Origin of the sequence: Shewanella sp. SW24 (genome assembly GCF_025653395.1) — a bacterium.
GTDB lineage: Bacteria > Pseudomonadota > Gammaproteobacteria > Enterobacterales > Shewanellaceae > Shewanella > Shewanella oncorhynchi.
The window spans coordinates 1-115,343 of the sequence record NZ_JAKKSH010000001.1 but is presented as its reverse complement, the minus strand read 5'-3'; the positions used below and the strand labels follow the sequence as shown (position 1 = coordinate 115,343).

The 115,343-nt window shown below is 44.6% G+C and carries 95 protein-coding genes, 3 tRNA genes, 1 other RNA gene and 1 pseudogene (1 of these 100 running past the window's edge); 49 read left to right on the top strand and 51 right to left on the bottom strand.

Features of this window, described 5'->3' with window-relative positions; all coding sequences use genetic code 11:
• The 5 genes from L5M17_RS00500 to L5M17_RS00480 form a co-directional block, all read left to right on the top strand.
• On the top strand, positions 1-1,441 hold the 3' portion of the coding sequence (locus L5M17_RS00500; protein WP_028760408.1) for a sensor histidine kinase. It extends 257 nt beyond the left edge of the window; only the last 1,441 of its 1,698 coding nucleotides appear in the window; its start codon lies off the left edge, out of view; its stop codon occupies positions 1,439-1,441.
• Complete coding sequence (btsR, locus tag L5M17_RS00495) at positions 1,438-2,148, top strand: two-component system response regulator BtsR (RefSeq protein ID WP_028760409.1); 711 nt, start codon at positions 1,438-1,440, stop codon at positions 2,146-2,148. Before L5M17_RS00500 ends, btsR begins: the two co-directional genes overlap by 4 nt.
• Positions 2,149-2,347: 199 nt before the next feature.
• Positions 2,348-3,808 (top strand): carbon starvation protein A, encoded by a 1,461-nt coding sequence (locus tag L5M17_RS00490; protein WP_263144493.1) that lies wholly within the window; start codon positions 2,348-2,350, stop codon positions 3,806-3,808.
• A gap of 182 nt (positions 3,809-3,990) precedes the next feature.
• On the top strand, positions 3,991-4,374 hold the full coding sequence (locus L5M17_RS00485) for a VF530 family protein (protein ID WP_263144491.1): 384 nt from the start codon (positions 3,991-3,993) through the stop codon (positions 4,372-4,374).
• A 169-nt stretch (positions 4,375-4,543) separates the two neighbouring features.
• Positions 4,544-4,999 carry a FlxA-like family protein gene (locus tag L5M17_RS00480; protein ID WP_028760412.1) on the top strand — a complete coding sequence of 152 codons (456 nt, stop codon included), beginning with the start codon at positions 4,544-4,546 and terminating at the stop codon, positions 4,997-4,999.
• Positions 5,000-5,051: 52 nt separating this feature from the next.
• On the opposite strand, the gene L5M17_RS00475 is transcribed toward L5M17_RS00480, so the two are convergent.
• The 7 genes from L5M17_RS00475 to L5M17_RS00445 form a co-directional block, all read right to left on the bottom strand.
• Positions 5,052-5,999, bottom strand: a complete 948-nt coding sequence (locus L5M17_RS00475; protein ID WP_263144488.1) for a hypothetical protein — start codon at positions 5,997-5,999, stop codon at positions 5,052-5,054.
• A gap of 57 nt (positions 6,000-6,056) precedes the next feature.
• Positions 6,057-6,671, bottom strand: coding sequence for a GTP cyclohydrolase II (gene ribA, locus L5M17_RS00470; protein ID WP_006087423.1), 615 nt, complete (start codon positions 6,669-6,671; stop codon positions 6,057-6,059).
• A 273-nt stretch (positions 6,672-6,944) separates the two neighbouring features.
• Positions 6,945-7,301, bottom strand: a complete 357-nt coding sequence (locus tag L5M17_RS00465) for a YibL family ribosome-associated protein (RefSeq protein ID WP_028760414.1) — start codon at positions 7,299-7,301, stop codon at positions 6,945-6,947.
• Positions 7,302-7,415: 114 nt separating this feature from the next.
• Positions 7,416-7,877, bottom strand: coding sequence for an anaerobic ribonucleoside-triphosphate reductase-activating protein (nrdG, locus tag L5M17_RS00460; protein WP_263144485.1), 462 nt, complete (start codon positions 7,875-7,877; stop codon positions 7,416-7,418).
• 113 nt (positions 7,878-7,990) lie between these two features.
• A complete protein-coding gene (gene nrdD / locus L5M17_RS00455; RefSeq protein ID WP_212599904.1) occupies positions 7,991-10,108 on the bottom strand; it encodes an anaerobic ribonucleoside-triphosphate reductase in 2,118 nt (705 codons plus the stop codon).
• 261 nt (positions 10,109-10,369) lie between these two features.
• Entirely contained in the window at positions 10,370-11,059 is a 690-nt protein-coding gene (locus L5M17_RS00450) for a hypothetical protein (RefSeq protein WP_173245565.1), read from the bottom strand.
• Positions 11,060-11,178: 119 nt separating this feature from the next.
• Positions 11,179-11,667: a MarR family winged helix-turn-helix transcriptional regulator gene (locus L5M17_RS00445; RefSeq protein WP_263144480.1), complete on the bottom strand. Its 489-nt coding sequence runs from the start codon at positions 11,665-11,667 to the stop codon at positions 11,179-11,181.
• A gap of 146 nt (positions 11,668-11,813) precedes the next feature.
• Between L5M17_RS00445 and L5M17_RS00440 the strand changes: the two genes are divergently transcribed.
• The gene (locus L5M17_RS00440; RefSeq protein WP_263144477.1) at positions 11,814-12,824 is read left to right on the top strand and encodes an NADP-dependent oxidoreductase; all 1,011 of its coding nucleotides are present in this window, start codon (positions 11,814-11,816) and stop codon (positions 12,822-12,824) included.
• A 135-nt stretch (positions 12,825-12,959) separates the two neighbouring features.
• On the opposite strand, the gene rssA is transcribed toward L5M17_RS00440, so the two are convergent.
• The gene (gene rssA / locus L5M17_RS00435) at positions 12,960-13,907 is read right to left on the bottom strand and encodes a patatin-like phospholipase RssA (RefSeq protein ID WP_105252908.1); all 948 of its coding nucleotides are present in this window, start codon (positions 13,905-13,907) and stop codon (positions 12,960-12,962) included.
• A 250-nt stretch (positions 13,908-14,157) separates the two neighbouring features.
• Between rssA and L5M17_RS00430 the strand changes: the two genes are divergently transcribed.
• The 4 genes from L5M17_RS00430 to L5M17_RS00415 all read left to right on the top strand — a co-directional run bounded on the left by L5M17_RS00430 (position 14,158) and on the right by L5M17_RS00415 (position 17,273).
• Positions 14,158-15,513: a DEAD/DEAH box helicase gene (locus L5M17_RS00430; protein ID WP_263144473.1), complete on the top strand. Its 1,356-nt coding sequence runs from the start codon at positions 14,158-14,160 to the stop codon at positions 15,511-15,513.
• 203 nt (positions 15,514-15,716) lie between these two features.
• Positions 15,717-16,154 (top strand): DUF3010 family protein, encoded by a 438-nt coding sequence (locus L5M17_RS00425; protein ID WP_028760422.1) that lies wholly within the window; start codon positions 15,717-15,719, stop codon positions 16,152-16,154.
• A 48-nt stretch (positions 16,155-16,202) separates the two neighbouring features.
• Positions 16,203-16,727: a M48 family metallopeptidase gene (locus L5M17_RS00420; RefSeq protein ID WP_263144470.1), complete on the top strand. Its 525-nt coding sequence runs from the start codon at positions 16,203-16,205 to the stop codon at positions 16,725-16,727.
• A 90-nt stretch (positions 16,728-16,817) separates the two neighbouring features.
• Positions 16,818-17,273: a hypothetical protein gene (locus L5M17_RS00415; protein WP_173248655.1), complete on the top strand. Its 456-nt coding sequence runs from the start codon at positions 16,818-16,820 to the stop codon at positions 17,271-17,273.
• Between the two features lie 372 nt (positions 17,274-17,645).
• Here the strand turns inward: L5M17_RS00415 and L5M17_RS00410 are convergent, their stop codons facing one another.
• The 4 genes from L5M17_RS00410 to L5M17_RS00395 form a co-directional block, all read right to left on the bottom strand.
• A complete protein-coding gene (locus L5M17_RS00410; RefSeq protein WP_263144466.1) occupies positions 17,646-18,947 on the bottom strand; it encodes a peptidoglycan DD-metalloendopeptidase family protein in 1,302 nt (433 codons plus the stop codon).
• 264 nt (positions 18,948-19,211) lie between these two features.
• The gene (locus tag L5M17_RS00405; protein ID WP_219234570.1) at positions 19,212-22,268 is read right to left on the bottom strand and encodes an AAA family ATPase; all 3,057 of its coding nucleotides are present in this window, start codon (positions 22,266-22,268) and stop codon (positions 19,212-19,214) included.
• Positions 22,265-23,410, bottom strand: coding sequence for an exonuclease SbcCD subunit D (locus tag L5M17_RS00400; RefSeq protein ID WP_173245580.1), 1,146 nt, complete (start codon positions 23,408-23,410; stop codon positions 22,265-22,267). The genes L5M17_RS00405 and L5M17_RS00400 overlap by 4 nt, the downstream gene beginning before the upstream one ends.
• A 383-nt stretch (positions 23,411-23,793) precedes the next feature.
• Complete coding sequence (locus L5M17_RS00395; RefSeq protein WP_173245583.1) at positions 23,794-24,567, bottom strand: TSUP family transporter; 774 nt, start codon at positions 24,565-24,567, stop codon at positions 23,794-23,796.
• A 156-nt stretch (positions 24,568-24,723) separates the two neighbouring features.
• Between L5M17_RS00395 and L5M17_RS00390 the strand changes: the two genes are divergently transcribed.
• Positions 24,724-25,611 (top strand): LysR family transcriptional regulator, encoded by an 888-nt coding sequence (locus L5M17_RS00390; protein ID WP_168823676.1) that lies wholly within the window; start codon positions 24,724-24,726, stop codon positions 25,609-25,611.
• 153 nt (positions 25,612-25,764) lie between these two features.
• Here the strand turns inward: L5M17_RS00390 and L5M17_RS00385 are convergent, their stop codons facing one another.
• The 5 genes from L5M17_RS00385 to L5M17_RS00365 all read right to left on the bottom strand — a co-directional run bounded on the left by L5M17_RS00385 (position 25,765) and on the right by L5M17_RS00365 (position 29,381).
• On the bottom strand, positions 25,765-26,154 hold the full coding sequence (locus L5M17_RS00385; RefSeq protein ID WP_113938831.1) for a ribonuclease E inhibitor RraB: 390 nt from the start codon (positions 26,152-26,154) through the stop codon (positions 25,765-25,767).
• 22 nt (positions 26,155-26,176) lie between these two features.
• On the bottom strand, positions 26,177-26,407 hold the full coding sequence (locus L5M17_RS00380; RefSeq protein ID WP_028760431.1) for an RNA-binding S4 domain-containing protein: 231 nt from the start codon (positions 26,405-26,407) through the stop codon (positions 26,177-26,179).
• Positions 26,408-26,481: 74 nt separating this feature from the next.
• The gene (locus L5M17_RS00375) at positions 26,482-27,018 is read right to left on the bottom strand and encodes a GNAT family N-acetyltransferase (protein ID WP_173496516.1); all 537 of its coding nucleotides are present in this window, start codon (positions 27,016-27,018) and stop codon (positions 26,482-26,484) included.
• 83 nt (positions 27,019-27,101) lie between these two features.
• The gene (locus L5M17_RS00370) at positions 27,102-27,380 is read right to left on the bottom strand and encodes a peptidylprolyl isomerase (protein ID WP_028760433.1); all 279 of its coding nucleotides are present in this window, start codon (positions 27,378-27,380) and stop codon (positions 27,102-27,104) included.
• 171 nt (positions 27,381-27,551) lie between these two features.
• Positions 27,552-29,381, bottom strand: coding sequence for a DUF885 domain-containing protein (locus L5M17_RS00365; RefSeq protein WP_173496515.1), 1,830 nt, complete (start codon positions 29,379-29,381; stop codon positions 27,552-27,554).
• A 79-nt stretch (positions 29,382-29,460) separates the two neighbouring features.
• On the opposite strand from L5M17_RS00365, the gene L5M17_RS00360 reads away from it, so the two are divergent.
• A complete protein-coding gene (locus tag L5M17_RS00360; protein ID WP_028760435.1) occupies positions 29,461-29,970 on the top strand; it encodes a diguanylate cyclase domain-containing protein in 510 nt (169 codons plus the stop codon).
• 71 nt (positions 29,971-30,041) lie between these two features.
• Here the strand turns inward: L5M17_RS00360 and L5M17_RS00355 are convergent, their stop codons facing one another.
• The 10 genes from L5M17_RS00355 to L5M17_RS00310 form a co-directional block, all read right to left on the bottom strand.
• A complete protein-coding gene (locus L5M17_RS00355; RefSeq protein WP_131524317.1) occupies positions 30,042-31,289 on the bottom strand; it encodes a tetratricopeptide repeat protein in 1,248 nt (415 codons plus the stop codon).
• Positions 31,289-31,912, bottom strand: a complete 624-nt coding sequence (locus L5M17_RS00350) for an energy transducer TonB (protein ID WP_131524316.1) — start codon at positions 31,910-31,912, stop codon at positions 31,289-31,291. Before L5M17_RS00350 ends, L5M17_RS00355 begins: the two co-directional genes overlap by 1 nt.
• Before the next feature lies 1 nt (position 31,913).
• Positions 31,914-32,318: an ExbD/TolR family protein gene (locus L5M17_RS00345; protein WP_037428129.1), complete on the bottom strand. Its 405-nt coding sequence runs from the start codon at positions 32,316-32,318 to the stop codon at positions 31,914-31,916.
• 13 nt (positions 32,319-32,331) lie between these two features.
• The gene (locus L5M17_RS00340; RefSeq protein ID WP_113938836.1) at positions 32,332-32,859 is read right to left on the bottom strand and encodes a MotA/TolQ/ExbB proton channel family protein; all 528 of its coding nucleotides are present in this window, start codon (positions 32,857-32,859) and stop codon (positions 32,332-32,334) included.
• Positions 32,859-34,214: a MotA/TolQ/ExbB proton channel family protein gene (locus L5M17_RS00335; RefSeq protein WP_113938837.1), complete on the bottom strand. Its 1,356-nt coding sequence runs from the start codon at positions 34,212-34,214 to the stop codon at positions 32,859-32,861. The genes L5M17_RS00340 and L5M17_RS00335 overlap by 1 nt, the downstream gene beginning before the upstream one ends.
• Positions 34,214-34,996 carry a DUF3450 domain-containing protein gene (locus tag L5M17_RS00330; RefSeq protein WP_113938838.1) on the bottom strand — a complete coding sequence of 261 codons (783 nt, stop codon included), beginning with the start codon at positions 34,994-34,996 and terminating at the stop codon, positions 34,214-34,216. The genes L5M17_RS00335 and L5M17_RS00330 overlap by 1 nt, the downstream gene beginning before the upstream one ends.
• Before the next feature lie 1,127 nt (positions 34,997-36,123).
• The gene (locus tag L5M17_RS00325) at positions 36,124-39,102 is read right to left on the bottom strand and encodes a TonB-dependent receptor domain-containing protein (RefSeq protein ID WP_263144455.1); all 2,979 of its coding nucleotides are present in this window, start codon (positions 39,100-39,102) and stop codon (positions 36,124-36,126) included.
• Positions 39,103-39,922: 820 nt separating this feature from the next.
• Positions 39,923-42,559 (bottom strand): TonB-dependent receptor, encoded by a 2,637-nt coding sequence (locus tag L5M17_RS00320; RefSeq protein ID WP_028760444.1) that lies wholly within the window; start codon positions 42,557-42,559, stop codon positions 39,923-39,925.
• 270 nt (positions 42,560-42,829) lie between these two features.
• Positions 42,830-44,041: a porin gene (locus L5M17_RS00315; protein ID WP_263144452.1), complete on the bottom strand. Its 1,212-nt coding sequence runs from the start codon at positions 44,039-44,041 to the stop codon at positions 42,830-42,832.
• Positions 44,042-44,263: 222 nt separating this feature from the next.
• Positions 44,264-46,693: a DNA polymerase II gene (locus L5M17_RS00310; protein WP_263144449.1), complete on the bottom strand. Its 2,430-nt coding sequence runs from the start codon at positions 46,691-46,693 to the stop codon at positions 44,264-44,266.
• A gap of 137 nt (positions 46,694-46,830) precedes the next feature.
• Between L5M17_RS00310 and dinG the strand changes: the two genes are divergently transcribed.
• Genes dinG through L5M17_RS00280 form a run of 6 tightly spaced genes read left to right on the top strand, consistent with a single transcriptional unit; the run spans position 46,831 to position 52,306 of the window.
• Positions 46,831-48,903, top strand: a complete 2,073-nt coding sequence (dinG, locus tag L5M17_RS00305; RefSeq protein WP_173496512.1) for an ATP-dependent DNA helicase DinG — start codon at positions 46,831-46,833, stop codon at positions 48,901-48,903.
• A gap of 9 nt (positions 48,904-48,912) precedes the next feature.
• On the top strand, positions 48,913-49,686 hold the full coding sequence (locus L5M17_RS00300) for a sulfite exporter TauE/SafE family protein (RefSeq protein ID WP_131524310.1): 774 nt from the start codon (positions 48,913-48,915) through the stop codon (positions 49,684-49,686).
• Positions 49,677-50,345 carry a primosomal replication protein gene (locus L5M17_RS00295; protein WP_217363083.1) on the top strand — a complete coding sequence of 223 codons (669 nt, stop codon included), beginning with the start codon at positions 49,677-49,679 and terminating at the stop codon, positions 50,343-50,345. Before L5M17_RS00300 ends, L5M17_RS00295 begins: the two co-directional genes overlap by 10 nt.
• Before the next feature lie 9 nt (positions 50,346-50,354).
• Entirely contained in the window at positions 50,355-51,044 is a 690-nt protein-coding gene (locus tag L5M17_RS00290; protein WP_028760450.1) for a DUF2057 domain-containing protein, read from the top strand.
• Between the two features lie 29 nt (positions 51,045-51,073).
• On the top strand, positions 51,074-51,982 hold the full coding sequence (locus tag L5M17_RS00285) for a histone deacetylase (RefSeq protein ID WP_263144443.1): 909 nt from the start codon (positions 51,074-51,076) through the stop codon (positions 51,980-51,982).
• Positions 51,983-52,015: 33 nt separating this feature from the next.
• The gene (locus L5M17_RS00280) at positions 52,016-52,306 is read left to right on the top strand and encodes a late competence development ComFB family protein (RefSeq protein ID WP_028760452.1); all 291 of its coding nucleotides are present in this window, start codon (positions 52,016-52,018) and stop codon (positions 52,304-52,306) included.
• Positions 52,307-52,523: 217 nt separating this feature from the next.
• On the opposite strand, the gene ffs is transcribed toward L5M17_RS00280, so the two are convergent.
• The 8 genes from ffs to pspA all read right to left on the bottom strand — a co-directional run bounded on the left by ffs (position 52,524) and on the right by pspA (position 59,109).
• Positions 52,524-52,621, bottom strand: an RNA gene (gene ffs / locus L5M17_RS00275) — signal recognition particle sRNA small type.
• A gap of 259 nt (positions 52,622-52,880) precedes the next feature.
• On the bottom strand, positions 52,881-53,243 hold the full coding sequence (locus tag L5M17_RS00270; protein WP_173496509.1) for a ComEA family DNA-binding protein: 363 nt from the start codon (positions 53,241-53,243) through the stop codon (positions 52,881-52,883).
• Between the two features lie 226 nt (positions 53,244-53,469).
• On the bottom strand, positions 53,470-54,663 hold the full coding sequence (gene megL, locus L5M17_RS00265) for a methionine gamma-lyase (RefSeq protein ID WP_263144440.1): 1,194 nt from the start codon (positions 54,661-54,663) through the stop codon (positions 53,470-53,472).
• Positions 54,664-55,004: 341 nt separating this feature from the next.
• Positions 55,005-56,225 carry a YcjF family protein gene (locus L5M17_RS00260; RefSeq protein WP_263144438.1) on the bottom strand — a complete coding sequence of 407 codons (1,221 nt, stop codon included), beginning with the start codon at positions 56,223-56,225 and terminating at the stop codon, positions 55,005-55,007.
• The gene (locus L5M17_RS00255; protein ID WP_263144435.1) at positions 56,222-57,682 is read right to left on the bottom strand and encodes a YcjX family protein; all 1,461 of its coding nucleotides are present in this window, start codon (positions 57,680-57,682) and stop codon (positions 56,222-56,224) included. The genes L5M17_RS00260 and L5M17_RS00255 overlap by 4 nt, the downstream gene beginning before the upstream one ends.
• 113 nt (positions 57,683-57,795) lie before the next feature.
• Positions 57,796-58,182, bottom strand: coding sequence for an envelope stress response membrane protein PspC (gene pspC, locus L5M17_RS00250; RefSeq protein ID WP_028760457.1), 387 nt, complete (start codon positions 58,180-58,182; stop codon positions 57,796-57,798).
• The gene (pspB, locus tag L5M17_RS00245; protein WP_006081138.1) at positions 58,169-58,408 is read right to left on the bottom strand and encodes an envelope stress response membrane protein PspB; all 240 of its coding nucleotides are present in this window, start codon (positions 58,406-58,408) and stop codon (positions 58,169-58,171) included. The genes pspC and pspB overlap by 14 nt, the downstream gene beginning before the upstream one ends.
• Positions 58,409-58,425: 17 nt before the next feature.
• Complete coding sequence (gene pspA / locus L5M17_RS00240; protein ID WP_263144432.1) at positions 58,426-59,109, bottom strand: phage shock protein PspA; 684 nt, start codon at positions 59,107-59,109, stop codon at positions 58,426-58,428.
• Between the two features lie 177 nt (positions 59,110-59,286).
• Between pspA and pspF the strand changes: the two genes are divergently transcribed.
• The 8 genes from pspF to L5M17_RS00200 all read left to right on the top strand — a co-directional run bounded on the left by pspF (position 59,287) and on the right by L5M17_RS00200 (position 67,417).
• Positions 59,287-60,378: a phage shock protein operon transcriptional activator gene (gene pspF / locus L5M17_RS00235; RefSeq protein ID WP_263144430.1), complete on the top strand. Its 1,092-nt coding sequence runs from the start codon at positions 59,287-59,289 to the stop codon at positions 60,376-60,378.
• Between the two features lie 69 nt (positions 60,379-60,447).
• Positions 60,448-62,073 (top strand): ABC transporter substrate-binding protein, encoded by a 1,626-nt coding sequence (locus tag L5M17_RS00230; RefSeq protein WP_263144427.1) that lies wholly within the window; start codon positions 60,448-60,450, stop codon positions 62,071-62,073.
• A complete protein-coding gene (locus tag L5M17_RS00225) occupies positions 62,073-63,104 on the top strand; it encodes an ABC transporter permease (protein ID WP_113938850.1) in 1,032 nt (343 codons plus the stop codon). Before L5M17_RS00230 ends, L5M17_RS00225 begins: the two co-directional genes overlap by 1 nt.
• The gene (locus L5M17_RS00220) at positions 63,091-63,981 is read left to right on the top strand and encodes an ABC transporter permease subunit (protein WP_006081133.1); all 891 of its coding nucleotides are present in this window, start codon (positions 63,091-63,093) and stop codon (positions 63,979-63,981) included. The genes L5M17_RS00225 and L5M17_RS00220 overlap by 14 nt, the downstream gene beginning before the upstream one ends.
• 3 nt (positions 63,982-63,984) lie before the next feature.
• Positions 63,985-64,992, top strand: coding sequence for an oligopeptide/dipeptide ABC transporter ATP-binding protein (locus tag L5M17_RS00215; protein WP_263144424.1), 1,008 nt, complete (start codon positions 63,985-63,987; stop codon positions 64,990-64,992).
• Positions 64,973-65,758, top strand: a complete 786-nt coding sequence (locus L5M17_RS00210) for an ATP-binding cassette domain-containing protein (RefSeq protein ID WP_263144422.1) — start codon at positions 64,973-64,975, stop codon at positions 65,756-65,758. Before L5M17_RS00215 ends, L5M17_RS00210 begins: the two co-directional genes overlap by 20 nt.
• A 105-nt stretch (positions 65,759-65,863) precedes the next feature.
• Positions 65,864-67,066, top strand: coding sequence for an enoyl-ACP reductase FabV (gene fabV / locus L5M17_RS00205; RefSeq protein ID WP_105252933.1), 1,203 nt, complete (start codon positions 65,864-65,866; stop codon positions 67,064-67,066).
• 138 nt (positions 67,067-67,204) lie between these two features.
• Positions 67,205-67,417: a molybdopterin-binding protein gene (locus L5M17_RS00200; protein WP_006085368.1), complete on the top strand. Its 213-nt coding sequence runs from the start codon at positions 67,205-67,207 to the stop codon at positions 67,415-67,417.
• A gap of 193 nt (positions 67,418-67,610) precedes the next feature.
• On the opposite strand, the gene L5M17_RS00195 is transcribed toward L5M17_RS00200, so the two are convergent.
• From L5M17_RS00195 to L5M17_RS00155, 9 genes are all read right to left on the bottom strand, one after another.
• Entirely contained in the window at positions 67,611-69,476 is a 1,866-nt protein-coding gene (locus L5M17_RS00195) for a SurA N-terminal domain-containing protein (protein WP_028760465.1), read from the bottom strand.
• A gap of 225 nt (positions 69,477-69,701) precedes the next feature.
• Entirely contained in the window at positions 69,702-69,974 is a 273-nt protein-coding gene (gene hupB, locus L5M17_RS00190) for a nucleoid-associated protein HU-beta (protein WP_006081127.1), read from the bottom strand.
• 259 nt (positions 69,975-70,233) lie between these two features.
• Positions 70,234-72,591, bottom strand: coding sequence for an endopeptidase La (lon, locus tag L5M17_RS00185; RefSeq protein ID WP_263144420.1), 2,358 nt, complete (start codon positions 72,589-72,591; stop codon positions 70,234-70,236).
• 132 nt (positions 72,592-72,723) lie between these two features.
• Complete coding sequence (clpX, locus tag L5M17_RS00180; RefSeq protein ID WP_028760467.1) at positions 72,724-74,004, bottom strand: ATP-dependent protease ATP-binding subunit ClpX; 1,281 nt, start codon at positions 74,002-74,004, stop codon at positions 72,724-72,726.
• 84 nt (positions 74,005-74,088) lie between these two features.
• Complete coding sequence (gene clpP / locus L5M17_RS00175; RefSeq protein WP_263144417.1) at positions 74,089-74,697, bottom strand: ATP-dependent Clp endopeptidase proteolytic subunit ClpP; 609 nt, start codon at positions 74,695-74,697, stop codon at positions 74,089-74,091.
• 89 nt (positions 74,698-74,786) lie between these two features.
• A complete protein-coding gene (gene tig, locus L5M17_RS00170) occupies positions 74,787-76,091 on the bottom strand; it encodes a trigger factor (RefSeq protein ID WP_263144414.1) in 1,305 nt (434 codons plus the stop codon).
• 261 nt (positions 76,092-76,352) lie between these two features.
• A tRNA-His gene (locus L5M17_RS00165) sits at positions 76,353-76,428 on the bottom strand.
• A 9-nt stretch (positions 76,429-76,437) separates the two neighbouring features.
• Positions 76,438-76,514, bottom strand: a tRNA-Arg gene (locus L5M17_RS00160).
• Positions 76,515-76,631: 117 nt separating this feature from the next.
• A tRNA-Pro gene (locus L5M17_RS00155) sits at positions 76,632-76,708 on the bottom strand.
• 364 nt (positions 76,709-77,072) lie between these two features.
• Between L5M17_RS00155 and folD the strand changes: the two genes are divergently transcribed.
• A complete protein-coding gene (gene folD, locus L5M17_RS00150; RefSeq protein ID WP_263144409.1) occupies positions 77,073-77,927 on the top strand; it encodes a bifunctional methylenetetrahydrofolate dehydrogenase/methenyltetrahydrofolate cyclohydrolase FolD in 855 nt (284 codons plus the stop codon).
• Positions 77,928-78,082: 155 nt separating this feature from the next.
• Here folD and cysS read toward each other — a convergent pair whose 3' ends face one another.
• Entirely contained in the window at positions 78,083-79,462 is a 1,380-nt protein-coding gene (cysS, locus tag L5M17_RS00145; RefSeq protein WP_105252936.1) for a cysteine--tRNA ligase, read from the bottom strand.
• A gap of 140 nt (positions 79,463-79,602) precedes the next feature.
• Here cysS and L5M17_RS00140 point away from each other — a divergent pair, with 140 nt between their 5' ends.
• Positions 79,603-80,097: a peptidylprolyl isomerase gene (locus L5M17_RS00140; RefSeq protein ID WP_198572192.1), complete on the top strand. Its 495-nt coding sequence runs from the start codon at positions 79,603-79,605 to the stop codon at positions 80,095-80,097.
• An 8-nt stretch (positions 80,098-80,105) separates the two neighbouring features.
• Positions 80,106-80,831 (top strand): UDP-2,3-diacylglucosamine diphosphatase, encoded by a 726-nt coding sequence (locus L5M17_RS00135; RefSeq protein WP_263144404.1) that lies wholly within the window; start codon positions 80,106-80,108, stop codon positions 80,829-80,831.
• 167 nt (positions 80,832-80,998) lie between these two features.
• Here the strand turns inward: L5M17_RS00135 and miaE are convergent, their stop codons facing one another.
• Positions 80,999-81,769: a tRNA isopentenyl-2-thiomethyl-A-37 hydroxylase MiaE gene (gene miaE, locus L5M17_RS00130; protein WP_028760473.1), complete on the bottom strand. Its 771-nt coding sequence runs from the start codon at positions 81,767-81,769 to the stop codon at positions 80,999-81,001.
• A gap of 283 nt (positions 81,770-82,052) precedes the next feature.
• Between miaE and L5M17_RS00125 the strand changes: the two genes are divergently transcribed.
• The gene (locus L5M17_RS00125) at positions 82,053-82,649 is read left to right on the top strand and encodes a Yip1 family protein (RefSeq protein WP_105252940.1); all 597 of its coding nucleotides are present in this window, start codon (positions 82,053-82,055) and stop codon (positions 82,647-82,649) included.
• A gap of 179 nt (positions 82,650-82,828) precedes the next feature.
• Here the strand turns inward: L5M17_RS00125 and glnS are convergent, their stop codons facing one another.
• The 3 genes from glnS to L5M17_RS00110 all read right to left on the bottom strand — a co-directional run bounded on the left by glnS (position 82,829) and on the right by L5M17_RS00110 (position 87,242).
• Entirely contained in the window at positions 82,829-84,499 is a 1,671-nt protein-coding gene (gene glnS / locus L5M17_RS00120) for a glutamine--tRNA ligase (RefSeq protein ID WP_173245638.1), read from the bottom strand.
• 216 nt (positions 84,500-84,715) lie between these two features.
• Entirely contained in the window at positions 84,716-87,010 is a 2,295-nt protein-coding gene (gene feoB, locus L5M17_RS00115; RefSeq protein ID WP_263144400.1) for a Fe(2+) transporter permease subunit FeoB, read from the bottom strand.
• Positions 87,003-87,242 (bottom strand): ferrous iron transport protein A, encoded by a 240-nt coding sequence (locus L5M17_RS00110; protein WP_028760477.1) that lies wholly within the window; start codon positions 87,240-87,242, stop codon positions 87,003-87,005. Before L5M17_RS00110 ends, feoB begins: the two co-directional genes overlap by 8 nt.
• A gap of 440 nt (positions 87,243-87,682) precedes the next feature.
• On the opposite strand from L5M17_RS00110, the gene L5M17_RS00105 reads away from it, so the two are divergent.
• From L5M17_RS00105 to L5M17_RS00090, 4 genes are all read left to right on the top strand, one after another.
• Positions 87,683-88,642: a DmsE family decaheme c-type cytochrome gene (locus tag L5M17_RS00105; protein WP_263144397.1), complete on the top strand. Its 960-nt coding sequence runs from the start codon at positions 87,683-87,685 to the stop codon at positions 88,640-88,642.
• 13 nt (positions 88,643-88,655) lie between these two features.
• Positions 88,656-90,806: an MtrB/PioB family decaheme-associated outer membrane protein gene (locus L5M17_RS00100; protein WP_263144395.1), complete on the top strand. Its 2,151-nt coding sequence runs from the start codon at positions 88,656-88,658 to the stop codon at positions 90,804-90,806.
• A 35-nt stretch (positions 90,807-90,841) separates the two neighbouring features.
• Positions 90,842-92,761, top strand: a complete 1,920-nt coding sequence (locus tag L5M17_RS00095) for an OmcA/MtrC family decaheme c-type cytochrome (protein ID WP_263144393.1) — start codon at positions 90,842-90,844, stop codon at positions 92,759-92,761.
• Positions 92,762-93,009: 248 nt separating this feature from the next.
• A complete protein-coding gene (locus tag L5M17_RS00090) occupies positions 93,010-95,202 on the top strand; it encodes an OmcA/MtrC family decaheme c-type cytochrome (protein WP_263144391.1) in 2,193 nt (730 codons plus the stop codon).
• Between the two features lie 42 nt (positions 95,203-95,244).
• Here the strand turns inward: L5M17_RS00090 and L5M17_RS00085 are convergent, their stop codons facing one another.
• Positions 95,245-95,406, bottom strand: a complete 162-nt coding sequence (locus tag L5M17_RS00085) for a hypothetical protein (RefSeq protein ID WP_181800802.1) — start codon at positions 95,404-95,406, stop codon at positions 95,245-95,247.
• 138 nt (positions 95,407-95,544) lie between these two features.
• Between L5M17_RS00085 and L5M17_RS00080 the strand changes: the two genes are divergently transcribed.
• The 10 genes from L5M17_RS00080 (at position 95,545) to panP (ending at position 109,843) form a co-directional block, all read left to right on the top strand.
• On the top strand, positions 95,545-97,497 hold the full coding sequence (locus L5M17_RS00080) for an OmcA/MtrC family decaheme c-type cytochrome (RefSeq protein WP_263144387.1): 1,953 nt from the start codon (positions 95,545-95,547) through the stop codon (positions 97,495-97,497).
• A 68-nt stretch (positions 97,498-97,565) separates the two neighbouring features.
• Positions 97,566-98,567 carry a decaheme c-type cytochrome MtrA gene (gene mtrA / locus L5M17_RS00075; protein ID WP_263144385.1) on the top strand — a complete coding sequence of 334 codons (1,002 nt, stop codon included), beginning with the start codon at positions 97,566-97,568 and terminating at the stop codon, positions 98,565-98,567.
• A gap of 12 nt (positions 98,568-98,579) precedes the next feature.
• Positions 98,580-100,667 (top strand): MtrB/PioB family decaheme-associated outer membrane protein, encoded by a 2,088-nt coding sequence (locus tag L5M17_RS00070; RefSeq protein ID WP_263144383.1) that lies wholly within the window; start codon positions 98,580-98,582, stop codon positions 100,665-100,667.
• Positions 100,668-100,883: 216 nt separating this feature from the next.
• Entirely contained in the window at positions 100,884-101,489 is a 606-nt protein-coding gene (locus L5M17_RS00065) for a hypothetical protein (protein WP_263144381.1), read from the top strand.
• A gap of 110 nt (positions 101,490-101,599) precedes the next feature.
• Positions 101,600-102,298 (top strand): uracil-DNA glycosylase family protein, encoded by a 699-nt coding sequence (locus L5M17_RS00060; protein WP_263144822.1) that lies wholly within the window; start codon positions 101,600-101,602, stop codon positions 102,296-102,298.
• An 8-nt stretch (positions 102,299-102,306) separates the two neighbouring features.
• Positions 102,307-103,545, top strand: coding sequence for a sugar diacid recognition domain-containing protein (locus tag L5M17_RS00055; protein ID WP_028760487.1), 1,239 nt, complete (start codon positions 102,307-102,309; stop codon positions 103,543-103,545).
• 208 nt (positions 103,546-103,753) lie between these two features.
• Complete coding sequence (locus L5M17_RS00050; RefSeq protein WP_263144378.1) at positions 103,754-104,761, top strand: catalase family peroxidase; 1,008 nt, start codon at positions 103,754-103,756, stop codon at positions 104,759-104,761.
• 325 nt (positions 104,762-105,086) lie between these two features.
• Entirely contained in the window at positions 105,087-106,445 is a 1,359-nt protein-coding gene (locus L5M17_RS00045) for a GntP family permease (RefSeq protein WP_263144375.1), read from the top strand.
• A 232-nt stretch (positions 106,446-106,677) separates the two neighbouring features.
• Positions 106,678-107,898 (top strand): glycerate kinase, encoded by a 1,221-nt coding sequence (locus L5M17_RS00040; RefSeq protein WP_263144372.1) that lies wholly within the window; start codon positions 106,678-106,680, stop codon positions 107,896-107,898.
• Between the two features lie 295 nt (positions 107,899-108,193).
• Entirely contained in the window at positions 108,194-109,843 is a 1,650-nt protein-coding gene (panP, locus tag L5M17_RS00035) for a pyridoxal-dependent aspartate 1-decarboxylase PanP (RefSeq protein WP_263144369.1), read from the top strand.
• 324 nt (positions 109,844-110,167) lie between these two features.
• Here the strand turns inward: panP and L5M17_RS00030 are convergent, their stop codons facing one another.
• A complete protein-coding gene (locus L5M17_RS00030) occupies positions 110,168-110,293 on the bottom strand; it encodes a hypothetical protein (protein WP_263144367.1) in 126 nt (41 codons plus the stop codon).
• Positions 110,294-110,478: 185 nt separating this feature from the next.
• Between L5M17_RS00030 and L5M17_RS00025 the strand changes: the two genes are divergently transcribed.
• The 5 genes and pseudogenes from L5M17_RS00025 to L5M17_RS00005 form a co-directional block, all read left to right on the top strand.
• On the top strand, positions 110,479-112,668 hold the full coding sequence (locus L5M17_RS00025; protein ID WP_263144364.1) for an RNA-directed DNA polymerase: 2,190 nt from the start codon (positions 110,479-110,481) through the stop codon (positions 112,666-112,668).
• Positions 112,665-113,114 (top strand): hypothetical protein, encoded by a 450-nt coding sequence (locus L5M17_RS00020; RefSeq protein WP_263144362.1) that lies wholly within the window; start codon positions 112,665-112,667, stop codon positions 113,112-113,114. The genes L5M17_RS00025 and L5M17_RS00020 overlap by 4 nt, the downstream gene beginning before the upstream one ends.
• Positions 113,071-114,309, top strand: coding sequence for a hypothetical protein (locus L5M17_RS00015; protein ID WP_263144359.1), 1,239 nt, complete (start codon positions 113,071-113,073; stop codon positions 114,307-114,309). The genes L5M17_RS00020 and L5M17_RS00015 overlap by 44 nt, the downstream gene beginning before the upstream one ends.
• Positions 114,306-114,749 carry a hypothetical protein gene (locus L5M17_RS00010; protein ID WP_216822571.1) on the top strand — a complete coding sequence of 148 codons (444 nt, stop codon included), beginning with the start codon at positions 114,306-114,308 and terminating at the stop codon, positions 114,747-114,749. The genes L5M17_RS00015 and L5M17_RS00010 overlap by 4 nt, the downstream gene beginning before the upstream one ends.
• Before the next feature lie 455 nt (positions 114,750-115,204).
• Positions 115,205-115,343: pseudogene (locus L5M17_RS00005) on the top strand (IS4 family transposase); the annotation flags it as partial.

Here is a 115,343-nt window from a genome sequence, read left to right as displayed (position 1 = left end):
TCTGGTGGGGCTGACTGGTGGGCTACACCGCTACAGTATGGGCGGCTTTACTGATATAGCCTGCGCCATCTCCACCACCTTAGAAGGCTTATCCGCAGGGATGATAAGCTTCTACTTAAGACGCGCAGATAAAAGTGAGCTCATCTACAATCCATTACTCGTTTGCCTAGTGACTTTTTATGCTGAAATGATGCAAATGAGCATCATACTTTTGGTCGCACGCCCCTTCGATGATGCATGGGAATTGGTACGTCAAATCGCGCCGCCCATGTTGTTAGTGAACTCCGTGGGAGCGGCACTCTTTATGAGCATGATCCGTGACCAAAAAACCATGTTTGATAAACTCTCATCGAGCTTTTCGACTAAGGCATTAAAAATTGCCGAACGCAGTGTCGGATTACTATCCAAAGGATTTAACGAAGAAAGTAGTAGTCACGTCGCCCAAATCGTCATCGAAGAAACCAATGTGGGTGCTGTGGCCATCACGGACAGGGAAAAACTGTTAGCCTTTATTGGCATAGGCGCCGATCACCATCTCCCTGGTACACCGATTTCATCTAAAATCACCTTAGAAGCCATCAATCAAAATAAGGTCATGTTCGCCGATGGCGTTGAAACGCCCTATGCATGCTCTATTTCTTCTCATTGCCGTCTAGGGTCAAGTCTAGTGATCCCGCTGCGCAGTGATACCGAGGTCATTGGCACGATTAAACTCTATGAGCCTAAGAATAAACTTTTTTTGAATATCAACCGTACTTTAGGTGAAGGTATTGCCCGTCTGTTATCAAACCAAATTCTTTATGGGCGTTTTGAGCAACAGCAAAATCTACTGACTCAAGCCGAACTTAAATTGCTACAGGCTCAGGTCAATCCGCACTTTTTATTTAATGCACTGAATACCATTAGCGCGATTATCAAACGTGATCCTGATATGTCTAAGCAGCTACTGCAGCAGTTATCACAATTTTTACGGATCAATTTAAAGCGAACGACAGGCTTAGTGACGCTTGGGGATGAGCTAGATCACATCGCGTCCTATCTCACCATTGAAAAAGCGCGTTTTATTGATAAATTACAAGTCAGTATCGCGATACCTGAATCACTCTACCACTGTAAAGTTCCCGCCTTTACCCTGCAGCCAATTATTGAGAATGCCGTAAAGCACGGCACTTCGCACATGATTGAGCAAGGGCAGATTAAAGTGACTGGCAAGCTCGAAAATGATGTGCTGGAGCTAGAAGTCACAGACAATGCCGGGTTGTATCAGCCCATTGAGGGATCAGAAGGCCTAGGGATGAACTTAGTGCATAAGCGAATTCAAAATATTTTTGGCGAACAATACGGCGTGACAGTGGAGTGCGAGCCCGATCAATTGACTCGTGTCACCATAAGATTGCCCATAGAAAGCCCTGAAACATCAAATATGGATAACCGCACGTGATCACTTGTTTAATTGTCGATGATGAGCTGTTTGCTCGTGAAGAATTAGCTGACCTTTTGGGGCAAGAACACGACATCCAAATCGTCGGTCAATGCGCCAATGCTATTGAGGCATTACAGAGCATAACCAAAGAAAAACCTCAGTTAATCTTTCTTGATATCCAAATGCCACGCATTTCGGGCATGGAACTTATTGCAATGCTCGACCCCGATGACATGCCGAAAATCGTGTTTGTCACCGCCTACGACGAGTTTGCCGTCAAAGCCTTCGACAATCATGCCTTCGATTATTTACTCAAACCCATAGATGCCGACAGACTCAGTAAAACCCTCACTCGTGTGCGTAAAAATCTAACGCCTCAGGCTATGGACTCCATTACCCCAAAGAGTCTTGAACATATTCCCTGCTACAGCGGCAATAAACTCAAAGTCATTGCAATCCAAGATGTGGAATATGTGTTCAGTGACTTAAGCGGCATCCATGTGGCCAGCACGAAAGGCAAAGTCCATACCCAGTTGACCTTGAAAGTGTTCGAAGAAAAAACCCCACTGGTGCGCTGCCATCGGCAGTATTTAATTTCACCTAAGGCGATTGCTGAAATTGAGCTGTTAGATACTGGGGCTGAAGTCACCACTCATTTAGGCGATAAAGTCCCCGTATCACGCCGCTATCTTAAAAGCCTTAAACAGCTATTTGGCTTTCAATAAACACAATCCAAAAGTCATCTTAGCGATGTATTTTTAGCCATAAGATAGCCAACAACACTCACCGTTAACATAAAATGGTAACCACTTAAGCTCGCCTATTGCCGCTCACACTGCATTTTCGACCACTCATTGAGATTACAAAGTTTTATATCAACAACTTGTTTACACTCGCCAGAACTCAAATGGGGAGATAACAAAAATGATGTGGTTCCTACTCTGTGTCGGTCTACTGATCGGCGGCTACTTTATCTACGGCGCCTTTGTCGAGAAAGTCTTCGGCATTAACGCTAATCGTCAAACACCCGCTTTCAGTCAAACTGATGGCGTCGACTTTGTGCCTATGTCTAAAGGCAAAGTCTATCTAATTCAATTATTAAACATTGCAGGCGTAGGCCCAATCTTTGGTCCTATCTTAGGTGCACTCTATGGTCCTGCAGCCATGTTGTGGATTGTGGTTGGCTGTATCTTTGCAGGTGCAGTACATGACTACTTCTCCGGTATGTTGTCAGTGCGCAATGGCGGTCAATCCGTGCCAAACCTTGCGGGTAAGTATTTAGGTAAGAGCGCCAAACACTTCATGAACGTGTTTGCTATTGTGCTGTTACTGCTAGTCGGTGTGGTCTTTATCTCTGCGCCTGCAGGCTTACTTGGCAAGCTTACTGGTTGGGATGTCAGTATCTTCGTTGGTATAATCTTCGTCTATTACCTGATTGCAACTGTGGTACCTGTCGATAAAATTATAGGTCGTCTGTACCCCTTCTTTGGCGCTTTATTGTTCTTCATGTCGTTTGGTTTAGCTTTCGCAATTATGCTATCAAGCGAGCATACCTTACTGCCTAACGTACAAGCGGGCGATTTCTTCCAAAACTTAAATCCGAACGACATGCCACTTTGGCCTGCCCTATTCATCACTATTGCCTGTGGCGCGGTATCGGGTTTCCATGCTACTCAATCACCGTTAATGGCCCGCTGCGTTGAAAATGAGACTAATGGTCGCTTCGTCTTCTTTGGTGCCATGATTGGCGAAGGCATAATCGCATTGCTTTGGTGTGCCATCGCGTTGTCTTACTTTGGCGGAATAGAAGGGTTGAGTGCGGGTATGTCAGGTAACCCTGCCAACGTCGTCTATGAGGCCTCTACTGGTCTGTTAGGCGCTATTGGTGGCTTTATGGCTATCCTAGGGGTGATTATTCTGCCGATTACCTCAGGCGATACGGCTTTCCGCTCTGCGCGTTTGATTCTGGCTGAATTTTTCAATATGCCACAAATCTCACTACCAAAGCGCTTAGTGTTAGCTCTCCCACTGTTTGTTATCGGCGGCATATTGACCCAAGTGGACTTTGGTGTGATTTGGCGCTACTTCGGTGTAGCAAACCAAGCCACTGCAGTATTAATGCTGTGGACGGCTTCGGCTTACCTGCTACGACATAACAAACTGCATTGGATTGCGACAATTCCAGCGATGTTTATGACCACTGTGGTTATCACCTTCCTACTGAACTCGTCAACCTTAGGCGCAGGTTTACCTATGACGGTATCAACCATAGCGGGCATAGTCACAACCTTAGTGATTACAGCACTCTTGATTGTGAAAACCAAAGGTAAAGGCGAAATTGATTTACCGGTTGAAACTGAGCTTAAAGAGACAGTCAAAGACTAGTCAAACAGTCCAAATGACCAAACTAAAACTGGCGCTTTATTGCGCCTGTTTTGATCATACTGCTCCACCAATAACAGCTATCACAGGTTTGAGCTAGCAAGGAATTCAAGCTTGACTCGATACCATTCCACACTGTATCAGGCATACAAAACTGCTATACTCCCGCCATAGCACACTGCAACATGCATAATATGAATCAATCGAATAACCCGCTCCACGGCATTAAACTGGAAACGATCATCACTTATTTAGTCGAGAAATACGGCTGGGAAGAATTAGGTGAAAGAATTAATATCCGCTGTTTTACCCACGATCCCAGCATCAAATCCAGTTTACGTTTTTTGAGAAAAACAGAGTGGGCGCGGGATAAAGTCGAATATCTTTATTTAAGAGCCAATAAATTACCCTTGCCGCCACCCAAAGCAGACTCTAGTCAAGCGACTAAGAAGCCTGCGGCAAAAATTGCGACGAAGAAAACCAATCAAACTCCCCCTGACAAGTCAGCTAAAAGCGATAAACCTAGCACAGATGACAAAGTAAATAGCCATATTTGGGGTAACAGTTAATCTTCGCCCTCTGCAGCCATAAAACGTGAACAGTCCTCACTTGAGGGCTGTATTGTCATCAGCAATATCACGCTTTTTGCCAAATAAGCCAAAAATTAGCTTCAGTTTTCCAATTAATGGCCGATAGCGATTTGAGTATCAACACAGTTTGCATCTAATGGAGTATGGAATGAGCATTAATGGAATAAACAGTGCCACAATCGGCTCAACTTTCACTCCGGTATCGAGCGCATATATCGCAGCAACTCCTGCCACAACAAAAACGGCGACTAATGAATCGACAGCAGATGCGCAGGATACTCAAGACACAGTCTCCATTTCTTCAGCCGGCCGCGCCGCATTGTCCGCAGATGTAGGTGCCCCTTTAAGAGACAATGCTGCAGCCAAAAAAGATGGAACAGAAAATGATGCGTCAGAAGAGCCCATGACGTTAATCGACCAACAGATCCAGAAAATAAAAGAGCAGATCAAAGCACTACAAAAAATGCTGGCCAAACTTAAAGGAGATGACTCTGAGGTTGCGGAGCAACAGCGTAAGTTAATCCAAGAACAAATAATGCAGCTAAGTAGTCAAATAGCGACCTTGACTGATAAGAAGATGCGCGACGCGCAAAAGTCAGCTTAGACAAAATAACTGACCAATAGTCTTTGTAATACAGCCCGTAATGGATGATAACCTAGATAGGAAAGCTAAACATTAAACGCCAAACATTGAGCCCATCGCCACGACGATAACTGAATCCGATGCGATCAACACTCAATAATTCACCGCCTAACGGCTTAGAAAAGGCAAGGGAGAAGCCTGCCTCATAGCTGCCAGAAACAATAGTATCTTGCTCTATCTCGCTAATAAATCTAAGTTCATTGAAATACCAATAGCCTACGGCAAAGATCCTTGGTTGCACCTGCAGATCCCACCATTGCCAGCGTGGTGCTAACCCTAAATCAACACCTGTTTGTAGTACTGCAAATTGATCAGAAAACTTACCATAGTGCTCGCTGTACCCAGCAAAGCGTAATCTCGATACCCACACAGCATCCTGCCCTGCTAAGGTAAAGTCATACAAGCTACTGATCCCTGAGGCGATAATAGCAACGTTATCGTTTTTATCGAAATTAGTACCAAAACCGATATCTAAATACCCTTCCATTCGAGTATTTTCGCTCGCCTGCCAATGATGCTCAAAACCTGGGGTAACTGTCATAGTGCCTATCGACGACGGTAACTCGCCTTCAGTGATATCTTTGGCTAGATAATCAAAAAAGCCAAAGGAGATAGGTAAACGTAACCAAGTTTGGCTACCACTATCTTTCTTCAAATCAAAACTTAACGGAATGCTAACGACGGTGGCATTTTGGTTTGCAGCGCGGTAAACGCCAGTGCCAAGATAACTACCAAAGGCGTAAACAGAATTTGGATTAGTGCTAGTTTCTATCGGATTACTACCATTAGCATTACTATTCGGTGCATGATTGATAGAAAAGCCGGGATCATCCGCTTGAGATGCTGATATGAATGTATTTGTAGCGGAAATACTATCGGCAAAGGTGGTAGGAATAACGCTCAGTAATGCCAAGCACATTAGCGACAAGCTTAATAGCAACCGACTGAAAAAATGGCTCAATTGACTTAAACCTTACTCATTTCTGACTCAATCGGTCGACCCATCATAAATACAAAGTTACTTATTTTCATCCATAAAATGATATTCAGACATCATGTGTCCAAGCTCAGTGGATTTGGTCTTTAAGTACGCCTCATTGTAACGATTCTTACCAACTTGCAGCGGTACGCGCTCAACCACTTCGATGCCAAACTCCTTCATCGCTTTTACTTTGCGAGGGTTATTGGTCATCAAACGCACATGCTTCACCCCTATCTGTTCCAGCATAGGCTTGATCATGTCGTATTTACGCATATCCGCTTCGAAACCGAGTTGCTCGTTGGCTTCAACCGTGTTGGCGCCTTTATCTTGCAGCTCATAGGCGCGAATTTTATTAAGCAAACCAATGCCACGGCCTTCTTGGCGTAAATAGAGGATAAAGCCACTGCCCGTTTCCGCAATATTTTGCATGGCAGCTTGTAACTGAAAACCACAGTCACAACGCAAGCTAAATAAAGCATCGCCGGTTAAACACTCGGAATGAATACGGCCCAACACAGGTTCATCCGCACTGAGCGTACCGAATGTGAGCGCAACATGCTCTTTACCTGATTCGGTATCTTCAAAACCATGCATGGCAAACACGCCCCAAGGAGTGGGTAACTTTGACGTCGCGACATATTTTATCGACATACTTAACCTTAACGACAACTCTCATTCCATGAGACGAATAAGATCCCTAGAAACAAAACGAGGATTAGGCACTTAGCCAACTAAGCGCACTATTCTAAAGTGTTTTCGAACAATCCAGAAATACTTTAGTGTTTTAATCAACTAAACCAAACATGAATGTCTTTTCGATGGGCAGCACGAAGGAATGGATTAAAACGAAGCAGTGCATTAAATACAAGGAGCACAAACACGCGATCGACACTCGATCCCGTGCCAGTGACATCCAATCCCACATTAAAATTTTGCGGGAGCGTATCCAGTAACTTCCGTTAGCCCCATTTCACGGCCAATAGCAGTCATAGGGTGGATTACCACAAGCCCTTTGACAGACTTTTTCAGTTTGCCCATGTCTGCTTGTTCCGCTTTTGTCAAAGCACGATGGAAAGGCAAACCTTTGATATCTGACCCTTGCTTATTCAATAAGCGGGTTTGTTGCCCTTTCACACTGCCGATTTGCTTAGTGACCGCAGCGATTTCGCGTTTGAACTGGGCAATAATGACGTCATCGCCTCTTTGTTCAGCCGCAGCAAGTTTACGACGAAATTTATCTAATTTATCGTTAAGCTGCTGCAGTTCTTGCTTTAAATTCATTCTGTTACCTTAAATTACCTAAGTTAGCCACAGTAAAATCTTAGCCTGATTATGCTAGCGTCTGTGTCAAGGCCTGAGATTATAGCAGCAAGTTACAGATCCTCGTTACCGCTTTTATAACAAACGAATGATCTGATTGCTGCTACCGCGAAAGACAAGACTCGGATCGGCAAGACTTTGTTCAAATTTTCCGTCCACCAGCACATCAATATAGGCCAACACGGCGCGCTGTTCATCACTCAACTCATCGAGCACATAACCTGTCCACAGCCAAATATCTTTACCCGAACACTCAGTCTTGACTCGTTTGACGAGCGTCAAAATGGCACTGAGATTGACAGGCAATAAAGGATCGCCGCCCGAAAGCGATAAACCACGGCGCACAATCCGCTTATCATTAAGATCGGCAATAATCCTATCTTCTATCGTCCTATCAAACACATGCCCAGAACGGGGATCCCACGTGCTTTGGTTGTAACAACCCCGGCACTGGTGCTCACAACCAGAAACAAACAAGGTCGCACGCGTACCAGGACCATTGACCACATCGATAGGGAAATACTGATGGTAATTCATTGATGGTCACTCACAGTGCATTTCATCTTTTAACATTGGTACTTACCCCATGGCACCATTGATGCCACGTGATGCCACGGAATAAGTCTAACAGGCAGAATAAGGTAATAGTGTTACAAGTGTTTGATCCTGCGTTTTACTTCTTCTTGCTTGCCATAATTAAAGGGCCGCGCATCTGGGCTGCCTAAGTAACCGCACACACGGCGCGTCACAGAGACTCGACTAGGTTCATGATTGCCACACTTAGGGCAAGTGAACCCTTTACTGGTACAACTAAATTCGCCGGTAAAGCCACAGTCGTAGCATTCATCAATTGGCGTGTTAGTGCCATAGTAAGGCACGCGGCTGTAGCTATAATCCCAGACGTTTTCCAGCGCTTCGAGGTTATGCTGCATATTGGGATATTCACCGTAACAAATAAAGCCGCCGTTGGCGATAGCGGGATATGGCTGTTCAAAATCAATTTTATCGTAAGGATTTACGCTTTTTTCCACATCGAGGTGGAAACTATTCGTGTAATAGCCCTTGTCCGTCACCCCTGTGACTAGCCCAAATTGCTTCGCATCCAGTTTACAAAAACGGCTGCAGAGACTCTCACTTGGCGTGCTATACAGACTAAAGCCATAACCTGTTTCGGCCTTCCACGCATCGGTAGCCGCTTTAAGATAAGCTACAATAGCAACGGCTTTTTCCCTTAATTGTGCATCATCAAATACATGGGTTTGGGTGCCATAGAGTGCATTCATGGTTTCATGCAAGCCAATGTAACCGAGTGAAATTGATGCGCGGCCATTTTTAAAGATTTGCGCCACATCATCATCAGCGCGCAAGCGTACACCACAGGCGCCTTCCATATAGAGGATAGGTGCCACGCGAGCTTTAACACCGTTCAGTCGCTCAATACGAGTATCCAGTGCTTTACGGGCTAATACTAATCTGTCATCTAAAATGCGATAAAATTCAGCTTCATCGCCATTGGCTTCTAAAGCAATCCGCGGCAGGTTTAAACTGACCACTCCCAAATTATTGCGCCCTTCATGCACAAGCTCGCCATTTTCTTCATAGGTGCCTAAAAAGCTACGGCAGCCCATTGGGGTTTTAAATGAACCAGTCACTTTCTCGACTTGCTCGTAGTTGAGAATGTCGGGATACATGCGCATTGTTGCGCATTTGAGCGCCATCTGTTTTACATCGTAATTGCAATCGCCCGCTTTATGATTAATACCATCGCGAATCGCAAACACTAGCTTAGGGAATACTGCCGTCTTGCGATTTTTACCCAATCCCGCCATCCGCACTTTGAGCATAGATTGCTGAATTAAGCGTGATTCCCACGACGTACCTAAACCAAACCCAAAGGTCACGAACGGTGTTTGACCATTGGCAGTGTGTAAGGTATTGACCTCATATTCCAAAGACTGGAATGCATCGTGACATTCTTTTTCAGTTTGTGCCGTAGCAAAGGCTTTGGCATCGGTGATCTTCCAATTCAGGGCAATTTGGTAATGCTTGTCGTAGCTCTTAGCGACAAATGGCGCTAACACTTCATCGATACGGTTGATAGTTGTGCCGCCATAGATATGACTCGCCACTTGGGCAATGATCTGCGCGGTCACTGCTGTCGCTGTTGAAATAGACTTAGGGGTTTCAATTTCGGCATTACCCATTTTAAAGCCGTGGGTCAACATGCCAGCTAAATCAATCAACATGCAGTTAAACATCGGGAAAAACGGCGAGTAATCTAGGTCGTGGTAATGGATCTCGCCCGCCTCATGGGCAGCGACCACATCCTTTGGCAAAATATGACTCTTGGCATAATGTTTAGCAACTATGCCCGCGAGTAAATCCCGCTGAGTAGGAATGACTTTTGAATCTTTATTAGCATTTTCATTGAGCAAAGCCGCATTGCTTTGCTCAACTAAACCACGGATTTCGAGGTTGAGTTTACTGGTCGCTTCACGGCACACATCTCTGTCGTGGCGGTATTCGATATACACGCGCGCAAGGGACTTGTACGGCCCTTCCATCAGTAAATTCTCAACCGCATCTTGTAGATGGTGGATATCAACTTCAGCTAATGGCGCGACGCTTTGACTGATACATGCTGCCACTGTCGCTGCATAGTCGCCATCCTCTATTCCAACTGAGTTTGCAGCGGCATTCACTGCATCCCTTATCCTTGTTTCATCAAAAGGTGTGCGGCAACCATCACGCTTAATTACGACTGGCATTGTTCAGTTCCTCTCCATCTCGCCTAAAAATTAACACTACATCTAGTGATTTTAAAAGCATAAAACACAATATGTAGAGTATTAGGCTACAATGACGGTAAGGAGTCCATGATCCAGATCATAGTTTTTAGGATGAAATAAAAGAACAAACAAGAACTGCAGCTAGGCCCAATTATCTGAAAATTGCGCCTTGACCTGCTGATTAAACCCAGCTAGTTGAATGCGTGACAATTTGTGTTTATCACGCACTATGGATGTGAATTAACGTTTAGCAAGCGCAAGATAACTACTGAGTTGGCCCGATGCAGATTGATGTGCCCCCATAGATGAAGCAAGTTGCATCATAGATTTTAGCCCCTGCCACTGCTGCTTTTGAGCATCCGTAAGCGGAGGTTCAGAATTCAAATAATCCGTCAATTGGCTAAGGACTTTCGTGGCCTTCTGGGCTAGCACCGGCGACTGAGCATCATCCATATTGGTTAAGACGTTTTTAGCATCAACTAAGGTATTGATAAGAGGATTATTAGGTGATTTTTTAGCTAATGACTTGATTTCATCATCTAAAAAATCTTGCAACGATTGTTTAGTCGGCGTTGTTGTGCTCGGCACTGTAATACCGTTTTTCGATAAACGCTCGAGTTGCACATCCGATAAAATGCCATCTTTTTGTAAGCGCGACACCAATGCGGGAATATCGGCGACGCCAAATTGACCATCAGCAAAAAAATCCTTCGCCATCGATTGAATTTTCTGTGCGCGTTGCGCCCGTGGCGACAGCGCTATCTCATCGGTTTTACCTTTATCGGGTTTGGTAGCATCCGTCTGCGTTTTATTTGTTTCTGTCGTAGTATCGGTTTTAGCCGTGCTCGTCTTTTGGCTATTGGCACCATAGGCATCGGCGATACTGGCACTGCTGCGATTAAGATTAAAGGCATTTAAAATAGAATTCATCGTCAAAAATTCGGCGTCTAAGACTCAATAACGGTTTTAAAGCAAAAACTAAGCCAATCAAGTATTAATCAGTGCAACCCCTGAGTTAATAGCATCACTATGCATAAACCAACTTGTATCTAGGACTGTATATCTTCGATCAAGGCAAGACATTGCCGCCTTAGTAAATCGAGTGCCTCAGCGTCCATCTGCACTTTATCAAGCAAGGTTTGCTTCAAGGCAAGAGCTTCGTGCCTGATACCCTCTCCTTGACTTGTCAGAGTGATCAGCTTTTTCCGCTCATCTTCAACGCAGTCTAATCGCGTAATCAACCCCTTCAACTCTAACCGCTTGACGATGGGCGTTAAGGTTCCCATATCGAGTTTAGTCGCCATTGATAGCTGGGTTTGGCTACAGCCGTTTTGACGCCACAGGGTTTGCATCACTAAATATTGAGGGAAAGTTAACTCGTATGCCTCGAGTAGAGGCCGATAAGCACGCACTAATGCATTGCTCGCAGAATATAACGCGAAACAAACATTATCGGATAAACAGAGTGGATCGCTAGAAGCTTGGCTATGAGTCTGTTTTGTAGCGTCTAGCTCATGTTGAGGTAAGCAATTCTGCACGTTTAAGCGCCTGTCATTTAAACATAACGCTATCTTATCCGATCTGTCCCACCCCATCTAGTTTGCGCGCAAACTATTTGCATTCAATCTTAAAGCCACGTAGAGTTAACATCATTAGTTTGCGCACAAACAAAAGGTGAGTTTTTATGAAGAGTATGACTGAAACCCGTGAGATCCATCTAGCTAGTCGCCCAGAAGGCATGCCTACAGCACAGAACTTTACTTTAGTAAATAAAGCGTTAGCACCACTCGCTGATGGACAAGTGCTGATTAAAAATCTATGGATGTCGGTTGACCCTTACATGCGCGGGCGCATGGTTGATCGCAAGAGTTATGTTCCGCCCTTCGCCTTAAATCAAGTCTTAGAAGGCGGTGCGATTGGTGAAGTTATCGCGTCAAAAAACACCGAGTTCCCGGTTGGTACTAAAGTCAGCAGCATGCTAGGTTGGCGTGAACACGCAGTCACAGATACCGCAGGACTGACAGCTTTACCACTAACTACGCTTGATAATTCACATTTCCTCGGCGTACTCGGAATGCCAGGCATGACAGCTTGGACAGGACTGACTCGCATTACAGATTTAAAAGCGGGTGAGACACTGTTCGTTTCCGCAGCCTCTGGCGCAGTAGGTAGCGTAGCCTGCCAAATTGGTAAACTAATAGGTGCTCGTGTAATAGCCTCTGTCGGTTCAGATGAAAAAGCTGAATTATTAAAAAGTTATGGTGTTGATGCGGTCATCAATTACAAAACTTGTGGCAATCTCACCCAAGCGTTGACAAAAGCCGCCCCAGAAGGAATTGACGTGTATTTTGAGAACGTCGGTGGCGAGCATTTAGCCGCAGCGCTGAGCAATATGAAAGATCATGGACGTATCGCTGTTTGCGGTATGATTTCGCAATATAATAACACAACTCCAACACCTGGCCCTGACAACTTAGCCCTAATTGTAATGCGAAAACTCAAGTTAGAAGGTTTTATCGTATCCGAACATTGGGCGCATTATCCTGAGTTCACCGCAAAAATGGCTCAATGGTTAGCGGAAGGCAAAGTCAAAGCAGAACAAACAATTTATCAAGGGCTTGAACAAGCACCTGATGCTTTTATCGGTCTATTTGAAGGTAAGAATCGCGGTAAAATGTTGGTAAAACTAGCCTAAGTCACCAACAAAGCGGTATAAACATCTCAATATGAGATAGCAAATAGTCGGTATCGCGAAAGTGATACCGACTTTTGTTTATCTTGCAATCAAACGCTATCTATATGAAAGCTTTTGACTCTACATTTTGCATCATCAGCCTTTCCAGAGCGCAGCTTCAATCAAGTGGGCGACTTTCTCCACCGCCGCTTCGCCGGCGGCAATCGCCTCATCAGCACGGTGAAACTCCATAGTACCGATATTGCCCACCTCAGGCACAATACAAATATCTGGTGGATCGCCCATCAACCGCGCCCGTTTATGCCTTTGCTCTAAAATACCCATAGATTGCGACATCACAGCAATCATCCCCGGATTCGATTTAGTGCCGAGTGAAAACTTATCGGTTAGGTTGCTGACATAATCTCGGCCACGGGCGAATAAATCCATAAAGCCCGTTTCCTGTCGCGCTGGCATATCCATTTCAGCTTGGACAGTCCTTTGGCTGGTCATATTCACGGGTAACACTTGGATACGCCCAGAATGATAGCCATATAAATCCACTGCAATCACCACATCAACGCCCATGGCGCGGCTGACCGAAACAGGAACAGGATTCACTACAGCACCATCGACTAACCAGCGTTCTCCTTGTCTGACCGGGGCTAAAATCCCCGGCATGGAGCAAGAGGCCCGTACCGCTTGCCGTAAATCCCCTTCAGTAAACCAAATTTCCTGACCAGAGTATAAGTCAGTCGCGACGGCTGCAAAGGGACGATTGAGATTCTCAATATTCACATCTCCTATACGTGCATGCAGCACATCGAACACCTTGTCTCCGCCGATAAGCCCGCCCTTACGCCATCGAATATCCATCAAGCCAAGCACGTCCCAACTAGAAAAACCGCGCACCCATTTTTCTAACTCGGGTAAATGATCATGGGCGTAAGCGGCCCCCACTAAAGCCCCTACCGAACATCCAGCCACTTTATCGGGCTTAATACCCATGGCAGCTAAACCATTCAATACACCTATATGTGCCCAACCTTTCGCCGCCCCACTACCCAAGGCAATACCTACCGAAGGGGTTGTTCCGTTAGCCATAAATCATTTCTCCTGTAACTCAATGCAGTACACGATAACGTAAAATCCTGCCATATCCACTGTCAATCGGTAAAAACGACACAATTAAGAGGTTGTAATACCAATGTAAATAAATACAATCAACAGAGCATAAATGGCGCACTTTCTACATCAATCCGTGCATGAAGCAGAGATAATCACCGATGTGGATAGCTGAGCAAGGATGATTAAGGCTATAATCTGCCCTTACTAAGATTTAGGGGATATACCTTTGCAATTTACCGATTTTTCTCTGGACCAGCGTCTGCTTCAAAGCATAAAACATATGGGGATCACAGAACCCACCGCCATCCAGGAACAAGCACTGCCTATCGCATTGGCAGGTAAAGATTTAATGGCGTCATCAAAAACGGGCTCAGGTAAAACCTTAGCGTTTTTGTTACCCGCATTGCAAAGAGTCATTTCTACCCGCTCACTGTCGAAACGTGATCCTAGAGTCTTGATTTTATTACCGACTCGCGAACTAGCACATCAGGTTTATAGTCAGCTTCGCCTACTTGTCGCCAACACCCAATACAAGGCAATCAGTGTACTGGGCGGTGAAAACTTTAATGACCAAGCTAAAGCCTTAGCGAAAGAACCTCATTTTATTGTCGCGACTCCAGGCCGTATCGCCGATCATTTAGAGCAAAAGCATCTTTTTCTCAATGGCTTAGAGTTATTAGTCCTCGATGAAGCCGACCGCATGTTAGATTTAGGCTTTGCCCCGCAGTTAAAAGCCATCAACGATGCAGCCGATCATAAACGCCGTCAAACGCTGATGTTTTCTGCCACGTTAGATCACGACGAAATCAATGATATCGCAGCAACATTACTAAAAAATCCAGCACATGTGGCGATTGGCGCGGCTCACTCTGAGCATAACGATATTCATCAACGTATCTTTTTATGTGACCACTTAGACCATAAAGAAGCGTTATTAGCCCGTTTGCTCAAAGATGAAACCCATAAACAAGTGATCATCTTTACCGCGACGCGTCCAGATACAGAGCGCTTAGCAGCTAAATTAACAGTGCAAGGTTTTGCAACCGCAGCACTCAGCGGTGATTTAAAGCAAGCCGCACGCAACCAAATCATGGACCAATTTGCCCGTGGCCAACAACAAGTCCTAGTGACGACCGATGTCGCCTCTCGTGGTCTGGATTTGCTCAATGTGTCTTTGGTCGTTAACTTCGACATGCCTAAATTTGCCGAAGAATACGTGCATCGTATCGGCCGTACTGGTCGTGCAGGCGCAAAAGGTGATGCGATATCGCTCGTCGGGCCAAAAGATTGGGACAACTTTAAGAAAGTCCAAGTCTTCCTCAGAAAAACCTTTGAGATCAGCACAATTCCAGGCCTAGAAGCTAAATTTAGTGGTCTAAAAAGCAAAGCTAAACAAACGCCAGTAAAACGTGTTGCTAAAGCGGAGCTTGCTAAAGGTAAGAGCAAAAGAACCAAAGCAACCACACCAGCACCGTCGCGGGATAAGCGTTTCATCACGGGCGTGGATGTCGGCGATGCTCCTATGCGTAGAAAACCTGCTGCGGCACAATTACTGCAAGATAATGATACTGAAGAAGTTTAAAACTAATTTATGCATAAAGGCCGGTGGATTTAACATCAGATATTATCTCTGATACAAATCACATAGGCATGATCTAATACTGGAAATTGACATACTAAAATTATCAGTCTGTCGCCAAGCGAATCAAAAGCGCATGGTAAACACTGATCCTCATGTCATTTCCAGCTACAATAGCGCTATTATCGATATTTTGAAGGTGTAACATGAGAGTTTGTGGTGTTGAATTAAAAGGTGGCGAAGCCATTATCAGTTTATTGAGCTATGAAGGTGAAACCTTCAATGTGCCAGAATGCCGTAAGGTGTCTTTCACCGTTTCCCAATCTGCTACCACAGAAGCTATTCGTGAGTTTCACTTCGCTTTTCATAAGCTTATGCAAGATTATCGCGTTGATGAAGTTGTCATCATAGAACGTGAGCAAAAAGGTAAACTCGCGGGTTCAGCGACAAGCTTTAAACTTGAAGCAGCCATTCAATTAGGGGAATTACCTGTCAGTCTATTGTCTCCTGTCACTATCAAAGAGCAAAACAAGCGCAATCCACCCCAAGTTGATTTCGATAGTTTAGATCTTAAAAAAGTACAGCAGCTAGCTTTCGAAGCCGCTTATGCCCATCAAAATCGCCGAATTTTTGGCAAAGTCTAAGTAATGTGATGAACTCAGGCTCCGAAGTCATTCGGAGCTAAATCCTCTATGAATCCATTAAAGTACTTAAACGGTTACAGCCTTGATATTCAGCAGCAGGTACAGCAACATCTCGATGCTGGCACATTACCCAAGCTATTGCTGAAACGTCATCCTGTCATACATAGCGTTCGTAGCGATAAAGCACTGTACGACTATACTCAGACGATTAAAAATCAATTTTTACGCCAGTCCTCCCCGCTCTCAAAAGTGATATTTGATGACAAAATTAATATTAGCCATCATGCACTTGGCTTGCATTCTTACGTAGCACGAGTTCAAGGCAATAAAATCAAAGCGAAGAACGAAATTCGCATTTCTTCGCGTTTAAAGCGTGTGCCAGAACCTTTGTTGCGTATGGTCGTTGTACATGAATTAGCCCATTTAAAAGAAAAAGATCACAACAAAGCTTTCTATAATTTGTGTACCCACATGGAGCCGGATTATCACCAGTTTGAATTTGATTTGCGCTTATTATTGACTTGCATCGACGCTAACATATCCCCTTATTCTGCAAATAAAGTCGACACCTGACCTTCGTATATTTTTCGCCCAAAACTTGACTGATAATAGTTTTCATTTAGAATGTTGTAGTATCTAGTGCTGCAGAATACTGTAATGACAATGACGAAACAGAATATCGACAAACTCTTAAGCAAGTGGTGTAAAAAGCAAGCTAAAAAGTTACTCAAAACACAGGCGAAATCTGTTTCAAGTTCAGGAAAAGCGATTCCATCCTTATCTCGTCTGAACACCCTGACTGATAAATCTTTGACGAATAAAAAGGCTCAACGAAAGCACCTCACCCAATTACTCTCTAAGCATATTGCTCAGCAAGAATTTGCCCTTAGCAATAAATCAACACTCAAAAAACAATTAAAACTCGCAAAAGCTAAGTTTATTGCCGCAAATGATGCGACATTTTCATCGACTATTATTACTCGACTTTCTCCTTTACCCACAGAACACAGCTTTGCATTACGTCCCTTTAAAAAATCACCCTGTGGTGGCTGTCCCGCATTAAAAGGTAAATTGTGCAAGTGCGCATTAAAAGTGATGCAAAGGCGCCACGCAAGCTGATAGGCACTATTTAGCACTGCATATTGGGTTCTCTGTTCAGTCCTTAATAAAAAACGTTATAAGCTCTTCAGCCGCACAATTTTCCTCTTCACAACCTTTTGAATGACTCGCTATACCACTTCTAACTGAAGATCCTATCTATTTTATCCCCTTATGTTTTATCGCCACGACTTCGAATCGAACAAATTTTAAGCATTTATGCAACTCGAACAATACTCGTGATAGCAGGAAAATGTCTACCACAATAAGCATTTTGGAAACAAAAATGCCGATGAAATTTTCATTTCATCGGCATTGATAAACTCTTCTAGAAAGTCAGTGCTATTGTTTATTCAAACTTTGATACTATAAATTCTATTAGCTTAGGATTGGCTAACCTAAGTTCATTATAGCTTCACGACTCTTCACCATATTAGTGAATGTGCGTAAATCTTGATTCGCTAACTTGCTCGACATAGGAATATCGGCTTTCAACGGATCAACAGGTTTACCATTGATATGGAATTCATAATGCAAATGTGGACCAGTCGAACGACCTGTGTTACCAGATAAAGCAATCACTTGACCGCGAGTTACACGTTGACCTTTACGCACTAACGCCTTAGACAAATGTAGGTAACGGGTGCGGTACTTACCACCATGTTCAATCACAATATACTTACCAGCAAACTGATGGTCCGTCACTAAACTGACAATTCCATCACCAGGTGCAATAACTTTAGTCCCGATTGGCACGGAAAAATCTGTTCCATTATGAGGAGAAATACGCCCTGTAATTGGATGTTTGCGATGGCTGTTAAAACGTGAACTCATACGCGGTTGTTTAGCTAACGGATAACGTTGGAATGCCCGAACTAAACTCTGACCTTTAGCATCATAATAACTACCATCAGAATATTGATATGCACTAATTTCAGAACGGCCACTTTTAATACTGACACCTAAAATTTGGCTACTTCCCGTCGGTTCACCTTCAACATATTGATCATTTACCAAAACTGAGAATTTGTCGCCGACTCGTAAATCACGGGCAAAATTCAATTTTTCTTTGAGTAAATCTTCAATTCGCTGAATATCTGCAGCGGCTAAGCCCATTTTTTGGGCTGAAACGTAGAAAGAACCTTTAATATCACCAGTCAAAATTCGATTTTGCCAAACACCTTCAACGTTCACTTCTTCAACATTAAAACTACCGTCTTCATAACGTGTAAAAACCACTTGGCGGGCAGCGTTAAAATAAAGTTCTAATTTTTGTAACTGGCCTTCACTATCAAGCCAAAATTGCATTCTGTTACCAGGTAACAGGGTATCAAGTGCCAAAATGTTTAAATCAGCTTCTAAAACCTTATACATAGTTTGCTGATCAACACCCGCCTTGGAAAATAAACCACTTAAGGTATCACCGGAAACGATAATTCGCTCAAACTGGGGAGCATTATTAATGAGTGCAGCTTGATCTAGGACTTCAGGTTCAGAAACTTGAGGGAGAATATTTTCAATATCGAGAACAATAGGGATACGCTGAGCAGTTGGCGTAACATGGTTATTATTCGGCATCAACATCGCAGCACCCATCAACAAACTACCCATTAATAGAATGTTCTTTTGGGTCGATGATAAGTTCTGCAAACGGGTTTGCGATAAGTTGATAAAGTTGGGTTTGCCTGTTTGCAACGCTTTTCACCTTTCGTTAACTTTGCGTTCTATTTTTGACCAGTCCCTTTGAGGGAAGCCCGAATTTTTTCCAACTTATATCAAAAAACCGATTATGACAAACGCTATTTCACTCTTTTGTTGCACCATTAATGAAAAACATGCGCTAGTTGGCATTTCCAACTCACTTTGTGTGTATTATCCGAATGTTAAACACGCAGGAGATACAATAAATAACACTTATAAAACAATTTGTTATTTATCGTACTCTGTGAGAATGAGCAACTAAGGCAAAACTATCGTCATTTCGCTCCCATGTGAGGTTTTATTGATGTCGATGCGGGTATTTATCTGCTCTTTCATTTCCGACACGTGCGAGATCACCCCTATCATGCGGCCAGAGGATTGCAAATCCATCAGGGTCCGAATGGCCAGTTCTAAAGAATCTTGATCTAAACTGCCAAAGCCTTCATCGATAAATAAAGTATCGAGTTTAATACCACCAGCATAGGCTTGCACTACATCAGATAGGCCTAACGCCATAGATAATGCTGCCATAAAACTTTCACCACCGCTTAAGGTAGCCACAGGACGCACTTTGGAGGTATAAGCATCTTCTACTTCCAATTCGAGCCCAGAAGCTTTGTTACCCTTGGCCCTATCTTCCTTACGCAATAAACGATAACGCCCTTTGCTCATCAGGTGTAACCTGTGGCTTGCCTCTAACAACACATCGTCAAGCAGTACACTTAACACAAAACGTTGCAGGCTGATCTTATTACCTGTATTTCCATTAGCGACATCTGCAAGGGTGCCGATAACCGCATATTCATCTTCCAAAACCTTAGCTTTTGCATCGGCAATACTCAGCTGGGTTTGAGTTTGCATCAGTAATACTGTGCGCGTGTGAAGCAACTGCCATGCCTGCTCTGCTGCGTGTAATGCTTGCTGCGCGAACTCAAGCTCAGCAGCCAGCTTAATGCTATCAGGTGGCACTTTATCTTTAAGCTTAAGCGCTAACTGCTCGCACTGTGCCTTGGTCAAAGCACTGCGCTGTTGGTAAGCCTCAATCTCGCTGGCTAATGCACGCTGTTGTTCTTCATCCAGCATGGCCTCAAATAAGGCCTGTTGATCGGCAAAACCTGCTGCGACTAATTGCTGATTGAGTTGCTGCTGTGCACGCGTTTGCTGGGCTAATGCCGCCTCAGCAGCATTTTCAGCACCATTAAGTGCCGCTTTAGCCGCAACAAAAGATTGGCCAGTCTGTTGTTGGAGATCCCTAACACTAGTGATCTGTTGCTTAATTTGGCTGATACTTTGCTGATTTTGCGCGATTGCTGCAGTTAAGGCCTCAAGCGTTGCAAGCGCAGATGGAACACTTTGCTGCATGTGCGCTAACTGCCCCTGCAATAGATCCACTTTAGATTGCAGTGCACTGTCGTGTGTTTGTCCTTGCTCTAGCTTTTGTTGTAGATGCGTTTCCTGTGCGTGCAACAATGCAATCTCTTGCTGTAACAGCTGTAACTGCTGATGGGCTTGCTCCGCTTGAGTGAGTGAGAAAGCGTATTGCGACAAGGTATGTGTATGTTCGTCTAAAGGAATATCAACCGCAGTGCCCAATTGGACCGCGAGATCTTGTGCTTGCTGTTGCAAGGTTTCTAACTGCGTTTGTAGCCCACGATATTCCGCTCTGGCTTTGCTCAGGATTTCTTGAGCATTCGTTTCAGCCTCAAGTGCTAATTGCAGCGCTTCATCACTTGGGAGTGGATCTTGGCTTTGTGCTGGCTGTGGATGTGTTTGGCTGCCACAAACAGGGCAAGGTTCATCTTGCTGTAATTGCCGCGCTAAAATAGCGGCCTGTCCTTGATGCCAAGTCAACAATAAGGCTTTATATGTAACCTGTGCTTGCTGATGCTGAGCACTGAGTTGTCGCCCTTTGACTTTAGCCTCAACAAGTTTTGCCTGTGTCGACGATACCCTTGCCGCCACTTGTTGCCATTGCTGATAGGTAGACAATAACTGCTGTTGCTGCTGATGCGCTTGTTGCAATGAGAGGCGAGTTTCGCTGTTGGCCTGTAGTTGCGGCAGAGCGGATTCCAATTCACGGCGTTTTTGGACTGCGGTGGTTAACTCATTTTTGCTGTTCTGAAGTTGTATTTTCGCGCTAATGAGCTGCGCTTGCTCTTGTTCAAGGGTTTTATTAAGCCTATCCAATTCCCTGAGCTGCGGCCCTAAGGCATTCAGTTGCTGTTTGACCTGTTCCTGTTCGAGTAACGACGCTTCCAACACGGGCAAATCAGCGGCCTTAAGCTCTGCGTTATCGAAGGCTTGTTTAGCATTGATTAATGCTGTTTTCGCATGTTCAAGGGAAAGACTTGCCGCCTTGGCTTCCTGCTCACGGGCCACAAACACCTCAAGCATGGGTGCCAAGTGCTGCGCCTGTTTAGCCAAATTCAGTTTGTAGGTTTGCGCAGCCATGTTTTCTTGCTGTGCATCAAGCGCAGCAACCGTTTGAGTTAAGGCATCAAACTGCACAAATTCGGCCAATAAATGCTGGGCGGCATCGCTGGTTTTTATCACCCATTGTTGCTGCTGTAATGCATGTTCTTTCGCACTTTGGGCTGTTTCAAGTTCTGGCGTAAGCTTGGCTAATTCACAGCTAAGCTCGTCATCGGATGCTAAACCCGCACTTTGTAAAATGCCATCACGGCGGCTGCGTTGATCTTTCACTAAGGCGCGGATATCTGCAGCCTTACTTTTTAAGGAATCTTCAATACGTCGGTATATATGCGTTTGAAATAGCTGACTAAATATCAGTTCTCTTGCTTTGGAGTCTGCCATTAACAATTCGCGAAATTTCCCCTGCGGCAACACCATCACTTGGCGAAACTGCTCCACATCGAGGCCAGTTAAGGCTTCAATCTCAGCGGTTGCCTCAGAGACTTTGCTCGCTACAAGCAAACTTTCATTACCCGCGGCGTCTATCTTATATAACTGTGCTTCGGGCTTCTGCACCGTTGAGCCGTCACCGCTTTTTTTAACCCTGTCTTGTTCTGGCACACGGCGAATACGATAACTGCTATTACCCAACTGAAAACTAAAAGTGACTTCTGTTAGCAGACTATCATCGGCCATATCGCAGCGCATCTGGCTGCCTTCACGCTCATTACCAGTGGTTTTGCCATAGAGGGCAAAGCAAATACCATCGAGCAAGGTCGTCTTACCCGCACCAGTGGGTCCATTAATCAAAAACAACGGATTAGTCCCTAAGGCCGTAAAATCAAGTTCTTGAGTCGATGCAAAGGGGCCAAAGGCTGACATGGAAAGGCTAAGTGGTCTCATGCTTGGCGCTCCTCATTGTGTAGCTTAGTCAGGAGTTCATCCATCACGGCTTGCTGTGCTTGTGTTAATGACTCGCCGGACACTTGAGAGAAAAAGTCACGGAACATGTCCATCTCGCCTTTTTTGATATGATCTCGGCTCAAGGTGACTTGTTGCTGCCCCGCCATCAGACCAGTCCGCTCTAAATGCAGCACATTAGGGTAAACGGCTCTCAATTTTCCCATAGCATCTAAAATGGCATGTTTATCAAGAAGTCTGACCATAAGGTAGTCCTCACGCTTGATATCCGTTTTACCTTGGGCGAGTAATGTGGCTAACTCCCCTTCTAAGATGCGGACATCGCGTATTGACGTTAATGGCAATAAACTAATTTTAATCGGCGTTTGCGCGCTAAGTTCGACTAAGGTCACCGACTTATGTTGATGTTGTTCGCTAAAGGAATACTTCAAAATCGATCCTGAGTAGCGCACATGCTCTGCACCTTTGTATTGCGGTCCGTGCAAATGCCCAAGGGCGACATAATCAAACTCAGTAAATAGCGTTGGCGATATTTTATCAGCGCCACCAATGCTCAGTGGTCGCTCAGATTCTGACTCGCTACCACCATCCAAAAAACAATGGCTTATCACCACTTTCGGCAAACCTTGGCTATCGTGCTGGCGTACTTGTTCAAGCAATAGCGTCATTGCGGCCTCATGGCTTGCCGCCTCACACTCAAAAACTTGGCGCACTGTGGCAGGTTCGGCATAGGGCAAGGCATAAAACACCGCATCACCGCTTGAACTCGACAAAGTAATGGGATAAATATCAGCACTCAAAGGGCCAATAATATGTAACCCACTTGCCGCCATTTGTTTTGCTGCAAAACCTAAGCGCTCGTGACCATCGTGGTTACCTGCAATTATAATGACTTGCAGGCCTAAATCATGCACTAAGCGGTTAAGCACATCATCTAACAGCGCAACCGCATTCGCAGGCGGAATCGATCTGTCATAAATATCCCCCGCCACAATCACGGCATCCACCTTGTGTTCATCCGCTAGAGCAATAATTTGCTCGAGCACAAAGGCTTGATCATCCAGTAGTGATTGATTGTGTAATTGACGACCTATGTGCCAGTCCGAGGTGTGGATAAATTTCATAATCGCTCTTTTAAAGAAGTGGTGGCGCTAAACCCGAGCGCACATGCCGCCCGTCGATGCAAAATAAGACTGGCAAGATAGACACTGCACTTAAATCAATCGGATTAAATATGTACACAATATTTAAAATACACACCAAAACAATAAGAAGCCTAAAAAGTGTATTAAAAATGACAGGTAATACTATTCAAAAAACTTGAAAGAGTACACCTAACTCAAAGTAGGATGAGACGTTTTAAGTCGTCATTTGGCGGATCTTTTGGGTGATATCCACCTCAGCTTAACTTTTGAGCCAAGATGGACGCCACCAAGATACACTCATGCGCAGCTTAAAGAGCGTCTATTGATGAGTGAGTTTTATAAAATGCTTAATATCAAATAGTTTACGAAAATAAATTATATTGGCTCGCCAAAAGTTTAAAACTCATAGCAAGGGACATAGTCACCACCAACGGCTTAATAATCTTTGTACCTTTAGTGACCACGAGACGAGAACCCAAGGTTGCACCAATCGCTTGCCCTGCCAGCATGACTAATCCTAATAACCAAATCACTTTTCCGCCCAAGGCAAAGAAGATCAGCGAAGCAATGTTAGTGGAGAAATTAAGTAGTTTTGCGTGGGCAGTTGCTTTCGCCAAACCAAACCCCGCTAGCGATACAAAGGCCAGCGCAAAAAAGCTCCCAGTACCAGGGCCAAAAAAGCCATCGTACAATCCCACGCCCAATGCCGCAGTAAAGGCAAATGCGGTAGGAGTCAGCACTTGATGTTTATCATCTTCTGAAATCTTTTTCGAAAATAAAAAGTAACAACCAATAGCCAAAATCAAAAAAGGTAACATCAACTCCAGCACTTTAGTATCGACGAGTTGAACTAGAATCGTACCCAATGCCGCACCGATAAATGCACAAATCAAGGCTAACTTAACGGATTTAAGATCAACCAGCCCTTTACGGACAAAGTACAAACTCGCAAAAAAACTGCCGCCACAGGCCTGCAGCTTATTTGTCCCTAAGGCAACCGCAGGCGGCAAGCCTGCCCACATAAGTGCAGGAATGGTCAGCAAGCCTCCGCCACCGGCGATTGAGTCAATAAAACCAGCCACCATAGCGACGGCAAAAAGTATCGCTGCGATTTGTAGAGTCAGTTCAAATTCCATGATGATTTATTATTCTTCTGATAAAAAAGAGAGTGATTGCCGAACATTAGACTGCGTTTGCCAAATAAACGCAAAGGAGTTATTGTCGCCACAGCGTGAGATAAACTCACACAAAATCCCGAGTCCTGTTCTGATTTTCTAGCAGTAGGAAATAAAATGTTTGCCGAACTACCGCCCCTCAATTCTCTCCGTGCCTTCGAAGCCGCAGCACGTTTACAGAGCATGACATTAGCTAGCAAGGAGTTGCATGTCACCCATGGCGCAGTCAGCAAACAAATCAGAGTATTGGAGGATTATTTAGGTTTTGCGCTCTTTGTACGTTTACACAAAAAAGTTGGTTTAACCGATGAAGCCAAACGCTATTTACCCCATGTTCAAGCCGCTCTGCAAACATTATCTAGTGCTACAAGTGACTTGCGCCGTCAGCCCACTAAGCCGCAAACCTTAGCCATCAATGTGCTGCCAAGCTTAACCATCAATTGGCTCATTCCAAGAATGGAGCAGTTTAAATCCCGCCATCCACACTTGTATGTCGACTTATCCATTGGCGACTTTGCCGTGGATTTTAGCCAAGGTCGTTATGATATTGCGATCCGTAGTAGCACAGTCATCCCTAAGGGCGCGAATTATATCAAGCTGATGGATGAGGATTTATGCTTAGTTTGCGCGCCTTCACTAGCGCCTAAACTGCAAAATATCGAGGACATTAATCACGTCACGTTACTGAAACACACCACAAGACCCGAACTTTGGGAGTATTGGGCGGAAAAGGTGGGTTTAACACTCACCCAAGCACAAACCTTTGGTGTCGAGCATTTTTATATGTTGAGTCAAGCGGCTGCGAGTGGCATGGGCGCAGCACTTATTCCGCGATTCTTCATCGAAGAACAACTGGCAAACGGCAGCTTAGTCATCCCCTTCGACGCCCCCTTCACCAGTCCCTATCGATATTATTTACTCACCCCAAAATCCCCAAGCCTGCCGTTAAAAGCTCAAGCTTTTATCGACTGGTTATTAGAGATTTTTGCGCCCTATCGTCATTAATCTGCATTAAACCTATCTCAGTTCAAGCGAGGCACAATAACGCTATAAGTGCCAAACGAGGCTATTGAGATCACTAACTGAGCGCAGAAAAACACTAATAAAAAACCACCCAAAAGGTGGTTTATTAGATTCAAGGCTTAAAGCGCATCAGAATTAGTGATTGCAATGCTCACCGTGAACATGGTCATCATCGTCCATAAACTCATCGTCACCGTCTTGATGTTGCATTACGCCCCAACCGTCGGTCATGCCGCCGAATTCGGCAGCAAAATCATTTAGCATGACTTCTTGTTCAACCAATGTATCGTACTCAGGCACCATATTGAGACAAACAATGATTTCCCACTTACCAAGCTCATCATTCAGATTCAGCTCAAGCTCACCTTCCAAGTCAGAATTTGTTAATTCTTCTAACGCAGTTTCAGCATCACGTTGGTCATCAAAAACCAAAAAGAAATCAACATCTAACTCTTTAGTTAAATCGATTCCCGCTTCAGCCATTGCGGCCAGCATTTTACCATTGTCATCATCTGGAAATTGCATTTCTTGCTCCACTGTTTCAGGCTTATTCTGCCGCAATGATTTGAACTGATTCACCATTAAAGCTGACGATGTCGCCCGCGATAATTTTTTTACGTTTACGAGTTTCAACTTCACCGTTCACAGTGACTTGACCTTCGTCGATAAAATGTTTGGCTTCACCACCTGCATTGCTCATGCCTTGCACTTTTAATACTTTGTACAATTCAATGAAATCTTCGCCAGAATGCAAAGCCAATTGATTAATTTGCGCCACTTAATACACGCCTTCTAAAAATAAACCTGCGACATTATACCAGCACAGTACAAAATTCGCTGAAGATAATTTGGCTAGAGACGTCTTTCATCGGCGAGTAGGCCAAAGGCTGATTCATCGAGCCAGTTTTCACCTATTTTGAATTGCTGCCTGAGTAAACCTTCAAGCCGAAAACCACACTTTTCGAGAACTCGTGCCGATGCGTGATTATCTTTAGCACAATGACCGACAAATTTATGTACATTAAAACTTAAACAAGCCCAATCAATGACCGCCATTAAGCTCTCAGTCGCATAACCTTTACCATGGCCCTCTACCGCCAGTAAATAACCCACTTCGGCACGCTGTTCCTCGAAACTTTGACAATAGAGGCCCGTTAAACCGATAAACTGCCCAGTATCAACTGTCTCAATCACTAAGGTCAGCCAATCGCCAGAACCGTAGAACCAAGTATCAGAACGCTGCTGAAACTTACTGCGGATCACCTCTTGCGACTCTGGAACGCGTACAAAACGATTAATCTCAGGATCATTATGCAGTGCATAAAAATGTTCCCAATCACTATCTTGTAAGCTCCTGAGTTTCAATCTATCAGTGTAGAGTTCCAGCATAGTGACTCCGTGATGAGCATATAAAACAAAACGGCAGCAAACGCTGCCGTATCAAACAAGCTGTATTAGATAAGCGGCAAAACTTACGCGCGGCTGGTCACTTCAAGTAAATGAAAGCCAAATTGCGTTTTCACGGGTCCTTGTACTTCATTTAATGGTGCACTAAAAACCACTTCATCAAACTCTCTGACCATCATGCCAGGACCAAATGACCCCAATTCGCCGCCTTGGGCACCTGATGGGCAAGAAGAGTGCGCGCGAGCAATTTGAGCAAAATCTGCGCCTTCCATTATTTGCTGTTTCAGCGCTTGACACTGCTCTTCACTGCTGACTAACAAATGTCTTGCTGTTGCCTGGACCATAGTAAAACTCCTGTAAGGATCATGAGACATTTGCCCCAAATATCATTGAGTTCCCACTAAAACATTCGTTTTAACAGGTTTTGAATCAACAGTATAAAAACTTTCTGTTGAATAAAAAAGTCTTAAAATGCCGTCACTGACAACAAAGTCAAGTAACGGCACCTTACACGGCTAAGCTTGTTTCGACGCAATCCAACGATCGATCTTGTTTTCCATGACCGCCATGGGTAATGAACCTGAGGTGAGGATTTGATCGTGGAATGCTTTTAAATCAAATTTATCACCCAAGGCTTTTTCTGCGCGGGCACGCAGTGCCAAAATCTTCAACTGACCGACCTTGTAAGACAAAGCTTGACCAGGGATCGCCATATAGCGCTCCACTTCAGCGACTATGTCACTCTCAGCCATAGGCGAGTTGTCTTTCATGTACTGAATCGCCTGTTCACGACTCCAACCTTTAGAATGAAGGCCAGTATCAACCACTAAGCGCATTGCACGCAGCATTTCATCGGAAAGCTTACCAAAATACTGGTAAGGATCGGTAAATAGCCCCATCTCAATACCTAAGTATTCAGCATAAAGTGCCCAACCTTCCTCGAAAGCGGTATAACCGCTAAAACGCTGAAACTCAGGCACACCGGTCAGCTCTTGTTTGATCGCGATTTGGAAGTGATGCCCAGGAGCGGCCTCGTGCAAAGATAAAGTCGTCATCCCCCACTTAGGCTGTGCTTTGAGGTTATAAGTGTTGATATAAAACACCCCTGGACGGCTGCCATCCACCGCTGGCGCTTCATAAGAGGCTCCCGCTGCTGATTGTTCTCTAAAACTTTCAACCGGCTTAACCACGTAATCAGCCTTTGGCATCACATTAAAGTAGTTAGGTAAGACATGATTGATTTTATCTTTCAACACCATATAACCATCAATCAAACCTTGGCGATCGCTATAGAAATACTGCGGCTCTGAAGATAAAGACGCAAAAAACGCCTTCAAATCGCCCTTAAAACCGACCTGCTCACGCACCTTATCCATCTCAGATAAAATTCGCGCCACTTCACTTAAACCAATTTGATGAATTTCATCCACAGACATAGTGGTGGTCGTATGTGAGTTCGCCAGATGCTGATACCAAGCTTTACCGTTAGGCAAACCTGACCAACCATCAGTCGCCCGCGATTTAGGTAAATAGGTTTGCTTAAAGTAATCGCGTAAGTTCGTTAACGCTGGCACGATACGCTCGGCTATCATAGCTTGATAACGGGTGGTCAATTCCGCTTTATCTTGCTCTGAAAAACTTTCGGGAAAATGCTGGATTGGCGAGTAAAAAATGCTCTGAGTCGCATCTGTCGTTAACATAGCATCTAACTGAGGAATAATGCGCTCTACCAACACTCGAGGTAGTACCACTTTACTTTCAATGCCTTGATTCATACGATTTTCAGCAAGTGCGACCCACTTGATGAAACCATCGACTCTCTGTTCCCAATTACGGTAATCTTGGACAGTCTTAAAAGGTTGTGCACTTTCGCCACTTCCCAGCTGCACCATAGTAATGACAGTGCTATAGAACTGGCTTATCGGCATAAAGCGTGAAGGGAAAGTTTCGTCCACTAACGCCATATCACGGTCATAGACGAACAGGTCATAACTCAACTGTAAATCCGCAGGCAGTTGCTTTGGATCTATCGCACGCACCTGAGCTAAATAGTGAGTGTTAAGATCATGACGAGCCTTAAGGTAATCCTCAGTTAAATCTCCGCCGAAATCGGCGTTATAGTCATTAACGCCGACAAAAGTGGCGTAGATGGGCTCAAGCTTTAGGTAATCTTTAAAATAAGCATCCACAAGCGCTAAATAACGCTGCTCGGCCGTTTGTGTTTCGCCCTGCACTGCTGTCATATTAGCCGAGCTATTTTCTTGAACTGCAGTGACTTCAGGTTTAGAACAACCTTGAAGGGTGAAGATTAACGCTATCGAACCTGCCAATAAACCCAATTTCATTTTAATATTTCTCCTTTTTGGCCCGCTATTGCAGAACTGTTTCTATACTTAGTTCAAGGTCTGCTATCGGAGTTAATCTATGATCTACTCGTTCCGCAACTCAGGTTTCAGGGATCCAGAAACTGGAGTCTATAACCAAACCTATTTCATGGAAGTATTCAACCGAGAATGGCATCGTCACATGAGAGACCACCAAAGCTTGGCACTATTGTATCTGTGCCCTCACATTCATGAAACCGTCAAACAACCCCATTTACTCGAATTCTTTACTAAACAAGTGCAAGAAGCGCTATTAAGAGCAACAGATATGATTGCTAGGCTAGATCACAATCACTTTGCGTTGGGTTTGTTCAATATAGATGAGGTGGGGACGGAAGTAGTGTTAAAACGAATAGAACAACAAATATCTGACTTTAATCAAGATTTTGGTAAACATCATAAACTGACAATCGACTATAAACTGGCTGCCTGTATTTGCCTACCTACACAGGAAAGTAAAATAGAGTCACTCTTCAGTAATGTCAGCCAACTTTCACAACAACTTGAAAAAAATCATGATCAATCCCAAGCCTTAATCCGCTTACAGTAAATAGGCTTATTGATACCAAAGAAAAAGCCCCTTGCGGGGCTTTTCGATTTAAACACTAAACTGCGAAGTAATTACAGTGTGACATTATGCATACGTGCTTTCTCTTTAATATAAGAGATATAGCTATTTGCACTCTTCTGTGTCTTCTTATCATTAGCAGCTAACACTGCACGGTTATAAGCCGACTTATACTGTTTCAAACTTAAATGAGCCAAAGCTAATTCGAAGTTTGCTTCACCAGGATGATCAATACCCATTGATATGGCTTTTTCAAGCACAGGGATCGCAGCTGTATATTGTTCATTCAAGTTTAATAAGCGACCTTGTTTCAAGTAAGTCTTGCCATCGTTGGTGATGGCTGCAGCTTTACCGTAATACTCAGCAGCTTGCTTAAACTCTTTCGCATTTTGATAGAAACCCGCCAAAATCTCTAAAGACTTAGCGTCCTCAGCGATCATGCCTGATTTCATATGTTTCTGATAAATTTTAGCGGCTTGATAAGGAGCACCTTTTTGTGCCATTAACTGCGCTAAACGCGTAATGTTGCCCGCGCTATCTAAGAAACCATTTCTATAAGCCAAATCGTAAGTTGCAAGAGACTTGTCATAGTCTTCAACCATCAAATAAAACTGTGCTAATTGAACCCACAATCTGCCATCATCCGGGAATAAAGGCACCATGACTTCTAACACGCCAACAGCTTTCTTGTACTTCTTCTGATTGAAGTAAGCTGTCAGTTTCATTTGATACAGACCTTTGTCAGGAGCTTCAGCTAATGAAAGACCTTTGTCGGCCACTTCAATCACTTTATCCCACTGTTTAAGTTCTGAATGCGCAATACCAATACGGCGATACATTTGAGAATCGGATTTACAAGTAAATTCCATCCACTTGTAATAATAAGGAATCGCTTCCTTAAACTTTTTCTCTTGTAATAGCAAATCAGCATAAAGACGCATAGTTGCAGCATGATCTGTACCACCTAAAATATCAGCTTCAACAGCTTGTTTTAGGTACTTGATCGCGGTATCCATTTTGCCTTTCTCGGCATAAAAGTTACCCAACATACGTGCAACATAGGCTTTATCGAAGTCGTTCTTGGCATTTGCCTCTAGCAAAATAGCAATAGCTTCATCGACCTGACCATTGGTATAAGCTTCAAATGACTTCTGAACTTTCTTCGCCGCACCTTCGCCCACGGCTTTAGATTGACGTTTGTCGATAGCACACTTTTCTTCTGCGACTGCAGATGAAAGAGTTAATGAACCTCCACAAACAGAAAGCAATAATAGAACTGCGATTTTATTAACATTACGCATTATTGGTTGCCTCCTTTATCTAAGGTGAAGTCTAGTTGTACTGTCATACCAGGTTGTTTCAATGGCTTGCCATCAACAATCTTTGGCTTGTACTTCCACTTCTTCAGTGCACGAATAGCTTCTTTATCAAATAAGCGTTTTGGTTCTGCTTGAATAACTTCAACGTCGTCGATACCACCGAGTTCGTTAATGGTAAAACGAAGTTGTACCCAACCTTCTTTACCATCACGCGCCGCAGCAATTGGATACTGAGGTTCGATACGAACGATAGGTGTAGCATCACCATCGCGAGTCATCATATTGCCTAATTTAAAACCGGTACTTGGACCTCCAGCTTCTACACCACCCATATTGAACGACATTGCTGTGTCAATATTGCTCGAAGATTCTGGCGGCGTTGCCTCAGGCTTCTGTGGCTGTTCTGGCGGTGGCGGCGGCTTAGGCACTACCCTTGGCTTATTCTGTGCTTTTGAATCCTGTCTATCCATAGTGATTTCAATTACAGGGGTCTCGGCCGATGTTTCGCCGCGCTGTGCGCCGCCACCGACCAAGAACGCCATAAAAGCGAACAGACCAAAAGTCACAGCAGCACCAATAATGATCGATACTAGTGCTCTTAGCATATTAATCGTTCCCCGCAGATACCGAAATTTTATCTATACCAGCCGCTTTGACTTGGTCTAGAACTTTAACAACTAAGCCGTGCATTGCGTCTTTATCAGCCTGAATCAATACCGCAGCTTCAGGAGCTTCAGCCAGCATGCGCTCAACGTTTGCCGTTACACGTTCGATATCAACCTGACGGTTTTCCATCATGATCACGCCTGTTTTACTGACGCCGATAAAGATGTTAGCCGAAGGCTTTGAAGTCGCTTGCGAAGCTTTTGGTTTGTTATAATCCAAACCAGAAGGTTTCACAAATGACGTTGTTACAATGAAGAAGATCAACATGATAAACACGATGTCGAGCATCGGTGTCATATCAATTTGCGCTTCCTCGTCTACGCTGGAATGCTTTTTACGTGCCATGTTCAATCTCTCTCTAGTGGTGCGGCATGCTGTCTTTTAGCTTTTCTAAACTGATTTTCATTTTTACATCCAGACGAGTACTAAAGAATACTCCCGATAATGCTGCAACCATCCCCGCCATCGTGGGCATAGTCGCCATTGAAATACCAGCCGCCATTAAACGAGCATTACTCGTCCCCTGAACTGCCATCACATCAAACACTGAAATCATACCGGTTACGGTACCTAACAAACCTATCATAGGACAAATAGCTACTAAGGTTTTAATCATCAGCATACGTGCATTCAAATCTTGCTTCGCTTGGGACAGCCAAGCTTCACGGATACGGTGTGCGTACCAAGAGGTTGTTTCCTCTCTAGCATCCCACGCAGATATGATAGCTTTATGTTGCTTTGGTGATATCCAATTAAGATACCAATAACGCTCAAGCATCAATACCCACATGAAGAACAATACAAACGCAACCAACCAAAGGACGTTTCCTCCAGCGGCCATGAAGCCCCTGACGGAATCCCATATGTCCATCAGGTATAGCATCATTAGTTAGCCCTCTTCTCAGCATGTGCTGCAATAATGCCCGCACTTTGCTCTTCCAAAATTTGGGTGATTGATTTGCTACGCGCAACGAGTATTGCATGTAGTAACATCAGTGGCAGAGCCGCAACCAGACCTTGTACTGTAGTAACCAGAGCCATAGAGATACCACCCGCCATCAGTTTAGGATCGCCAGTACCGAACAGTTGGATACTTTGGAAGGTCGCAATCATACCAGTTACTGTACCTAGCAGACCTAACATTGGGCCGATAGCTGCAATGACTTTCAAAATTGAAATTCGAGCTTCTAATGCAGGCGTTTCTTTCAGAATAGCTTCATCCAGCTTCAACTCTAATGTTTCAACATCAACATCTTTGTTTTCATGGTAAACCTTCAAGATACGACCAAGTGCATTGTTACCTGGGTTATCAACATTCTTAGCTTGGCGTTTAACTTTTGCACCGATAGCTGCCAGCACAATGAAACGCTCAACCGCAATTAATAAACCAATAGCAAGTAATATCAGAATAATATAACCAATGGTACCGCCTGACTCGATACGATCTTCCATACTAGCTTTGTTCGTAAAGATGTTTAACAGTACGCCACGTGCAGGGTCAATATAGAAAGGTGCTGTACCAGAGGCCGTTTCTTCCCATTTAGCAACAGCGCTAACTTGATAGCCTTCAGGTTGTTGAGATAACTGCTGAATTAAACCTAATTCAGGGTTATATACAACGTATTTACCGTCAGCCGTTAAGTTATAAGCACCAATACGATGAATAGTCGTCGTTTTCACGTTACCATCAATTTCGGTAACAGAACCTTCAAACTTAACCACTTTGCCAGATTGCGCCATTTCAAATAGCTGCTCTTGCCAAAATTGTTCTAACTCTTCAATTTTTGGCAATTGCTTACGGGCACCTAAATCAGCGATAAATTTATCGCGATTTGGGAATTGAGCACTGATGTTAGAGCTTGCCAGTTTACCAGCGAAATCACCGGCTTCACCTTTAACTACACCAAACATTTCACCCAAGTCACCTTGAGCCGTTTTTAGATCTTCTTCTAACTGAGCAATTTTACGCTCGTTGTCTAAGAACGCTTGGTTCAAATCTTTACCACGTTGCTTTTCAGCAGCTAACGCATTTTTTTCTTTTTGCAGTAAAGCGGCCTTATCGCCACGCTCTGCTTGGAACTCTTGCTCACGCTTGCTGTTGACTTTACCTTCTGCAGCGCGTTCAACTTTAACTTGTTGCAATAATTGGTCAATTGACTTAGGCGCATCAGCAGCGCTCGCCATACCAGCAGTTAAAGAGAAACTTGCAGCCAACACAGCTGTAGTAATTAACTTCTTCATTATTGTGCAGTCTCCGCAGCAGGAATTGGTAACGCGAATAGATCTAGAGCGCCTTGTTTACGGGCAATGCGGATACCTTTAGTCAGTTCACGCAAATAGCTGTCATCTAACTTATCCCAACCCTTAGATTCTGGGTTGTACATCCAGCCAGTCTTTTGATCTAAACTCTGTGCATAAAGAGCAACACGACCTAAGTTAAAGAAGTCAACCAACACTTCTTTACCATCGAGGTTTAACTTACCTTGGTTAACGGCAACAGCACTACCGTATTCACGCTCAATACTATAAGCATCAAGAATTAGACGGTATTTTTCTGCTAGTGTTACTTCGGCAGTATTAAGAAGTTTTTTCAGTTCATTAACACGATTAGTACGTATTTCAGAATTGAAAGGTAAATCTAATTGAACAAACTGTTCTAATGACTCAACCATTTTAAACATTAATGGCACAACACCTTGGCGAAGTTTATCAACACCATTGATGTCACCCTGCACTGAATCCATTGTCTTTTGTTGATCAGCGACTAAGCTTGCAACGTAATCGTTATATGATTTCAGTGATTCGCGCTCATCTGCGACAGAACCATACTCAAAAAGCATGTCTTGTGCTTGATCGAAATACTTATCAACGTTCTTTTGCGACGCAGCAGCATCAGCATGGATCATACTATCCGCTTTCTGCACGTCGGTAAGAGGATCTGCAACTACTAAGTTGCTGCTCGCTAATGCCAGCACGCCAACAAGTGCAGTAGCGATTTTTGTTCTATTGCTTACCTTGGACATAGTTCCCAACCAATTTGAAGTGAATAAAAAGGTTTAACTTACCAGCAACATAACGACAAGGGATAAATACTTGCCGAAAAAATTTCTGTAAGTTCGTCTTTCTCTTGTGATTCTTAGTTTTTTCTTCCCTTTCCTACGCCCTTACAGGCATAGACCCGCTGGCATCATTTCACAAAATGTTGACCTGTGTCAACATTTCAGACGACTAAAAACTAGTGTAAAGAAGCGTTAATAATGAAATTTTTTACGAAAGGTGTTTTTTTAGGCAAAAATGAATCTTTAGGGTTATTACTTTTTGTTCAAAAAAAATAAAAATTAATTTAAATCCTATAAAATCATAAAGATAGCCAACAACCAACTTTGCGTACCCTCTTTATTAAAATTAACATTTTTTAACATAATGGCGACTCAAGTAGATGTTCTTTACTCATATCCTACTCCTCTCAATAAAAATTTACTTAAGGATTAGGAATGAAACAATATTAAAGAAATCGAAGACCCCGTTTTTTCGAGGAATGTTAATAGTAGAAGAATTTAGAATGGATAATTTAGAGGAAGCTTTAATTAATTTGACTCATCCGAACTGCGGATAAAAGCGAACAAAATCCAATTGCAATAAAGTCATCACTCCCTAGCTGTGGCCTTACATCAGTCTGAATATAGCAATTTCAAAACCTATTTAACTGAATTTATCTGCCCAAAGCACTTCCTTAATTCACCAGCAATACCGGCATTCTTAAACTGTTATGAACAACCTTAGCGCCATGAGTCTCTGTTTAACAGCTAATTCAAGTAACTTAACTAATTAACTTAAACTCAGGATAAGAATGCTTGGACTTGATATTGCGTAACCGATTTATGATCAATAAAATTTTTGATTAACTGAAAAATATTTATCAGATAATACATCCAAGGTGACGCAGTTGCCTGAGTTTTAGTGAATTTCATCAAAGGTCCAGTTGCTTATGCCTTCCAGGCTAAAAAGATAAGCATAAAAATCAACTAGAAAAGAAAATACCCATTTATAACTGATGTTAACTAACCCGCTAGCAGACAAAACCAAATTAGATACCGTAAATATTAAAAAAGCCCTCTAGACATCCAGAGGGCTTTATACCAACTAAATATTAAAACTTAAATCTTACACCCGCATAGTAACGACGACCAATTGGATCATAAGTACTCGCTGCAGTTTCTACACCAGTGCTACTACCTGGCAATCCACTGATAATTGGTGGGGGATCTTGGTCGAATAAGTTATTAATACCAACATAAAACTCGGCCATATCAAATGGACGATATGCTACATTTAAGTCATGGTAAGTAACAGAACCAACACCAACAGACTCAGGAGCTAAGTCATAGCCAGATAAGAAACCATCATCTAAGAATGACTCACCGATATAGGTTGTATTCCAAGCGATGTTGAAATCACCAATTTCATAGCCCAATGATAAGTAGAACTTATCTTTAGGGGCATTTATTTCCCCATTAAAATTATCAGGCTCAGCACCTGGCAACGGTATTTCATAACCTTTAATCACATGGGTATATGATAAACGTGCATTGGTTTGACCGACTAAACCATAATCTTCTAAATCTTTTGCGTAAGTTATGACATAGTCAACACCTGATGTAGCGTAACCACCACTGTTGGTTACAGCAGAGTCAATATACTCTAAAGAACCTGCACTGTTCGGGCCTTCTGGTGCTTGTCGACGGGTAACAAAACTACATAATGCAGCATTACCTCCGTAACATTGGTCCAAAATATACTGGCGGCCAGTACTAACTATAGCGTCTTCGATTTCAATATCGAAATAATCAATATTAAAATCAAAGTCCTCTAATACCGCAATACCATCTGGTGAATAGGTTACACCATAAGTCCATGACTTACCTTTTTCAGCGTCTAAATCTGGGTTACCACGATTATAACCACTCACACCTTGAATATCTGACTGATTTAAAGTGAATGCTCCATTTGCTGCGATATTCGCCAGCACACCAGCATCAGTGCGACATGCTTCAGCTTGCGCACCTGTTGTCGTCGCAGTCACACCCTGACAAGGATCTGTCAAGCCAGTTGGAAAAGTTTGGCTTGGTGGTGAATACAACTCACCAATATTTGGAGCCCTCGTTGATAAAGCACGAATAGCCCTAAAACGAAGTTCATCAATTGGTGCCCAGTCAAGAGCCACGTTCCAGCTTTCAGTATTACCAACGGTAGAATAATCTGAGAAACGTACTGCACCACGTAAATTTAACTGCTTAGCCATAAATGCATCAGCAATCAATGGCACATTCACCTCAGTGAAATATTCCATCACATCAAACTCACCCTCAGTGCTTGGTATAGCATTACCCGCATTTAAGCCAGCTTGTTGTAACGCATCAAATTCACTACGAGCATATTCCTCACGATACTCGGCACCCACCGCAACACCGACGAAACCTGCTGGTAATTCAAAGACATCACCAGAAACACTCATACCTGCAATAGTTTGTGTTGCAAGTGTGTTTAACGAGCTAGGTGCATTCACATAATTAGCCGCTTCTGGTGACACAGTACCAGCACCAAATATATTGATCGGCACACAACCTTGAGCGCGAGCTGTAGCATCACGGCATACTTTATTACCAAACTCATCAGTAACAGCTTCTAACGCTGATTTAAAATTCAGAACGTTAACTTGGCCTGTACCAGTTTGTCCTTCTTTACTTTGACCGTATGAGAAATAAGTATCTAAAAACCAGCCGTCAGTTAATTCGCCATCAATACCTGTCATAATACGGAAAGTATCACGGTCAGCTCTGCTACCACGGTTAGCTATATCAGACATACGGCGAGTAAAAGAGATATCCCTTAAACCATCACCATTTGTATCTGTAGCTAAGTTATAAAGCTCATCAGGTATCACAGAGTTACGTACTAAAGTACGTTCATATTCACCGGGATTAGTCGCACTTTCAATAAATTGTTCAAACTCAACAGGAAGCTGTCCACCAGAGCCTTTAAAAACATCAACCGAAGACAATGCAAAGGGTTCTAACTGGCTCTGTGTTTGAGTTGACGCATAGGTTCCTTCAAGTGTAGCGTTCCATCCATCTGCAAACTCATACTTGCCTGTCGCCGCAAAAAGGTAGCGCTCCGTCGGTACAGCTATTGTACGGATAGCGTTGCGGTTATAGCCATCTGCTTCACGGGTATCTGTTCCATTGGTTGAGAAACCAGAGATAAAGTTACCGTTCTTGTCATAAGTATATGGCTTACCACCTGCAACAAAACGACCTTGTGGTGCAAAACTTGAGTAAAATGGTAGCATCGGCGTAAACATATCTTCAGGCAGGCCCGTTACTGCAGCACCTAAAGATATTTGATCGATTGCCGAGCGATCACGATCGCGTGAGTAGACTGCACCTTGGTTAGTGTAAGCACCATGCACCATGATGTTACCTTTACCGTTAGCAGATGATGTACCCATAGTAAATTGAATTTGATCATCTTCGCTATCACCTTCGGCGCTTTGACCTTTTTGAACATCAAATTCAATACCTTCAAATTCTTTTTTATAGATGATGTTAACTACGCCAGCCACTGCGTCTGAACCATAAACGGCTGAAGCGCCGCCCGTCATAATCTCAACACGCTCAATAAATTGAGTTGGAATTGTATTTAAGTCAACAGCAGTATCACCTGGTACACCAGAAACAAAACGACGTCCATTAACTAGAACTAAAGTTCGCTCACTCCCAAGATTACGTAAATCAACAGTGGAAACACCAGAACCTGAAGTTAAAAAGTTAGAGTTAGTACGGCTAAGCGCGGGGGCACCAAATGCTGGATTTTTAAGCAGCAATTCTTGAACGTTAGCAACACTCGAAGTGTCAATCTCATCTGCGCCAATAACCTGCACAGGTGAGAAACCTTGCAAGTCTGTTGAACGAATGCGAGATCCTGTTACTTCAATTTTCTCAATTGTTTTTTCCGCAACAACTGCATCACCTTCTGCTGCAGCAACAGAAAATGTGCTTAGAGCAGCAACAGCTGCACTACCAACTAATGCGTACTTTATTGAATGGCTTAAAAAGCTGTTCTTATACATTGTCAATCTCCCTATATAAGTATGTCTTTATTATAATATTCCCATCGTCATCACACGACGGGTCACACGAAAACGCAACACAACAATCTAAATCAGCCCAATAAAATCACATTTAAAACACTTAATCAACAATTGAAACGGAAATAACACAGCAATCGGCGTTTGTGAATAGTTTAAAGCTGATGATTAGCCATAAGCTTTGTCTAGTGTCAAATTGAATAAAAATCATAAGAACTTGAAATTTAAGCATTTATTTTATAGTAATGGAGAGTTACCCATTATCAAATTGAAAAACAACTCAAACACAAATACTTGCAAAAAATTAACACTTAAAACCACTTTTAAGTATAAGTGCTCAAAAAACCTGACATTTTGTGGCTAAATTTTGTTCAACAAAAATGGGGAGATCATTAAACATGGGAATAATTTTCAACAAACAACCTCAGTTCTGCTTAAACATGCACTTTTAACCAAAGTGATTTTAATACCGACATTTGACTGGATTTGACTTGTCCTTGATTGCCAATAAGAACAATGACCAAAGATGTCTGTGATAGTTTACGTGTGCGGGCAGAACTGACGAGTTCTGAAAATTTGTCGAACAAATACAATAACAAAATTTGAATTACCTTCCATTTGAGAAGTGCTCGTTATTTAAGGTGACCAAATTATTGAAATAAATGACTTAATCTAAATGACCATTACGCTATATACCAGTTAGTTTTCCATTTTCTTCATTCTGATGATAAAAAACCCCAAGTTGCCTCAGGGTTTTTATAATTAAAGCTGGAACAAAATAATGACTCCCGCTAACGAGGATTTAGAACTTCATACTCGCACGAACGAAGAAATAACGACCTAACATTTCATAAGTATATGGATCTGTGTTTGAGTCATTATTACCTGTGTAATAGGGAGGCTCTTTATCAAACAGGTTATTGATACCACCTGATAGACGAATATTTTGAGTTAAATCATAAGATCCTGATAGATCATGGTATATAACACTCCCAACTGTTGGTGCATAACAACTAGATTCTTTGCCTTTACAAGCAAATGAGTCCATCCCATCAATATAACGAGCTTCGTAAGTAAAGCTCCAGTCATCTGCACTAGCAGTGATGTTCATATTACTCTTGAATTTAGCATATGCTCCCGTACCGCCGGTAATGTAACCACGATAATCCACAGCAACACCATCAGGATCGAATTCTTCATATTCGGTCAGAATTGATGTATCCCAACCGGCTTTCCAATCCAATCCCAGAGCTGAAAATGCATAAGCAACATTAATGTCATAACCCGCAGTGTTCGTCGCACCGATATTTTGTAGGCCATTGTCAAACTTAATACGACCACTGTTATCAATCTGAATATTAGAAGATTGACACAATACAGTATCAGTATTGATCTTATTACCTGCAGCATCTAAACATTGGTTAGCAATATAATTGTTGTCAACAGAAGTTATAGTGTTTGTTAATTCAATATCGTAGTAATCAACAGTCATAGACAGACCATCTACGAAGCTTGGTGAATAAACTAAACCTATCGTTGTTATGTCGGCTTCTTCTGGAGTTAATAACCCATTACCGCCAACAGTGACTTCAGCTTGGTCTTGTTCTGTTGCAGGATGAACAATTTGTTCGAAGGATGGTGACTTACCACCATATAACTCATCAACAGTTGGAGCACGGAATGCAGTAGACAACCCCCCACGGAACATAAGGTCATCATATACTCGCCAAGTTAAGCCTAGTTTCCATGTAGTGTCATCACCAAATGTGCTGTAATCAAAATAACGCATTGCAGCACTTAGATCGAGTTGTTCCACGAGTGGTAAACCACTTAACAATGGGATAGCCAATTCAGCATAAATTTCATTAACGCTAAAATCACCACCGGTAGGTTCTACTCGAGGATCATTAGCTAACCCCTGTGCTGTTAATGAATCTGGTGTAAACTTTGCAGCTTCTTTACGATTCTCGTATCCAGCAGCAAAGCCCATCATACCCGCTGGTAACTCAACAATATCACCCGATAAGGTTGCAGCAATAATATCTAACTCACTTCCACCACTATTTACTTCGGTATAAATGAATGGAGTGATGCTCTCACCTTCCCATGAAGACTGTAAAAAAGGATCAAATTCCCCCTTTAAAACTGCTGCATTAATTGAACCTAAATTATGTAGATTTGCCAGAGTATCGACAGAGTCGTTGCGACCTTTATTATAAGAGGCATCCCAACTCCAGCCATTATCAAATTCACCTTCAACGCCTAAAACAATACGGATAGTGTCTACAACTTGACTAAAATCACGGGTACCGGACTCAACCATGCGACGACCATAAGAGAGTTCCTCTCCAGGCTTAACCCATGGCAGCAGGTCATCGGTCATCCAACCACCAGCTGAAATAGGATTATAAACCCATGCATCGCTGTTCCAAATTGGTTGAGGAGCCATTTGTTGATTTGACCAACGCTTTGAATACATAGCCTCAGTAAAGAAACGAGTTGTATCTGTCAACTCATAGGTTCCAGCTGCCGTGAGATTCAAGCGTTCCATTGGCGTCGATAGATAACTATCTTTCGCATAGTTATATGCATCATTTGCAGTAACATAATCATGGTAAGTACCACCTCTACCACTTAGATCTGCAGTATCGCCCCAAATATGACCACCTTGAGAATAACCACTACCACCGCAAAACAAGCTAATTTTACCACTTGCATCAGGCTTAGTTTCTGTTACAGGGCAATCAGAAAAATCACGATCAGCTTGGCTTGCCTCGCCACGCTTTGTATACTGTGCGCCTATAACGACATTGCCTTTATCAAAGGTGTTACCCAAAGTCATATCAATCGTAGACTCGTCAGCATCACCTTCTCCAGAAATGCCGGTTTGGGCGTTGACTTCAAAACCTTCAAAGTCTCTTTTCAAAATTACGTTAACCACACCAGCAATAGCATCTGTACCATAAACCGCAGAAGCACCATCTTTAAGTACTTCAACTCTTTGGATCATAGAAACTGGAATCGTATTAAGGTCAACAGTAGAAGCAGCTCCTGTACCAGAAGCAATCATTCGACGACCATTAACCAAAACTAGAGTACGGTTAGTGCCTAATCCTCTGAGGTTTATGCGAGAATTACCACCAGAACCATTATTTATGCCAGCGTTAGTCATAGCACCGCCAGCCGAAGTCATTTTCTGCAAAACATCATCAATCGATATTGCACCAGAGGAAATAATGGCTGAAGCATCAATCACGCTAACAGGGCTAGCCGTTTCCATATCTGCGCGTTTAATTCGCGAACCAGTTACAGCTATACGCTCAACTTTTGCTCCATCTTTATCATCTGCAAATGTAAAAGGTACATTTAATACCGTAGCAGTCACACCGCTAATCAGTGCAAAGCGCACAGATTTTGCTATCAAGTTTTTTTTATGCATTGTCAATCTCCCGGGAAAATCATGTTTTTATTATAATTTGCTTATTTAACAAGCAGTTTTAAACAAGAGCACCTTAAACATTCCGAAGTGCTGCGGGAGCATAAAATCATATGAGAGACATTTAATCAACAAAAAGATAACCAAATACAAACAAAAAATACACAATGTCATTTTGTTACAAATTGACTTATCGTTAAAAACAAAAAAGCCAGTCATTACTGACTGGCTTTTTGTTAAAACAGTGGTTTCTACTATATAGAAACTGGAAACTTAAAGTGTGTAACGGATACCAATGGCAACACCGTCAGATTCTGAAAGCGCCATTCTAGCTTCTTGTTCTTTATCTGCACTGGTAAAATCGCTGTAATCTTTACGTGCTTCTACGTAAAGCACTGTGTTTGGATCCCATACAAAGTGCAAACCAACCACGACAAACTGACGTTTGAACTCATCGTTAGGATCGGCATTAAAGTTAGGTTGAATGACATAGTCTTTACCGGCATCAAGCACGTTGTAAGAAATGAATGGGCGTAATCCATTGTCAAACTTGTAAGAAACTAAACTTTCAATACCATAGGCGTCTTTAATCAAACGACCAATATTGTCTGTGTCATGATTTTCTTGTCTGTTAACGTTTGCAGCAGCGTATAAGCCATTGCTATCGAAGTTACCCCAAGTGATACCCGCACCGTAGATAAGATCAACCGCAGTGGTTTGTTCGCCGTTACCAAAACTCACATCAAACTCACCGCGGTTAACACCCGCAGTTAAGGTCAGCATATCAGTGGCTTTATAGGTCACCGCGCCACCATAAGTATAATTGTATTCTACTTGTTGAGCCGCTTTATCACCGCTTTCCCAGTTCGCTTGACACTGAGCTTGTGAAATATCATCCGTTGTATCACAGGTATAGAAGCTGCTGTTTTTCAACTGTGCTTGAACTGCAAAGCTTACATCGCCAAATGCATTGCGATATTGAACTGTTTTATCACCACGGCCAACACCGTTTACCGCGCCATCATCTTTATTATAAGTGTAAACACCTGCAGTGTTACCGTCCCACACAAAACCATAGTTAGTGTTGTAAACGACATCGTACCAAGCGCCCCACTGCTTACCAATAGTCAGTGTTCCATAAGTGTCATGGGACAGACCAGCGTAACCTAAACGGTTATAAAAGAACTCTTCTTGAACAGATTCGAAGCGATTGTTATAGACTATGTCGCTACTACCTACAGGGTTCACACCCCATTCCAATTTAGCAAATGCTTTCCAACCGTCAGTCAACTCACGATTAAAACCAAAATTAATGCGAGATGCGCCGTTAACAACCTCTGTTTCCCCTTGAGTGTTGATCACGCGTGCATCAATAAAACCACCGATTTCTACGGCATTTTTATTATCTTTATAGATCTCGATAGCTGAGACTGATGGAACTAAAAAAATTGCTGCAAGCGCAGTTGCTACTAACGTCTTGTTCATTTGGTGCTTAACCTTTTTTGTTTATGTTCTGTCAACGTCATTCCGTTGTTATATTTCCTTACAATTTCCTCTTAAAGGGTAGCAAACTTTCAATATTCCCTCAAAGCTAAACCTAAAGAATATGTCGATTAACATCACAAAAACAAACCAGTTAACCTCTACAAAACAGGTTAAAACGCTACATTCGCCACCCTACGCAACACATAAAGAACATTAAAAACACTATATTAACAGTAACTGCTTTGACGCAATATCCATGTAGTTTAGTTTCATTATCGAAAAAACAGGCTCGGCAATAGGGCCAATTTGCTTATCAATGTAGTATTGGTAATCAATTAGTGACGTTCTGTACAGTAAGGATTCCGGTCCATTTACAGTAATCAGATAATCAATCTGCGCCCCACGCTTGCCAAAAGAGGCATCTCCTGTTAAGTCGCATAATTGTTGAGCGACTTTAACATGGGGAGAAGATTTAGCCGTGTAATCTTCAATATTGCGTCGCATACGTTTGCGAAATACCAAATCATCATCCAACTCACCATCAAGCAGCTTTTCAAACACACTGGCCAAATAAACACTGATATCCCTTTGGTTAAACATCCGTTCATAGAGTGACTCTTGAACTTTGCGCGCTAAAGGGCTCCAATCACTGCGCACTTGCTCCATACCTTTAAAAGTAAGCTCAAGTTCATCGCTCGCATTACGCCACGCGCCAACATAACGTTTTTTACTGCCTTCTAACGACCCTCTTAAGGTCGGCATAAAAAACTGCTCATAGTGGCGTTCAAACTGTAACTCGAGAAAACTCTCAACTTGATGATCTTCAGCGATCTTAGCCTGCCACTTAGCATTAATTTCCCGCGCCAGAGTGTTACCTAAGGCGTTAATGTCTGAGAGATCAGGCTCGCTGCCAAGCCAGACAAAGGTCGAATCCGTATCGCCGTAAATCACTTGATAGCCCATCTCTTCTATCCATGCGCGGGTTTGTTTCATGATTTGATGGCCACGCATAGTGATCGAACTTGCTAACTTTGCATCGTGGAAAACACAACCTTGAGAACCTAAAACCCCATACAACGAGTTCATGATAATTTTTATCGCTTGGGATAAAGGCGCATTGTGCTCACTTTTGGCCTTTTCGCGCTGCTCAGATAATGTTTGGATAAGCTTAGGTAAAATGGGCTGTTGCCGACTGAAACGGCCACCGAGAAACCCCGCAACACAGTCAGACTCGGGCAATTGCAAACCTTCAATTAATCCCTTAGGGTCAATCAAAAAAGTACGAATAATGGAGGGATATAGACTTTTAAAATCGAACACTAAAATATGCTTATAAAGTCCCGGTACAGAATCCATCACATAGCCACCGGGGCTTTCGATCCCATCACTCGCAGGAGCATCAGGAGCGACGTAACCTGCTCGATGTAGATGCGGTAAATACAAATGATTAAATGCCGCCACCGAAGCCCCAACCCGCCCCAACTCTAAACCTGTTAGTTCAGCTCGCGCGAGGGCGAACTCCCATAATTGAGTATGACTAAAAATATCCCACACCAGACGGCTGTCAGTAAGATTGTAATGCGCTAATGCTTGTTTGTGGGCCTTAAACAGCTGATCAATTTCTTCAACGCGATTATCCACGTTATGAATGGCCTTGCCTTCACCTAATAATTTCCGCGAAACAAATTCCAACGAAAACCGCTCAAAATGATAGAAAGCGGCTTTAAGCCAATCGATACCATCGAGTACCACACGGCCCGATAAAACTAAGGTTTCTGGCCGAAATTTATTATCGACTTTCCACTCAAGCTTTGCCCCGCCGCGGCCAATGGTGAGCGGAATACGATGTAATAATGCACGGCGTGACAATAGCGCGAGATCGAAACTCACCACTGACCAACCGATAATAAAGTCAGGATCAAACTCATGGAACCACGCGATTAATCGATGAATGAGTGCAGCCTCATCGGCCACCCATTCAATATATTCGGGAGAGTTTGATTCAGCCTCACCCACCATAATCACTTTTTCATAAGTCTGCTTGAGACTGTCTTGCTCTTCGTCTCGGCCACTGTATTGACCATATAGTGCAACTGAATAGAGTAAACCTTCAAAACTACATTCAAAATCCAGTGAAATACAGCGCAAATGTACAGCCGTTAAAGGGGCAATACTCTTAGCCCGCTCGGCGATAAACACGGGCAGCGAGTTAGCCTCAAGACTGTCGCTAGTCGGCGCAGAGAAATGCCCTAAAAACGCCACATCAAGTGCCACAAACCGCTCGATTAAATAACGCTGTTCAGGGCGAATGTCGGCTTCAAATAAAGGGATGTCGGCATCTTTAGCGATGCGCTGTAAGGTACGTAAACTATTGCTAGATTTAGCATAAACACCACTAACCGCGCCGCCTTTAAAGCTTTTGAGTGCTAACGGTACAAACCGCAATGCTTGACCCGGCGTTTGCAACTGCAAAGCCGTGACATCAGTTTGATGACAAAAACAAATGTGTTCAGTGCCTTGCACTTCCACCAGCACAGGGCCTTGGGCGGTAGCCAGATAATACTGCAACACTAAACTCCCATGACGATGAATCGCATGGCGTGTTAAGACTCGACCTTGTACACTAACGGCCGCGGTAGCCTCTGACTTCATCACATGGGTTCCCAAATCGCATAGCTAGTCAATTTAGATGGTTCCTCAATTTAAATGCCGCCAAATGGCAGAAAAGTTTCTTAGGCTATGCAATCACTGTTATTATGTACAGCATTAATTCGATAAAGTAGTGACGCATGTTACCTGACAATGTAAAAACCCAGATCCGCGCCATCTATAAGGATATCGCTACCGCCTTGCCTAATTTTAGGCCGCGCCGCGAACAAAACTATATGGTGGCGGAAATCTCTAAGACCCTCGCCGGCGACTATGATAAAGATAGGCGCATCATTGTGGTCGAAGCAGGCACTGGGATCGGTAAATCATTGTCTTACATCCTCGGTACCATTCCACTGGCATTAGCGAGCAAGAAAAAGGTCTGCATCGCTACCGCAACCGTCGCCTTGCAAGAACAATTACTGCATAAAGATTTACCCTTTTTTCTTGAGCAATCCGGCTTAAATTTCCGTTTTGGCTTAGTTAAAGGTCGACAACGTTATGTATGTCTATCGAAACTGGCGATGCTCATCGGTGACGACAACAGTACACAAATGGCCATGTGGCAAACTAAACCTGACAATAGCCAAGTGGCTATGATGCATGGCCTGTTAAAAGACTATAACGAAGGTCGCTGGAACGGCGAAATCGATACCTTAGCCGTGCCGCTGCCCGATCACCTGTGGCAACAAATCGCCTGCGACAAACACAGCTGTCATCGTCAAGTCGCCAGCCACAGAAATTGCCCGTTCCATAAAGCCCGCGAAGATGTTGATACCTGGGACGTGCTCATCGCCAACCACAGCTTGTTATTTGCCGATTTAGAATTAGGTGGCGGCGTGATTTTGCCCGATCCCGAAGACGTGTTTTATGTTATCGACGAGGCACATCACTTACCGATTGTGGCGAGGGATTTCTCCAGTGCGCAGGCCACGCTGAGGGGTGCCTGCGACTGGCTCGAAAAAATTGGTAAAACCTGCGCAAAGTTACAAAACCAAATAAAGAGCAACAATATCATTGCCCCCGCGCAGGCGATGCAAGATCATTTAGGCGATCTTATCGCCCAGCTCAATCAAGTGGCCCACTACTGCGATACCCAGACAAAGCACTTTGCCAATCCTGAAAACCGTCTGCGTTTTGAGCACGGCAAACTGCCGGACTCATTACTCATTCTCGCCGAAAACCTCGCTGTTACCTCTAATCTAGCCCTCAAACAGTTTAATAAAATGCTGTCACTGCTGGCCGAAGCGATTAAAGATGGCGACATTCCTAAACATCAATCCGAAGCGCTATTGGCCGAAACTGGATTTATGCTGCAAAGGCTCGAGAATCTACAAAAATTGTGGAAGATGATGGCCAAGGAAGATAAACATAAAGGTGCACCTATGGCGCGCTGGGTTGAGCTCATCACAGGTAAACAAGTGGATTATCTGTTTAGCGCCTCACCTATCGAAGTCGGCTTTATGCTGGAATCCATGCTGTGGCAAAAGGCCGCAGGCGTAGTCTTATGTAGCGCCACGCTGCGCGCACTCAATAACTTTGACCATTTCGTGCATCAAGTAGGTTTGTCACTCAACGATGGCAGTCGTTATTTAGCCTTACAATCGCCCTTCGATTACCCCAATAATGCGACACTTTATTTACCCAAAATGCGCACTGAGCCGACGGATGATGCCTATACGGCTGAACTTGCCGAACAAATCATCACCCTTATTGAAGGCGAAATGGCAACCTTAGTGCTATTCGCCTCCTACTGGCAGATGGAAAAAGTGGTTGAATTACTTGAAGGTAAACTCACCACTGAGCTACTTATCCAAGGCAATGCGCCACGGCAACAATTGTTAGAAAATCATAAAGCTAAATGCGATAAAGGCGAACCAAGCATCTTGTTTGGCACCGGCAGTTTCTCTGAAGGTCTCGACTTACCCGGCGATTATCTGACTAACTTGATCGTCACTAAACTGCCCTTTGCCGTGCCAACTTCGCCCGTTGAGCAAGCGCATGCAGAATATGTCAAAGTCAAAGGCGGTAATCCCTTCTTACAACTGACAATCCCAGATGCTTCACGTAAGCTTATTCAAAGTTGTGGTAGATTACTGCGTAAAGAGCAAGATTATGGCCGAGTGACCATTTTAGATAGGCGGTTAGTTACTAAACGCTATGGCAAGTCCTTACTGGACGCCTTACCGCCCTTTAGACGTGTTATAGAGTAGGATTAAAATTTGGAGTTGTTACTCGAGCCCAGTCATTGGGCCCTGTTGGCAGTTATAGGTCTTATCGCTGGATTCATTGATGCCGTCGTGGGTGGCGGTGGCCTATTGTCGATCCCCGCACTGTTAACCTTAGGCATTGCGCCGCATACCGTATTAGGCACCAATAAGTTAGCCGCAAGCTTTGGCTCTTTTATGGCGGCTTGGACCTATTATCGCAAGCACCTCTTTAAACCCTCGTTTTGGTACATGGCTTTTATCGCCACCTTTATCGGCGCAGTATTGGGCAGTTTCTTAGTCTATTTAGTCGATACTCAATGGCTCGAAAAAGTCCTGCCGCTGCTGATCATTGGCATCGCCATTTACAGTTTAGTCAGCCCCAATGCGATGTCAGACGTTAACTGCCAAGTACCAACCAGCAAGCCGCCAGCCAAGCAACAATGGCTACAGGGACTGGCTTTAGGCACTTATGATGGTTTTGCAGGCCCAGGCATTGGCGCATTTTGGACCGTCACATCTGGCTCTTTGTATAAACTGCCTTTACTGCACAGTTGTGGCCTTGCCCGTGCAATGACTTTTACCAGCAACTTGACCGCACTGACTATCTTTGGTTGGCTTGGACAGGTACAGTGGCAAATAGGTCTGTGGATGGGATTGTGCATGATGTTAGGCTCATTTATCGGTGCCCGCTGTGCGATTAAATTTGGCATGCCCTTTATCCGCCCACTGTTTATTTTGATCGTGCTAATGATTGCAGCGAATTTGGCATGGAGCGCATGGTTGTGAACACCCAACAATTAATGGTGATGCTGAAGAATCAGCTTAAAGCCTTAGAACAAGAAGTACTGCAACACGATAATCGACTCGCGCCGCCACAGCGCAAACTCCTGCAAGAAACAGAGCGTTTTAATCACTCGCTGTTTGTCCAACACGGCGCCCAACTCGGCCCCTGTATTGAACAAATTCGTAGCAGTATTATGCAGCTCGAAAAACAAATTAAGCTTAAACTCGCCCCCCAGACTATTGCCCTGAGCTGTGAGCGGATCCAAGATAGATTCACCGCAGTCAAACGAGCCTTGCTGACCACTTCTATCGACATTAAGTCTAAAACTCAGCAGCGTGCCAGTAGCCGTGCCCGTTTTACACAGCGCCAGAATCAGTCTCACCAAGCCAGTGGTTTCGATTGGATCGCCAATAACGTGATGCAAAATAGTCATGAGATCTACGAAGAATTGAACAAACATCTTAATTGGGCGAAAAAATTTGAACAAAAAATTGAAGAAATGGAATCAAAACTTGAAAACTGTCATAGTGCTGACAAAATAAAATTGCAAAATGACATCCTTTTGATGCATCGTCGTCTAGGAAAATGCAGGCAAGCTATTAGTTATATAGAAGATCGCATTCAAATATTCGAACGCCCGTATCAGAGTAATAACCGTTAAGGAGTAACAATGAAATCACTTTTGCCAATTAGCAGCCTGCTAGTATTACTCGGATCTGCCTCAGCCTTCGCTGCAGATCTGAACATTCCTATGTCATTTGAGTACCTTGCTCTTGATGGTAAAAAAGTCGAGTCGAGCGTATTTAACCATAAAAGCAGCTTAGAATTGGCCCCCGGCACTCACAAAATCGCCATTCGTTATCATGAAATGGTAGAGGATGATTTTAGTGACAGCCAAACCTTTGTTAAGTCAGCACCTTTCATCGTTACTTTAGATGTTGATGGCGACCATCAATATTACCTGCAAGCGGCCGAAGGTGAAGTCGTTAAAAAGCCTAAAGTTTACGCGCAAAACCCACAAGTCAAATTAACCCGTAGTGACAAAGGCAGCGTCAATTACCAAGTGGTGAATACCAATTTAGAAGAAGAAAGCTTCGTCTCTCGCCTTTTCAGTGGTAATCAAGCCGTTGACGTATCCGGTACTGCCGCAGCAGCAACCGGTGCCGCTGGAGCAGTAGTAGCTGTTGCACCTGCCCCCGTGACAACATCGGCGACCGTTAACGCAACATCACTCACCGCCCCCGTAGACACCTCTAAAGCAGCAGGAGCCAACCCACAACAAATGTTGCAATACTGGTGGCTACAAGCGGATGAAAAAACCCGTAAAGAATTTATGAGCTGGGCAATTTCACAGCTATAACAACTTGCGATAACGAGGTTTAGTCAATATTGACTCTGATCCCACTGGTTTATCACGCCAGCTATTCCAAGCTGGCGCTTCCTCCCCATCACAGATTTCCCACCACTAAATACGCACATTTACGGCAGTACTTACTCGATAACCACATTGCCACGACTGCACAGTTCCACGCACCAACGGCCATGAATGCAGAAGATGTAATACAAGTGCATCAACGCGAATATGTAGAGCAATTTATCGCGGGTACCTTGCCAACAGCGGCGCTAAGACGGATTGGTTTCCCGTGGAGTGAAGCCTTAGTTGAGCGTACCTTGCATTCAGTAGCAGGCACCACACTCACAGCTTCATTAGCCATAAATCAGGGTATTGCCCTGCACCTCACGGGGGGCTACCATCACGCCCATTACAATTTTGGCAGCGGCTATTGTATTTTCAACGACCTTATCCTCGCGGCCAGAAATGCCATCGCAAGCCATCAAGTACACAAGGTACTGATTTTTGATTGCGATGTGCATCAAGGTGACGGCAGTGCAACCCTCAGCCACCAACATCAAGGGATCATCAGTTGCTCGATTCACTGCAAAGAGAATTTCCCGAGTCGTAAGCAGTATTCCCACCATGATATTGAACTAACCAAAGGCAGCGATGACAATCTGTATCTCGAAACCGTGGAGCAGACACTCGCCCTCCTTATCCGAATCCATCAACCAGATCTGATTCTTTATGATGCTGGGGTCGATATTCATCAAAATGACGATCTTGGCTTGCTCAATATCAGCCAAGAAGGACTGTTCAGACGGGATTTAACTGTGTTATCAATGGCAAAATCGGAAAATATTCCAATTGCAGCCGTGATAGGCGGCGGCTACAGCAGAGACGCACTACAATTAAGCCAAAGACACAGCCAACTTTTTATTGCGGCAAATCATTTGTGGTAGCAAACTCAATGAAAACCGTCATGGAGCATAACAATGCAACTCGAAATCCGTAATTACTACGAAGTTCTTTTAATGGAAATATTGTCAGATGAAGGACTTATGGACGAACTTCCTGAGGACTATCTCGCCGACTTATGTTGCGTGACCTTAAATCAACTGCCAGTGCGCTACATACGTCACCTCGTCGATACTTACTTCTTTGAAGACTATAACGAGCTGCAGGAATTAAAGCGTGAGATCCAAACCGCACTCGAAAAGTCCCGCGCTTTTCTTAAACAAAATCTGCAAAAAAGATTACAGGAAGAAGCCGAAGCCAATCGTTAATTTCGTTAAAGATTACTGTTGAGAGTATTTTTAGCCGTTGTCGTGGCAAGAAAAGAGGCAGGCAATGGATTATCTCATTGTGCAGAAATATTAACGCTATAAATGATTAACGGCAGAAACCGGAAATAGTCTGTAAGCTAAAATATTGAATAATATAAATTGAGTAGATATAGAGAAGTACAACGGAATAAACAGAGGGAAAGTTGAATTGGAGGTTCCCCTAGAGCCGACACCCCGGCACACGAGTCGCTTGCTGCGGTTGCTCCCTTCCGGGCCTGGCCGAGTTCACAAGTTATCATTGCGGGGGGACCCTAGGGTCACCATAACTTCGAACATTACTTTGAATGACATAAACCAAAGCATTGCTTGAACGCGGAGGATTATCCCCCATGGACCCTATGGGATCAAGCGCTAATCGATAAGATCTCTTAATATCCCACCTAACTGCACAATCTATAAGCAAATGGAGTGATTGAAATGATAAAAGCCTGCAAATGCAGACTTTTATATATGTTTTACTGAATCTCTTATCATAAAAATCAGCAGGCTACACCGCAATCATCGCCAAAGGTGGTTACAACTTGATCAAATGGCGATTTTGCTCAATTATCTTAGCCCCAACACCAGAGACATTGGCTAAGTCATCTATAGCATTGAACTTACCATTTTTAGTGCGATAGTCGACAATCGCTTGAGCCTTTGCGGCACCAATCCCTTTGAGTACGAGTAACTGCTCGGCTGAAGCGGTATTAATGTTGACTTGAGCGGCATCTGGCATAGCTTTCTTCACATCCGATGCCATTTCACCCGCTTCAGTTTTAGCCTGTACTTTCACGGCGGCCTTGGTTGGGGTTTCTGTTGCGATTGCTGGGCTTGCCAAAAAAGCCGTTAATGCTATGGCACTCATAAAAGCTGGTATACGATTTGTGGTTTTCATAACAATTCCTCTATTCCATGATTTGCGGCCTTTCGTCCTACTTCCGTGGCCTCAAATCAAAAATAGTCTAAGCTGTCCCGAAATACCAAATCGGCGTCATAAATATTCACTATCGCTAAACTTCTGTCTTCAGCTCAATGAGCCAGTGCTTGACTATGATAAAAAGATGCAAAAAGCATCCTTTTATCATTCAAATAGCTAACGGTCTTTAAAATAACAACATTCATTAAGCTAATCGAGCTAGCGCTTGGTTCAAGTCGGCGATGATGTCGTCACAATCTTCTAAACCAATAGAGATCCGCAGCAAATTATCACCAATCCCAGCCGCCGTTCTTGCCTCTGGCGTATAAGGTGAATGCGTCATCGATGCAGGATGTTGGATAAGGGATTCAGCGTCACCTAGACTCACCGCAATTGAGAACAACTTTAGATATCCGACAAAGGCCATAGCTTCTTCTAAATTTGCCGCCAGTTCAAACGCGATAACACCACCAGCACGTTTCATCTGCTGGCCAATGAATTTATGCCCTTGATGAGATTTAAGCCCGGGATAATACACACGTGTAATGCTTGGATGTTCCGCCAAAAACTCTGCCACGCGCTGGGCACTATCGCAATGGCGCTGCAAACGCACATCTAAGGTTTTAAGGCCGCGTAAGATCAGCCAAGCATCATGTGGCGATATCACAGCGCCAATATCCTTTAAAATTTCATACTTCACTTTATGGAGCTGTTCTTCACTGCCACACACTATCCCCGCAATCACATCGCCATGGCCATTCAGATATTTAGTCGCACTGTGGACCACCAAATCAATGCCAAAATCCAGCGGTCTCTGCAGTAATGGCGTCATGAAGGTATTGTCGACAATACTGACCAACTGATGACGTTTGGCAATATTCGCAATTGCAGCTAAATCAAATACCTGCAAATGCGGATTGACAGGGGTTTCACAGAAAATGACCTTAGTATTGGATTTGATCGCCGCTTCTATTTCTGTTACCGATGAAAAGTCCACTAGGGACACTTCAATACCAAAGCGAGCAAACTGAGTCGTCATTAGCGCATAAGTACAACCGTATACGGCATTCGACGCCACTAAGTGATCGCCCATCTGCAAATTAGCCAGCAATGCGGCGGATACTGCGCCCATACCAGAAGCAGTTGCGGCTGCGGCCTCTGCCCCTTCTAAAATCGCCATTTTACGTTCAAGCTCGGCAGTTGTCGGATTACCTAAACGCGTGTAAATATACCCCGACTCATTACCCGCAAATCGCTCACCACCTTGCTGTGCAGACTCAAACACAAAAGTCGCACTTTGGTAAAGCGGCGTCACTAAGGCACCAAAGGCCTCTCGCTCATGGCCGCCATGAATAACCTGTGTTGCCGCCTTCCACATCTTGCCTGACTCATCTTGCATACCTAGCTCCTTGTCATTGGCATTGAGCAGTTCCCGTTCTTGATTGATTGTTGGTGTGGAGCGCTCAATGCCCGCATTATGGATAATCTAATAGATAAGTTAATGAAACATTAGCCCTATCGAATAAGCCCTACCATAACGCGGCCAAGCACTTAAGCCAGTAGCATGACAAAAATAGCAGCGATCAAAGGTGTAATTAACTTGTTACATAGCACTTTTACGTCGCACTTCGTCATTCTCTTTATCTGCAAGAATCATAAAAAATGCGCCAAGGAACAAGTCCATTAGCGCATCTACTTTCGGCTATTTGAATCGTTTAATCATATGATATTCAATAGCATCTACTCTTTAGACTTATCTTTAGATGACCGCGATACCCTATCATCAACATCGGCGAACTGGCCTTTTAATGCGTCGCGGCCTTCCTTGGTAAACAGCTTGCCTGAAAACTGCTTAAGTTCGATCAACAATTCCTGATGCACTTTAGACAATTTAGGCCTTTGCTCCTCCCTAAACACAATCGGCCGACACAGCGCCATGGCTTGATATCCAAGGCGCGCCGTTAACATGCCGCCCCCTAAACCTTGGGCCAAGCGAGCAGATAATTTACCTGTCATTTCAACCGATAACAGCTGTGTCCCTAAATCAGTGACTAACTCACTAGTGCCCACATAAATAATATTAATGATGATACTGCGGATAAGTTTAATCCGGCTCCAATAACCTAACTCAATGCCATAACAACGGGCCACATCGCGCAGCATACGTTGATTACGCCAGAGGATAATCGCCATATCGAGCACTGCTAACGGACTGGCCGCCAGTAGCACTGCCGACTCGGCAGCATATCTTCGCACGACTTTTTTGGCCAGTTCATCCCGCTCAGTCAGCACTAAGTCCTCGAATAACAATACTTTCTCAGCATCATTATGCTCATCTTTTAATGAACGGCGAAGTTGCTGCAACCCTTTGCTGTCGCCATAGTGGCAAACGATATTATCGATAAAGCTGTCTGCTTCACCCATTTGCATGCTCTGCGCTAGCCTTGCACCTGTTTCTTGAGTATCGGCGACCTGTTTGAGTCGCTTGAGCTTACGGTATTCACTGACTGCGCCCGCCAATGCCCACGCACTGACAACCCCAAGCACCACACCATAAAAACTGAACAACCAAGGGCTCTCAAGCCAAGCATCCCTCAGTCCTAATCCTGTTTGAACTACTACGAGCAGCAATAAACTCGCTACTGCCAGACGAGCGAGCCAAGACCAACGGCGTGATTTTACAAGTTGAGGCGATACCGATTTAGCATCGATCATTTTTGGATGGGATGACAGCGTTTCATCCATCAATTCCTCAATATCAGCAGCCACTTCTTGCACTGGCGTATGCGGATCAAAGGCTTTCGCCCCTTTGAGCTCCTCTTTGCTGGGTTTGAGCTCCACGACTTCTGGGTCAAACAGCTGCTGCTTTTTCAGCGGCTTATGTTCAACTGAGTGTGCAAATGAGTTCGCAGAAGAATTAGAAGCCTGCTCGTTAGCGTTATCCGATAGCTTTAGCGTCATTCCAACTTATCTCCCAGTAAGTACTGCAGCAAATGATCGAGACGAATATGGTCAAAGTGCACTTGAGATGGGTCAACATTGGCATTGCTCGGCGGTGCAAAGCCGACAAAGTTAAACCCTTGTTCACGCCAAAAATCGGGCTCAGGTAAGCGAGTGGGCACTTCGCCTGGAAACAAGGTCAGGGCTTTACCGTTGAGTCCCATCCCCTGCACGACTTCCACCTCGCCCTCTTGGGTCGTTACCATGCCATGGCGAGTCGCTTTAATGGCGCTAATCGCCATCGTCTCCACTTTACAACCATCGAAACTGGCAAAATGCTGGCTGTGTTTCAACATATCGGTCAGCAGGGACAAAACATGGCTCTGCTGATCGCGAGTCACATGGTCAACCTTGCTCGCGGCAAACAATAAACGGTCGATGCGGGGGGCAAATAAACGCCGTAAATAACTCGATTGGCCAAACTGAAAGCTTTCCATAATGGCATTGAGCGCCGCGCCCATATCCTCAAATTGCTTTTTACCGCGATTCAACGCACTAAAACAGTCAACGAGTACTAACTGCCGATCAAAACCGGCAAAGTGGTTTTTATAGAAAGGCTTAACCACTTTAGCCACGTATTCTTGATAGCGTTTTTCCAGTACATGGAATCCACTGTGTTTATCGCTTTGCGAAAGCTCAGCAAACTTTTCATCATTAACCAATAACAGGGGGAAAAAAGCCAATAAGGGAGCACCCTGCCATTCACCTGGCAATAACATGCGCCCAGGTTGCGCTTGGTAATAACCTTGCACGTGCACTAAATCATTGAGTAATAGCTGATATTGATCGGCAATTTGCTTTAATTGCTGTTCATCGGCGTTCGCGGCTAAATCCAATGATGTCAAAGATTGCTCAAACTCGGCATACAAGGGAGAGCTTTTAAGATTCTCGATGCGAACTTGTTGAGCACGGCACCAAGTAACGAAGTCTTGGCGCAACATAGGTAAATCGAGTAACCATTCGCCAGGATAATCGACTATGTCCAAATACAAGGTGGCGGTATCAGAAAACTTGGCCAGTAAGCCCTTCTTAGGTTGGTACTTAATCGCCAATCGTAACTCAGAAATAGTACGGGTAGAGGCTGGCCAGGTCGCAGGTTCTGAAGTGAGCGCTAACATGGCGCCTTGATAATCAAAACTGGCGATTTCAAGATCCGGCTGCATGGCACGCTTAACACCGAGCAAACGCTGATCGCGGCTCACCTGCCACAGTGGCAAAGCGCTGTTGTTGCGGGCGTGGGGTAAGGTTGAGACAGGTCCAGAATTGAGTAACTGATTGACTAACCCCGTGATAAATGCGGTTTTTCCCGCACCAGAAAGCCCAGTCACGGCCAAACGTAAATGCCGGTCTGCGGTGCGATGTAGCAGGGATTGGCCCTTTTGGGTTAATTTATGGAGCGAGGCATCAAGCATTCCCATAGAGACTTCCCTTATGTCGAATGATGTTAACTTATGTCAAGTGATGTTGACTATACACTGGAATGGAGCAGAGATTAAGCAACAAGGGCGGACATGGCCGCCCTTTAGAAGGGTTACAAACTATTGATTTGTCTTTTTAAATCAAAGTTGTCAGAGGTGACATGGCGTTCTAAATTTTGTAGCCTGACTTCCAGACTTCGAAATTGACGACTCACGTCGCTTAGCGCTTGCTTTGCGGGTTCTCCCGACTGCCACGGCTTCTTCTTCACCTCGATATCGTCTCTATCGTAATGCTTTTGCGGCTTGATGTCTAAAATCACCCACAAAGCGACATAGATGATAAATACCACACCTGAGCCGCCGAGTAAGAAGATAGACACAGTCAGCACTCGCACTAACCAAGTTTCAATCGCAAAGTACTCGGCAATCCCTGCACATACACCCGCTATTTTGCCTGACTGGGGAATGCGGTACAAAGTACGGCCATTAGATCCTCTCATGTTTCCCCCTCCATTCGGGCGATTCTGTATCCAGAATGGCCTCTAAGGTCTCGATACGCGCCGCCATTTTATCGGCCTTGGATATCAAATCATTGAGTTGTGAAAACTCTTCCTCAGTGAGTCCCTGGCTCACTTGTCGCTTACTGCGATAATGAAGAACTAACCATATTGGCGCGACTATCACCATGAAAATAATAATCGGCGCCATTAGCACGTCCATATCCATAACTCACCTCTGAATTGTTATTCTTTTGACTTAATTGGCGCTTTACCTTTTACCTTGGCTTTGAGCGCTGCCAGTTCTGCATTCACAGAATCTTCCGCTTCTAGCGCCGCAAACTCATCGGCTAAGGTCTTCTTGCAGCCAAGATCGTAAGATTCAACTTGGGCTTCTAAGCCTTCGACACGGCGCTCATATTGCTCAAACTTGAGCATAGCATTGTCGATCTTGCTTGAATCTAGCTGCTTTTTCACTTCTAAGCGTGATGACGCGGTTTGAGTGCGCAAAATAATGGTCTTTTGACGCGCTTTTGCATCGAGCAGCTTTTCTTGCAACATGCCCACTTCATCTTTCAAGCGTGCGATATGTTCATCGATGACGGCTAACTCTTGATTCAGCGTATCTGCTAAACCGGTCGCTTTTTGTTTTTCAACTAAAGCGGCTTTCGCTAAGTCTTCACGGTCTTTGGACAGTGCCAGTTCAGCCTTATCTTGCCAATCTTGCACTTGCTCTAACACGCGGTTGATACGACGTTGCAGCTCTTTCTTTTCAGCTAACACTTTAGCTGAGGTAGAACGCACTTCAACGAGTGTGTCTTCCATTTCTTGGATAATCAGTCGAACCATTTTTTCTGGGTCTTCGGCTTTATCCAGCAATGCGCTGATATTAGAGTTAATGATATCGGCGAAACGAGAGAAAATTCCCATAATCCTATCCTCAAATTGATGTTGGTCTCGTATAAGGTAATACACTAACCGTGCCAACTTTAACTTCTTATTTAAATACAGCAAGTTAAACAAAATATTAACTTTTACTTCCTTTTACGCTTCAAGCCACTTATTATCATTTTCACCAAATTTTAGCGCGAAAGACTAAAAAATATCGTGGATAATAAATTTCAGCAAGACAACCTTATCGGTCAATCCAACGCCCTACTCGAAGTGTTAGAACATGTGTCGCAAATAGCGCCTCTGTCTAAACCCGTACTGATTATTGGTGAACGTGGTACAGGTAAAGAGCTTATTGCCGAACGCTTACATTATCTGTCTAAGCGCTGGGATCAAAGTTTTATTAAGCTAAACTGTTCATCTTTGAGTGAAAATTTACTCGAGAGTGAATTATTTGGCCATGAGTCAGGAGCCTTTACTGGCGCCAAAGGCAAACACGAAGGCCGCTTTGAGCGCGCCGACAGGGGCACCTTATTCCTCGACGAATTAGCCAACACTTCAGGACTTATCCAAGAAAAGCTCCTACGCGTTATTGAATATGGCGAATTTGAGCGGGTCGGCGGCAGTAAAACCGTGCAGGCTGATGTTCGGTTAATCTGCGCCGCCAACGAAGATTTACCATCACTTGCTGACGCAGGCGAATTTCGTGCCGACTTGCTCGATAGACTCGCCTTCGATGTAATCACTCTGCCCCCACTGCGTTGCCGCCCAGAAGACATAATGACGCTGGCGGAATATTTCGCTGTTGGCATGGCGCGCCAATTAAAGCTGCAGCTGTTCAGCGGTTTCAGCGCCCATGCGGTCGAGCAATTAATGACCCACGACTGGCCGGGTAATATCCGTGAACTTAAAAACGTTGTAGAGCGCAGCGTTTACCGTAATGGCGGTGAAAATAGGCCCATCGATCATATTACCCTCGATCCCTTTGCTTCACCGTATCGGCCTAAAACGCGGATCAAGACCCGCGAACGTCAAATCACCTCAGTCGCGCCAACAACTATTGCCAGTACGCCACAATCTGCGCCGACATTTGAGGCTGAAGTGCAAGTCAATACTGAGTATTCAACGAATTGCTTTAATTTTCCGCTGGATTTTAAAGAGCAAACTGAGAAGTACGAAATGGATCTGATCCAGCAGGCACTCTCAAACAGCCAATATAACCAAAAGAAAACCGCCGACATGCTCGGATTAAGCTACCACCAACTGCGTGGCATCCTTAAAAAGTACAATTTACTTGATAAAGCATAAGCAGATTGCCCACGGGGGAGATGCACTGCTAAAATAGCCGTTCATAGTCGATAAAATAATGATTTATAAATGAGTGTGCTAATTAGACGCCTGTGCCTAACAACTGCAGTTTCTTGCATGAGTTGGTTGTTGGTCGCGTGTGGCCCCCAACGACTCCCTTCTGGTTTGGTGTATTGCTCCGAAGGGAACCCTGAGTCTTTTAATCCACAATTGGTGACATCTGGCACGACAATCGATGCCACCTCGCATCAAATTTATAGTCGCCTAGTGGATTATGACACCCAGTCAGGCAAGCTTGTCCCTGCCTTGGCGACGAGTTGGGCCATGTCTGATGATGGCTTAAGCTATCGTTTCACTCTCAGGGAAAACGTGCAGTTCCAGCATTCGAAGCGTTTTTACCCAACTCGCCCCTTTAATGCCGACGATGTGTTGCTCTCCTTTAATCGTATTATCGATACCCAGCATCCTTATCATTTTGTCTCCCGCACGGGTTATCCCTTCTTCCAAAGTATTGGCTTTTCTCAGCAAGTTAAAGGGATAGAGAAGATAAACGATCATGAAGTGGTCTTTTACTTAACCCGCAAAGACGCTTCTTTTCTGTCGAATTTAGCCACCGACTTTGCGGTGATCTTATCAAACGAATACGCGCAGCAGCAGCTAGCTTTAGGTCATCCTGAAAACGTCGACCACTTTGCCATTGGTACAGGACCGTTCACCTTAGTGCAATACGCTAAAAACGAATATATCCGCTATCGCCGTAATCCCGATTTTTGGGGAGAGCCAGCAAAAATCGATATGCTGGTATTTGATATCACACCCAAAAGTACAGTTAGGCTCGCTAAGCTTATCGCGGGGGATTGCAGCGTTTCTGCGCTGCCCAAAGCAGGTGAACTGCCTGTTATCAAACAGCATCAAGAATTAAACATCGAATCACAACCAGGTCTTAACGTAGCATTTTGGGCCTTTAATACACAAAAGCCACCGTTAGATGATGTTCGCGTACGTCGTGCACTTGCCTATGCTGTTGATAAACAAAATATCCTGCGAGCGGTTTATCAAAATACTGCCATTGAAGCCACCGGCGTTCTGCCGCCAGCATCATGGGCCTACGAAAATAACAAAGGACTTGTCGATTACAATCCGCAAAAAGCACGCGACCTATTAAAAGAAGCTGGTATAAAAAATCTCAGCATCAATATTTGGGCCATACCGGTTGCCCGCGCTTATAACCCCAATTCGTTGAAAACGGCCGAATTAATTCAATCCGATTTAGCAAACATCGGCGTAAAAGTGAATATCGTCAGTTACGATTGGAGCGTATTTAATCAGAGACTGAGCCGCGACGACTATGATTCTGTGCTGATTGGCTGGAATGCTGATAACAGCGATCCCGATAACTTTTTTAATCCGCTGCTGAGCTGCGCAGCAATGCAATCAAACAACAATCGTTCTCGCTGGTGTAACCCTGAGTTTGATGCCATCTTAAACAGCGCAAGGGAAGTATCAGATCAAGCGGAACGTAAAGTGATTTATCAACAAGCAGAAGCCTTTTTAGCTGAACAAGTACCTATGCTGAGTCTGGCCCATGCCAAACGTGTAGCGTTAACTCGCAGTGATATCAAGGATATGCAGCTTACGCCTTTTGGTGGGATTTCCTTCACCCATACTAGCCAAGCACCACAGGAGGCGAATTAATGTTTACATACCTACTGCGTCGCCTCAATCTGTTCCTCGCCACCTCTTTAGTGATGATTGGTGTATTATTTTACGCTACAGGCTTGTTTCCGGTTGAGCGCACCTATGCACTCACTGGCATACATACACCGACGGCAAGCCAACTGGTTCAAATAGAACAGGACTACAAATTAGATAAAAACCAAGCGTGGCAATTTATCGCTTACCTACAACAAAGGCTTAGCGGTAATTTAGGGATTTCAGTCACGTCACATCAAGAAGTCGCCGAAGAACTCAGTGCCGTCCTACCCGCCTCCTTCGAACTTGCTGTGATGGCGGGCATTATCGCAATTTGCTTGGGCGTGCCCTTGGGCGTGCTCGCCTCCCAGAGTCAACATAAGCTCACCCAAAATACCATTATGGCGATTACCCTAACGGGCTACTCTGTACCCGTATTCTGGTTAGGCCTTTATCTTTCGCTTTGGTTTGGAGTCGATCTTGGTTGGTTACCAATTTCGGGACAAATCAATTTGCTCTATGAAATCAAGCCCGTCACTGGCTTTATGCTAGTGGATACCTTGTTGTCAGAGTCAGAATACGGCATGTCGGCATTTAAAGATGCCCTGCTGCATATCATTTTGCCTGCCACAACACTGGCCGTGTTACCTTTTACTGTAGTGGTTCGTAGCACCCGTTCGGCAATGGTGAATGTGATGAATCAAACCTTTATCCGCGCCGCCGAAGCCAGAGGCATGCATACTGGCACGATTATACTGCGCCACGCCCTGCCCAATGCGCTGATCCCCGTACTTAAACATTTAGGGCTAATGCTTGGCTCATTTGCCAGTTATGCCATAGTGGTTGAAATGATTTTCTCTTGGCCTGGTGTAGGATCTTGGCTGGTTTCAGGGATTTACCAACGGGACTATACTGTTATCCAAGGTGGGATTTTGGCCGTGGCCCTATTGATTATCTTCCTAAGTATCTTGATTGAAGTGCTGCACACAGCCTTTAATCCACTGAGCAGAAAAGACCTTTATGCCACCAGTTAAAATTTATCAAGAAGATCAAATTGCCTCCCCGACTATGCGGGTTTGGCTTAACTTTTCGGCTAATCCTTTCGCCTTAGCGGGTCTGTGGACGATTGCATTTCTGCTCTTGCTAACCCTGTTTGGCCCTATGATTGCGCCCTTCCCACCAGAGGCACAAGATCCAAGAGCCTTGCTGCTGCCACCCTCTTGGGACCCTTCAGGCACAGTGGCACACTTTTTAGGGACTGACGATCTCGGCCGCGATATTTTTAGCCGATTATTACACGGCGCGCACTTGACCTTTGGCATGGCGCTGCTGATCGTCGTTACCGCATTATTCACAGGCTTTATCATAGGGTCGTTGTCGGGCATGATGCGGGGCTTAAAATCCAGTATTCTCGGTCATTTGCTCGATGCGCTGTTATCGATTCCTTCATTATTAATGGCCATTTTAGTGGTCGCTGTAATGGGACCAGGGCTTGAAAATGTGTTCTGGGCGGTCGGGATTGCCTTAACCCCACAATTTGTACGCTCCATACACCAGTCAGTGCATGAAGAATTACAAAAAGAATATGTCACAGCCGCACGTTTAGACGGCGCTAACTCGATGCAAATTTTTTGGTATGTCATTATGCCAAACGTGTGGGAAGTGGTGATTATTCAAACCACACTTGCCATTTCAGCTGCTATTTTAGATATCGCTGCCCTGGGTTTTTTAAGCTTGGGCGCACAGGCGCCGAGTCCAGAATGGGGCGCTATGGTCGCCCAAGGAATGGATAATTTACTAACAGCGCCTTGGGCCGTAACTATCCCAGGCTTAGCGATTCTTTTCAGTGTGCTTTCCATTAACTTGGTTGGCGATGGCCTACGGTCGGCGCTTGCGCCCATCAGAAACTAACTTATGCCCTTACTCGACGTACGAAATCTAACGATTGAACTCGATACGCCCCACGGTAGAGTGCGGGCGCTAGAAAAAGTCAGCTTAACGCTCAATGCGGGCGAAATTCATGGGCTAGTCGGTGAATCTGGCTCAGGACGAAGTTTGTTAGCCAGAGCAATTTTAGGCATCCCCGGCCCTAACTGGACTATCACAGCAGACCGCATGATGTGGGATGGCAATAACTTGATGGCCATGAGCTCAAAAGAGCGGCGTAATCTGATGGGTTCAGACATGGCGATGATCTTCCAAGATCCGTCTGGCAGCTTAGATCCAGCACAAACCGTCGGCAGTCAGTTAATGCAAGCTATGCCTAAAAATCCTAACGCCTATTTTTGGCAACGGCGCAGGCATGCACGACTTACAGCACAGAAATGGCTGCATAAAGTCGGGATCAAGAATCCGCGGCAGGTGATGTCTAGCTACGCGTGGGAATTATCCGAAGGCGAATGCCAAAAGGTGATGATTGCGATGGCGGTTGCTAACCAGCCTCGCCTATTGATTGCAGACGAACCCACAAGCTCGATGGAGCTCAGCACTCAGGCGCAAATTTTCAGATTATTATCCCAATTAAATCAATTACAAAACGTATCGATTCTATTGATCAGCCACGAGCTGGAAACCTTAGCCCAATGGTGTGATCACTTATCCGTGCTCTATTGCGGTCAAGTCATGGAATCTGGGCCGACGGACGAAGTGATTAAGCAGCCTTATCATCCTTACACTAAGGCGTTACTCGAAAATATGCCCGACTATTCAGGCTCAGGTGGTCACAAGGCGATTATGCCTACCCTACCGGGTTCTGCGCCCGCCTTACAGCATTTGCCAATTGGTTGTCGTTTAGGGCCACGCTGCCCTGAAGCACAAAAAAAATGCGTTAATCAGCCAAATTTAAGTCATATCAAAGACCGCTATTTTGCCTGTCATTTCCCTTATCACAGCGAAACCCATAATGACGACCCCACTGCTTAAAGTTAATGACCTTTATAAAAGATATGATACTGGTTATAGGGGCTTTTCCCGCCAATATAACGATGCATTAGCGCCCGTATCCTTTGAACTCGAACGCGGTGAAACCTTAGCGATAGTGGGTGAGGCGGGTTCAGGTAAAAGTACCCTCGCCCGCATTTTAGTCGGTGCAGAGCCCCGCAGCGGTGGTGAGATATTTTTCGAAGGTGAAGCCTTAGACAGTCGCAATGTGAAGCAAAGATGCCGCTTAATTCGGATGATTTTCCAAGATCCGAATACTTCACTGAACCCGCGCCTAACGATTGGTCAATTACTCGATGAGCCGCTGCGTTTCAACACCCAAATGTCAGCGCAATCGCGGCACACCCAAGTGGTCGATACCTTACGAAAAGTAGGTTTATTACCTGAGCATGCGGAGTTTTATCCGCACATGATTTCCGAAGGGCAAAAACAACGAGTCGCAGTAGCACGAGCCTTAATGCTCAATCCTAAAATTATCATTGCCGATGAAGCCTTAACCGCTCTGGACCTTTCGGTGCGTTCGCAAATTCTTAATTTGCTGTTAAAACTGCAAAAAGATCTCGGCTTGTCTTATATCTTCGTGTCCCATAATCTCAATATTATTCGCCATGTCAGCGATAAAATTATGGTACTGCACAAAGGTGTAATGGTTGAAAAAGCTGATACAGAACAAATATTTAACTCACCAAAACATGAATACACCCAGAGGTTGGTCCAAGAGCAGAGTCTGTTTGTTCATAAACGCTAAACTGCTCCAACCACTTAAATAATCAGGTGAATTGGCTAAAAATAGGTGCCATTTACCCGCCGAAATATTTATCCTATTGGTCATTTTGATAGAAGAAGCTTAAATATGATTATCAAACCAAAAATTCGTGGATTCATTTGTACCACTACACACCCTGTCGGTTGTGAAGTAAACGTTCAAGAACAAATCACCTTAACTAAAGCAAAAGGCAAAATCGCTAACGGCCCGAAAAAGGTATTAGTAGTCGGTTCATCAAGTGGTTATGGTCTGTCTTCACGTATCGCAGCCGCTTTTGGTAGCGATGCCGCAACGATTGGCGTGTTCTTCGAAAAGCCTGGTACTGAAGCGAAACCAGGTACTGCAGGTTGGTACAACTCTGCCGCTTTCGACAAATTTGCTAAAGCGGAAGGTTTATATTCTAAAAGCATTAACGGCGATGCCTTTAGCCATGAAGCTAAACAAAAAGTCATCGAGCTTATCAAGCAAGATCTCGGTGAAATTGACATGGTTGTTTACTCACTGGCATCACCAGTGCGCAAACTCCCAGATTCAGGTGAGCTTATCCGATCAGCTTTAAAACCCATTGGCGAAACTTACACAGCAACTGCCGTTGATACCAATAAAGACTGCATCATTGAAGCCACCGTTGAGCCAGCAACTGAGCAAGAAATTGCCGATACTGTCACTGTTATGGGCGGCGAAGATTGGGAACTGTGGATCAAAGCCTTATCTGAAGCCGGTGTATTAGCCGATAACTGCAAAACCGTAGCCTATAGCTATATAGGTACTGAACTGACATGGCCAATTTACTGGCACGGCGCCCTTGGCAAGGCCAAGATGGATCTGGACCGCGCTGCAAAAGCGTTAAATGAACAACTGTCAGCCACTGGCGGCAGCGCAAATGTTGCAGTGCTAAAGAGCGTTGTGACTCAAGCGAGTTCGGCCATTCCTGTCATGCCTTTATATATCGCTATGGTATTCAAGAAAATGCGTCAGGAAGGTCTCCATGAAGGTTGTATGGAGCAAATCTATCGCTTATTCAGTGAGCGCCTATTCCGTGCCGATGGTGCAAAACCTGAGACAGACAGTGATAATCGCTTACGTTTAGATGACTGGGAACTGCGTGAAGATATTCAGCAACACTGCCGTAATTTGTGGCCACAAGTGACCACAGAAAACTTATCAGAATTGACTGATTACCGTGAATACAAAGCTGAATTTATTAAGTTATTTGGTTTTGGTATCGAAGGCATTGATTACGATGCCGACGTTAACCCATACGTTGAATTTGACGTTATCGAACTCTAATCAACTCGATAGCGAATCACTGCTTATCACAAACGTTAAACGCCACTTTTTAGTGGCGTTTTTATTTATAACTCCCAGATTAAGATGCGCTACACTAGCTGCAGTTGACCCCTAATAATCCCTCAATAAGGAAAATCAATGAAAATTAGCGCAAGAAACACCCTCAGCGGTACAATCAAATCCATAGAAATGGGCGCTGTAAACAATGAAGTGACAATCGAACTTGCACCCGGTGTCGTACTGACCTCTGTGGTGACTAAAGCTTCCTGTGAGCGCCTAGGGCTCAAAGTGGGTGATTCGGCTTATGCCCTCATCAAAGCCAGCAGCGTAATGATTGGCGTTGATGATTAACCATTCAATTCAGTAACGTGGCGATTGAAGTAATGGAATATGGAGTCTGACAGTGTTGCGATAGTGGATATCCTTCGAACTTCATTGGTAAACTTTATCGAATTAAAAAACAAAAAGGCCAAGTGAACTCACTTGGCCTTTTCTATTTAATCAGTCGGATAGTAAATTTAATAACTCACTATCCCCACTGAAATTATTCTTCTACAGGGTAAAGCACCTTGGCATTGGCTTTAAGCGAATCGATCAAGCCACGGTAGTCTGCTTCACTGTATTGTGCGTTCAGACGTTGTTTAAGTGCATTAACTAGCTCATCACTCACACCTTCTGCAGCGTTAACTTTATCCAGTGCAACCACAGCATAACCGTTTGCTAAACCAACGGTATCGACAACAGGAGTTGTACTTGGTGTTGGCATTTGGAACGCTTTGCCTACAATCGCAGCATCAACGTCTTGCGCGCCACGGCCTAGTTTCGCTTTAGACACTAAACCAAGATCAGTTGCACCCGCTTTAACTTGTGCCATCAGTTCCTGTGCTTTTGCACGGGCGGCTTCGTTTGCTTGATCTTGCTTCAAGCGCTCAGTGATGTTGGCTTTCACTTCAGCTAAGGCCAAAGTACCCGCATCGTGATGTTCTTTCACTCGGATAACAACCACATGGTTAGGTTCAAGCTCAATCACTTCACTGTTTAAACCTTTCAGCATTACAGTTTCAGAGAAGGCTGCTTTAACTAAGTCAGGCTTGTTTAGCTCAGCAGGTGCGTTATCGCGAGAAAACAGTGCTGTAGTCTTAACATCAACGCCAACAGCTTTTGCGGTTTCAGATAGTGTATCTGGCACTTCATAGCTGGTATCCGCTAATTTACTTTGTAAGCTATAGAACTGGTCAACCGCTTTCTTATCTTGCAATTGAGCCACTATCTTAGCTTTCACATCAGCAAACGGTACAGTCGCGCCAGATTGCACATCTAATAGCTTGATAATGTGGAAACCAAAGTCTGTTTTAACCACCGCAGAATGTTGGCCTTTATTTAATGCAAATAAAGCGGCATCAAATGCGGGGTCCATTACACCAGGTTCAAACCAATCCAGTTTACCGCCCTGCTCTGCACTCAAAGTATCATCAGAGTTAGCTTTAGCCAGATCAGCAAAATCGGCACCGCTATCTAATTGCTTAGCGAGATCTTCAGCCTTGGCTTTTGCTGCCGCTTCATCGTTACCTGGCATAACCAAAATATGCGCGGCAAGACGCTTCTCGTTAGAAACATATTGTGCTTTATGTTCTTCGTAATACGTTTGTGCTTCTTCATCAGAAACTGGATTATTTTTAGCAAAATCAGCAGCATTCAGTTCAACATATTCTAAGCTCACCATCTCAGGACTCATAAACTGCCCTTGGTTTGCGTCGTAATAGTTTTTCACTTGCTCGTCAGTCACAACCGCTGTCGCTAAGAATGGTGCAGAATCGACAATAACATAGCGCACATCACGGGTTTGGCCTTGTAACTCAGCCAATTGCTTAGCTTCACCAGGTAACACGAATTCAGTACCCACAAGGGCTGCAGTTAACTGACGACGGGTCATATCGACACGCATCATGTCTCTGAAAGTCTGTGGCTGATAACCTAACTGACGCAGAATCGCCTGATAACGATCGTTATCAAATTTGCCATCAGTTTGAAATGCCGGTTCAGCTCTCATTGCAGCAACAATTTGCTCGTCAGATACACGTAGACCCATAGCCTTAGCAGCTTGATCTATCAACTTGTCAGCCACTAAGCGTTCTAATACGCTCTGCTTAATGCTTTGTAAGTATTTTTCGTCAGCAGATAACGCAGCAAACATTTCACCTAGCTGTTGCTCCATGCGAGAGCGCTCGCTCTGGTACGCCTGCTCTAGCTCGGCTTTAGTGATCTTGTCACCGTTCACTTCTGCCGCAGGCACATCAGTTGTTGAACCTAAGTAACTACTGACTCCTGCAAATGCAAAAGATAAAATCACAAGTACGAGAATGCCTTTAGCAATCACGCCTTGCGAACCATCGCGGATCTTTTCTAACATCAGATTTCTCGCTTGTTGCGATTAACAAAATAAAAAGGCGCATCAGGTTGAGATGCGCCTTTCTGTAATTTATGGGGAATATTCAGACGCTACCACTGGTAAATTCTAAAACCCCGAGTAATGGTAGAAATTAAGCTTCATATTCCATTACTTTCAATTCGTAAAAAGCACTGATAAACAGTGCTTGTCATTACGAACGCCTTACAAAGGCTACGATATTAATGATTAATTAACAGCGTCTTTCAGTGCTTTACCAGCTTTGAATGCAGGAATTTTAGCTGCTGCGATTTTGATTTCTTCACCCGTTTGTGGGTTGCGACCAGTACGCTCAGCGCGTTCACGCACTTCAAAAGTACCAAAACCAACAAGAGAAATTTTATCACCTTCTTTCAGACCTTCGGTCACAGCAGCGATAAAAGAATCCAGTGCTCGGCCAGCAGCGGCTTTAGAAATGTCAGCACCAGATGCGATTTTCTCGATTAGTTCAGATTTGTTCATGTCATCCCCTTGAATGTAATTTTTTTGCGCCGCAACCAAATCCGTCTCTAGAGCGGTCTGCGGAGGCTTTTATAACAAGCTTGAATTCAAAGTTCAAGCTGAGTTCGAAAACCAAAGAATTAAAACTGGATACAGCTCAAAGCCAGTTGCGCCAAGGGCTTGGAGCAGCTGGCTCTCCACAGACCTAGGCTACCACAGGTCTGCGCTTTGTTAAGCCCCTTTTTTCATTTTTTTTAACGTGATAGCGCAATTTCTTGCGTTATGCCAAGTTTTTAACCACTTCGAAGCCTTCAACTGGTCTTTCTAGGGCCAGTTTTAACACTTCATCGACCCAACGCACGGGACGAATTTCTAAATCGGCAATCACATTGGCAGGAATTTCTTCCAAATCGCGCTCATTTTCTTTTGGAATAAGCACCAATTTTATGCCGCCGCGGTGTGCTGCTAGCAGTTTTTCTTTCAAACCACCGATAGGTAACACTTCACCACGTAAGGTTATTTCACCTGTCATGGCCACATCAGCACGCACGGGGTTACCCGTTAAGCTTGATACTAACGCGGTACACATTGCCGCACCTGCAGATGGACCATCTTTGGGTGTCGCACCTTCTGGCACATGCACGTGGATATCACGCTTCTCGTAGAAATCAGCATTGATACCTAATTGTTCCGCACGGGCGCGAACAACTGTCATCGCTGCTTGAATCGACTCTTGCATCACGTCGCCAAGGGAACCGGTATAGGTTAACTTCCCTTTACCTGGCACTGAGGTTGCTTCAATCGTCAGTAAGTCACCGCCCACTTGAGTCCACGCTAAGCCAGTCACTTGACCGATTTGGTTCTTAGACTCGGCTTTGCCGTAATCAAAGCGCTGCACACCAAGGAAAGACTTAAGATTCTCTTGGTTGACAGTCACAGACTTGACAGACTTATCGAGCAAAATCATTTTCACGACTTTACGGCAAATCTTAGACAATTCACGCTCGAGTGAACGCACACCCGCTTCACGGGTGTAATAACGGATAATGCCAACGATAGCACTATCATCTACTTTAATTTCAGTGGCTTTTAAACCATTGCGCTCAATTTGCTTATTCAGCAAATGTTGCTTAGCAATATTCAGCTTCTCGTCTTCGGTGTAACCCGACAAACGAATGACTTCCATACGGTCAAGAAGTGGCCCAGGAATATCCATAGAGTTTGACGTTGCAACAAACATCACATCGGATAGGTCGTAATCGACTTCGAGGTAATGATCGTTAAAGGTCGCATTTTGCTCAGGATCTAACACTTCTAATAAAGCAGAAGCCGGATCGCCGCGCATATCTGAACTCATCTTGTCGATTTCATCGAGCAAGAATAACGGGTTTTTCACGCCGACTTTAGCCATCTTTTGAATGACTTTACCCGGCATAGACCCAATGTAAGTACGGCGATGACCACGGATTTCCGCTTCATCACGCACGCCACCGAGGGCAACACGCACATACTTACGACCGGTCGCCTTAGCGATCGATTGACCTAGCGAGGTTTTACCCACACCTGGTGGCCCCACTAAACACAGGATTGGCCCTTTAAGCTGACGCACTCGGCTTTGGACTGCCAAATATTCCAAGATACGTTCTTTGACTTTTTCAAGGCCAAAATGATCGGTGTCGAGTACTTCTTGGGCTTTGGCTAAATCACGTTTGATTTTAGAGCGTTGGCTCCAAGGCACAGCCGTCATCCAATCGACATAACTGCGAACAACCGTCGCTTCAGCCGACATTGGTGACATCATGCGTAACTTGTTAAGCTCGGCGAGGGCTTTCTCTTTCGCCTCAGCGGGCATATTAGCCTCTTCAATCTTACGATTTAAGGCTTCAAATTCGTCATGGCCTTCATCTAGGTCACCCAGTTCTTTCTGGATGGCTTTCATCTGTTCGTTCAGATAGTACTCACGCTGACTCTTTTCCATCTGTTTTTTAACGCGAGTCCGGATACGTTTCTCAACCTGTAATAGGTCGATCTCCGATTCCATCATCGCCATTAGATATTCCAGACGTTCGCCGACGTTGACCATCTCAAGCACAGATTGCTTATCTTCAAGCTTAAGTGGCATGTGTGCGGCCATAGTATCGGCCAGACGCGCCGCTTCATCGATACCCGATAAAGAGGTCAAGACTTCTGGCGGGATCTTTTTGTTCAGCTTGATATAACCTTCAAACTGACCAATAGCACTGCGCACTAACACTTCTTCTTCTTTGTCTTCCAGCGGTTCTGATTCCAGATACTCAGCCTTAGCCACAAAGAATTCTGTTTCTTGGATATAACGGGTAATACGGGCGCGACGACCGCCTTCAACCAGCACTTTGACTGTACCGTCTGGCAGCTTAAGTAACTGTAAAATAGAGGCAACCGTACCCACTTCGAAGATGTCATCTTTTGATGGTTCATCGAGCTCGGCATCACGCTGCGCCACTAAAATAATTTGCTTATCCTGCGCCATTGCCGTTTCGAGACATCGAATAGATTTTTCTCGTCCGACAAATAACGGAATTACCATATGGGGATAGACCACCACATCTCGCAGTGGCAGCACGGGGAGTTCGATATGCGCTTCACGCTCTTGGGTCATAGTTCGATTCCGTTTTGGTGAAATGGATTAATACTGGAGTATATTGGGACGCTTTATGGAGTTTCAATGGCTAATACGAAAAAAGGAGTCCATTGGACTCCTTGTTTTTCAGTTTATTAGCGATCAGTACAATTATTGTTCGCCTGATGCCACTTGGGCCTCATTGTGCTCGTAAATCAAGATTGGGGCAGATTCCCCTTTCACGACTGATTCATCCACAACGGCCTTCACCACACCGTCAACGGATGGGATATCGTACATAGTATCCAGCAGAATACTTTCAACGATGGAGCGTAGACCACGGGCACCTGTCTTGCGAGACATGGCTTTGTGAGCAATCGCTTTAAGCGCATCTTCGCGGAACTCAAGCTCAACCCCTTCCATCTCAAATAACGCACTGTATTGCTTAGTTAGGGCATTTTTAGGTTGAGATAGAATTTGTACTAAAGCTTCTTCATCCAGCTCAGTCAGAGTCGCAACCACTGGCAGACGACCAATAAACTCAGGGATTAAACCGTATTTGACTAAATCGCCAGGTTCTACTTGTGATAACGTTTCAGAGATCGTCGCTTTCTCTTTCTCGCCTTTCACCTGTGCACCAAAACCGATACCCGAGCCAACGTGCGCACGTTGCTCAATCACTTTCTCAAGCCCTGCAAACGCACCACCACAGATAAAGAGGATCTTAGAAGTATCGACTTGTAAGAATTCTTGCTGTGGATGCTTACGGCCACCTTGTGGTGGAACCGCGGCAACAGTACCTTCAATCAGCTTAAGCAGCGCTTGCTGTACACCTTCACCCGATACGTCACGGGTGATTGATGGATTGTCTGACTTACGACTAATTTTATCGATTTCATCGATATAAACGATACCACGCTGCGCCTTCTCAACATCGTAGTCGCACTTTTGCAGCAACTTTTGAATGATGTTTTCAACGTCTTCACCCACATAACCCGCTTCAGTCAGCGTAGTAGCATCTGCCATAGTGAAAGGCACATTGAGTGAGCGCGCAAGGGTTTCAGCCAGTAGGGTTTTACCGCTACCCGTTGGACCGATAAGCAAAATATTACTCTTGCCCAGCTCGATACCATCTTTAGGCGATGCATTTTTTAAACGCTTATAGTGGTTATACACTGCCACAGAAAGCACTTTTTTCGCTCTGTCTTGGCCAATAACATAATCGTCTAAATGTGCACGCAACTCATGTGGTGTCGGTAATTTATCGCTATCACGCTTTGGAGAGATTTCTTTAATCTCTTCACGAATGATGTCGTTACATAACTCAACACATTCGTCGCATACATACACTGATGGGCCAGCAATGAGTTTTCTGACTTCATGCTGGCTCTTTCCGCAAAAAGAGCAGTACAGCAATTTACCGCTGTCACCATTATTTTTGTTGTCGCCCATTAATTACCTCATTTGCAGTCTGCTCTACTGCCTGTCTTAAATTTGCTTAACTTTTACAAAGCATAGCTCAGTCAAAAGCAAAAATCAGCCGCGTTTCGTCATCACAGAGTCAACTAAGCCATATTCGACGGCTTGAGTTGCACTCATGAAGTTGTCACGATCGGTATCGCGTTCAATCACTTCGAGCGGTTGACCTGTGTGTTCAGCGAGCATTAGGTTAAGCTTATTTTTAATGCCTAAGATTTCTTTGGCATGAATAGCAATATCTGATGCTTGACCTTGGAAACCACCCAGCGGTTGATGGATCATCACGCGAGAGTTTGGTAAACAGTGACGCTTACCCTTCTCACCACCAGCTAACAAGAAAGCGCCCATACTAGCGGCTTGGCCGATACAGACAGTGCTAACATTCGGTTTGATAAACCGCATGGTATCATAAATCGCCATGCCTGCGGTGACAGAGCCACCAGGAGAGTTAATGTATAAAAAGATATCTTTATCTGGGCTTTCTGATTCTAAGAATAATAGTTGCGCCACGATAAGGTTTGCCATGTGTTCTTCAACTTGACCTACCAAAAAGATAATCCGCTCTTTCAACAAACGAGAATAAATATCGTATGAGCGTTCACCCTTAGCAGTCTGTTCGATCACCATAGGCACTAAAGCACTTTGTATGTCTGACGCATTATGCATTATTCACTTCCCTAAATAAAAATGGCTCGCATGAGGAGCCTCATACGAGCCATTATAAATGGCGAACAGCTAATCAAGTCAAGCTTAGCTTATGCGCGACCGGTAGCCTTGTTCATAAATTCTTCAAAAGCGACTTGTTTTTCGGTCACTTTGGCAGATTTCAACAGTGCTTCAACCGCTTGCTCTTCTAAAGCAACGTTGCGCATGTTTTGCATCAGCTCTTTGTTGCTGTTGTAATAAGCAACCACTTCACTTGGATCTTCGTAGGCTGAAGCCATAGAAGCGATCAAGCCTTGTACGCGTTCATCTTCCGCTTTCAGTTCGTTAGTCTTGATGACTTCGCCTAATAGCAGACCGATTTTAACACGACGTGCAGCTTGTTCAGTGAACAATTCAGCTGGCAGTTCTGGCATGTTAGCCGATTGGCCACCAAAACGTTGCATGGCTTGTTGACGCAAAACGTTAACTTCGCCATCGATCAATGCTTTTGGCAAAGTGATATCGTTGTTAGCTAACAGACCATTGATCACTTGCTCTTTCACGTTAGCTTTTAACGCTTGCTCAAGTTCACGGTTCATGTTTTTACGGATTTCAGTTTTAAGGGCTTCTAAGCCACCTTCGCTGATACCAAACAGAGCAGCAAACTCATCGTTTACTTCTGGCAGGTTAGCCGCTTGCACTTCTGTCAGCGTAATCGCAAACTTAGCCGCTTTACCTTTCAGGTTTTCAGCGTGATATTCTTCAGGGAAGTTCACGTCGATAACAAATTCTTCGCCCGCTTTGTGACCTAAGATACCTGCTTCAAAACCAGGGATCATACGGCCGCTACCTAGTTGCAGTTCAAAATCATCAGCTTTGCCGCCTTCAAATTCTTCACCGTCAACTGAGCCAACAAAGTTCATTTTCACTTTGTCGCCATCAGCAGCTTCACGCTCAACAGCAGCGAAAGTCGCGTGTTGTTTACGTAAGGTTTCAATCATAGTGTCAACGTCAGAGTCAGTCACTTCAGCTTTTGGCTGTTCTACTTCGATTGCATCTAAGCCTTTCAGCTCAACTTCTGGATAGATTTCAAAGGTAGCGATAAATTCGAATTTTTCGCCATCAGTAGAACCAGGAACAAAAGTCGGTGCACCCGCTGGGTTTAACTTCTCAGCAATAATTGCTTCGATGAAGTTACGTTGCATCACTTCACCCATGATGTCTTGACGAATCGCTGCGCCGTAACGTTTGTTTATAACAGTAACAGGCACTTTACCAGGACGGAAACCTGGGATACGAGCACGCTTAGCTTCACGTTGTAAACTGTCTTTAACCAGCTTTTCAATTTGTTCAGCAGGAACAGAAATGGTCAGGCGACGCTCTAGGCCTTGGGTTGCTTCAACAGAAACTTGCATTGTTTTACCTCGAAATTTGTCTAACGTCCTTTGTAATAGCCGATTCATCAACTATTCAGGTATTCGTTTCTTGATCATTAAATTTGACTACAATGCCCACCACAACTGGCTTTAGGCACAGGTCGCTCATAGTTGATATCTATCAAGACGCGACATTATAGCCACCGTTTTCTGCAGAGTCGAGCCTCAACAGCCGAATCTGGGGTATAAAAAAAGCGACACAAGGTCGCTTTTTTTAATTTGTACTCAAAGTACTAAAAATGGGGTGACTGATGGGGCTCGAACCCACGACAACCGGAATCACAATCCGGGACTCTACCAACTGAGCTACAATCACCACTGAAACTGGTACGCCCGGCAGGATTCGAACCTGCGACCACCCGCTTAGAAGGCGGGTGCTCTATCCAACTGAGCTACGGGCGCATGGTTTACAGAATTTTCTGTATCCTAACCGATTTGGAAAGCATTTATGCTAACCCTATCACTCGCCTATTTGAGTCCAAATTATCTTTGAATTCATTGAAGCAAACGATAATAAAGTGGTCGGTGATAGAGGATTCGAACCTCTGACCCTCTGGTCCCAAACCAGATGCGCTACCGGACTGCGCTAATCACCGAAGGTCTTACATTTTACTTGGTATCAACTCAGAGGGTTTCCTCTGGTCCACTCTCATCCAAAATCTGGATGCACTATCGGACTGCGCTAATTACCTAAGGTCTTACATGACAGTTTCAGCGCAAGATGAACACATCTGCCTGAGAACGGAGCGCATCTTATCCCCTCACTTTACACCCGTCAACGATTTTTTTATCGTTCGACTCTAGGTGCTGAATTATCAGGCTAATCTGGTTTTTTTTATCCACTTGGCAACGGCTTTAACCATGACACAGTAGCTGTGCCCTGTTAAAATAGCCACGATTGCCAATCTCTGTGTTAACTACTGTTTTCACCATCGCCCATATAAAGGATATCCTACACCCATGACAGCCCAAATAATCGACGGCAAGGCGATTGCTCAATCCATCCGCACTAAGCTCAGCGAAAAAGTCACCGCCCGCAAAGAGGCTGGACAACGCGTACCGGGTTTAGCCGTAATATTAGTGGGAGCCGATCCGGCATCACAAGTTTATGTTGGCAGTAAACGTAAGGCTTGTGAAGAAGTTGGATTTCTTTCTCGTTCATACGATTTAGAAACAAACTGCACTGAAGATGAATTACTCAACCTGATTGATAGTCTTAATGATGCTCCGACAATTGATGGCATCTTAGTGCAACTGCCATTACCCGCGCATATCGAAGACTCAAAAGTCATCGAGCGTATCCGCCCAGATAAAGACGTCGATGGATTTCACCCGTACAACGTCGGCCGTTTAGCCCAGCGTATTCCGGTGCTGCGCTCTTGTACCCCAATGGGCATAATGACACTCATCAAATCCACCGGCGTTGATACCTATGGTTTAGATGCTGTTGTGGTTGGCGCATCGAATATTGTCGGCCGCCCAATGACCTTAGAGTTGCTGCTTGCTGGCTGCACCACCACTACTTGCCACCGCTTCACTAAGAATCTCGAACAAAAAATCCGTCAGGCAGATCTCGTGGTCGTTGCAGTGGGTAAACCCGGCTTTATTCCTGGCGAGTGGATCAAGCCTGGCGCGATTGTAATAGATGTGGGTATTAACCGTTTAGATAACGGCACCTTAGTCGGCGATGTGCAATATGACATTGCTGCGCAAAATGCCAGCTTTATCACTCCAGTCCCCGGCGGTGTCGGCCCGATGACGATTGCAAGCCTATTAGAAAACACCTTATATGCCGCCGAGCAGTATCATGACTAGGTTCTAGGTTCTAGGTTCTAGGTTCTAGGTTCTAGGTTCTAGGTTCTAGGTTCTAGGTTCTAGGTTCTAGGTTCTAGCAAGCATAAAAAAACCTGCATGATGCAGGTTTTTTATTTACTGAAGATTTTCTTGAATTAAAAATATAGCGAATAAGCTTATTTCTTACGCCAAGTGGTGCCACTTGGACCATCTTCAAGCACAACGCCCAAAATATCTAAACGATTACGCGCCACATCCGCAGCAGCCCAATCCTTTTCGGTACGAGCACGGTTACGCTCAACGATTAAGGCTTCGATTTCAGCCACTTCATCGTCACTACCGCCACCTTGAAAGAAGGCCTCTGGCTCTTGGCTTAATAGACCTAACACATCCGCTAATTGCTTCAAGGTGACCGCTAATGCCGATGCCTGTGCCATATCGGTCAGTTTTAAACGATTGATCTCACGCACCATATCAAATAGAACGGAATAGGCTTCAGGTGTATTAAAGTCATCATCCATCGCCGCTTTAAACTTAGCAATAAACTCTTCTGCAGGCGCTGCAACGACAGTTAAGTCGACATCTTTAATCGCGGTATACAAACGCTCTAAGGCTGAGCGAGCTTGTTTCAAGTTATCTTCTGAATAGTTCAGTTGGCTACGATAATGACCAGATAATAAGAAATAACGCACAGTTTCAGCATCATAGTGACCAAGTACATCGCGAATAGTGAAGAAGTTGCCTAAGGACTTAGACATCTTTTCACGGTCAACCATCACCATGCCAGTGTGCATCCAATAGTTGACGTATGGTGTGTCATGGGCACAGCAAGACTGGGCGATTTCATTCTCATGATGTGGGAACTGTAAGTCAGAGCCGCCGCCATGGATATCAAAATGCAAACCTAAATGTTTGCTGTTCATGGCCGAACATTCGATATGCCAGCCAGGACGACCCGGTCCCCATGGGGATTCCCACGTTGGTTCGCCAGGTTTCGACATTTTCCACAACACAAAATCCATTGGATTTTGCTTGGTTTCGTCCACTTCAACCCGAGCACCGGCTTGCAGTTGATCTAAATTCTGGCCCGATAAACGGCCATAATCAGGATATGAGGCCACGCTGAAAAGCACATCACCATCGCTCGCCACATAGGCATGGCCACGGGCGAGTAATAACTCAACCATGTCGATGATTTCGGCAATATGAAGGGTCGCGCGCGGTTCAAAATCGGGGCGCAACATATTTAAGGCATCGAAGTCTTGGTGCATTTCACCAATAAGACGCTCGGTTAAGGCTTCACAGCTTTCGTTATTCTCGTTAGCGCGCTTGATGATTTTGTCATCAACATCAGTAATATTGCGCTGAAAATTCACTTCATAACCCGCGTAACGCAGGTAGCGCACTATCATGTCGAAAGAAACAAAAGTACGGCCATGACCAATATGACAGAGATCGTATATGGTCACACCACACACGTACATCCCAATTTTCCCGGGATTAATTGGCTTAAATTCCTGTTTTTGGCGGGTAATACTGTTGTAAATCTTCAACATCGATATTCTCTTCAATGATACATTCAGGTGTAAAATCAAGGAGTCAGTCTATCACGGCCTGACAGGTTTTGAATACTGCACTTTGCGCGCAATCCGAGATAAGTTAGAATCGCGCCACTATTTACACTGAGTATGAAAACATGATCACATTACACACTAATTTGGGCGACATTAAACTGCAACTGAACGCTGAAAAAGCACCGCTAACAGTAGCAAACTTCATGAAATATGTTGACGAAGGTTTCTTCGACGGCACTATCTTCCACCGTGTGATAGACGGTTTCATGATCCAAGGTGGTGGCTTCAACGAAGACATGAGCCAAAAGCGTTGTAACGAGCCAGTGAAGAACGAAGCCAATAACGGTTTATCAAACCGTACTGGTACTGTCGCTATGGCGCGTACTTCAGATCCACATTCAGCTACTGCGCAGTTCTTCATTAACGTGAACGACAACACTTTCCTCGATTTTAAATCCGAAACCTCACAGGGCTGGGGCTACTGCGTATTCGGCGAAATCGTTGAAGGCATGGACATTATCGAAAAAATTAAAGCTGTTAGCACTGGTAACCGTGGTATGCATCAAGATGTGCCATTAGAAGCCATTGTGATTGAAAAAGTCAGCGTCGCGGCATAATACGGCGAATGCGAACTCTATTTATAGGCGATCTGCACCTGAGTGCAGATCGCCTTGATATCACCCAAGCGTTCACTCGCTTTCTCGACACTGAACTCGATGATGCCGACGCCCTTTATATCCTAGGCGATTTGTTTGAAGTCTGGGTTGGTGATGATATTGCCTTACCTTTTGCCCTCGACATCGCCGAAAAACTCAAGCAAGTATCACAAAAGTTGCCCGTGTATTTTATCCATGGCAACCGTGACTTCATGCTAGGCAAACAATTTGCGCGCGCCGCAGGCATGCAAATTTTACCCGAAGTCACTCGCCTCAATTTATACGGTGTCGACACTGTAATTTTGCACGGCGACAGCTTATGTACTTTAGATAAGGCCTACCAACGCTTTCGAAAACTGCGCAGTTTATCGCTGTCTCGTTGGCTGTATGGTTGTTTATCCAAGAAAACCCGTCAGGGTATTGCTGATAAAATTCGCAGCAAGAGCAAGAACAGCAATAAGCAAAAAAGCTACACTATCATGGATGTAGAGCCCAATGCGGTCGATGTGTTATTTGCCAAGACACACACTAAGCATATGATCCACGGTCATACCCACAGACCGGCCATTCATCAACTTGCTAATGGCTGTAAGCGTATAGTGGTTGGCGATTGGTATGAACAAGGCAGTGTGCTCAGTGTGAGCGCTGAAGGGATTAATTTACAGTCCTTACCCTTTGACCAGATGATTACCTAAAGGCATTGGCTTAAGTAGGCCTCATTTAGCGTTACTTAAGCTTAAATAGCTTAAATTTTTAGCTTTAATAGCTTGAAAATACTGTGATTAACGGTTTTTTAGAACCGTTAATCGTTTCAGCTATATGGACTTAACTCTACTCGTTTGGGGAAGCAAAGCCGTTCAAATTAATTTAATAGAGGCGACCCACTGTGGAAACGAAACTCATCATCCTGCGCCAAAATCAACTCCGCTTCTAACTCGCCAAAGTACTTCACTCGCTCACTAATATCCTCAGGTGAAACCAACTGAGCTAACGCAAGATAATCTTGATAATGTCGCGCTTCAGAGCGCAGCAGTGACACATAAAACTTACTCAGCTCACCGTCTAAATAAGGCGCGAGTTTAGCGAAGCGCTCGCACGAGCGAGCCTCAATATATGCCCCTACAATCAACTTATCCCGCAAAATATCTTTCTCATGGGTTGTCACATGACTCATCATCCCCTTGGCATAACGACCCGCGCGAATATTGCGGTAATCAATACTGCGCTTGTGCATTAAATCCAATACTTGTTCAAAATGATGAAACTCTTCTTTAATCAAGCGGATTAAAGGTGAAACTAAATTCGCAGCAAACTTAAAGTTGGGCTTAGGTATAAGGTCAGTTACCAACTCATTCTTTTTCACATCACGGGCTAAAAAACTTTCCACATCATGTTCTTGCGAATAAATAAACTCTTCATAGGGTTTAGCCCACGCCAACAGAGCTCGACCACTGTCTTTATCTAACGCATATTTTCGTAGCAAAAAAATCGCTGTCTGAGCGGCTTTTAACTCACAGTTACAATGGTCGATCAGCAACTCATCCAAGGAATCTGATTTTATCGCAACATCAATCCAAGTTTGCGGTGTTTCACAGTGAAGAAATGCGTGGATGGGGGCAAGAAGTTGCAGCATGGACTCACTCAATATCATTCTGAATATCGCACTATTTTACGCATATTTACTCATAAGCTATAGCATTAGGCTTAAGTAAACTTGACGCGCTGAACTTTTTGTTCAATAAATAATCTACACTCTAAAGAACTGAGATCCTGATCACACAGCCTCTCACTTCTCTATGTGTAACCAATCGATGGATAAAGAGACAGGACACTATTTTAACCTCGATTGTAGAGCTGTTATCAGCTCGTCTGACGTTTGGCGAGCCATTCATCAATGCTGAACAAGGATAATTATAATGATACTGAATCACTTAATGGGGCTATACACTCATCCAAAACAAGAGTGGCAAACAATTGAAAAAAACCATGAGGCACTGAAAAGTAGCTTGAGCCATGTAGTACTTATCGCCTTAATTCCGGCGGTGTGCAGCTATATAGCTACAGCTTACATTGGCTGGAATCCTGGCGCTGGCGATCCTATTTACCTTACACCACAAAGCGCCCTGTTTATGTCCGCAGGCATGTATTTAGGCCTGATTGCAGGTGTATTCGCCCTTGCCTATTTAGCCTATTGGATGGCAAAAACCTTCGATGCTAACCCAACTTACACCCAAGCATTAGAGCTCGCGTCCTACACTGCAACCCCATTGTTTATGGTCGGTTTAGCCGCATTATATCCAGTGCTATGGTTTATCATGATAGTGGGGTTGATTGGTTTAGCCTACTCAGTGTATTTACTGTACGCGGGGGTGCCTATCATTATGAATATCCCTGAAGAGAAAGGTTTTATCTACGCCAGCTCTATGGTGACTGCAGGCTTAGTACTCTTGGTGGGGCTAATGGCAACTAGTGTCATTTTATGGAGCTTAGGCTTTGGTCCTATGTACCAATAACCATTTTAATTCATCACAAATTTAATCAACAGCAACTCAAGCTCTGCGTAGCAATTGAATTTTTAGCAGAAAATAAAAAAGAAGGCCGCAAAGGCCTTCTTTTTGAGTTGAATTAACGCTCTGAGCGAGTTAGCAGATAAGTTTGACTCACTCAGTCAAACAGATCCACTTAAGCAAAATCACTCGAAAGAATCACGCAGCGCTACGGTTAAGTTAAACACTAAATTATCCGGCGATGAATCTTTACTGTCAGCGCAGAAATAGCCTTCACGCTCAAACTGATAGGCTTGTTCCGCAGGTGCATTCACTAGGCTTGCTTCTGCAAAACCTTGTACCACGATCAATGATTCAGGGTTCAACACTTCATCCACAGTCTCTGCCGCAGCAGGATTAGGATCGGTAAATAAACGCTGATAGAGACGGAATTCAGCAGGCTTAGCTGTAGATGCCTCAACCCAATGGATCACGCCTTTGACTTTACGGCCATCTGCAGGGTTTTTACCTAAAGTTTCAGGATCATAAGTACAGTAAACCGTCGTGATATTACCTTCGCTGTCTTTGTCACAACGTTCAGCTTTAATCACATAGGCATTACGTAAACGCACTTCTTTGCCTGTAACTAAGCGTTTGTATTGTTTGTTGGCTTCTTCTTTAAAGTCAGCCACATCGATCAATATTTCTCGGCCAAAGGCTAATTCACGCGTCCCCATACTCTCATCATTTGGATGAGCGGCCGCTTGAATGTACTCAAGTTCACCTTCAGCATAGTTTTCAATGATGACTTTCAATGGACGTAATACGGCCATCGCACGCGGTGCATGTTCGTTCAATTCTTCACGAATACACGCATCTAACATGCCGACTTCAATCATATTCTCTTGCTTAGTCACGCCGATACGTTGACAGAACTCGCGAATTGAAGCCGGTGTATAACCACGGCGACGTAAGCCTGCAATCGTTGGCATACGTGGGTCATCCCAACCTGACACGAGTTTACGGGTCACAAGGTCATTCAGCTTACGTTTAGACATCAAGGTATATTCGAGATTTAAGCGGGAAAACTCGTATTGACGAGTACGATTCGGCGCTTGAAAATCGTTCAAATTATCCAACACCCAATCGTATAAACGACGGTTGTCTTGGAACTCTAATGTACATAAAGAGTGGGTAATATGTTCTAACGCATCAGAAATACAGTGCGTGAAGTCGTACATTGGGTAAATGCACCACTTGTCACCTGTTTGATGATGATGGGCAAAACGAATACGGTAGATGATAGGATCGCGCATACACATGAATGGCGATGCCATATCAATTTTGGCACGCAATGCGCACTCGCCTTCTTTAAAACCACCGTCGCGCATCTTAGCGAATAAGGCGAGGTTTTCTTCGACTGATGTGTCGCGGAAAGGACTGTTTTTACCTGGCTCTTTTAACGTACCACGGTATTCACGGGTTTCATCTGCATTCAAAAAACACACATAAGCCAAACCTTTATTAATCAGTTCAACCGCATATTGATGTAACTGATCAAAATAGTTTGATGAATAGCGAACGTCACCATCCCACTGGAATCCAAGCCAACGCACATCCGCCTGAATAGAATTCACATAATCAATGTCTTCTTTTTCAGGATTAGTATCGTCAAAACGTAAATTACACAGACCGTTATAGTCTCGCGCTATCCCAAAATTTAAGCAGATAGATTTAGCATGACCAATATGAAGATAGCCATTCGGTTCCGGCGGGAAACGAGTCTGTACACTCGTGTGCTTACCGCTTTGTAAATCTTCATCTATGATATTACGAATAAAGTTACTCGGACGTACTTCAGTGTCCACATGACTCATGGAATTCCTCTTTGCGAACAATGGCAATTTTAAGAAAACCAGCATGATCCTACAGATCACCACTAGTTACAATGCCTAGGGTTAAAAACTCTGGTTTTTGACTGTTTGGGGTTATAACCGCGATAGTAAAACAATAAAAGCAGCCATGAAAGCTGCTTTTATCTTTGACCTAACTAAGCTGACATTTATTATTCAGTCACGCCGACTCAGTAAATCTTACTCGGTGATAATGCGGATCCCAGGAATAATCTGCTGACTTCTTTTACCCTTACGTTTCAACCACAGATAAAAAGCGGCTAATGCAAACAAGAAGAAACCAATCCACAGACTTGATTGAACTGGGTGCTGCGTAAAGGTAGCGGCTTGATAAACTACCGTTGCAGAACCATAAGCCAGTGAGAAAGTCCACGTTGCCGCAAACGTCGCCCACCGAGAACCAAACTCATGCACTAAGGCGCCCATTGCCGCAACACAAGGAGTATAAAGTAAGATAAACAGCAAGTAGGAGAAAGCCGCAACTTTACCACTAAAACCTGCTTGTAAAGCACCAAAAGTCGATGTCGCAACACCTTGTTCTTCAGCCACGGTTTCTTTATTGGTTAAATCACCGACCGACAGTTTAAGCGGATCTTCAAGAGCTAAACCAAACAAGTTAGCTGGAATCGTTGCCAGAGCCGCATTAAAGCTTTCGCTCAATGGTGCAAGCTCTTCATCTGTCGGCGCCGTGCTGCTGTATAGACTGTTTAAGGTACCAACAACCGCTTCTTTAGCGAAAATACCCGTGATAATACCGACGGTTGCAGGCCAGTTATCCTGCTCTATGCCCATAGGCGAGAAGATAGGCGTGATTTTTTGACTCGCGACACTCAGCAAAGATGCTTGGCTATCTTCATGGCCAAATGTACCATCAACACCAATAGCATTAATGAAGTTCAATAAGGTCACGACTAGAACAATCGTTTTACCTGCGCCTAATATAAAACTCTTAGTGCGTTTACCTGTACGAACCATAACAGCTTTCAGCTTAGGTAGTTCATAACTTGGTAGCTCCATCACCACTGCACTACTGCTGCCGGGTAATAAAGTGCTTCTGAGTAATAAACCCGTACCGATAGCGGCAAAGATACCAATAATATACAGCAAGAAGACTAAATTCTGACCTGAATCAGGGAAGAAAGCAGCCGCAAATAGTGCATAAACAGGAAGACGTGCACCACAGGACATAAATGGTGCCATCATCCCTGTCACAATACGCTCACGCTCACTGCCTAAGGTTCGCGTCGCCATAATTGCCGGCACTGAACAACCAAAACCGACAATCATAGGAACGAATGCTTTACCAGGCAGGCCAATACGACGCATTAAACCGTCAACCACAAATGCAGCGCGCGCCATGTAGCCAGAACTTTCGAGGATCGACAAACCGAGAAAAAGCGCCGCAATAACAGGAATAAAGGTTGATACGGTTTGAATGCCTTGGCCGACACCGCCCGCTAAGATAGTGACCAACCAAGCCGGAGAGCCCATGCTCGTCAAGAATGAACCGAAGTGATCGACAAACAATGCGCCAGCAAAAACATCAAAGAAATCAATAAAAGCACTGCCAATATTAATGCTGAACATAAACATCAAATACATCACAAACAAGAACACAGGAATGCCAAGCACAGGATGTAAAACGAGTTTATCTAATTTGTCACTGAGGGTGAGGAACCCTGACTCTTTCACTGAACCTTGAAAAACTTGTTCAACGAAATTAAAGCGCGTGGTCGCCACCATCACTTCAATATCATGGCCTTGCTGAGCGATAATCTGAGTACAGGAATTCACTTCATCCTGCAGTTCAGCATTTTTACAGCTACCACAACCTGAACCATTACCTAGCATAGCCAAAGCGCGGCCGCGACTTAATTGGGCATCTTTACTGCAGAGTAACTGCACGCCCGCTTCAATTTGTTCATCATAGTGAAGCACTAATGGGGCTTCTGAGACTCGGCCTTGAAGTAAATCGAGTACCTGTGCCTGCACTTTAGCGACATCGGCAGGATCTCGCGAACACACGCCAATCACAGGGCAACCCAGCTCTTGGCTCATTTTCTTTAAATCGACTTTAATCCCACGTTTGACAGCCGAATCAATTTTATTCAGCACCACTACCATAGGGATAGCGAGTTCACGTAATTGGGCTGTGAGATATAAGTGACGTTCGATATTAGTGGCATCGACTAAATTGATAATGCCATCGACACGTTGCTCGGCAAGGTATTGCTGCGCAATTTGCTCATCAAGTGAACAATCGCAACTATTACCCGCAGGAAGAAGGTCGTAAATACCCGGTAAGTCTGTCAGATAGACGTCAGCACCGTTTAAGGTGAAATGACCAGTCTTTTTTTCGACCGTAACACCAGACCAGTTACCCACTTGTTGATTTGCGCCTGTTAGCGCGTTAAAGAGTGTAGATTTACCCGCGTTAGGGTTTCCTACTGTGACGCAATGAAACTGCTTAGCCATTCGTCTTTTCCACCTCAATGATGTCTGCCAAATCTCTGCGCATACAAAGTTTACTACCACGAATATCCAGTTCGAGACCAGAGCCCATAGGTGCGTATCGGATCAATAAAAAACGCGTATTTGGCGTGATCCCCATGGACAACAACTTGCGCTTCACGGTTTGTGGCAGCGCCAAACGCCCCACTTCAGAAATAAGACCGCGATCGCCGGGACTGAGTTCGCTTAACTTCATTACGTATTCCACCTTGCAACAGGTTCAGCTCGAAAAACTGCGCCCATTGTAACCGAGCGATGACACTAATAACTTTACCTAGATCAAGATTTTTGATTGGTAACGATAATAGTTTTCAATTGTGTTGGGTATTATGTGATAAAAATTCCAATGAATAAACGACCAACCGAAAATAAAAATCCGCACCTTAGCATTAGTGACTATCAAGCGATGCACAGAAGTCAAAACGCTGTAAACAAATCCCACCCGAAGCAAGTGTGATCAAAATCACACTTAATCTATATCGCCTGTAAAATCATCCTTCTTTACAGTGAAAAGACCACGCAATGTTAAGCACGTGTCACACACTTGTTCTAATATTAACCAAGCTCAATAAGCTAAATTAGCAATGTCGAAAGCGTAAAAATAACAAATATAAATGCACTCGGGAAAACATAACCATGGAAATAGGGCTAAAGTTCAGAAGCATAGCTAAGGCTATGCTATGTATTTTGTTATCAATCGCGAGCGTTTCGGCCTCAGCGACCCCTTGGGATAACAAAAAACCAGAAGAAGTTGTTGCGACATTAGACAAAAAATTCGCCGAAGGTAAGTATTCCGCTAAAGGCGCTGATACTTGCCTGATGTGCCACAAAAAAAGTGCCATGGTGATGGCAATATTTGAGGGGGTTCATGGCAACCCCAATGTGAAAGATTCGCCTATGGCCGATTTGCAGTGCGAAGCCTGCCACGGCCCGTTAGGGAATCATAATAAAGGTGGCAAAGAGCCGATGATCACCTTTGGCGCAAACTCCCCTGTTCCCGCGCAAAAGCAAAACAGTGTCTGTATGAGTTGCCACAATGACAGTCAACGTACCGCATGGAAAGGCAATCACCACGATAACGCCGATGTCGCCTGTAGCAGCTGCCATCAAGTGCATACCGCAAAAGATCCTATCAGCGATAAAGCCAATGAAGTCACCATTTGTACCCAGTGCCATACCCAACAAAAAGCCGATATGCACAAGCGCTCGGCGCATCCATTACAGTGGCAACAAATGGTGTGCAGTGACTGCCATAATCCCCACGGCAGTTTAAACGATTCAAGCTTGAAGCAAATGAGTGTTAATGAAAATTGCTATAGCTGTCATGCCGAAAAACGCGGCCCTAAACTGTGGGAACATGCCCCCGTCACCGACAACTGCGCTAATTGCCATAATCCCCACGGCAGCGTGAACGAAGCCATGCTGATCAGCAAACCGCCACAACTGTGTCAGCAGTGCCACGCTTCGGATGGCCATAGCAGTAATGCCTATTTTGGCAATCAAACCAATGCCTTCACTTCTGGTAATTCCTGTATGAATTGTCACGGACAAGTGCATGGCTCTAACCATCCTTCTGGCAAATTACTACAGAGATAACAAGGGAATGATCATGCGAACAGCTAAAATGTCTCACCCTAGCGCTTATTTCTCCCTCACTTTGCTGACTTGGGCGATAAACGGTGTTTTGACTCAAGCACACGCCGAAGGTTATGAGCTGCAAGAAGCGAATCGAAGTAGCATAAAGACAGAGGCATGGAGCTGTAAGCAATGCCAACCTAAGACAGGTCATATTGGCAATGTCAGTGCCAGCCTCGCTTACAACGATAGTGAGGACAGCCGTTTCGGTAACCGCACAGGGACAGATAATGATGGTCTCGTTGGCGCCGTCGGTGCGGATATGATGTACAAAACGCAGACGGGTTATCAAACCGAGCTGGTCGCGGACAAGTTAGGCTTTGATGCGGGCTCAGCCAAGCTCACAACAGGAAGGCCGGGAAACTATCAAATCAACTTGGGTTATAGAGGTTTAGCAAGCTATAACCATAATCAACTCAAAAGCCCCTATACCTCAGCGCAAGATAAAATGTTATTGCCCGATAACTGGATAACAGGCGGCACAACGCAATCTATGCCTATGTTACAGAGCAGCCTTGTTAGCCAAGATTTAAGTATTCAACGTGATCGCTTTAGTATCGGTGGTTACTACGCGGGCAACATATCACCTGAAGGTGACAATAACAGTCACTACAAAGCCTCGCTAAACTATCAGCATGAAGACCGCAGCGGCGCCAAAAAGACCAGTGCCAATATACTCACCAATAGCATTATGCTAGCCCAACCAATTGATGACAGTACTGATGAAGTCGATGCGAGAGTTTATTTTAACGGTTCAGGCTGGCAAGCTGGCATCAATAGCCAAATCAGCCAATATAAAAATGATCACCAAGCCATGCTGTGGCAATCAGCCTACACACCCACCTTTGGCGCAGCATACTTAGGCCAGAATGCGGTCGACCCCGACAATAAAGCCTACCGAGTTGCCGCAGAAGCCTCAGGGGGGGCAAATGGTCAAAATGTATTGATGCACGCAGGCTTTAGCCGCATGACCCAAGATGACACCTTTATTCCTGCCACCATCAATGGCCCATCGCCCGTCCTGCCTGCGGATACCTTAAATGGCCAAGTCGATATTGTAGAGATGGACCTTAAATATTCAGGACGGATCAGCCAAGATTTAAGCATGCAGGCAAGTTACAACTATCAAGACAGAGATAACAAAACGGCTCAATTAGACTTTCCGCAGATCGTCACCGACAGTATTGATCAAGGCACAGCCCAAAATAGCCTTTATGATAAGCGCACCAAAAAACTCGAACTTAAAAGCAAATACCGTTTTACCTCAGCGGCTTATGCCGAAGCGGGTTACAGCCATAATGAAAACGATTATGCCGAACTCGACCGCCAATCCGTCGACGAGTCCGGCGTGTTTGCTAAACTAAGTTATCGCTATTCGCCCGCATGGTCAGCTTGGTTGAAAGGAGAAGCACTAGAGCGAGATGGCAGTGAATATCATCCCGTCGTAACCACTCAAAGTTCAAGTAATCCTTGGCTACGTAAATCCTACCTTGCCGATAGAAAAAGACAGAAAGTCACCTTACACACGGATTATCAGAGCGATATTGGTCTATCTCTTGGTGCCAGCTTACACAGTATTAATGACGACTATCATCATACCTTAGTAGGTCTAACTCAAGTGTCCTATCTCGGTTACGACTTGTCAGCCCAATATGTGCTGAGCAGTGACCTCAATTTAACCGCCTTTGTTAACCAAGATTGGCGCGATTCAGACCAAGCGGGCAGTAATTCCTTCTCGACACCCGATTGGTACAGCACTGCCGAGGAAAAATCGACCTTGATTGGTGCAGGGCTTAGTTATCAAAACCTGTTCGATCATCACCTCGATATTGGTTTGGATTACAGCTATTCCGACGGACAGAGTGATACCGAAGTGACCTACGGCATCACCAGTCCCTATGGCGATTTTTACGCCCGCAAACACAATATTAATGCCTACGCCAAATATAAGTTTGCCGACAGCATGTCGCTGCGCATCGATTGGTTATTCGAAAAATATCAAGATGCTAACTGGCAAAACCAAGGCACAAGCTGGGACACGATTCCCAACGTACTCAGTTTTGGTGATATGGGCCACGACTACAACGCTCACTACTTAGGCTTGACCTTAAGCTACCAAATGTAACTTAGGCACTGACAGCGCATTCCAAGGATAGAAATATGAACAAGTTTGCAAAAATTCGCACTCAATTCAGTCTTATGCTGGCCTTAGTCTCCATATTAAGCGCCTGTGGCGGTGATAACGGCCAAGATGGTAATCCCGGTGAGCCTGCGAAACCGCCTGCATTAACGATAACTAGCCTTAACATCATGGTCGATAAAGTCGCGATGACAGATGGCATTGCTCAAGTGGATTTTCAAGTGAGCAATCAAGATGATGAAGCCGTGATTGGTATCCCATCGGCGACATTTATTGCTGCGCAGCTTCTCCCCCAAGGTTATACAGGCGCGGGGAATAGCAGTGAATGGCAGCACTTTACCGCTGAAACCTGCGCGGCAACTTGCCCAGGCAGTCTCACAGATCATAAAAACGGTCACTACAGTTATACCTTCAGCGCCGCATTTAATGCCATGAATGGAGTGACGTTTATGCCCGAAGCGACCCAAAGAATGGTGGTCAAAATTGGCGGCGATAAACTTGCCGATAACACGCCCTTACCTATAACCAATCAGCATTATGACTGGCAATCTTCAGGTAGTAATGTCGCTTACACCCGCAACTTAGTCACAATAGAGACCTGTAATGGTTGCCACAGTAATCTAGCTTTCCATGGCAGTAGATATAATCAAATCGAAACCTGCGTCACCTGCCATAACAGCAAAAAAGTCAGTAACCCTGCGGATATTTTCCCACAAATGATCCACAGCAAACATTTAACCGGCTTCCCGCAACCCATTAGTGACTGCCAAACCTGTCACGTCGATAAGGCTGAGTTAACCGAACAGCAAAACTGGCGCAGAGTCCCGACCATGCAAGCCTGTGGTGCCTGTCATACACAGATCAATTTCCCCGCAGGCGAAGGACACCCAGTGCAAACAGATAACAGTAACTGCGTGGCGTGTCATAATGCCGACTGGACCGCAAGCGTACACAGTGATGAAGCTAAAACCGCGGCACTGATGCAATTTAGCCCAAGCATCACCAGCGCCAGTATGGATGCCAATGGTACGGTCACTGTTGCGGTTAAGCTGATGAATCCAGCCACAGGAACTGTGTATAGCGAAAGTGCCGATAAACTAAAATTTATCAATGATTTAAGGGTATATGCCAACTGGGGAACCAGTTTTGATTATGCGACCCGTTCAGCTCGCTCGATTAAACTGCCGGAATCCACACCCATATCAGGCTCTAATGGCATTTATACCTATACGATAGCGGGCCTTACCGTGCCAGCAGGCACTGAAACGGATCATGGCGGACTTGCGATTCAAGGCAGAGTCTGTGCCAAAGATAAAGTACTGGTTGATTGCACGACTGAACTGGCGGAAGTGTTAGTGATTAAATCCAGCCACAGTTATTTTGATATGGCAGCATTGAGCAATGAAGGTCGCCGTAGCGTTGTGAGCAATGCAAGCTGCGGTAATTGCCATGGTGATCAAAAACTGAATATTCACGGCTCACGTAACGATCTCGATGGTCAATGCCAGCTATGCCATAACGCCAATATGCTGGCCGATGCGACGGCAGCCAATCCTTCAATCACGTCATTTGACTTTAAGCAGCTGATCCACGGTATTCACACCAGTCAATTCACGGGGTTTGAAAGCCTAAACTACCCAGGAAAAATTGGTAACTGTGCCCAATGTCACGTTAACGATACTGCGGGGATTTCTACCGTCGCCCTCCCCTTAAATTCAGCGGTACAACCCCTTGCCCTCGATAACGGCACTTTTACCAGCCCAATTGCCGCTGTGTGTAGCAACTGCCATTCAGATACCAGCACTCATAACCACATGGCTCAGCAAGGTGCTGTTTTTGCAGGTACAAAATCCGATGCAACCGCAGGAACTGAAACCTGTGCTTTCTGTCATGGACAGGGCGGAGTCGCGGACGTGTTGAAAGTGCATCCAATAAACTAACCCTATGATGCTGGCCTAAAAAGGCCAGCAACTGCAGATATAAAAGGAACTCATACGATGCAGTCATCTACTCCTAAAGAAATAGTCAGATCTCAGTCACATTACCCGCCTAAAGTGACTGATAAATACCAGTGACTTAGTTAGCCTTACAGATGGAAAACTAATTCCACACATCTTATGCGGGTAATGAGATTTATTCTTATTTGCCAAGCGGTTGATGATGATTACAACTATTGCAGGGAAATATCATGATGAAACGGTTCAATTTCAATACCGCAACAAAAGCGATGTTGGGTGCCGGTTTACTCTCTCTACTACTCGCCGGTTGCGGTGGTAGTGACGGTAAAGATGGTGAAGACGGAAAACCTGGCGTTGTCGGTGTTAATATCGATTCAACTCCTACACTGAAAGCAAGTTTCACTAACGCCACAGTCGATGCAGGTAAAGTGACTGTTAATTTCACATTAGAAAATGCGAATGGTGTGGCTGTACTTGGCTTGAATAAAGATCACGACATTCGCTTTGGTATTGCGCAACTTAGCCACGTAACAGTAGCAACAGAAGATCCAGCAAAACCCGCTGACCGCGGTTACCAATGGCAAGCCTATATCAATACGAAAAAAGAACCTGGCACAGTGCCTTCTGGCGTGGATAACCTCAATCCATCCGCTCAATATCAAGCCAACGTTGAAGCTGCAGCCAAGTGTGATACATGTTTAGTCGATCATGGTGATGGCAACTACAGTTATACCTATCAAGCCAATATCGCCAATGTCACTGAGCCCTTAGCCATCACTTACAGCGCTGAAGCGACTCAACGTGCAACCTTAGAGCTTGAGTTACCACAACTTTCAGCAAACGCACATTTTGACTGGCAGCCTTCAACAGGTAAAACAGAAGGAATCCAAACACGTAACGTTGTTTCAATAACAGCCTGTTACACCTGTCACCAACCAGAAAGTTTAGAGTTACACGGCGGCCGCAGAGTTGATATTGAGAACTGTGCATCTTGCCATACGGCAACATCTGGTGACCCTGAATCAGGCAATAGCATTGAATTTACTTACATGATTCATGCTATCCATAAAGGTGGCGAACGTCATACTTATGATGAAACTGGAGCGGAAGTTCCTGCACCATATAAAATTGTGGGGTATGGCGGTAAAGTCATTGACTATGGCAAGGTTGGTTTCCCATTAAAACCTGCCGCTGATTGTGCAGCCTGTCACGTAGAAGGAACGAACGCGCCAGCTAATGCCGATCTATTTAAGGCTGATTTAAGTAATCAAGCCTGTATTGGTTGTCACACTGAAAAACCATCTGCTCACCACAGCAGCAATGACTGTGTTGCCTGTCATAATGCAACTCAACCCTATGGTGGAACAGGCAGTGCGGCTAAACGTCATGGCGATGTGCTGAAAGCTTACTCTGACACTAAAACTATGGGTATTAAGTTCAGCAATGTAGGTGTCAACACCACAGGCAAAATCACTTTCGATGTTCAAGTTATTGATAAAGATGGCAATGCGATTGACAAAGCCTTCGTGAACCAGGGCTCGCGTGTTGTAGTAGCATGGGATTCTAATAAAGACTTCCCGAGTTCTGCTACGGCTTCTTACAGTAACCGTCGCATTGCTCTAAGTGAAGGTACCTATAACGAAGCCAATAAAACCTACTCATTGACTGGCACTAAGTTCAATTTACCCGCAGATGCAAATGGTAAAACATTCGAACTATGGTCAACATTGGAAGTATGTTTCAACAATGGTGGCTATGGCGTTGCGGATGTTGTGATGACAGATTGTGCGGCAGCTAACACACACAAAGTCCCAGTCAAAGAAGCTCCTTATCACTTCGTTTGGAAAGATAATGCTGTGGATAGCACAGCTAAAGCAGCTATTCGTCGTGATATTATTGACCCAACAAAATGTCAGGGTTGTCACAATCAAGAAATTCACCACTATGACAATGGTGTAAACTGCCAAACTTGTCATACATCAGACAAAACCCTTAAAGCCGATTCAAGCTATCCTGGTGGCAAAATCCCAACTAGCTTTGCTTGGAAAGCTCACGAACGTGAAGGCCATTATCTAAAATATGCAGGCGTACAATCGGGCACTGTGCTTAAAACCGATTGCGCTACATGTCATACTGTAGATAAATCAAACGTCATTACAGGTATTACCTTAGGCCGTGCACCTGAACGCACATGGCGTTTTGGTGACATCAACAATAACGGTACCGATATTTGGGTCTCTTCTGATGCAGGCGCATGTTTAAGCTGTCACCAGAAATATCTCTCTGATGCCGCTAAATCTCATATTGAAGCTAACGGTGGTATCTTAAACGGTACTAGCGCAGCCGATGTGCAAACCCGTGCATCTGAAAGCTGTGCGACTTGCCATACACCAGCTCAATTGAGTGAAGTCCACGGTAACTAAACAGGTGTAACGCTCTCATTCAGAGCAATGTTTTTATCGTTATTAAAGAGAGAGGTTGTTACCTCTCTCTTTATATTCTTCCCTTTCAAAAATCCGCTGTTTTTTTGTTCTAGAATCATTTTTACCTCTCGCTTTAAATACCTCTTTAGAAATAGAAAGATCCAAGTCACACATTAGCAAAGGCCTTGGAGATTTTAAGGTCATGTTAGGTTAGCCTTTCCTTGGGGAATTCTATTTCCAGCATCCACTTAAGTCGCTTCTAGTGACCAAAAACACAGACATAGAATCTGTTGGCTCTAGAACATAGCGTTTAAGCAATGCCAAACCTATGCAGGGAAAAAAATGATGAACGCACAAACAACTAAAATCGCACTGCTGTTAGCAGCAAGTGCAGTCACTATGGCCTTAGCGGGCTGTGGTGGCAGTGATGGTAATGATGGTAATCCCGGTGAACCTGGTGGCGAACCTGCTCCAGCGATTCAAACCCTTAATTTTGCCTTTGACAAATCTGTCGTCACTAACGGTATTCCGAGTGTTGAGTTTACCGTCACTAACGAAAATGATTTACCCGTTGTTGGCCTACAAAAAATGCGTTTTGCCGCAGCACAATTAATCCCACAAGGCGCAACTGGTGCAGGTAATGCGTCACAATGGCAGTACTTTGGTGATGAGACCTGTGATGTCGCTGCAACATGCCCAGGGACTTTCGTTGACAAGAAAAACGGTCACTACAGTTATACTTTTAGTATGAACCTGACCGCTAACACTAAAGTCACCTATAACGAACAGTTAGCTCAACGAGTATTAATCCGCGCTTATAACACTCCGCTTCCCGATGGTACTCAAGTACCAAACAGTAACGCCTTTGTCGACTTCACTGCCGATACTGGCGCACTGCCAACATACAGTCGCAAAATTGTCGCCACAGAAAGCTGTAATACTTGTCACCAAGATTTAGCCAATGTTAAACATGGCGGCGCGTATTCTGACGTTAATTACTGTGCAACTTGCCACACAGCCGGAAAAGTCGGTGTAGGTAAAGAGTTCAATGTTCTCGTTCACGCTAAACACAAAGACCTCACCTTAGGCTCATTAGAAAGCTGTCAAAGCTGTCACGCTGCAAATGAGGCTACGCCTGATTGGAGTAATTGGTCACGTATCCCAACTGCTGCCTCATGTGGAAGCTGCCATAGCACAGTGGACTTTGCTGCCGGTAAAGGTCACTCACAACAGCTAGATAACTCTAACTGTATCGCCTGTCATAACAGCGATTGGACTGCAGAACTGCACACAGGTAAGACTGCAGACAAAAAAGCCGTTATCGCTCAGTTAAGTATGTCAGCAGCACTTGCTGGTCAAGCTGATGATACTGCAGTATTAACCGTGTCTATCTTAGACAAAGATGGTAACGCAATTGATGCGGCAACCGTTCAAGATAAGATTAAACGTTTAGAGTCCGTTACCAACGTTGGCCCTAACTTCCCGATCATGGGCTACAATCCAAGTCCAGGTAGCGGTAAAGCGAAAATAGCGAAAGACTTAGTCAAAGATGGCGCACTGCAAGAAGGTGTAACCTTAGTTGACGGTAAATTGGTCTTTACAACACCCGCTCTACCTTTCGGTGCAGGCGATACTGATACCGCCTTTACCATTATCGGTTTAGAAGTGTGTAGCACTGGTACAAGCTTAACCGCATGTACCGCAGACAGCGCAACAACGAGCATGAAAGCCGAGCTAGCTTTTGGCACTAAGTCTGGCAAAGCACCGAGCATGCGTCATGTTAACTCAGTTGAGTTTGGTACCTGTCAAGGTTGTCACGGTGATAGCTTCGAAATTCACAAAGGCCACCATGCGGGTTTTGTGATGACAGAACAGCTATCACATGCAAAAGATGCCAGCGGTAAGCCAATTGTCGGTGTGGATGCGTGTGTCGCTTGTCATACCCCAGATGGTACCTATGCAAATGGTGCTAACAAAGGTGCGTTGGAGATGAAGTTACACGTTGTTCATGGTAAACAAGGTGTCATCAAAGAATGTACCCAATGTCATAACGACTTCAACCTAGATGCATTCAAGGTCAAAGGCGCTCTGGCAACAACTGCGGGTAAATACACCACGCCAATCACTGCCACTTGTACTTCATGCCACGCGCCAGAATCTATTGGCCACGGCTTAGAAAATATGGGCGCGATTGTGAACGGTGATTATGTTCAAGCCAATCAAGCGGCGCAGTCAGAAACCTGTTTCTACTGTCACAAACCCACACCAACAGATCACACTCAGGTGAAGATGTAATTTGCCCAAGCAGGGGGAGTTCGCTCCCCCTTTCTTGAATTTTGTTGGGACAAATTGGGAAGCCTATTATGAAGAACAGCCTAAAAATGAAAAAACTACTGCCGGCACTTGTCATCTCCATGGCAATGTCTGCAGTGATGTCTTTATGCATCACACCGAGTGCACACGCCTCAAAGTGGGATGACAAAATGACTCCAGAACAAGTCGAAGCCACCTTAGATAAGAAGTTTGCCGAAGGCAGCTACTCCCCTAAAGGTGCCGATTCTTGTTTGATGTGCCACAAAAAATCTGAAAAAGTGATGGACCTCTTCAAAGGTGTTCATGGCGCCATTGATTCATCAAAGAGCCCAATGGCTGGCCTGCAATGTGAAGCCTGTCATGGTCCTATGGGTCAACACAATAAAGGCGGCAACGAGCCGATGATCACTTTTGGTAAGCAATCAACCTTAAGTGCAGAAAAACAAAACAGTGTCTGTATGAGCTGTCACCAAGATGATAAACGCGTATCTTGGAACGGTAGTCACCATGACAATGCCGATGTTGCTTGTGCCTCATGCCACCAAGTGCATGTCGCAAAAGATCCTGTGTTATCAAAAAACACCGAAATGGAAGTCTGTACTAGCTGCCACACTAAGCAAAAAGCAGACATGAATAAACGCTCGAGTCACCCACTAAAATGGGCTCAAATGACCTGTAGCGATTGTCATAATCCCCATGGGAGCATGACAGATTCCGATCTAAACAAGCCTAGCATTAACGAAACCTGTTACTCCTGCCACGCCGAGAAACGCGGCCCAAAACTGTGGGAACATGCACCCGTCACTGAGAACTGTGTGACTTGCCACAATCCTCACGGCAGTGTGAATGATGCCATGTTAAAAACCCGCGCACCGCAGCTGTGTCAGCAATGTCACGCCAGCGATGGCCACGCCAGCAATGCTTACTTAGGTAACACTGGTTTAGGTTCAAACGTCGGCGACAATGCCTTTACAGGTGGAAGAAGCTGTTTAAATTGCCACCGTCAGGTCCATGGTTCAAACCATCCATCTGGCAAGCTATTACAGCGCTAAGGAGACGAGAAAATGAAATTTAAACTCAATTTGATCACTCTGGCGTTACTAGCAAACACAGGTTTTGCGATAGCGGCCGACGGGTATGGCTTAGCCAATGCCAATACCGAAAAAGTCAAAATGTCCGCTTGGAGCTGTAAAGGCTGCGTTGTTGAAACGGGTACGTCTGGCACTGTGGGTGTGGGCGTGGGTTACAACAGCGAAGAGGATATTCGCTCGGCGAATGCCTTTGGGACTTCAAACGAAGTTGCGGGTAAATTTGATGCCGATGTCACCTTCCGTGGTGAGAAAGGCTATCAAGCCAGCGTTGAAGCTTATCAACTGGGCATGGATGGTGGCCGTTTAGATGTCAATGCGGGCAAACAAGGCCAGTATAATGTCAATGTAAACTATCGCCAAATCGCCACTTACAACAGTAATAGCGCCTTAACGCCCTACTCTGGTGTCGGCAGCGATAATTTAACCTTGCCAGACAACTGGGTAACTGCGGGTTCAAGCAACCAGATGCCGTTACTGATGGACAACCTAAATGCTTTAGAACTGTCGCTCAAACGTGAGCGCACAGGGTTAGGTTTTGATTATCAAGGTGAATCGCTGTGGAGTACGCATGTGAGCTACATGCGTGAAGAAAAAACCGGCTTGAAAAAAACATCAGGTGGATTCTTTAACCAATCCATGATGTTAGCTGAGCCAGTTGATTACACCACTGACTCCATTGAAGCTGGCATTAAACTAAAAGGCGATCGTTGGTTCACTGCACTTAACTACAATGGCTCAATTTTTAAGAACGAGTACAACCAGTTAAACTTCGACAGTGCCTTCAATCCAACTTTTGGTGCTCAAACCTCTGGCACACTCGTCCTTGACCCTGACAACCAGTCACACACAGTGTCGCTCATGGGTCAATACAACGACAATACCAATGTGTTAACAGGTCGTGTGCTTGCGGGACAAATGAGTCAAGACCAAGCATTAGTCACTTCAGGCTATGGCTATCAAGTGCCGACAGAGGCCGTTGATGCCAAAGTTGACCTCACAGGGTTGAACTTAAAAGTCGTCAGTAAAGTGACTAACTCATTGCGCTTAAGTGGTAGCTACGACTATAGCGACCGTGATAACAATACTCAAATTGAAGAGTGGACCCAAGTCAGCATCAACAATGTCAATGGTAAGGTGGCCTATAACACCCCTTATGATAACACTAGCCAACGCTTCAAAGTGGCGGCGGATTATCGTATTACCCATGGACTGAAGCTTGATGGCGGCTATGACTTCAAACGTGACGACCGTAATTATCAAGACCGTGAAACCACGGATGAAAATACTGTTTGGGCACGTTTGCGCGTTAACAGCTTTGAAACTTGGGATATGTGGGTTAAGGGCAGTTACGGTCAGCGTGATGGCTCGCAATATCAAGCTTCTGAATGGACATCTTCTGAAACCAACAGCCTGTTACGTAAGTACAATCTGGCTAACCGCGACAGAACCCAGATTGAAGCTCGAGTCACCCACTCGCCAATCGACAGCTTGACCATAGATTTCGGTGCCCGTTACGCATTAGATGACTACTCTGACACAGTTATTGGCTTAACTGAGTCAAAGGACACCAGTTATGATGCCAACATCAGCTACATGATCACCGATGATTTACTGGCGACAACCTTCTACAACTATCAAATCATTGAGTCTGAACAAGCGGGAAGCAGTAATTACAGCACCCCAACGTGGACAGGATTCATTGAAGATAATGTAGATGTGGTCGGAGCAGGCCTGAGCTACAACAACTTGCTTGAGAACAAGTTACGCATGGGATTGGATTACACTTATTCAAACTCCGACAGTAACACTCAAGTCAGACAAGGTATCACAGGCGACTATGGCGATTATTTTGCCAAAGTGCACAACATTAACTTATATGCTCAATATCAAGCCACCGAGAAAATGGCGCTGCGCTTGGATTATAAAATTGAGAATTATAAAGACAATGATGCCGCCAATGATATCGCCGTCGATGGGATCTGGAACGTCGTAGGCTTTGGCAGCAATAGCCATGACTACACAGCGCAAATGATCATGCTGAGCATGAGTTACAAACTCTAATCGATACTGTTCATAACACGAAAAGCCCGCATGTTGCGGGCTTTTGTTTAAGCGCAGCATTATCTTTTAAAGCGATAACATCATGGCAGATAACAGTAAAAATCTTGAATAAGATCAGACTCTGGCGCGAAAGTCCGCCCATAAAAACCTTAATCCTTGAGTTTTGGCTCACTTTAGCGGATCTTAATTCAATCTTTTAGTTAATCCTCTGAGCCCATGCGTATTTATTCTTCACTCTCCCAATCTCAGTGGCTGTTATCACTTTCTGCACTAGTGGGGCTAAGCTTATTACACTTACCCGCCATGGCGTTCGACCCATCGGGTGGCGCAGCGAGCCTATTTATCATTTTAGGCCTCGGTGGTTTTACCTTAATCAATCTGTTTCTACAGGGCTTATTCTTTTTTGCGGGTCAGTATCGTAGCGCCACTTTTGCCAAACGCCATGTATTAAGCGCACTAATAGTGCCATTAATTGCCATTGCGTTAGCCATTTATGATCATAGAGGTTGGAGTGATTTCGCCCTTAACTTAGGTATTATCTGTGTCGGTATTGGACTGATTTTATTGCCACTACAGCTTTGCCAAATCGATAAAACCACCAATCGCAATGCCGATTGGATCATCAGCCTAGGGGCATTATTCATCTTAGCTTTGAGCTATGTGATTGCGCCATTAGCCCTCTTTACGATTGTGCTGGCCCACATTTGTTTGGCTTCAAGCACAAATCAAATTCCTAAGATATTAAGTTATATCAGTTTAATCCTTGGCTATTCTCTTTTTGGCTACTGGGTATATCAAACAGTGATGATGCTCCAATCCTGATTGAAAATGAATGAGCAACGATAAAATTAGCGATTAAATTGACTAAGACGAATCTCACTAAAGCGCCATCGCCACTTTGCGTAACAGTATCGCCATCATGCTCGGTATCAATGGCCAAACTGCTGACAAAAATCAGCGCCTGTACTTTATGTCAAGCCCATTTACCCTTAGCGCCCAAACCGATATTGCAGGCCAGTACCCAAGCGCGGATTTTGATTGCAGGCCAAGCTCCAGGCGTGAAAACCCACCATAAAGGCATACCTTTTGACGATGCCAGCGGTGAACGGCTGCGCACTTGGTTGAATGTCACGCGGGAGCAATTCTACGACCCCAATCTTTTTGCCATTATCCCTATGGGATTTTGTTTTCCGGGCAGTATCGAAAAAAACGGTAAAAAGCAGGGTGATAAACCACCGCGCTCCGAATGTGCAGCCACTTGGCATCAGGCCTTGCTCGCCCTAATGCCGCAAATAGAGCTAATTGTGATCCTCGGCCAATATGCCATCGACTATCATCTACCGCGCGAATCGTCCGAGGCCGTAAACCCCACTTCGCCGATCACTAAGCCTCAAACAACCAGCAGTAAAATTTCGACCAGCGCTAAAGTAAAAGCCATCCCCAAACTGAAACCAATAACTGTGACCCAAGCATGCGCGCAATGGCAGCAATATTGGCCTAAGTATCTTGTCTTACCGCACCCAAGCCCGCGTAATAATCTTTGGCTTAAGCAGCATCCTGAGTTTGAACGCGATATGCTACCCAGATTAAGAATGCGTATTGCATCCCTGTTAAACCTTCAACCCCACTAGGCGCCTGTATGTATCTGCTTGATTCTGCCATTGCTAAGCAAATTGTGAGTCGTACAATGAAAATCATTGGCCACAATATCAATGTGATGAACGGCCAAGGGGTGATTTTAGGCTCAGGCGACCCTAAGCGCATTGGCTCAACCCACGAAGGCGCGCTGCTGGCGATTGCCCAAAATCGCAATGTGGAGATCAGTCAAGAAGTCGCCTCAGGGCTGCATGGCGTTAAGCCTGGCATCAATTTACCCTTACATTATCAAGGACAAATTATCGGCGTCGTCGGCATTACCGGTGATCCACGTGAGCTCACCCATTATGGTGAGTTACTTAAAATGACCGCCGAAATGATTGTTGAACAAGCCAACCTGCAGGATAAATTGCAATGGGAGAATCGCCAGCGTGAAGAGTTTATTCTGCAACTGATCAAAGCTGAAACCGATGATGCACAGTTGCACCGCTGGGCAAAACAGCTCGACATTGATATCAGCCTACCAAGAGTTGCGGCCATTATTGAGATCAGCGAGAAAAACATCCAGAAACACCATTTAAAAACCGACACAACCCCAGCGGCCTTGTACTTAGCTGAGGCATCCACTCAGCCCGCCGATGAACGCAGCCCCAGAGTCAGTGAAACCCTCAAGCAAGTGCTGCATCTATTGCAATATCCTGACCGTGGTAACTTGATTGCCATGACCTCAATGTCGCAGTTGGTGATCCTAAAGCCTGCTTTTTTAGATGGAAAACAATGGGATCCTGAGCTCGAAAATCAGCGTATCGATAAGCTGTTGCAGCGCTTACCCGCCCAAATGGATTTAAACTTTAAAATTGCTCTAGGCCATTTCTTCCCGGAAAAAGGCGGGATAGCGCGCTCCTATCACACGGCTCAAGAAACCTTGGCACTCGGTAAGCAGCTCAATGCAGAAGGGAATAAATACCTGTTTGAAGATTATTCCCTACAAGTGTTACTAGCAGGGCTAAAACATGACTGGCGCGGTCAGGCGCTGGCAACGCCCTATCAGCAACTCGCCAAGGCGGATAAAAATGGCCAATTACGCAAAACCTTAGCGGCTTACATCACCCACTTTGGCGATGCACAGCAATGCGCGAATGCCCTGTTTATTCATCGCAATACACTGAGATATCGCCTTGATAAAATTCAGCAAATCACCCAAGCCGACATTCAATCCCTGCATGGATTATTAAGCCTGTATCTTGGGCAATTAATTGATACTTCGACTCGCTTAACTTAATACTCAAATAACTTAGCAACTCAACAGATTAGCCAGAAAAAGCCCGCAGATGACGGCGCAGACCTTATAACCAGATCAATTGAGTAAAACTTGGTCTGTACTAAAAAATTAATTGAAAGATTTATACCGTATCCCCTTTCCTATCCTTTCATATAGTATCGCGTCGATATGCTAGCGCTCTCGACTTAGTCCATTGAAAGGAATGATAATGACCTCAATCAAACTGACTTTACTCGCCAAAGCTTGTCTCATTAGCGGCTTAGCGCTGACTTCACCTTCGTTAATCGCGGCCGAGAAAACCATTCCCGAACTGGTCGATGCCGTCAACGGCACACCCGATGCGGCAAGTCGCGAGGCGGGTAAAAATGTCAAACTGCGTAATCACACTAAGGGATTTTGTACCTCGGGCAGTTTTAAACCGAATCCACAATTACAACAAACGTTGGCAATTCCATTTTTTAATCAAGATAGTATCAAGGTCACAGCTCGCTTTTCCCTCGGCGGAACAAATCCGCAGATCTCAGATAAAACCGCTGGGCGCTTTATGTCACTCAAAATTGACGGCGATAAAGAAAACCTTAACTTTGTCACCACTAACGTTCCTGTTTTCTTTGCCAAAAATCTCGAAGAATTTTTTAACTTTCAAACCAAAGTGAAACAAGGCCCTGAAGGTAAACAGTGGCTTATTGATAATCAACCCAGCGCCAAAGCTTTTTTCGACTATGCTAAACAGTTGCCTCCAAGCCCAAGTTTTGCCAACAGCCGCTACTTTGGTGTAAATAGTTTCCTGTTCAGCACGCCAAAAAACAGTGTTCTTCAAGATGAAACGGTCGCGGGTAAATGGATTTTTGAACCTGTCGCTGGTACTGCCGGGCTGTCAGCCAGTGAACTTGCCAATCTCAGTGATGATTTTTTAAAGGCGGAATTACTCGAGCGCATTAAAACCCAGCCAGCACAATGGAACCTTTATATTCAACTCGCCGAAATGGGGGATGAGATTAATGACCCAACTGTGATCTGGCCTGAAACTCGCCAGCGTTTACTGGTAGGCCAAGTGATGATTAACGGTGAGCGAGACAGCGATCCCCAAGTTCAACAGTGCGATAAAGGCATATTTAACCCACTGTTATTACCTAAGGGCATTACTGCATCTGCCGATCCCATACTCAATGCCCGCACCGCAGCCTATGTCGAATCCTTTATTCGTCGTCAATAAAGATGTCGAGTTAAGTCCCTCCTGTTTAGGATTGGCAAATAGCCCTATTTGCCAATCCTTATCGACAAGCCTCCTCTTACCGACAAAACGCCTCCTCCTGCATTCGAATTCACCTAAGCATTTTTGTGCATGAGCACAAAAATGGCGAAACATAACGCGGTAATTCCGTGGATTTAGCCAAAGCTATTCAAACATACCTGCACAATAATAGGATGACCTTAAAGCAGCCCTCATTTGGACTCAGGCCCAAATAAGCACTGCGCCCTACAATATAAGTCAAAAAACTTACTCAAAAACTTCAGCCAAGAACTGAACGGGACAAACTATGAACTTAGTGCTTATTCTCATCGGCGTGATTGCATTTATTGTTATCGCGACCTCAAAATTTAAACTCCACCCCTTTTTAACCTTAATTCTGGCCGCCTTTATCGCAGCCTTCGCCTATGGCTTGCCGAGCGGGGAAATCGCTAAAACCATTACCACAGGGTTTGGCAATATTTTAGGCTATATCGGCTTAGTGATCGTCTTAGGCACTATCATAGGGATTATTCTGGAAAAAAGCGGCGCCGCCATCACCATGGCCGATGTGGTGATCAAGATATTAGGTAAACGCTTCCCGACACTCACTATGTCAATTATCGGTTATCTCGTGTCTATTCCGGTCTTTTGTGACTCGGGTTTTGTGATCTTAAACTCACTGAAACAATCGATGGCGAACCGCATGAAGGTCTCTAGTGTCTCCATGAGCGTTGCCTTAGCCACAGGTCTGTACGCCACTCACACCTTTGTACCGCCAACGCCTGGCCCTATCGCCGCCGCAGGCAACTTAGGCTTAGAGTCCAACTTAGGTTTAGTGATCGGTGTGGGTCTCTTTGTGGCCGCTGTTGCGGCACTCGCGGGTATGTTATGGGCAAACCGCTTTGCCGATGTTGAGCCCGATGGTGAAGGCGCAGAAGAACTTAAAGCGCAGGCCAGTGACTATGAAACGCTGAAAAAAAGCTATGGTACGTTACCAAGCCCATTAAAAGCTTTCGCACCAATTTTTGTGCCTATCGTATTAATTTGTTTAGGTTCTATCGCTAACTTCCCTTCAGCGCCTTTGGGTAAAGAAGGTGTGTTTGATGTGCTCGTGTTCCTTGGTCAGCCTGTTAATGCCCTGATGATTGGCCTGTTTTTATCCCTGCTGCTGTTAAAGGGTGAGAATAAGATCAGCGAATTTAGCGAACGCATCAGCCAAGGGCTCGTCACTGCCGCGCCGATTATTTTAATCACAGGTGCAGGTGGTGCCTTTGGTGCGGTATTAAAAGCCACGCCTATCGGTGACTTTTTGGGCACATCACTGTCGGCACTGGGTATCGGTATCTTTATGCCATTTATCGTCGCTGCCGCGCTTAAGTCAGCGCAGGGTTCATCGACAGTCGCATTAGTCGCAACCTCTGCACTGGTTGCGCCTATGCTTGGCGATATTGGTCTTGGTAGCGATATGGGCCGAGTGTTAACAGTAATGGCCATTGGCGCAGGTGCAATGACAGTTTCCCACGCCAATGACAGCTTCTTTTGGGTCGTCACCCAGTTTAGCCGCATGAGCGTCAAACAAGCCTATAAAGCCCAAACTATGGCGACCCTAATCCAAGGTGTAACATCCATGGTAACTGTGTATGTGCTAAGCCTAGTGTTGCTCTAATATTAATGAGTTCTTGATTCAATATTGTCCCTTGGGCACATGCCGTGCCCAAGATATATCTCTGTTATACGCCCTAATAATTGCAACAGATTAATGTGCCAGTGATGGATATAAATGCCTTTATATCACCTCAGTTTTAGCACAGGGATGTTGTTGCGCCCAACGTAAGTGGCCTTGGGTTTAGTGTTCAACATTGAGCCCTGTTTTATCCCATTTAGCTGTAGGATTTTTAATGAAAATAGTTATCGCCCCCGACTCATTTAAAGAAAGCTTAAGCGCGCTCGAAGTGGCCAACGCCATCGAACAAGGCTTAAAACAAGTGATACCCGACTGCGACATAATCAAAATACCCGTTGCCGATGGTGGCGAAGGCACAGTGCAATCTATGGTGGACGCCACGGGCGGCAGTATTGTCAGCTTAGAGGTCATGGGGCCACTGGGGCATAGAGTGCAAGCGCACTATGGCATCCTTGGGGAAGGCATTCTGGGCGCGGCTATGAATACAAGTTCTGCTTCAGTTTCACGTGCAGATCCAACGAGCAAATCGCCACATCAAGGCGCGATTGCCGTGATTGAAATGGCCTCAGCCTCAGGTTTGCACCATGTGCCGAGGGAGCAACGTAATCCGCTGCTTACCACAAGTTATGGCACGGGCGAGCTGATTTGTGATGCGCTTAATCGGGGGATAAAGCACATCATTTTGGGGCTGGGCGGCAGTGCCACCAACGATGGCGGCGCGGGTATGGCCCAAGCGCTGGATATTTTATTGCTCGATGGCCAAGGTAAAACCTTGCCTTCTGGCGGCGCAGCGCTGGCGAACCTTGCTCAAATCGATGTATCAAACGCTCATCCACTTTTACGTGAGTGCAGCTTCGAAGTTGCCTGCGATGTTGATAATCCACTGTGCGGTGAACGCGGTGCATCGGCAATTTTTGGTCCGCAAAAAGGTGCGACGCCTGAGATGGTTAAGCAGCTAGATGCCGCTCTTGCCCATTATGCCGATGTGATTGCCCGCAATGGCATTAGTGATCACCGCGATCATGCCGGGGCTGGCGCTGCTGGCGGTATGGGTCTTGGCGTGATGGCTTTTTTAAATGCCGAGCTTAAACCTGGGGTTGAGATTGTAATGCAAACCGTTGGCCTTGCGGACAAAATCCGTGGCGCCGATGTAGTGATCACAGGTGAAGGCCGTATCGATGGTCAAACCGTGTTTGGTAAAACCCCAATGGGCGTGTTAAAGCAAGCCAAACTGCAGGGCATTCCCACTATCGGTATCGCGGGCTGCCTCGGTGAAAACGCCAATGCCATATTGGATCACGGTATGGCGGCTATCTTCCCTATCATCCCGCACTTAAGTCCGCTTGATGATGTGCTGGCCAATGCCAAGCTAAACCTTTGCAATACCGCCCGAAATATCGGCGCGGTACTCATGTTGGGCCAACGCAAATTTTAGGGCTAACATGAATTTTAGGGCTAATGCTCAGGCTTGATGAGTGGCTCGTCGAGTTAAACATAAAGGCGCCATAACGGCGCCTTTGCTTATTTAGGCCGCAACGCTTTGGTAACACAAAATTTTAGTGCTTGATGCCTAAAAGGCCTTGCAGTAAAGTGAGCTCCCTTTTTGGTATTCCGCTGATTGAACATTTGAGAGTCAATGATCGCGCATCACTGGTCGAGAATCACTGGTACGTTATACTCTTCGAGCCAATTTGCGGTTTCACTATAAAAATTAATAGACGGCAAGCCCCATGACCCAGAAACTCCCTCGCCAAGCCACCGCATCCGAAGCAAGTTTGCTGCGCATTTTTACTGCACCGGAAGATGCAAGCTCAACACTGAGTATTATCGAGCAAAAGCTCTCCGAGGACTTAGCAGGCTTTTTGGGTGACAGTATCGCCGCGCTCGAAAAACCCTTGTCGGAAATCGAAACCGATTTTCAAGCCTTTGAGATCCCAACTCAGCCGCGTTTTGTCTCCGATTACACCGACGAAATTATGCAGAATCTGGTGGCGCATTCGGTACACACAGCGGCACCAAGTTTTATCGGCCACATGACCTCGGCATTGCCCTACTTTGTGTTGCCGCTGTCAAAAATGATGGTGGGACTCAATCAAAATCTGGTCAAAATAGAAACCTCTAAGGCATTTACGCCGCTTGAACGCCAAGTGCTCGGCATGATGCACCATTTGATTTATGCCCAAGATACGGATTTTTATCAAAGCTGGATGCACAGCGCCAATCATTCCCTCGGGGCATTTTGCTCCGGCGGCACGGTTGCCAACATCACGGCCCTGTGGATTGCCCGCAACCAATTATTGAAAGCCGATGGCGAGTTTAAAGGCGTCAGCCGCGAAGGCTTACTCAAGGCACTGCGCCACTACGGCTATGACGATTTAGCGATTTTGGTCTCGGAGCGAGGCCACTACTCGCTGGGCAAAGCCGTCGATCTGCTTGGCATCGGCCGTGATAATATCATCAGCATTCCCACGGGCAGCGATAACAAGGTCGATGTCGCAAAAATGCGCCAAGCCGTCCTTGAACTTGCTAGCAAGAACATCAAAGTGTTAGCGATTGTTGGCGTGGCTGGCACCACAGAAACCGGTAATGTTGACCCACTGACAGAATTAGCTGCGCTGGCAAAAGAGTTAAACTGCCATTTCCATGTGGATGCAGCGTGGGGCGGCGCAAGTTTATTATCCAATAAATACCGCCACTTACTCGCAGGTATCGAACTTGCTGACTCAGTCACTATCGATGCCCACAAACAAATGTACGTGCCTATGGGCGCAGGCATGGTGTTATTTAAAGACCCAGAGTTTGCCCACGCCATTGCCCATCACGCCGAATATATTCTGCGCCGTGGTTCAAAGGACTTAGGCAGCCAAACGCTGGAAGGCTCTCGCCCCGGCATGGCGATGTTAGTGCACGCTTGCTTACAGATCATCGGCCGTGATGGTTATGAAATCTTAATCAATAACAGCCTTGAAAAAGCCCGCTATTTTGCCGAACAAATCAAAGCCCATGAGGATTTTGAGCTGGTCACTGAACCAGAGCTGTGCCTGCTCACCTATCGTTATGTCCCCGCTAAAGTGCAAGCCGCCATGCAACTTGCCTGTGAGCAAGCAGACACAGTAAAACTTGCGCGCTTTAACGAGCTGCTCGATGGCCTGACCCAGTTTATTCAAAAGCACCAACGCGAACAGGGTAAGTCCTTCGTTTCCCGCACCCGCATTCAGCCAGCCCGCTATTTTAGGCAAGCGACCGTGGTGTTTCGCGTAGTACTCGCCAACCCTTTGACTAGCCATGAGATCCTCAATCAAGTGCTGGTCGAACAAGGCGAAATCGCCGCACTAGATAACGAGTTTTTACCCGCACTCATGGCGATGGTGGCTGAATAGCAAGTTTGGGATGATGAGTTTCAAATAGCGGTTTTCAGATATAAATTTTCTAATAGCAAAACAGCCGCAAAGATCTTTGCGGCTGTTTTTATTTATGGTGCGAAATTAGCTGAACGTTAAAGAGACAAGATTAAGCGCTTATTCATTGTCATTTGTACGCCGAATTCAACTGCTTCCGTGACTCGCCGTAAAGCCATCCATGGCGGCTCTACGATGACATCCATGTCATCGAAGGTCACGTCCGCAGTTGAATTCGCCTTGGCTAATTTCTGCGTGATCTGCTGCATATTAAAACACAAATACCGTGATAACATCGCTACGATTTTAACCACAGCCCATAGGCATTATGGTGCGAAAGAGTAACCATGAAGTGTGGGTGTCCTCACTCTTTTCTTGAACAGAAAACGAAGGTAAAAAACCTTTGGTGAACAGAGTATTGGCTTGACTCACCGGGAACGTCCATAGATGGCTAGCTAAACCTCACTTCAGTGACTATTCGCTTGAATGTAAGCAGAAAGCACATTATGTTATTGTTTTTGAATAGGTGGCTGGATTTGGCTTTTCAAACAAGGCTGCTGTTTTATCGGTGGCACAACCAGTTTTATCACAAATAAGATCGTACTCAAGGATGAAACATGCCCTTACTATCGAATAAACAACATGAATTAAGCGCGAATATCGATTGTTTGAGCGATAAGGTTGTGCTGGCTCAAGCTTGGAAAAAAACACATCAATATATCCGCAGCACCAATTGGTATGCGGATACCTTTGAGCTGGATCGTTCTGCCATTGGCTTGGATAAACTGCTGGATAAATGGATCTTAGATTTAAATAGTAAGCGCTTCATGTTTAAGCCACTGCAACTGGTACCTGCACCCAAATCATGTCGATGGGATTTTGAGCACATTCAGATGGGTAGTATGGATTTTACATTAGATGAAGATTTTGATGGATTAAGCGAACTTAGTGAATATATTCGATATGCATGGAAACCTACAGTAGAGCAAAATAAGCAGATAAAGGAGTTGAGGCCTCTTGCCCATATCGATATCCGCGACCAAACCATTATGACAGCGTTAATGATGTGTTTAGCAAATAAAGTAGAAACGGAGCAAGGCGATACCTCATCCAAGTTTGCAGAGGTGCATGACAAAGGCATTATCAGCTATGGCAATAGGCTTTATTGCAAATTTAATAGTAATGAGGCGGATTTTAATTGGGGCAACAGCACTACCTACAGCAAGTACTTTTCCGACTATCGACAATTTCTCTCCCGTCCTGCACATTTTGGCGGTGAAGTACTGCAAAACAAAGCCGTGGATGAGCGTGTGTATGAAGTGCATCTGGATTTAGAAAAGTTCTATGACAAGATTGACCGAGAGAGATTGGTTGATAAGTTAGGGGCTGTTGTTGAAGAAGATGTTTTGGTGAAACGTCTGCTCAAAGCTTTTAAGGATTGGAAGTGGAAAAAAGACACCGATACTGCCTATAAGGCAGTATGCTGCCCGGACGGGGATAAACAAGCCCCGTGCGGAATTCCTCAGGGGCTTGTCGCTGGAGGCTTTTTAGCGAACGTATATTTGTTGGATTTTGACCGATGGTTATCTGAACAGATAAATAGTGAGATTATTGAAGGCATTCGATTGGTGGATGCCTGTCGTTATGTTGATGATATGCGATTAATCATCGTCAGCCGTGAAAAAAATATCAATGTTATTAAAGATAAAATTTCTAAATTCTTTAATTGTGAACTGAACAAACTGGGGTTAAACATACAAGAAGCGAAAACCAAGATTGAAGTCTTTCGTGCAAAAAAAGCTGGTATTTCATTTAAGCTAAAGAATATCCAAAGCAAAATCAGTGGGCCATTGTCGGTAAATGAAATTGACGAACAACTTGGGCATTTGGAAGGCTTAATCGGCTTGGCAGAATCTTTACGGACGAAAGAACTTGATGAAAATAATAACCCGCTTGCGCTGATTGACGGCCCTACGCAAGATGTGCGAGAAGATACCTTACTACGCTTTTCTGCTAATAAGATTCATTTCTTACTACGGCAAAAACGCAGTTTAATTGCCCAAGATGTGGATGAAACAGGTAACCCTATTCCTGGGAATTGGGATTATCTGCAAGAACGTCTGGCTAGGCGGTTTATCGCCTGTTGGAGTAAAGACCCCTCTTTAGTGCTTCTACTAAAAAAAGGCTTAGAATTCTTTCCAGATAAAAGACTGCTAAAGCCAGTTATTTCCCAACTTAAATTAGTACGCAAGCGTTCTTGTGCTAAGCAAAAAGCGATATCTGAGTATTGTTTGTGTGAAATTTTTCGCCATGCTGCGACTGTTATTCATGGAAAAGAGCATTGGGCCAACCCTGCCCATGCTGATGTAAACAGCTTTTTCGCAGCACTACAGGATGAAGCCGTTAACTTATTGTGTGAGGACAAATTTGACAATCCTTATTTATCAAGCCAAATGCGATTTTTATTGTTAGTGCGCAATGATTCATTATTAGGAGACGACAGTGACTGTGCACATTTTGACTTGATTACTAAGTTAATGAAGGGGTATCGGCGCATTAGCGTTGAGCATAGTGTTGATGATTTTGTTGCTAACTGCGTTTTGGCCTATCAGCTTGCCGCAGATAAACCGCTGGTGCTAAGGGCAATAGATGCCTTCCTTGAAAAACTGAATAAGAGGGGGCTACTGCTCAAAAAAGACAAAAAAATTACTAAAATGGATATTGAACCTATCTGTAAAGGCATAGCTATGACCGATATGGATTTGTTCAGTGCGTTGGTGAATTTTGAGGCAGGGAAAGCCGTATGAGTTGGGCTAAGCAGATTACCTCATTGATCAAACAAACAGGGATTAGAGAAAATGCAATTCAAGGGGATTTGAATCGCTTTAAACATAAAGCTGAACCCTTGTTTATCGGTTTATTGGGGGTCATCAAACGTCCAGACAATCCATTCCGCCATGAAAATGCGGTTGTTAAATTATTGCAAGCAGCTTTGAAAGATAAGTCAGCATTTCTCCGCGATATTGATATTACCAACTGCAAGGTTAAGTGTACTGATTGGACTCGTATTCAGTCACTACAAGAAGAAGTTGAAATTGAACTAACCGAACAAAACGATGAGTGTCTCTATCCCATACCCGATTGGGTTAATGAGGACAATAAACCTCTGTATCGAGTCGGAATGTTCCTACGAAGCTGTTTGATTGGACATGTCGATTGGACATGTCGATTGGACAAGCTTAAATCATCTTGATCGATCCTATTCAGGCTATCGCGGCGTAAAAACCAGCTTTTTAAAACGTCAGTTAGGCATGACACATGCGCCGACTGCTTTACAAGGTGAGGCTGCCGCTATGACTGGTTGGTTAACTGGACTGCTGTTTCACCTTCTCCAGTGGCCAGGTGCCAAAACAGCAAACGGTAATTATCTATGGCCAAGTCAGTGGGATCTTACCTCATTGAAGAAGCTGATTGATGAGCGGATTGAATTCCAGCGTACCTGCTATTGTGAATTGTCAGACATGCCAGGCTATATTGAACGAATTCAACTGGATTGGGATAAGACCAAAAAAACGCTTAAAGTTGTTATGGTTCAGTCTCTTTTACCTATAAATACTGATTTCGCATCTCATGGGTTTAAACTGGAAACCTCGCTGTATCGTGCTCGTCATCGGCGACATATTGCGGCAGTCGCTGAGTTGTTGTTACATAAAGTCGTTAGCCAAAACAGTATCTTCGACGAGCCAGAAAAACGTAAGTCTGACATTGACTTGATAGTTTGGCCTGAGCTATCCATTCATAAAGACGATATTGATATTCTTGAACGACTGTCTGATAAAACGGGAGCGATTATTTACGCAGGTTTAGTTTTTTTGGACATACCAGGTCATCCTGGACCAATTAACACTGCTATTTGGATCGTACCTAAAAAAGACGGTGATGGACGTCAGTTTATGTTCCGCTTTCAGGGTAAACAGAACATGATGAAAGATGAAATCGGACATGTGAAATCATGGAGACCTTACCAGTTAATCTTGGAATTGATCCATCCAGCATTTCCAGACGAACCAGGCTTTATGTTAACTGGCTCTATCTGTTATGACGCTACAGACATATCTTTAAGTGCAGACTTACGTGACAAGAGTAACGCATATATTGTTTGTGCATTGAATAAGGATGTAAACACTTTTGATACTATGATTGACGCTCTCCACTACCACATGTTCCAGCCGGTGGTTTTAGTAAATACAGGAGCCTATGGAGGCTCATGCGCAAAAGCACCTTACCGAGACCCTCACTTACGATTGATCTCTCACTGTCATGGTAACAACCAAGTGTCAATCAGTACGTTTGAAATGAATATGTTCGATTTTAGACGTGACAGTGTTGGTAAATCAATGCAATCCGGAAACCAGATAAAAACACAACCCGCAGGAGTTAGAAAATGATGTGTTTTAAGTCGGGTTTTGCAGCCCTGCTTGATATTAGCTTATGGGCGGGTTGGGCCAATATAGTTATGGCAATAGTTGCAGTTTTGGCACTGTTATTTGCTCGAACTCAAGTTGAAAGTGCTCGACGTGATAGTAGACGAGCTTCCGCTTATGCAGCATATAGTGAGTATCTTAAACTTTGTATTGAAAATGAATCATTTGCTAGAGGTATGGAGATAGAGATTACACGTAATGAAGATGATTATTCTAAATATCGTTGGTTTGTGGCCAATATGCTTTTTGCGTTTGAGCAGGTACTTGAAGTTTGCAAGGATGACCCTACTTGGAAGGAAACTATTCGACATCAACTACTTCGTCACAAATGGCATTTAGATAAATCTGGTTCAGCCAAAAGAGACGAATGGGGCGCAGATCTTAAAGATTTATTTCCAAAGTGAGAGATGAAAGAGGAAAAGAGGGACACCGAGGAAAAAGATAATAAGAGGGACACCCACATGTTTCTGAGATGAAAAAGTGCTCATCTAAAGCATCTACGTGAAAATAAATGATGATAGTGTGAAAAACTGCAGCTAAAAGGTACACAGGAATTAACGAAATTAAGCACGCTCGTTGAAGTGGCCGTTGGCGGCATGGCCGCTCATTCATATCTGACCCATAGGGATATGGGAAATGTCACCATTATATCGGGAACATAATTGACCATGTGACCGCGGCATTCGCGCATCCATATGCAGTAGATGCCGCCGTCGAACCCTCTGGAATGACTTTTATTATTTAAGCAGAGCGCTGAAGAATCCCCTGATGATTTACAAATAAATCATCAAATTAGGGTGGAAGCGCATCTTGTTGCATGATCAAATGGTTTCGCTAAAAACTACACTTGGACAACAAGATGCGCGAAGCCAATATCCTACAACATTCTTTACACCAATACTGCCCAGAACTTCACCTAAAACGATTAAACAGCTTGATGCTGGCCTCTAAGGCACTGATTGAATGTAAGACACTGACCTTGACTGAGTTAGGTCGAA

What these genes read in the sequence shown, in the direction of transcription:
- L5M17_RS00490 (WP_263144493.1), top strand. Translation starts at nt 2,348, where the DNA reads ATGATGTGGTTCCTACTCTGTGTCGGTCTACTGATCGGCGGCTACTTT.
- L5M17_RS00485 (WP_263144491.1), top strand. Translation starts at nt 3,991, where the DNA reads ATGCATAATATGAATCAATCGAATAACCCGCTCCACGGCATTAAACTG.
- L5M17_RS00480 (WP_028760412.1), top strand. Translation starts at nt 4,544, where the DNA reads ATGAGCATTAATGGAATAAACAGTGCCACAATCGGCTCAACTTTCACT.
- ribA (WP_006087423.1), bottom strand. Translation starts at nt 6,671, where the DNA reads ATGTCGATAAAATATGTCGCGACGTCAAAGTTACCCACTCCTTGGGGC.
- L5M17_RS00465 (WP_028760414.1), bottom strand. Translation starts at nt 7,301, where the DNA reads ATGAATTTAAAGCAAGAACTGCAGCAGCTTAACGATAAATTAGATAAA.
- nrdG (WP_263144485.1), bottom strand. Translation starts at nt 7,877, where the DNA reads ATGAATTACCATCAGTATTTCCCTATCGATGTGGTCAATGGTCCTGGT.
- nrdD (WP_212599904.1), bottom strand. Translation starts at nt 10,108, where the DNA reads ATGCCAGTCGTAATTAAGCGTGATGGTTGCCGCACACCTTTTGATGAA.
- L5M17_RS00450 (WP_173245565.1), bottom strand. Translation starts at nt 11,059, where the DNA reads ATGAATTCTATTTTAAATGCCTTTAATCTTAATCGCAGCAGTGCCAGT.
- L5M17_RS00440 (WP_263144477.1), top strand. Translation starts at nt 11,814, where the DNA reads ATGAAGAGTATGACTGAAACCCGTGAGATCCATCTAGCTAGTCGCCCA.
- rssA (WP_105252908.1), bottom strand. Translation starts at nt 13,907, where the DNA reads ATGGCTAACGGAACAACCCCTTCGGTAGGTATTGCCTTGGGTAGTGGG.
- L5M17_RS00425 (WP_028760422.1), top strand. Translation starts at nt 15,717, where the DNA reads ATGAGAGTTTGTGGTGTTGAATTAAAAGGTGGCGAAGCCATTATCAGT.
- L5M17_RS00420 (WP_263144470.1), top strand. Translation starts at nt 16,203, where the DNA reads ATGAATCCATTAAAGTACTTAAACGGTTACAGCCTTGATATTCAGCAG.
- L5M17_RS00415 (WP_173248655.1), top strand. Translation starts at nt 16,818, where the DNA reads ATGACGAAACAGAATATCGACAAACTCTTAAGCAAGTGGTGTAAAAAG.
- L5M17_RS00405 (WP_219234570.1), bottom strand. Translation starts at nt 22,268, where the DNA reads ATGAGACCACTTAGCCTTTCCATGTCAGCCTTTGGCCCCTTTGCATCG.
- L5M17_RS00400 (WP_173245580.1), bottom strand. Translation starts at nt 23,410, where the DNA reads ATGAAATTTATCCACACCTCGGACTGGCACATAGGTCGTCAATTACAC.
- L5M17_RS00395 (WP_173245583.1), bottom strand. Translation starts at nt 24,567, where the DNA reads ATGGAATTTGAACTGACTCTACAAATCGCAGCGATACTTTTTGCCGTC.
- L5M17_RS00390 (WP_168823676.1), top strand. Translation starts at nt 24,724, where the DNA reads ATGTTTGCCGAACTACCGCCCCTCAATTCTCTCCGTGCCTTCGAAGCC.
- L5M17_RS00385 (WP_113938831.1), bottom strand. Translation starts at nt 26,154, where the DNA reads ATGCAATTTCCAGATGATGACAATGGTAAAATGCTGGCCGCAATGGCT.
- L5M17_RS00375 (WP_173496516.1), bottom strand. Translation starts at nt 27,018, where the DNA reads ATGCTGGAACTCTACACTGATAGATTGAAACTCAGGAGCTTACAAGAT.
- L5M17_RS00370 (WP_028760433.1), bottom strand. Translation starts at nt 27,380, where the DNA reads ATGGTCCAGGCAACAGCAAGACATTTGTTAGTCAGCAGTGAAGAGCAG.
- L5M17_RS00365 (WP_173496515.1), bottom strand. Translation starts at nt 29,381, where the DNA reads ATGAAATTGGGTTTATTGGCAGGTTCGATAGCGTTAATCTTCACCCTT.
- L5M17_RS00360 (WP_028760435.1), top strand. Translation starts at nt 29,461, where the DNA reads ATGATCTACTCGTTCCGCAACTCAGGTTTCAGGGATCCAGAAACTGGA.
- L5M17_RS00355 (WP_131524317.1), bottom strand. Translation starts at nt 31,289, where the DNA reads ATGCGTAATGTTAATAAAATCGCAGTTCTATTATTGCTTTCTGTTTGT.
- L5M17_RS00350 (WP_131524316.1), bottom strand. Translation starts at nt 31,912, where the DNA reads ATGCTAAGAGCACTAGTATCGATCATTATTGGTGCTGCTGTGACTTTT.
- L5M17_RS00345 (WP_037428129.1), bottom strand. Translation starts at nt 32,318, where the DNA reads ATGGCACGTAAAAAGCATTCCAGCGTAGACGAGGAAGCGCAAATTGAT.
- L5M17_RS00340 (WP_113938836.1), bottom strand. Translation starts at nt 32,859, where the DNA reads ATGATGCTATACCTGATGGACATATGGGATTCCGTCAGGGGCTTCATG.
- L5M17_RS00335 (WP_113938837.1), bottom strand. Translation starts at nt 34,214, where the DNA reads ATGAAGAAGTTAATTACTACAGCTGTGTTGGCTGCAAGTTTCTCTTTA.
- L5M17_RS00330 (WP_113938838.1), bottom strand. Translation starts at nt 34,996, where the DNA reads ATGTCCAAGGTAAGCAATAGAACAAAAATCGCTACTGCACTTGTTGGC.
- L5M17_RS00325 (WP_263144455.1), bottom strand. Translation starts at nt 39,102, where the DNA reads ATGTATAAGAACAGCTTTTTAAGCCATTCAATAAAGTACGCATTAGTT.
- L5M17_RS00320 (WP_028760444.1), bottom strand. Translation starts at nt 42,559, where the DNA reads ATGCATAAAAAAAACTTGATAGCAAAATCTGTGCGCTTTGCACTGATT.
- L5M17_RS00315 (WP_263144452.1), bottom strand. Translation starts at nt 44,041, where the DNA reads ATGAACAAGACGTTAGTAGCAACTGCGCTTGCAGCAATTTTTTTAGTT.
- L5M17_RS00310 (WP_263144449.1), bottom strand. Translation starts at nt 46,693, where the DNA reads ATGAAGTCAGAGGCTACCGCGGCCGTTAGTGTACAAGGTCGAGTCTTA.
- dinG (WP_173496512.1), top strand. Translation starts at nt 46,831, where the DNA reads ATGTTACCTGACAATGTAAAAACCCAGATCCGCGCCATCTATAAGGAT.
- L5M17_RS00295 (WP_217363083.1), top strand. Translation starts at nt 49,677, where the DNA reads ATGGTTGTGAACACCCAACAATTAATGGTGATGCTGAAGAATCAGCTT.
- L5M17_RS00290 (WP_028760450.1), top strand. Translation starts at nt 50,355, where the DNA reads ATGAAATCACTTTTGCCAATTAGCAGCCTGCTAGTATTACTCGGATCT.
- L5M17_RS00280 (WP_028760452.1), top strand. Translation starts at nt 52,016, where the DNA reads ATGCAACTCGAAATCCGTAATTACTACGAAGTTCTTTTAATGGAAATA.
- L5M17_RS00270 (WP_173496509.1), bottom strand. Translation starts at nt 53,243, where the DNA reads ATGAAAACCACAAATCGTATACCAGCTTTTATGAGTGCCATAGCATTA.
- megL (WP_263144440.1), bottom strand. Translation starts at nt 54,663, where the DNA reads ATGCAAGATGAGTCAGGCAAGATGTGGAAGGCGGCAACACAGGTTATT.
- L5M17_RS00260 (WP_263144438.1), bottom strand. Translation starts at nt 56,225, where the DNA reads ATGACGCTAAAGCTATCGGATAACGCTAACGAGCAGGCTTCTAATTCT.
- L5M17_RS00255 (WP_263144435.1), bottom strand. Translation starts at nt 57,682, where the DNA reads ATGGGAATGCTTGATGCCTCGCTCCATAAATTAACCCAAAAGGGCCAA.
- pspC (WP_028760457.1), bottom strand. Translation starts at nt 58,182, where the DNA reads ATGAGAGGATCTAATGGCCGTACTTTGTACCGCATTCCCCAGTCAGGC.
- pspB (WP_006081138.1), bottom strand. Translation starts at nt 58,408, where the DNA reads ATGGATATGGACGTGCTAATGGCGCCGATTATTATTTTCATGGTGATA.
- pspA (WP_263144432.1), bottom strand. Translation starts at nt 59,109, where the DNA reads ATGGGAATTTTCTCTCGTTTCGCCGATATCATTAACTCTAATATCAGC.
- L5M17_RS00230 (WP_263144427.1), top strand. Translation starts at nt 60,448, where the DNA reads ATGAGTGTGCTAATTAGACGCCTGTGCCTAACAACTGCAGTTTCTTGC.
- L5M17_RS00225 (WP_113938850.1), top strand. Translation starts at nt 62,073, where the DNA reads ATGTTTACATACCTACTGCGTCGCCTCAATCTGTTCCTCGCCACCTCT.
- L5M17_RS00220 (WP_006081133.1), top strand. Translation starts at nt 63,091, where the DNA reads ATGCCACCAGTTAAAATTTATCAAGAAGATCAAATTGCCTCCCCGACT.
- L5M17_RS00215 (WP_263144424.1), top strand. Translation starts at nt 63,985, where the DNA reads ATGCCCTTACTCGACGTACGAAATCTAACGATTGAACTCGATACGCCC.
- L5M17_RS00210 (WP_263144422.1), top strand. Translation starts at nt 64,973, where the DNA reads ATGACGACCCCACTGCTTAAAGTTAATGACCTTTATAAAAGATATGAT.
- fabV (WP_105252933.1), top strand. Translation starts at nt 65,864, where the DNA reads ATGATTATCAAACCAAAAATTCGTGGATTCATTTGTACCACTACACAC.
- L5M17_RS00200 (WP_006085368.1), top strand. Translation starts at nt 67,205, where the DNA reads ATGAAAATTAGCGCAAGAAACACCCTCAGCGGTACAATCAAATCCATA.
- L5M17_RS00195 (WP_028760465.1), bottom strand. Translation starts at nt 69,476, where the DNA reads ATGTTAGAAAAGATCCGCGATGGTTCGCAAGGCGTGATTGCTAAAGGC.
- hupB (WP_006081127.1), bottom strand. Translation starts at nt 69,974, where the DNA reads ATGAACAAATCTGAACTAATCGAGAAAATCGCATCTGGTGCTGACATT.
- lon (WP_263144420.1), bottom strand. Translation starts at nt 72,591, where the DNA reads ATGACCCAAGAGCGTGAAGCGCATATCGAACTCCCCGTGCTGCCACTG.
- clpX (WP_028760467.1), bottom strand. Translation starts at nt 74,004, where the DNA reads ATGGGCGACAACAAAAATAATGGTGACAGCGGTAAATTGCTGTACTGC.
- clpP (WP_263144417.1), bottom strand. Translation starts at nt 74,697, where the DNA reads ATGCATAATGCGTCAGACATACAAAGTGCTTTAGTGCCTATGGTGATC.
- tig (WP_263144414.1), bottom strand. Translation starts at nt 76,091, where the DNA reads ATGCAAGTTTCTGTTGAAGCAACCCAAGGCCTAGAGCGTCGCCTGACC.
- folD (WP_263144409.1), top strand. Translation starts at nt 77,073, where the DNA reads ATGACAGCCCAAATAATCGACGGCAAGGCGATTGCTCAATCCATCCGC.
- cysS (WP_105252936.1), bottom strand. Translation starts at nt 79,462, where the DNA reads ATGTTGAAGATTTACAACAGTATTACCCGCCAAAAACAGGAATTTAAG.
- L5M17_RS00140 (WP_198572192.1), top strand. Translation starts at nt 79,603, where the DNA reads ATGATCACATTACACACTAATTTGGGCGACATTAAACTGCAACTGAAC.
- L5M17_RS00135 (WP_263144404.1), top strand. Translation starts at nt 80,106, where the DNA reads ATGCGAACTCTATTTATAGGCGATCTGCACCTGAGTGCAGATCGCCTT.
- miaE (WP_028760473.1), bottom strand. Translation starts at nt 81,769, where the DNA reads ATGCTGCAACTTCTTGCCCCCATCCACGCATTTCTTCACTGTGAAACA.
- L5M17_RS00125 (WP_105252940.1), top strand. Translation starts at nt 82,053, where the DNA reads ATGATACTGAATCACTTAATGGGGCTATACACTCATCCAAAACAAGAG.
- glnS (WP_173245638.1), bottom strand. Translation starts at nt 84,499, where the DNA reads ATGAGTCATGTGGACACTGAAGTACGTCCGAGTAACTTTATTCGTAAT.
- feoB (WP_263144400.1), bottom strand. Translation starts at nt 87,010, where the DNA reads ATGGCTAAGCAGTTTCATTGCGTCACAGTAGGAAACCCTAACGCGGGT.
- L5M17_RS00110 (WP_028760477.1), bottom strand. Translation starts at nt 87,242, where the DNA reads ATGAAGTTAAGCGAACTCAGTCCCGGCGATCGCGGTCTTATTTCTGAA.
- L5M17_RS00105 (WP_263144397.1), top strand. Translation starts at nt 87,683, where the DNA reads ATGGAAATAGGGCTAAAGTTCAGAAGCATAGCTAAGGCTATGCTATGT.
- L5M17_RS00100 (WP_263144395.1), top strand. Translation starts at nt 88,656, where the DNA reads ATGCGAACAGCTAAAATGTCTCACCCTAGCGCTTATTTCTCCCTCACT.
- L5M17_RS00095 (WP_263144393.1), top strand. Translation starts at nt 90,842, where the DNA reads ATGAACAAGTTTGCAAAAATTCGCACTCAATTCAGTCTTATGCTGGCC.
- L5M17_RS00090 (WP_263144391.1), top strand. Translation starts at nt 93,010, where the DNA reads ATGATGAAACGGTTCAATTTCAATACCGCAACAAAAGCGATGTTGGGT.
- L5M17_RS00085 (WP_181800802.1), bottom strand. Translation starts at nt 95,406, where the DNA reads ATGACCTTAAAATCTCCAAGGCCTTTGCTAATGTGTGACTTGGATCTT.
- L5M17_RS00080 (WP_263144387.1), top strand. Translation starts at nt 95,545, where the DNA reads ATGATGAACGCACAAACAACTAAAATCGCACTGCTGTTAGCAGCAAGT.
- mtrA (WP_263144385.1), top strand. Translation starts at nt 97,566, where the DNA reads ATGAAGAACAGCCTAAAAATGAAAAAACTACTGCCGGCACTTGTCATC.
- L5M17_RS00070 (WP_263144383.1), top strand. Translation starts at nt 98,580, where the DNA reads ATGAAATTTAAACTCAATTTGATCACTCTGGCGTTACTAGCAAACACA.
- L5M17_RS00065 (WP_263144381.1), top strand. Translation starts at nt 100,884, where the DNA reads ATGCGTATTTATTCTTCACTCTCCCAATCTCAGTGGCTGTTATCACTT.
- L5M17_RS00060 (WP_263144822.1), top strand. Translation starts at nt 101,600, where the DNA reads ATGGCCAAACTGCTGACAAAAATCAGCGCCTGTACTTTATGTCAAGCC.
- L5M17_RS00055 (WP_028760487.1), top strand. Translation starts at nt 102,307, where the DNA reads ATGTATCTGCTTGATTCTGCCATTGCTAAGCAAATTGTGAGTCGTACA.
- L5M17_RS00050 (WP_263144378.1), top strand. Translation starts at nt 103,754, where the DNA reads ATGACCTCAATCAAACTGACTTTACTCGCCAAAGCTTGTCTCATTAGC.
- L5M17_RS00045 (WP_263144375.1), top strand. Translation starts at nt 105,087, where the DNA reads ATGAACTTAGTGCTTATTCTCATCGGCGTGATTGCATTTATTGTTATC.
- L5M17_RS00040 (WP_263144372.1), top strand. Translation starts at nt 106,678, where the DNA reads ATGAAAATAGTTATCGCCCCCGACTCATTTAAAGAAAGCTTAAGCGCG.
- panP (WP_263144369.1), top strand. Translation starts at nt 108,194, where the DNA reads ATGACCCAGAAACTCCCTCGCCAAGCCACCGCATCCGAAGCAAGTTTG.
- L5M17_RS00025 (WP_263144364.1), top strand. Translation starts at nt 110,479, where the DNA reads ATGCCCTTACTATCGAATAAACAACATGAATTAAGCGCGAATATCGAT.
- L5M17_RS00020 (WP_263144362.1), top strand. Translation starts at nt 112,665, where the DNA reads ATGAGTTGGGCTAAGCAGATTACCTCATTGATCAAACAAACAGGGATT.
- L5M17_RS00015 (WP_263144359.1), top strand. Translation starts at nt 113,071, where the DNA reads ATGTCGATTGGACATGTCGATTGGACAAGCTTAAATCATCTTGATCGA.
- L5M17_RS00010 (WP_216822571.1), top strand. Translation starts at nt 114,306, where the DNA reads ATGATGTGTTTTAAGTCGGGTTTTGCAGCCCTGCTTGATATTAGCTTA.